The sequence below is a fragment of the Serratia sp. TSA_130.1 genome (genome assembly GCF_052691795.1).
In genome coordinates this window covers 1,127,830-1,240,843 of sequence record NZ_JBQZFS010000001.1, presented here as the reverse complement: position 1 = coordinate 1,240,843, position 113,014 = coordinate 1,127,830, and the positions used below count along the sequence as shown (strand labels likewise).

106 protein-coding genes and 1 other RNA gene (2 of these 107 running past the window's edge) are annotated in these 113,014 nt (G+C 60.6%); 54 read left to right on the top strand and 53 right to left on the bottom strand.

Going from position 1 to position 113,014, the window contains the following annotated elements; translation table 11 throughout:
• The 10 genes from alsE to ACUTQY_RS05770 all read right to left on the bottom strand — a co-directional run.
• A protein-coding gene (gene alsE, locus ACUTQY_RS05815) for a D-allulose 6-phosphate 3-epimerase (RefSeq protein WP_033644765.1) crosses the window boundary here: on the bottom strand, positions 1-544 show its 5' portion. 128 nt of this gene lie to the left of the window's left edge; only the first 544 of its 672 coding nucleotides appear in the window; its start codon is at positions 542-544; its stop codon lies beyond the left edge, outside the window.
• Positions 545-574: 30 nt separating this feature from the next.
• Positions 575-1,609: an ABC transporter permease gene (locus ACUTQY_RS05810; RefSeq protein WP_046687755.1), complete on the bottom strand. Its 1,035-nt coding sequence runs from the start codon at positions 1,607-1,609 to the stop codon at positions 575-577.
• Between the two features lie 10 nt (positions 1,610-1,619).
• Positions 1,620-2,606 (bottom strand): ABC transporter permease, encoded by a 987-nt coding sequence (locus tag ACUTQY_RS05805; protein WP_033652174.1) that lies wholly within the window; start codon positions 2,604-2,606, stop codon positions 1,620-1,622.
• The gene (locus tag ACUTQY_RS05800; RefSeq protein WP_046687756.1) at positions 2,599-4,116 is read right to left on the bottom strand and encodes a sugar ABC transporter ATP-binding protein; all 1,518 of its coding nucleotides are present in this window, start codon (positions 4,114-4,116) and stop codon (positions 2,599-2,601) included. The genes ACUTQY_RS05805 and ACUTQY_RS05800 overlap by 8 nt, the downstream gene beginning before the upstream one ends.
• Positions 4,117-4,118: 2 nt before the next feature.
• Complete coding sequence (locus tag ACUTQY_RS05795) at positions 4,119-5,102, bottom strand: substrate-binding domain-containing protein (protein ID WP_025304134.1); 984 nt, start codon at positions 5,100-5,102, stop codon at positions 4,119-4,121.
• A gap of 48 nt (positions 5,103-5,150) precedes the next feature.
• Positions 5,151-5,969 carry a DeoR/GlpR family DNA-binding transcription regulator gene (locus ACUTQY_RS05790; RefSeq protein WP_033644759.1) on the bottom strand — a complete coding sequence of 273 codons (819 nt, stop codon included), beginning with the start codon at positions 5,967-5,969 and terminating at the stop codon, positions 5,151-5,153.
• 380 nt (positions 5,970-6,349) lie between these two features.
• Complete coding sequence (locus ACUTQY_RS05785; RefSeq protein WP_016929995.1) at positions 6,350-6,667, bottom strand: BrnA antitoxin family protein; 318 nt, start codon at positions 6,665-6,667, stop codon at positions 6,350-6,352.
• A complete protein-coding gene (locus ACUTQY_RS05780; RefSeq protein ID WP_071883578.1) occupies positions 6,630-6,953 on the bottom strand; it encodes a BrnT family toxin in 324 nt (107 codons plus the stop codon). Before ACUTQY_RS05780 ends, ACUTQY_RS05785 begins: the two co-directional genes overlap by 38 nt.
• Positions 6,954-7,030: 77 nt before the next feature.
• Positions 7,031-7,774 carry an SDR family oxidoreductase gene (locus ACUTQY_RS05775; protein WP_046688537.1) on the bottom strand — a complete coding sequence of 248 codons (744 nt, stop codon included), beginning with the start codon at positions 7,772-7,774 and terminating at the stop codon, positions 7,031-7,033.
• A gap of 97 nt (positions 7,775-7,871) precedes the next feature.
• Entirely contained in the window at positions 7,872-8,105 is a 234-nt protein-coding gene (locus ACUTQY_RS05770) for a hypothetical protein (protein ID WP_046687757.1), read from the bottom strand.
• Positions 8,106-8,294: 189 nt separating this feature from the next.
• Here ACUTQY_RS05770 and ACUTQY_RS05765 point away from each other — a divergent pair, with 189 nt between their 5' ends.
• The 3 genes from ACUTQY_RS05765 to ACUTQY_RS05755 are packed head-to-tail and all read left to right on the top strand — an operon-like array spanning position 8,295 to position 10,904.
• Entirely contained in the window at positions 8,295-8,954 is a 660-nt protein-coding gene (locus ACUTQY_RS05765; RefSeq protein ID WP_033644757.1) for a response regulator, read from the top strand.
• Between the two features lie 4 nt (positions 8,955-8,958).
• Positions 8,959-10,377 carry an ATP-binding protein gene (locus ACUTQY_RS05760; RefSeq protein WP_046687758.1) on the top strand — a complete coding sequence of 473 codons (1,419 nt, stop codon included), beginning with the start codon at positions 8,959-8,961 and terminating at the stop codon, positions 10,375-10,377.
• Positions 10,377-10,904, top strand: coding sequence for a GNAT family N-acetyltransferase (locus ACUTQY_RS05755; RefSeq protein WP_052752719.1), 528 nt, complete (start codon positions 10,377-10,379; stop codon positions 10,902-10,904). Before ACUTQY_RS05760 ends, ACUTQY_RS05755 begins: the two co-directional genes overlap by 1 nt.
• A 9-nt stretch (positions 10,905-10,913) precedes the next feature.
• On the opposite strand, the gene ACUTQY_RS05750 is transcribed toward ACUTQY_RS05755, so the two are convergent.
• From ACUTQY_RS05750 to ACUTQY_RS05715, 8 genes are all read right to left on the bottom strand, one after another.
• Positions 10,914-11,879: a quinone oxidoreductase family protein gene (locus ACUTQY_RS05750; protein ID WP_033652179.1), complete on the bottom strand. Its 966-nt coding sequence runs from the start codon at positions 11,877-11,879 to the stop codon at positions 10,914-10,916.
• A gap of 108 nt (positions 11,880-11,987) precedes the next feature.
• Positions 11,988-14,867, bottom strand: coding sequence for an aminomethyl-transferring glycine dehydrogenase (gcvP, locus tag ACUTQY_RS05745; RefSeq protein WP_046687760.1), 2,880 nt, complete (start codon positions 14,865-14,867; stop codon positions 11,988-11,990).
• Positions 14,868-14,959: 92 nt separating this feature from the next.
• On the bottom strand, positions 14,960-15,346 hold the full coding sequence (gcvH, locus tag ACUTQY_RS05740) for a glycine cleavage system protein GcvH (RefSeq protein WP_025304150.1): 387 nt from the start codon (positions 15,344-15,346) through the stop codon (positions 14,960-14,962).
• Between the two features lie 46 nt (positions 15,347-15,392).
• Positions 15,393-16,490 (bottom strand): glycine cleavage system aminomethyltransferase GcvT, encoded by a 1,098-nt coding sequence (gene gcvT / locus ACUTQY_RS05735; RefSeq protein ID WP_004931631.1) that lies wholly within the window; start codon positions 16,488-16,490, stop codon positions 15,393-15,395.
• Between the two features lie 506 nt (positions 16,491-16,996).
• Positions 16,997-18,199, bottom strand: a complete 1,203-nt coding sequence (gene ubiI, locus ACUTQY_RS05730) for an FAD-dependent 2-octaprenylphenol hydroxylase (RefSeq protein ID WP_042785325.1) — start codon at positions 18,197-18,199, stop codon at positions 16,997-16,999.
• 78 nt (positions 18,200-18,277) lie between these two features.
• Positions 18,278-19,456 (bottom strand): 2-octaprenyl-6-methoxyphenyl hydroxylase, encoded by a 1,179-nt coding sequence (gene ubiH, locus ACUTQY_RS05725; protein ID WP_042785326.1) that lies wholly within the window; start codon positions 19,454-19,456, stop codon positions 18,278-18,280.
• Position 19,457: 1 nt separating this feature from the next.
• Positions 19,458-20,774, bottom strand: a complete 1,317-nt coding sequence (gene pepP / locus ACUTQY_RS05720; protein ID WP_046687761.1) for a Xaa-Pro aminopeptidase — start codon at positions 20,772-20,774, stop codon at positions 19,458-19,460.
• A 55-nt stretch (positions 20,775-20,829) separates the two neighbouring features.
• Positions 20,830-21,408 carry a YecA/YgfB family protein gene (locus ACUTQY_RS05715; RefSeq protein WP_004931622.1) on the bottom strand — a complete coding sequence of 193 codons (579 nt, stop codon included), beginning with the start codon at positions 21,406-21,408 and terminating at the stop codon, positions 20,830-20,832.
• Positions 21,409-21,727: 319 nt separating this feature from the next.
• On the opposite strand from ACUTQY_RS05715, the gene zapA reads away from it, so the two are divergent.
• The 3 genes from zapA (at position 21,728) to ACUTQY_RS05700 (ending at position 22,941) form a co-directional block, all read left to right on the top strand.
• Positions 21,728-22,057: a cell division protein ZapA gene (zapA, locus tag ACUTQY_RS05710; RefSeq protein ID WP_004931621.1), complete on the top strand. Its 330-nt coding sequence runs from the start codon at positions 21,728-21,730 to the stop codon at positions 22,055-22,057.
• 41 nt (positions 22,058-22,098) lie between these two features.
• Positions 22,099-22,281, top strand: a non-coding RNA gene (gene ssrS, locus ACUTQY_RS05705) — 6S RNA.
• A 51-nt stretch (positions 22,282-22,332) separates the two neighbouring features.
• Positions 22,333-22,941 (top strand): 5-formyltetrahydrofolate cyclo-ligase, encoded by a 609-nt coding sequence (locus ACUTQY_RS05700; RefSeq protein WP_046688538.1) that lies wholly within the window; start codon positions 22,333-22,335, stop codon positions 22,939-22,941.
• Positions 22,942-22,989: 48 nt separating this feature from the next.
• On the opposite strand, the gene serA is transcribed toward ACUTQY_RS05700, so the two are convergent.
• Positions 22,990-24,228 (bottom strand): phosphoglycerate dehydrogenase, encoded by a 1,239-nt coding sequence (gene serA, locus ACUTQY_RS05695; RefSeq protein ID WP_046687762.1) that lies wholly within the window; start codon positions 24,226-24,228, stop codon positions 22,990-22,992.
• Between the two features lie 292 nt (positions 24,229-24,520).
• Entirely contained in the window at positions 24,521-25,177 is a 657-nt protein-coding gene (gene rpiA / locus ACUTQY_RS05690) for a ribose-5-phosphate isomerase RpiA (RefSeq protein WP_046687763.1), read from the bottom strand.
• Positions 25,178-25,381: 204 nt separating this feature from the next.
• Between rpiA and ACUTQY_RS05685 the strand changes: the two genes are divergently transcribed.
• The gene (locus ACUTQY_RS05685) at positions 25,382-26,275 is read left to right on the top strand and encodes a LysR family transcriptional regulator ArgP (protein ID WP_004931613.1); all 894 of its coding nucleotides are present in this window, start codon (positions 25,382-25,384) and stop codon (positions 26,273-26,275) included.
• A gap of 48 nt (positions 26,276-26,323) precedes the next feature.
• On the opposite strand, the gene ACUTQY_RS05680 is transcribed toward ACUTQY_RS05685, so the two are convergent.
• Together ACUTQY_RS05680 and argO are read right to left on the bottom strand one after the other, a co-directional pair.
• Positions 26,324-27,055, bottom strand: coding sequence for an oxidative stress defense protein (locus ACUTQY_RS05680; RefSeq protein ID WP_031300626.1), 732 nt, complete (start codon positions 27,053-27,055; stop codon positions 26,324-26,326).
• A 121-nt stretch (positions 27,056-27,176) separates the two neighbouring features.
• Positions 27,177-27,794: an arginine exporter ArgO gene (gene argO, locus ACUTQY_RS05675; protein WP_004931603.1), complete on the bottom strand. Its 618-nt coding sequence runs from the start codon at positions 27,792-27,794 to the stop codon at positions 27,177-27,179.
• A 214-nt stretch (positions 27,795-28,008) separates the two neighbouring features.
• On the opposite strand from argO, the gene ACUTQY_RS05670 reads away from it, so the two are divergent.
• Positions 28,009-28,707, top strand: a complete 699-nt coding sequence (locus ACUTQY_RS05670; protein WP_033652184.1) for an RluA family pseudouridine synthase — start codon at positions 28,009-28,011, stop codon at positions 28,705-28,707.
• Between the two features lie 7 nt (positions 28,708-28,714).
• On the opposite strand, the gene ACUTQY_RS05665 is transcribed toward ACUTQY_RS05670, so the two are convergent.
• The gene (locus ACUTQY_RS05665) at positions 28,715-29,254 is read right to left on the bottom strand and encodes a DUF2058 domain-containing protein (RefSeq protein WP_033644743.1); all 540 of its coding nucleotides are present in this window, start codon (positions 29,252-29,254) and stop codon (positions 28,715-28,717) included.
• 315 nt (positions 29,255-29,569) lie between these two features.
• Here ACUTQY_RS05665 and ACUTQY_RS05660 point away from each other — a divergent pair, with 315 nt between their 5' ends.
• The 3 genes from ACUTQY_RS05660 (at position 29,570) to ACUTQY_RS05650 (ending at position 33,141) form a co-directional block, all read left to right on the top strand.
• Positions 29,570-30,547 carry a DUF1852 domain-containing protein gene (locus tag ACUTQY_RS05660; protein WP_046687765.1) on the top strand — a complete coding sequence of 326 codons (978 nt, stop codon included), beginning with the start codon at positions 29,570-29,572 and terminating at the stop codon, positions 30,545-30,547.
• A 25-nt stretch (positions 30,548-30,572) separates the two neighbouring features.
• On the top strand, positions 30,573-31,604 hold the full coding sequence (locus tag ACUTQY_RS05655; RefSeq protein WP_033644741.1) for a methionine synthase: 1,032 nt from the start codon (positions 30,573-30,575) through the stop codon (positions 31,602-31,604).
• Positions 31,605-31,791: 187 nt separating this feature from the next.
• A complete protein-coding gene (locus tag ACUTQY_RS05650) occupies positions 31,792-33,141 on the top strand; it encodes an MFS transporter (RefSeq protein WP_046687766.1) in 1,350 nt (449 codons plus the stop codon).
• Positions 33,142-33,238: 97 nt separating this feature from the next.
• Here ACUTQY_RS05650 and ACUTQY_RS05645 read toward each other — a convergent pair whose 3' ends face one another.
• Positions 33,239-34,366 (bottom strand): hypothetical protein, encoded by a 1,128-nt coding sequence (locus ACUTQY_RS05645; protein ID WP_033644738.1) that lies wholly within the window; start codon positions 34,364-34,366, stop codon positions 33,239-33,241.
• Positions 34,367-34,621: 255 nt separating this feature from the next.
• Entirely contained in the window at positions 34,622-35,488 is an 867-nt protein-coding gene (gene mscS, locus ACUTQY_RS05640) for a small-conductance mechanosensitive channel MscS (RefSeq protein ID WP_015378992.1), read from the bottom strand.
• A 204-nt stretch (positions 35,489-35,692) separates the two neighbouring features.
• On the opposite strand from mscS, the gene ACUTQY_RS05635 reads away from it, so the two are divergent.
• Positions 35,693-36,361, top strand: a complete 669-nt coding sequence (locus tag ACUTQY_RS05635; protein ID WP_046687767.1) for a DUF1345 domain-containing protein — start codon at positions 35,693-35,695, stop codon at positions 36,359-36,361.
• A gap of 218 nt (positions 36,362-36,579) precedes the next feature.
• On the opposite strand, the gene fbaA is transcribed toward ACUTQY_RS05635, so the two are convergent.
• The 4 genes from fbaA to ACUTQY_RS05615 all read right to left on the bottom strand — a co-directional run bounded on the left by fbaA (position 36,580) and on the right by ACUTQY_RS05615 (position 41,299).
• On the bottom strand, positions 36,580-37,659 hold the full coding sequence (gene fbaA / locus ACUTQY_RS05630) for a class II fructose-bisphosphate aldolase (RefSeq protein ID WP_025304179.1): 1,080 nt from the start codon (positions 37,657-37,659) through the stop codon (positions 36,580-36,582).
• A 116-nt stretch (positions 37,660-37,775) separates the two neighbouring features.
• Positions 37,776-38,939, bottom strand: coding sequence for a phosphoglycerate kinase (gene pgk / locus ACUTQY_RS05625; RefSeq protein WP_046687768.1), 1,164 nt, complete (start codon positions 38,937-38,939; stop codon positions 37,776-37,778).
• A 70-nt stretch (positions 38,940-39,009) separates the two neighbouring features.
• Positions 39,010-40,026, bottom strand: coding sequence for an erythrose-4-phosphate dehydrogenase (gene epd / locus ACUTQY_RS05620; protein ID WP_004931582.1), 1,017 nt, complete (start codon positions 40,024-40,026; stop codon positions 39,010-39,012).
• 313 nt (positions 40,027-40,339) lie between these two features.
• Entirely contained in the window at positions 40,340-41,299 is a 960-nt protein-coding gene (locus ACUTQY_RS05615; protein WP_273866173.1) for a LysR substrate-binding domain-containing protein, read from the bottom strand.
• Positions 41,300-41,381: 82 nt separating this feature from the next.
• Here ACUTQY_RS05615 and ACUTQY_RS05610 point away from each other — a divergent pair, with 82 nt between their 5' ends.
• From ACUTQY_RS05610 to ACUTQY_RS05590, 5 genes are all read left to right on the top strand, one after another.
• Positions 41,382-42,467 carry a tartrate dehydrogenase gene (locus tag ACUTQY_RS05610; protein ID WP_033652189.1) on the top strand — a complete coding sequence of 362 codons (1,086 nt, stop codon included), beginning with the start codon at positions 41,382-41,384 and terminating at the stop codon, positions 42,465-42,467.
• A 364-nt stretch (positions 42,468-42,831) separates the two neighbouring features.
• Positions 42,832-44,442, top strand: coding sequence for a BCCT family transporter (locus ACUTQY_RS05605; protein WP_046687770.1), 1,611 nt, complete (start codon positions 42,832-42,834; stop codon positions 44,440-44,442).
• A gap of 26 nt (positions 44,443-44,468) precedes the next feature.
• On the top strand, positions 44,469-45,593 hold the full coding sequence (locus tag ACUTQY_RS05600) for an aromatic ring-hydroxylating oxygenase subunit alpha (RefSeq protein WP_033644732.1): 1,125 nt from the start codon (positions 44,469-44,471) through the stop codon (positions 45,591-45,593).
• Positions 45,594-45,639: 46 nt separating this feature from the next.
• Positions 45,640-47,088 (top strand): NAD-dependent succinate-semialdehyde dehydrogenase, encoded by a 1,449-nt coding sequence (locus ACUTQY_RS05595; RefSeq protein ID WP_033644731.1) that lies wholly within the window; start codon positions 45,640-45,642, stop codon positions 47,086-47,088.
• Between the two features lie 41 nt (positions 47,089-47,129).
• On the top strand, positions 47,130-48,095 hold the full coding sequence (locus ACUTQY_RS05590; protein ID WP_046687771.1) for a PDR/VanB family oxidoreductase: 966 nt from the start codon (positions 47,130-47,132) through the stop codon (positions 48,093-48,095).
• A gap of 30 nt (positions 48,096-48,125) precedes the next feature.
• Here ACUTQY_RS05590 and ACUTQY_RS05585 read toward each other — a convergent pair whose 3' ends face one another.
• The 4 genes from ACUTQY_RS05585 to ACUTQY_RS05570 form a co-directional block, all read right to left on the bottom strand.
• Positions 48,126-49,196 carry an ABC transporter ATP-binding protein gene (locus ACUTQY_RS05585; RefSeq protein ID WP_033652192.1) on the bottom strand — a complete coding sequence of 357 codons (1,071 nt, stop codon included), beginning with the start codon at positions 49,194-49,196 and terminating at the stop codon, positions 48,126-48,128.
• Complete coding sequence (locus tag ACUTQY_RS05580) at positions 49,189-50,958, bottom strand: ABC transporter permease (protein ID WP_046687772.1); 1,770 nt, start codon at positions 50,956-50,958, stop codon at positions 49,189-49,191. Before ACUTQY_RS05580 ends, ACUTQY_RS05585 begins: the two co-directional genes overlap by 8 nt.
• A 78-nt stretch (positions 50,959-51,036) precedes the next feature.
• Positions 51,037-52,125 (bottom strand): ABC transporter substrate-binding protein, encoded by a 1,089-nt coding sequence (locus ACUTQY_RS05575; protein ID WP_046688539.1) that lies wholly within the window; start codon positions 52,123-52,125, stop codon positions 51,037-51,039.
• A gap of 169 nt (positions 52,126-52,294) precedes the next feature.
• The gene (locus ACUTQY_RS05570; RefSeq protein WP_046687773.1) at positions 52,295-53,212 is read right to left on the bottom strand and encodes a DMT family transporter; all 918 of its coding nucleotides are present in this window, start codon (positions 53,210-53,212) and stop codon (positions 52,295-52,297) included.
• 287 nt (positions 53,213-53,499) lie between these two features.
• On the opposite strand from ACUTQY_RS05570, the gene ACUTQY_RS05565 reads away from it, so the two are divergent.
• The 3 genes from ACUTQY_RS05565 (at position 53,500) to brnQ (ending at position 56,280) form a co-directional block, all read left to right on the top strand.
• On the top strand, positions 53,500-53,832 hold the full coding sequence (locus tag ACUTQY_RS05565; protein ID WP_004931561.1) for a tRNA-binding protein: 333 nt from the start codon (positions 53,500-53,502) through the stop codon (positions 53,830-53,832).
• A 30-nt stretch (positions 53,833-53,862) separates the two neighbouring features.
• On the top strand, positions 53,863-54,744 hold the full coding sequence (locus ACUTQY_RS05560) for a 2OG-Fe dioxygenase family protein (RefSeq protein WP_028127702.1): 882 nt from the start codon (positions 53,863-53,865) through the stop codon (positions 54,742-54,744).
• A gap of 213 nt (positions 54,745-54,957) precedes the next feature.
• A complete protein-coding gene (brnQ, locus tag ACUTQY_RS05555; RefSeq protein ID WP_046687774.1) occupies positions 54,958-56,280 on the top strand; it encodes a branched-chain amino acid transport system II carrier protein in 1,323 nt (440 codons plus the stop codon).
• 69 nt (positions 56,281-56,349) lie between these two features.
• On the opposite strand, the gene tkt is transcribed toward brnQ, so the two are convergent.
• The 3 genes from tkt to rpiB all read right to left on the bottom strand — a co-directional run bounded on the left by tkt (position 56,350) and on the right by rpiB (position 59,965).
• Entirely contained in the window at positions 56,350-58,344 is a 1,995-nt protein-coding gene (gene tkt, locus ACUTQY_RS05550; protein WP_046687602.1) for a transketolase, read from the bottom strand.
• An 18-nt stretch (positions 58,345-58,362) separates the two neighbouring features.
• Positions 58,363-59,313 carry a transaldolase gene (tal, locus tag ACUTQY_RS05545; RefSeq protein WP_016926754.1) on the bottom strand — a complete coding sequence of 317 codons (951 nt, stop codon included), beginning with the start codon at positions 59,311-59,313 and terminating at the stop codon, positions 58,363-58,365.
• Positions 59,314-59,506: 193 nt separating this feature from the next.
• Positions 59,507-59,965 (bottom strand): ribose 5-phosphate isomerase B, encoded by a 459-nt coding sequence (gene rpiB / locus ACUTQY_RS05540; protein WP_033643988.1) that lies wholly within the window; start codon positions 59,963-59,965, stop codon positions 59,507-59,509.
• Positions 59,966-60,283: 318 nt separating this feature from the next.
• Here rpiB and ACUTQY_RS05535 point away from each other — a divergent pair, with 318 nt between their 5' ends.
• From ACUTQY_RS05535 to ACUTQY_RS05510, 6 genes are all read left to right on the top strand, one after another.
• A complete protein-coding gene (locus ACUTQY_RS05535) occupies positions 60,284-61,396 on the top strand; it encodes an MDR/zinc-dependent alcohol dehydrogenase-like family protein (protein WP_033643987.1) in 1,113 nt (370 codons plus the stop codon).
• Positions 61,397-61,462: 66 nt separating this feature from the next.
• Positions 61,463-62,731: an MFS transporter gene (locus ACUTQY_RS05530; protein ID WP_342188147.1), complete on the top strand. Its 1,269-nt coding sequence runs from the start codon at positions 61,463-61,465 to the stop codon at positions 62,729-62,731.
• Between the two features lie 35 nt (positions 62,732-62,766).
• A complete protein-coding gene (locus ACUTQY_RS05525; RefSeq protein WP_046687601.1) occupies positions 62,767-63,537 on the top strand; it encodes an SDR family oxidoreductase in 771 nt (256 codons plus the stop codon).
• A 29-nt stretch (positions 63,538-63,566) separates the two neighbouring features.
• On the top strand, positions 63,567-64,568 hold the full coding sequence (locus ACUTQY_RS05520; RefSeq protein ID WP_015378693.1) for a dihydroxyacetone kinase subunit DhaK: 1,002 nt from the start codon (positions 63,567-63,569) through the stop codon (positions 64,566-64,568).
• A 3-nt stretch (positions 64,569-64,571) separates the two neighbouring features.
• Positions 64,572-65,228: a dihydroxyacetone kinase subunit DhaL gene (gene dhaL / locus ACUTQY_RS05515; protein ID WP_033643985.1), complete on the top strand. Its 657-nt coding sequence runs from the start codon at positions 64,572-64,574 to the stop codon at positions 65,226-65,228.
• Between the two features lie 95 nt (positions 65,229-65,323).
• Positions 65,324-66,286 carry a sugar-binding transcriptional regulator gene (locus ACUTQY_RS05510; protein WP_004936575.1) on the top strand — a complete coding sequence of 321 codons (963 nt, stop codon included), beginning with the start codon at positions 65,324-65,326 and terminating at the stop codon, positions 66,284-66,286.
• A gap of 65 nt (positions 66,287-66,351) precedes the next feature.
• On the opposite strand, the gene ACUTQY_RS05505 is transcribed toward ACUTQY_RS05510, so the two are convergent.
• Positions 66,352-66,945 carry a lytic polysaccharide monooxygenase gene (locus tag ACUTQY_RS05505; RefSeq protein ID WP_033643984.1) on the bottom strand — a complete coding sequence of 198 codons (594 nt, stop codon included), beginning with the start codon at positions 66,943-66,945 and terminating at the stop codon, positions 66,352-66,354.
• Between the two features lie 404 nt (positions 66,946-67,349).
• On the opposite strand from ACUTQY_RS05505, the gene ACUTQY_RS05500 reads away from it, so the two are divergent.
• The gene (locus ACUTQY_RS05500) at positions 67,350-68,291 is read left to right on the top strand and encodes a LysR family transcriptional regulator (protein WP_025303805.1); all 942 of its coding nucleotides are present in this window, start codon (positions 67,350-67,352) and stop codon (positions 68,289-68,291) included.
• An 85-nt stretch (positions 68,292-68,376) separates the two neighbouring features.
• Here the strand turns inward: ACUTQY_RS05500 and ACUTQY_RS05495 are convergent, their stop codons facing one another.
• Positions 68,377-69,876, bottom strand: coding sequence for a glycosyl hydrolase family 18 protein (locus tag ACUTQY_RS05495; protein WP_033652572.1), 1,500 nt, complete (start codon positions 69,874-69,876; stop codon positions 68,377-68,379).
• Positions 69,877-70,169: 293 nt separating this feature from the next.
• Between ACUTQY_RS05495 and ACUTQY_RS05490 the strand changes: the two genes are divergently transcribed.
• The 5 genes from ACUTQY_RS05490 (at position 70,170) to maeB (ending at position 73,913) form a co-directional block, all read left to right on the top strand.
• Positions 70,170-70,496 (top strand): phage holin, lambda family, encoded by a 327-nt coding sequence (locus tag ACUTQY_RS05490; RefSeq protein ID WP_033643982.1) that lies wholly within the window; start codon positions 70,170-70,172, stop codon positions 70,494-70,496.
• The gene (locus ACUTQY_RS05485; protein WP_033643981.1) at positions 70,486-70,887 is read left to right on the top strand and encodes a M15 family metallopeptidase; all 402 of its coding nucleotides are present in this window, start codon (positions 70,486-70,488) and stop codon (positions 70,885-70,887) included. The genes ACUTQY_RS05490 and ACUTQY_RS05485 overlap by 11 nt, the downstream gene beginning before the upstream one ends.
• Positions 70,884-71,264 carry a DUF2570 family protein gene (locus tag ACUTQY_RS05480; RefSeq protein ID WP_046687600.1) on the top strand — a complete coding sequence of 127 codons (381 nt, stop codon included), beginning with the start codon at positions 70,884-70,886 and terminating at the stop codon, positions 71,262-71,264. Before ACUTQY_RS05485 ends, ACUTQY_RS05480 begins: the two co-directional genes overlap by 4 nt.
• Positions 71,245-71,418 carry an Rz1-like lysis system protein LysC gene (lysC, locus tag ACUTQY_RS05475; RefSeq protein WP_004936544.1) on the top strand — a complete coding sequence of 58 codons (174 nt, stop codon included), beginning with the start codon at positions 71,245-71,247 and terminating at the stop codon, positions 71,416-71,418. The genes ACUTQY_RS05480 and lysC overlap by 20 nt, the downstream gene beginning before the upstream one ends.
• A gap of 215 nt (positions 71,419-71,633) precedes the next feature.
• Positions 71,634-73,913: an NADP-dependent oxaloacetate-decarboxylating malate dehydrogenase gene (maeB, locus tag ACUTQY_RS05470; protein WP_016926766.1), complete on the top strand. Its 2,280-nt coding sequence runs from the start codon at positions 71,634-71,636 to the stop codon at positions 73,911-73,913.
• A 49-nt stretch (positions 73,914-73,962) separates the two neighbouring features.
• Here the strand turns inward: maeB and mmuM are convergent, their stop codons facing one another.
• Together mmuM and mmuP are read right to left on the bottom strand one after the other, a co-directional pair.
• Positions 73,963-74,901: a homocysteine S-methyltransferase gene (gene mmuM, locus ACUTQY_RS05465; RefSeq protein ID WP_046687599.1), complete on the bottom strand. Its 939-nt coding sequence runs from the start codon at positions 74,899-74,901 to the stop codon at positions 73,963-73,965.
• The gene (gene mmuP / locus ACUTQY_RS05460; protein WP_046687598.1) at positions 74,891-76,300 is read right to left on the bottom strand and encodes an S-methylmethionine permease; all 1,410 of its coding nucleotides are present in this window, start codon (positions 76,298-76,300) and stop codon (positions 74,891-74,893) included. The genes mmuM and mmuP overlap by 11 nt, the downstream gene beginning before the upstream one ends.
• A gap of 177 nt (positions 76,301-76,477) precedes the next feature.
• Between mmuP and ACUTQY_RS05455 the strand changes: the two genes are divergently transcribed.
• The 4 genes from ACUTQY_RS05455 (at position 76,478) to ACUTQY_RS05440 (ending at position 82,760) form a co-directional block, all read left to right on the top strand.
• Positions 76,478-77,317 carry a ChaN family lipoprotein gene (locus ACUTQY_RS05455; protein WP_128868972.1) on the top strand — a complete coding sequence of 280 codons (840 nt, stop codon included), beginning with the start codon at positions 76,478-76,480 and terminating at the stop codon, positions 77,315-77,317.
• Positions 77,318-77,419: 102 nt separating this feature from the next.
• The gene (locus ACUTQY_RS05450; protein WP_046687596.1) at positions 77,420-78,217 is read left to right on the top strand and encodes an energy transducer TonB family protein; all 798 of its coding nucleotides are present in this window, start codon (positions 77,420-77,422) and stop codon (positions 78,215-78,217) included.
• A 54-nt stretch (positions 78,218-78,271) separates the two neighbouring features.
• The gene (locus tag ACUTQY_RS05445) at positions 78,272-80,398 is read left to right on the top strand and encodes a S9 family peptidase (RefSeq protein ID WP_080273401.1); all 2,127 of its coding nucleotides are present in this window, start codon (positions 78,272-78,274) and stop codon (positions 80,396-80,398) included.
• A 121-nt stretch (positions 80,399-80,519) separates the two neighbouring features.
• On the top strand, positions 80,520-82,760 hold the full coding sequence (locus ACUTQY_RS05440) for a TonB-dependent receptor domain-containing protein (protein WP_046687595.1): 2,241 nt from the start codon (positions 80,520-80,522) through the stop codon (positions 82,758-82,760).
• 22 nt (positions 82,761-82,782) lie between these two features.
• On the opposite strand, the gene ACUTQY_RS05435 is transcribed toward ACUTQY_RS05440, so the two are convergent.
• The 3 genes from ACUTQY_RS05435 to amiA all read right to left on the bottom strand — a co-directional run bounded on the left by ACUTQY_RS05435 (position 82,783) and on the right by amiA (position 85,105).
• Complete coding sequence (locus ACUTQY_RS05435; RefSeq protein WP_004936514.1) at positions 82,783-83,238, bottom strand: YaiI/YqxD family protein; 456 nt, start codon at positions 83,236-83,238, stop codon at positions 82,783-82,785.
• Positions 83,238-84,158, bottom strand: coding sequence for an oxygen-dependent coproporphyrinogen oxidase (gene hemF, locus ACUTQY_RS05430; RefSeq protein WP_046687594.1), 921 nt, complete (start codon positions 84,156-84,158; stop codon positions 83,238-83,240). The genes ACUTQY_RS05435 and hemF overlap by 1 nt, the downstream gene beginning before the upstream one ends.
• A gap of 65 nt (positions 84,159-84,223) precedes the next feature.
• On the bottom strand, positions 84,224-85,105 hold the full coding sequence (gene amiA / locus ACUTQY_RS05425; RefSeq protein ID WP_046687593.1) for an N-acetylmuramoyl-L-alanine amidase AmiA: 882 nt from the start codon (positions 85,103-85,105) through the stop codon (positions 84,224-84,226).
• A gap of 204 nt (positions 85,106-85,309) precedes the next feature.
• On the opposite strand from amiA, the gene ACUTQY_RS05420 reads away from it, so the two are divergent.
• Positions 85,310-85,735: a GNAT family acetyltransferase gene (locus ACUTQY_RS05420; protein WP_004936504.1), complete on the top strand. Its 426-nt coding sequence runs from the start codon at positions 85,310-85,312 to the stop codon at positions 85,733-85,735.
• 42 nt (positions 85,736-85,777) lie between these two features.
• On the opposite strand, the gene ACUTQY_RS05415 is transcribed toward ACUTQY_RS05420, so the two are convergent.
• Positions 85,778-86,176 carry a YgiW/YdeI family stress tolerance OB fold protein gene (locus tag ACUTQY_RS05415; RefSeq protein ID WP_016926776.1) on the bottom strand — a complete coding sequence of 133 codons (399 nt, stop codon included), beginning with the start codon at positions 86,174-86,176 and terminating at the stop codon, positions 85,778-85,780.
• A gap of 174 nt (positions 86,177-86,350) precedes the next feature.
• On the opposite strand from ACUTQY_RS05415, the gene ACUTQY_RS05410 reads away from it, so the two are divergent.
• From ACUTQY_RS05410 to ACUTQY_RS05365, 10 genes are all read left to right on the top strand, one after another.
• Positions 86,351-86,815, top strand: a complete 465-nt coding sequence (locus tag ACUTQY_RS05410) for a DUF2919 domain-containing protein (RefSeq protein WP_033652563.1) — start codon at positions 86,351-86,353, stop codon at positions 86,813-86,815.
• Between the two features lie 157 nt (positions 86,816-86,972).
• Positions 86,973-87,560: an RpoE-regulated lipoprotein gene (locus ACUTQY_RS05405; RefSeq protein ID WP_004936494.1), complete on the top strand. Its 588-nt coding sequence runs from the start codon at positions 86,973-86,975 to the stop codon at positions 87,558-87,560.
• A 182-nt stretch (positions 87,561-87,742) separates the two neighbouring features.
• Entirely contained in the window at positions 87,743-88,642 is a 900-nt protein-coding gene (locus ACUTQY_RS05400) for a Dyp-type peroxidase (RefSeq protein ID WP_004936493.1), read from the top strand.
• A gap of 200 nt (positions 88,643-88,842) precedes the next feature.
• Positions 88,843-89,865 (top strand): sulfate ABC transporter substrate-binding protein, encoded by a 1,023-nt coding sequence (locus ACUTQY_RS05395; RefSeq protein ID WP_046687591.1) that lies wholly within the window; start codon positions 88,843-88,845, stop codon positions 89,863-89,865.
• On the top strand, positions 89,866-90,705 hold the full coding sequence (gene cysT / locus ACUTQY_RS05390; RefSeq protein WP_033652561.1) for a sulfate/thiosulfate ABC transporter permease CysT: 840 nt from the start codon (positions 89,866-89,868) through the stop codon (positions 90,703-90,705).
• Positions 90,705-91,580 (top strand): sulfate/thiosulfate ABC transporter permease CysW, encoded by an 876-nt coding sequence (cysW, locus tag ACUTQY_RS05385; RefSeq protein WP_033643966.1) that lies wholly within the window; start codon positions 90,705-90,707, stop codon positions 91,578-91,580. Before cysT ends, cysW begins: the two co-directional genes overlap by 1 nt.
• Positions 91,570-92,658: a sulfate/thiosulfate ABC transporter ATP-binding protein CysA gene (gene cysA, locus ACUTQY_RS05380; protein WP_033643965.1), complete on the top strand. Its 1,089-nt coding sequence runs from the start codon at positions 91,570-91,572 to the stop codon at positions 92,656-92,658. The genes cysW and cysA overlap by 11 nt, the downstream gene beginning before the upstream one ends.
• 80 nt (positions 92,659-92,738) lie before the next feature.
• Positions 92,739-93,620: a cysteine synthase CysM gene (cysM, locus tag ACUTQY_RS05375; protein WP_033644334.1), complete on the top strand. Its 882-nt coding sequence runs from the start codon at positions 92,739-92,741 to the stop codon at positions 93,618-93,620.
• Between the two features lie 250 nt (positions 93,621-93,870).
• Positions 93,871-94,551 (top strand): response regulator transcription factor, encoded by a 681-nt coding sequence (locus ACUTQY_RS05370; protein WP_033643964.1) that lies wholly within the window; start codon positions 93,871-93,873, stop codon positions 94,549-94,551.
• A gap of 6 nt (positions 94,552-94,557) precedes the next feature.
• Entirely contained in the window at positions 94,558-95,883 is a 1,326-nt protein-coding gene (locus ACUTQY_RS05365; RefSeq protein ID WP_042785155.1) for an ATP-binding protein, read from the top strand.
• Between the two features lie 76 nt (positions 95,884-95,959).
• Here ACUTQY_RS05365 and crr read toward each other — a convergent pair whose 3' ends face one another.
• The 5 genes from crr to cysZ all read right to left on the bottom strand — a co-directional run bounded on the left by crr (position 95,960) and on the right by cysZ (position 100,862).
• A complete protein-coding gene (crr, locus tag ACUTQY_RS05360) occupies positions 95,960-96,469 on the bottom strand; it encodes a PTS glucose transporter subunit IIA (protein WP_004936467.1) in 510 nt (169 codons plus the stop codon).
• A gap of 49 nt (positions 96,470-96,518) precedes the next feature.
• Complete coding sequence (gene ptsI, locus ACUTQY_RS05355) at positions 96,519-98,246, bottom strand: phosphoenolpyruvate-protein phosphotransferase PtsI (protein ID WP_004936461.1); 1,728 nt, start codon at positions 98,244-98,246, stop codon at positions 96,519-96,521.
• Positions 98,247-98,292: 46 nt separating this feature from the next.
• Positions 98,293-98,550, bottom strand: coding sequence for a phosphocarrier protein Hpr (ptsH, locus tag ACUTQY_RS05350; RefSeq protein ID WP_004936458.1), 258 nt, complete (start codon positions 98,548-98,550; stop codon positions 98,293-98,295).
• Between the two features lie 399 nt (positions 98,551-98,949).
• Positions 98,950-99,918, bottom strand: a complete 969-nt coding sequence (cysK, locus tag ACUTQY_RS05345) for a cysteine synthase A (RefSeq protein ID WP_016926786.1) — start codon at positions 99,916-99,918, stop codon at positions 98,950-98,952.
• Positions 99,919-100,103: 185 nt separating this feature from the next.
• The gene (cysZ, locus tag ACUTQY_RS05340; RefSeq protein WP_033643961.1) at positions 100,104-100,862 is read right to left on the bottom strand and encodes a sulfate transporter CysZ; all 759 of its coding nucleotides are present in this window, start codon (positions 100,860-100,862) and stop codon (positions 100,104-100,106) included.
• A gap of 221 nt (positions 100,863-101,083) precedes the next feature.
• Between cysZ and zipA the strand changes: the two genes are divergently transcribed.
• The 3 genes from zipA (at position 101,084) to ACUTQY_RS05325 (ending at position 104,425) form a co-directional block, all read left to right on the top strand.
• A complete protein-coding gene (gene zipA / locus ACUTQY_RS05335) occupies positions 101,084-102,109 on the top strand; it encodes a cell division protein ZipA (RefSeq protein WP_033643960.1) in 1,026 nt (341 codons plus the stop codon).
• Between the two features lie 79 nt (positions 102,110-102,188).
• Positions 102,189-104,210 carry an NAD-dependent DNA ligase LigA gene (gene ligA / locus ACUTQY_RS05330; protein ID WP_033643959.1) on the top strand — a complete coding sequence of 674 codons (2,022 nt, stop codon included), beginning with the start codon at positions 102,189-102,191 and terminating at the stop codon, positions 104,208-104,210.
• Positions 104,210-104,425: a DUF3820 family protein gene (locus ACUTQY_RS05325; protein WP_046687588.1), complete on the top strand. Its 216-nt coding sequence runs from the start codon at positions 104,210-104,212 to the stop codon at positions 104,423-104,425. Before ligA ends, ACUTQY_RS05325 begins: the two co-directional genes overlap by 1 nt.
• 27 nt (positions 104,426-104,452) lie before the next feature.
• Here the strand turns inward: ACUTQY_RS05325 and ACUTQY_RS05320 are convergent, their stop codons facing one another.
• Complete coding sequence (locus ACUTQY_RS05320; protein ID WP_046687587.1) at positions 104,453-105,445, bottom strand: bile acid:sodium symporter family protein; 993 nt, start codon at positions 105,443-105,445, stop codon at positions 104,453-104,455.
• 97 nt (positions 105,446-105,542) lie between these two features.
• On the opposite strand from ACUTQY_RS05320, the gene ACUTQY_RS05315 reads away from it, so the two are divergent.
• Positions 105,543-106,463: a LysR family transcriptional regulator gene (locus ACUTQY_RS05315; protein ID WP_033643957.1), complete on the top strand. Its 921-nt coding sequence runs from the start codon at positions 105,543-105,545 to the stop codon at positions 106,461-106,463.
• A 1-nt stretch (position 106,464) separates the two neighbouring features.
• Here ACUTQY_RS05315 and ACUTQY_RS05310 read toward each other — a convergent pair whose 3' ends face one another.
• Positions 106,465-106,932, bottom strand: a complete 468-nt coding sequence (locus ACUTQY_RS05310) for a FlxA-like family protein (protein ID WP_021505617.1) — start codon at positions 106,930-106,932, stop codon at positions 106,465-106,467.
• A 52-nt stretch (positions 106,933-106,984) separates the two neighbouring features.
• The gene (locus ACUTQY_RS05305) at positions 106,985-107,533 is read right to left on the bottom strand and encodes a nucleotidyltransferase family protein (RefSeq protein ID WP_033652553.1); all 549 of its coding nucleotides are present in this window, start codon (positions 107,531-107,533) and stop codon (positions 106,985-106,987) included.
• A 160-nt stretch (positions 107,534-107,693) separates the two neighbouring features.
• Here ACUTQY_RS05305 and eutB point away from each other — a divergent pair, with 160 nt between their 5' ends.
• Positions 107,694-109,451 carry an ethanolamine ammonia-lyase gene (gene eutB / locus ACUTQY_RS05300; RefSeq protein WP_072055842.1) on the top strand — a complete coding sequence of 586 codons (1,758 nt, stop codon included), beginning with the start codon at positions 107,694-107,696 and terminating at the stop codon, positions 109,449-109,451.
• On the opposite strand, the gene ACUTQY_RS05295 is transcribed toward eutB, so the two are convergent.
• The gene (locus ACUTQY_RS05295) at positions 109,430-110,332 is read right to left on the bottom strand and encodes a LysR family transcriptional regulator (protein ID WP_046687586.1); all 903 of its coding nucleotides are present in this window, start codon (positions 110,330-110,332) and stop codon (positions 109,430-109,432) included. The genes eutB and ACUTQY_RS05295 overlap by 22 nt on opposite strands.
• Before the next feature lie 449 nt (positions 110,333-110,781).
• Between ACUTQY_RS05295 and budA the strand changes: the two genes are divergently transcribed.
• Both budA and alsS read left to right on the top strand, forming a co-directional pair.
• Positions 110,782-111,561 carry an acetolactate decarboxylase gene (budA, locus tag ACUTQY_RS05290; protein WP_033643951.1) on the top strand — a complete coding sequence of 260 codons (780 nt, stop codon included), beginning with the start codon at positions 110,782-110,784 and terminating at the stop codon, positions 111,559-111,561.
• Positions 111,562-111,593: 32 nt separating this feature from the next.
• Positions 111,594-113,014: the 5' portion of an acetolactate synthase AlsS gene (alsS, locus tag ACUTQY_RS05285; protein WP_033643950.1), read on the top strand. 265 nt of this gene lie beyond the right edge of the window; the window shows 1,421 of its 1,686 coding nt (coding positions 1-1,421); its start codon is at positions 111,594-111,596; its stop codon lies off the right edge, out of view.

Genomic DNA, 113,014 nt, shown 5'->3' with positions numbered 1-113,014 from the left:
TGCGCTGGTTGCAGGATCCGTCGATCTCGATCAGATAGCGCAGATTTTGTTGGCTTTTCAGATCGCGCAATTGGCGGATCTTTTCCAGCATCTCGGGAATGAACGGCTGCCCGGCATAGCCCGGATCGACGGTCATGACGGTGACCTTGTCCAGCAGGTGAAGGTAGTGGCGAATAAACTCCACCGGCGTGGCCGGGTTCAGCACCACCCCCACTTTTTTGCCCAGCGCGCGGATTTGATTGATCACCCGAAACGCGTCGCGGTTGATGGTTTCAGCGTGCGGGCAGATAAAGTCCGCGCCGGCGCGGGCGATTGGCTCGATAAAGTCGGTCGGGTTCTCCACCATCAGATGCACATCCAGCAACAACGAAGTGTGCGGGCGGATCTGTTCGATAAAGAACGGCGACAGCGTGATGTTTTTAACGTAATGCCCGTCCATGATGTCGATATGCAGCATATCGGCGCGGCGGTTCAGCACCGCCAATTGCTGGCGGATATCCATCAGGTTCATGCACATCAGTGAAGGCGAAATCTGGTATTTCATTAGCGTTATCCTGCGCAAAAGGGAAAAGGATCAGTGGCCCGCCGCGGTTCTGGCCTGGGCCGCGCTGCGGCGCATCGCCCGCCGCTGCCGATAGCGATGCCGGAAAAACTTCAGCGCCAGCACCGCGATCAGCACGGCGCCCCACATCGCCAGACTGAAATGCGGGCTGACGTTCATCAGATTCAAACCGGTCGCGATCACCTGTAGCACGATCAGCGCCAGCACCACGCCGCTGACCCGGCCAAAACCGCCGAACGGATCGGTGCCGCCCAGAATGATCGCCAGCACCGTGAGCAGCAGGTAAGAGTCGCCGTAGCCCATGCGCGCCGAGTTGAAGCGCGCCATCATCACCAGCCCGGCAATGACGCACAGCAGGCTGGAGAGGGTGTAAATGGCGATCAGCACCCGATGGGTATTCACGCCGCTGAAGTGGGTGGCGTTGATGTTGCTGCCGCTCATGTAGATGCATTTGCCGAGCCGGGTTTTCTGCAGGAACAGCGCCAGCAAGGCGGCGACCGCCAGGAAGATCCACAGTGGCACCGGCACGCCCAGCACGCTCTCGGCGCCGATAAACCGCACGATCTCCGGCATGCCGCTCAGGGCTGCGCCGCGCGTCAGGTAGATGCCGATGCCGTTGACCGTGGTCATGGTGGCCAGCGTCACCAAAATCGGGTGCGCGCCGACGTAGGCCACCAGTGCGCCGGTCGCCGCGCCGATAAGCCCGGCCAGCAGCATCGCCGCCGCCAGCGCCAAGGCCAGACACAGCGCCTGCAAGCCCAGCCCGGCGTCCGCCGGCAGGTAGCTGATGAACAGCCAGGCCATCAGCAGGCTGGTCAGGTTGGCGCTGGCGATAATGCACAGGTTCAGGCCGCCGCTGAGGATCGGAATGAACATCGCCAGCGTCAGCAGGCCCAGCTCCGGCAGCTGGAAGGCCACGCTGGTGAAGGTGGCGCCGCTGAAGAAGCGCCCCGGCATCAGCAGGCTGAAGGCGAGCACCACCGCCAGCAGCAAGGCCAGCAAACCGACGGCGGCCCCGTCCAGACGAAATTTCAGGTTGTTGCCCATCAAGCGCTCCTCAGGCGAAACCAACGTCGGTTTCTTTGCGTTTCTTGTAGTGAGTGACGGTGATCGCCGCGACGATCACCAGACCGATCACCACGTTCATGAAGTAGCTGGACACGCCGATCAGGTTAAGGCCGTTTTTCAGCACGCCGATCAGGAACACGCCCATCAGCGTGCCGACAACGCTGCCCTTGCCGCCGTTCAGGCTGGCGCCACCCAGCACCGCCGCCGCCAGCACGTCGAGCTCGCCGCCCACCAGCGCGTTGGGCACCACTTCCCCCATGCGATACACCTGCACCAGGCCGCCGATCGCCGCCATCGCGCCCAGATAGCCATAGGCGAACAGATGCAGCAGGCCGACGCGAATGCCGATGCGCCGCGCCGATTCCGCATCCCCGCCCACGGCAAACAGCTGGCGCCCGAGGTGCGTTTTGTTCAGCAGCAGCCAGGTCAGCAGCGCCACCGCCAGCATCACCAGCGTCGGCAAACCGAGCTGATAGCTCTGCTCACCCAGTTGGAACGGCAGCACGCTGCGCGGCAGCGTCCACCAGTCCGGCAATGCGTACAGGCTGCGGCCGTTGGTCAGCCACATCAGCATGCCGAACAACAACGCCTGCATGCTGATGGTGACGATGATCGAGACGATGCGCAGGCAGTAGATCAACAGCGCGTTGACCATGCCGAGCGCGGCGCCGATCGCCAACGCCAGCAAAATACTGCCCGTCGGGCTGGCCAGGCCGTAATGCGTCGCCAGCGTGGCGATCAGGTACTGCACCACCGAGGCGACTGCGGCGAAGGAAATGTCGATGCCGCCGGTCACCAGCACCACGAACAGGCCGAGAGCGAATATGCCGCTCACCGCGTAGCTTTCGCTGAGATCGAGCAGGTTTTGCACCGTCAAAAACTGATCGCTGAGCAGCGAAAAGACGATGACCGTCAGCAGCAGCACCCAGGCCAGGTAGCCTTCGTTGCCGCGCGGTTTCAGACTGAATCTACGCATTAACCGCCTCCGCCAGCTGCTGCTGGCTCACCTGCTCCGGCAGGTACTCGCCGATCACGCTGCCGCCGCTGAAGTGCAGCACCCGATCGCAGTTGTAATACACCTCGGGCACCTCGTCGGAGATCAGCAGAATCGCGATCCCCTCCTGCGCCAGCAGATGGATCAGTTGGTAGATGCTGGCCTTGGCGCCGACGTCGACACCGACGGTCGGCGAGTCGAGGATCAGGATCCGCGGTTGGGTCAGCACCCACTTGGCCAACACGATCTTTTGCTGGTTGCCGCCGGACAGCGTCGAAACCGCCTGCTCCGGATCCGCCACCCGCACGCCAAGTTTGGCGATCCACTCCGCGACGATGCGATTCTTGCGGTAGTCGTCAATCAGGCGAAAACGCCCGCGCAGCTTATCGAGAATGGTCAGCACCGCGTTGTCCGCCACCGACTGTTGCTGCACCAGGCCGAGCGTCAGGCGATCCTCCGAGACGTAGCCGATGCCGGCTTTGATCGCGTCCTCATGGCCGCGAAAGCGCACCGGTTTGCTGTCGAGGTAAAGCTTGCCGCTGTCCGGCCGGGTCATGCCGAACAGGCTCAGCGCCAGCTCGGTGCGCCCGGAGCCGAGCAGTCCGCACAGCCCGAGCACCTCGCCCTGATGCAGGCGGAAGCTGACATCGTGATACTGCCCGGCGCGGCTGAGACGATCCGCCTCCAGCATCACCCGATCCTTATTCATGCTCGGTGACTTCAGGCGATAGTCCAGCGTCAGGCCGGTCATCAATTCGGTCAGGCGATCGCCGGTGATCTCCGCCGCCGGCCAGGTGCCGATCTTGTTGCCGTCGCGGATCACCGTGACGCGATCGGAGATCTCCAGCACCTCGTCCAGCCGGTGGCTGACGAACACCACGCAGATGCCCTGCGCTTTCAAATAATCCACCGTGCGCAGCAGCTGATTGACCTCGGTGCGGGTCAGCGAGGCGGTCGGTTCATCCATGATCACCAGCCGTGCCTGCGCCACCAGCGCGCGACAGATCGCCACCTGCTGGCGCTGGGCGATCGGCAGTTCCGCTACCGGTTTGTCGAGATCGAGATTGAAATTCAGCTCCTGCAGCAGGCGCTCGGCGGTGCGCCGCAGCCTCGCCGGGCGGTGCCATCCCAATAGCCCGTGCAGGTTGTGCTCAAAGGCGATGTTTTCCGCCACCGTCAGGTTGGGAAACAGCGACAGATCCTGATAGATCACCTGAATGCCGAAGGCGCGCGCCTGATCCGGCGATAGCCGGCCGAAGGTTTGCCCATCGAAGGTAATGCGGCTGCCGTCATCCGGTTGATACACGCCGGCGATCGCCTTGATCAACGTACTCTTGCCGCAGCCATTGGTGCCGGCCAGGCAGTGCACCTCCCCCGGCATCAGCGCCAATGAAATATCGTTCAGCGCGCGCTGCCCGCCGAAGGTCATCGACAGCTGTTGCAGTTCGATCAGCGGCGCGCCCCGCGTTGCCGTATTGCCGGAAATCGCCATGATTACAGCCCCATCTTCACCAGCTTCGGCAGGTTTTGCTTATCCAGGCTTTCGGTGGCATTGCCGAGAATGGTGTGCTGCTGCGCATCCACCTGCACCTTGCCCATGCCTTCGATGGTCATGCCATCGGTGATTTTTTCGCCCTTGTGCATCATGTCGGCGATGCGCACGAACACTTCGCCCGCCACCATCGGGTTCCAGATATAACCGCCCTTGATGGCGCCGCGATTGACCAGCGAAGCGCCCTGCCCTGGGCTGAACGGCCCGATGACGCAGATATCGTTGCTTTTGCCGCGGTTGAGCACCGCGCGCCCGGCGCCGATCGGCCCCTGCGAACCGAACGCCAGCACGCCTTTCAGATCGGGATATTTGGCCATCAGATCGTTGGTGGTGCGCACGCTGTCATCCAGCGATTCCCCCACGCCGAACTTGTCGCCCACCAGCTGCATGTTCGGGTAGTGCTGCTTCTGGTAATTGATGGCCGAGTCCGACCAGGTGATGTGCAGCGGCACCGTCAGGCTGCCGACGTATACCGCGTACTTGCCCTGCTCTTTCATGCAGGCGGCCAGCGCTTTCATGTGGTTGACCCCGTGCTGCGAGGCGTCCACCAGCTCAAAATCCCAGTCGGCGTACTTCTGGCCGGGGGACTCGTGCACGATCACCTTGATGCCCGCCTCCTGCGCGCGCTTGAGCACCGGCTCCAGCACCCGGGCGTCGTTCGGCACCACGCCGATGATGTCCACCTTCTGCGCGATCAGATCCTCGATGGCGCGCACCTGCAGCGCAGGATCCGCCGCCGTCGGCCCGACCATCCAGGCGTCGATGCCGCGTTTGGCGCTCTCGCTTTTGATGCCGGCCTCCATGGCGTTGAACCAGGGAATGCCGCCGATCTTCACCACCACGCCCATTTTCAGCTTGTCCGCCGCCTGCGCGGAGACCGACAGCAGCAGCGAGGCAAACAGACCGACCAGTACGGATTTTTTCATTGTTCTCTCTCCACAAGTGTTGGCTGTAATAAAAGGTTTTCGTTGTTGTTATCGCGCCGCCCTTTTCGCGGCGGGTGAAACTTCAATCACATCGACGTTGTTCCAGGCCAATTCCTGACGAAACTCGTCATCGCCAAGCCTGTCGGTGATCAGCGTATCTATTTCCCGGTAATGGCAAATGCGGGCGAACGAGCGGCGGCCGAACTTGTTGCTGTCCACCAGCAGGAACTTGCGCTCCGAGGCCAGCAGCATCTGTTGCTTCAGCCGCGCATGGTGCTCATTGCTCTCGCGGATGCCGCCGTCCTGGCAAATGCCGTGGCAGGAGAAAAACAGCTTGTTGATCACGAACTCTTTCAGCATCTGCTCCGCCAGCACGCCGATAAAATCCTCGTACTTGGCGGAATACTCGCCCCCCAGCCCGATGGTGCGCACGTTGGCCTTGCAGGCCAGCGTCTGGATGATGTGCAGCGAGTTGGTCAGCACCACCAGCGAGATATCCGGCAGCTGGCGCGCCAAAAACCAGCTGGTGGAGCTGCTGTCCAGCAGCAGGCAATCCCCGGGCGCGATAAACTCCAGCGCGCGTTTGGCGATGCGCGTCTTCTGCTCCGGCGACTCATTGCTGCGCTGGCGGAAGGACTCCCCCTGATCTATCTCGGCGGGCACATAGGTTTTTTCCACCGCCGGCGGCTCGACGAAGACCGCGCCGCCGTGGCTGCGCAGCAGCAGGCCGCGCCGTTCCAGCAGGGCCAGATCACGCCGCGCCGTCTCGATAGAGATGTGGCACAGCTGCGCCACCTCCTGCACCATCACGCGGCCGCGCTGGCTCAAGACTTCGGTAATAAAGCGATGACGTTCTACAGGCAGCATGTTTCTTTTCTCCTCCACGACGATGATTACGATATCGATTTGCCGCGCCGCGTTTTGCGCGCAGACGCAAAGCGCATCGCCCCGCGATCGGTCAACGATCGCGCTGTGATAGTTGTCAAAAAAATCGGGAAGGAAATGAAATGAATAATTACGAAAGTGTGGAGTAACAGACAGTTATGATGCGCGACCGCCTGAGACAGACAGGAGAGAAACGGTAAACGGTCACAATTCCACGTTCCGCGCCATGACCGTTAATGACCGTTTGTGTGGTTTTGACCGAGCGCCGCAAGGAGACAGCCGGCGTTGATAACGCATTACCTGAAAAAACAGCAAAAAAATCCGGTGAGAATCTCACCGGATCGTTAGCCGCCTGACACAAATTATTCCTCGTGCTCATGCTCTTTCAACATCGCCTCACGCAACACGGCGTTCAGGCGTTTCTGATAGCCTTTGCCTGGTCGCTGAAGCCAAGCCAACACATCCGCATCGATTCGGATGGTTTTTGATACTTTCATCGGCTTATAAAAACGCCCCTGAACCGCAGTCTGCCACGTTTCTTCCCCCAGCGCCGGCGCATCGGCATAATCGATTCCCTCGTCCGGCAACGCACTCAGTGAAGCAATTTGCGCTTTCTGCTCCTCCGTCAACGGCGGGAGTACGCTATGGGCCAGATTTTTGGCGGAATTTTTGCGCTTCATATCTTCCCCTCTCTTTGGCATCGGCCTTGCGTGCTGAAATGATACGCACGATCTCTACTGTATCGCCTTCGACATCCGTTTCGATCGTCGTATGTGCCACCAGCAATAGCAAACAGGATCCGACCATACCGATCGTTTGCCAACGTTCTTCTCCATCCTCGATCCTTTCCAGCACAGCCAAATGGTTGGGATCCAGAAAAACCCGTTGCGCTATCTCAAAACTGACACGGTGTTTGCGCTGGTTACTGTGATTTTTATCCTGATTCCATTCAAAATAAAAATACATTTTTGTAACTACATTTTGGTTGTTATTTAATCAAAATACATCACCTCCGAAGGGATGTCAAAATTCTCCGGATGCGTTCAACGCCCGCCTGCGGCCTCGATAAAGGTGCCGGTCACATAAGACGCGGCGTCAGACAGCAGCCAGGCGATCGCCTCCGCCACTTCCTGCGGCTGGCCGCCGCGCTGCATCGGTAAACTGTCCTTCACGCGATCCACCCGGCCGGGTTCGCCGCCGCTGGCGTGCATCTCGGTATAGATGAATCCGGGCCGCACGCCGTTGACGCGGATGCCCTGCGCCGCCACCTCCAGCGATAGCCCGATGGTCAACGAATCGACGGCGCCTTTCGAGGCGGCGTAATCGACGTATTCCCCCGCGGCCCCCAACCGGGACGCCGCGGAGGAAACGTTGACGATAGCGCCGCCCTGCCCGCCATGGCGCCGCGCCATGCGCTTCACCGCCTCGCGGCAACACAAGAAATACCCGGTGACGTTGGTGCCGAGCACCTTATTGATGCGCTCGGCGGTCAACTGTTCAATGTTCGCCTGCCGGAACAGAATGCCGGCGTTGTTGACCAGCGCGCTGAGCGTGCCCAGCCCGGCATCCAGCGCGCTGAACATTGCCATCACCTGCGCTTCATCGGCCACGTCGGCCTGCAGCGCCAGCGCCTTGCCGCCCTGCGCCTCAATCTCCGCCACCACCTGCCGCGCCGCACTTTCGTCGCGCAGGTAATTCACGCCCACCGCATAGCCCTGCCGGGCCAGCAGCAAAGCGGTCGCGCGGCCAATTCCCCGGCTTGCGCCGGTCACCAATGCCACTTTCATCATCGTATTTTTTCTCTGGTTGGCGATGTCAACAACGGCCTGCGCACAGGCCTTCCGTTTGCCCGTCAGAGTATAGAGCGGCACCCTAAAAAACGCTTCAAAGCTGAGCCAGGCGGCGCAGCTGCTTTTTAATGCGCGACTTGGCGCAGCCGTAAGCGTCCGTCGCCGCCGCCTGATGCACCCGCTGCAAAGCGGAAGCATGATGGCCGCCGTGGCTATGGCTCTGCGCATCACCGCGAAAAGACAGCATCAACAGAACGAGCAGCATCGCCACGCCTGAATACATCAGCCGCCGCGAGGCGCCCGCGTTCGGGAAACCTTCAGTCTGCATGTTTCGCTCCCTCAGCCATGATTTCGAATGGCAGCAAAATAACTGAAATTCCCCCCCGCTCCCTTAACGCGAGATTAAAGCCAGATTAAGGTTTGCTTAAGAACGCGCAGGCAGAGCGGTTTTCCTCGTTGTCTTCCCGTCAGCGTTATAGTTAGATAATCGCGACTCAAGGCTCTCAGCGGAAATAACGTGAACATACTGTTGGTGGAAGACGACCTGCAATTAGGCAAGGCGCTGTGCCGAGCATTGGAGCTGGCCGGCTTTAATTTGTGCTGGGTGCGCCTGCTCACCGACGCGGAAAATAAACTTTCACCCGGCGGGTTCGATTTGATGCTGTTGGATCTCACGCTGCCGGACGGCGACGGTTTGCAGAAGCTGGTCGCCTGGCGCGCCGCCGGACAGAATATCCCGATCATCATCCTGACCGCCCGCGATCGCATCGAGAGCCTGGTGAACAGCCTCGACTCCGGCGCGGACGACTTTCTGGCCAAACCTTTCGCGCTGCCCGAACTCATCTCGCGCGTCAAGGCAGTCAACCGGCGCATGGCGGGCTTCGCGTCTCAAACCTGGAGCCTCGGCGCGCTGTATCTCGATCCGGTCAACCATCAGGTCATGCTGGATAACGAACTGCTGATGCTGTCGAAAAAAGAGTATCACCTGCTGCACGAACTGATGCGCTGCGCCGGCACCGTGGTGCGCAAAGCGGTGTTGGAACAGCGGCTGTTCGGCCACGGCGATAGCGTGGAAAGCAACTCGCTGGAAGTACACATGCATAATTTACGCCGCAAGATTGGTAAAGAAAGAATCATTACCGTACGCGGCATTGGCTATTTGCTGAAGAAAGAGTAGCGGGATGATCGGTTTCAAATCCTTCTTTATGCGCACCATTATTTTCCAGGTCCTGGCCATTTTATTATTGTGGGGGATCCTCGTCGCCTGGGTGAAGTACTGGTATTACCCCGACATGGAGAAATATTTCGATAACCAGCAACGCATCGTCGCCGCAGGCATCGCCAATATTCTCGATGAAACCGGCACCGATAATATCGATTACCGCGGCATCATCAAAACCATCGAAAGCATGTACATTGATTCCATCAATAATGGCATGCAGGATCAATTCGACTATCATCCGCTGTTCGTGGTTTACGATCGGGATAACCGGGTGCTTTACTGCTCACAAACGCAGGAAGAACCGCTGCGCCTGCCGCCTTCGGTGCTGTCCGGCTCCGTCAATTACGCCGGCGCCAACTGGCACCTTGCCGGTAGCTGGAGCGAAAAGCGCCAGTACCGGGTGATCGTCGGCGAGTCTTTCAACGATCGCACCACGCTGTTCGGCAACCCGGCGGAAAGCACCGCCGTACCGCTGTTGGGCATTCTGGCGGCGATCATCATTACCTTGCTGTTTACCGCCTACTTCAGCCTGCGGCCATTGCGCCAGATCGCCCGCACCATTTCCGATCGCCAGCCTGGCAACCTGTCGCCGCTCAACGTCAGTGAGCAGTATCAGGAAATCCGGCCGGTGGTGATGGAGGTCAACAAACTGATGGCGCGCATCGACGCGGCCAATCAGCGCGAGAAACGCTTTATGGCCGACGCCGCGCACGAGCTGCGCACGCCGATCGCCGCCGTGCTGGCGCAGCTACATTTGCTGACCCAGGTCAGCGAGCAGCAGGAGCGCCGGGAAATCATCGGCGACATGCAGCAAGGGCTGGATCGCGCGGCGTCGCTGTCACGCCAGCTGATCAACCTGGCCAAGCTGGAGGCGGAAGATTTTCCGCTGAAGATTGAGGCGGTGGATATCTATGCGGAGATCGGCAAATGCATCGCACAGCACGTCCCCTATGCGCTGGAGAAAGATGTCGAACTGTCGCTCGACGGCAGCGAGGATGTGGTGGTGAGTACCGACCGCCATGCGCTGATCGCCATCTTCACCAACCTGCTGGATAACGCGCTCAAGTACGCGCCGCCCGGCAGCCGCATCGAGGCCAATATCCGCTCGCTGGCGCCGCTCGGCTGCTATATTACGTTACGCGATAACGGCCCGGGGGTGAGCGAAGAACATCATTCCCGCCTGTTTGAACGCTTTTACCGCGTGCCCGGCACGCAGCAAACCGGCAGCGGGCTCGGATTGGCCATCGCCCGAAACCTGGCCGACAAAATCGGCGCGCAGCTGCGCGTTACCGAAGGCCTTGACGATCGCGGCATCGGCTTCATCATCGATTTGCCGGAAAGTTATCGGCCACAGACTGAGAGTGAACCACGACCATGATTGCCCCTGTTCTGCTGCAACGGCAGCAACTCGACCGGCTATGGGATATCGACCGCAGCGAAATTATCGACACTCTGTATCGCCTACAGGACGGCAAGTTGCAATCCTATGCGGAGTACTACGACGTGCGCGGCTGGGATCCGCACGATCGGGAAACCTATACGCCAATCCACGCAGCGTGCTTCGATCGCGGCGGCGCGTTCTTCGCGCTGTTCGAAGGCGAGGAGATCGTGGCGGCGGCGGCGCTGGACACCGAGCCGCGCGGCCCACAGCGGGATCTGCGCCAGCTGCTGTTCTTTTACGTCAGCGCGCACAAACGCGGCCAGGGGTTAGGCAGGCAGCTGTTCCAGCTCTGCCTGCGTCAGGCGGCGCAAGACGGCGCCGCCGGGCTGTATGTCTCCTCCATCCCCAATAAAAGCACCGTAGACTTCTATCTGGCGCAGGGCTGCCGGCTCATCGAACAGCCGGATACCGAATTGTTCGCCCGTGAGCCGGAAGACATTCACCTGGTCTGCCCTTGCCGCTAGCGGCCGGGGTTAACGGGCGATGCGCATCACCGAACGCACGTCGCTTTTCTTGTTCAGATCCCACACCTCGGCGATCTCCGCCAACGCGTGCTCCTGCGTCTCGATAGTGAGCGCTCCGGTCGCCGCCAGCGCCAAAATCTCGGTCGCGTAGCGCTGCATCTCCGGGATCGGCGGAAAGTTGCCGGTGCCGCTGCCGAGGATCTGCAGCTGATTGCTGCGCAACACCGCCGCCGGCAGCCGGATGTCCGGCGCGGCCATCGAACCGACATTGACCAAGCGAATGCCGCGTCCGCCGGCGTAAGACGAGAGATCGTGATTGTTGAGCGTTGCCAGCAGCGCTTCAGTCGCCGGGCCCCAGATGTAATCGACGATTACCTGATAACCGCCCGGCCCCGCCGCCGCCGCGAAGGCCTGCGTCAGCGCCTCGCCCTGCAGGCTCAGATCCACCGTGGCGTCTACACCCAATGCCTCCAGCACGCTCAGTCGACGGCCGGCGGCAACAATGCGTCCGGCCCCCGCCTGACGCGCCGCCGCGACCGCCAGCTTGCCCGAGGTGCCGGTGGCGCCGATGATCAGCACCGTTTCACCGGGCTGCAGATCCGCCCGCCAGCGCAGCGGCAACCAGGCGGCGAAGGCCGGATTGATCAGCGCGGCCGCCGTGGCGTCGTCCACCGTCGCCGGCACCGGCACCGTCCAGGACGCGACGCTGCGCTCTGCCATCGCGCCGTAAGGGCGACGGAAAGAGGCGAAGTACACCCGTTGCCCGTCCGCCGTACGGCCAACGCCATCGGTGCCGGGCACGATCGGCAATTGCTTCGGGCTGGAATAGTGGGTGCCGGCGACGGTGGCGCGATCCAGCTGTTTGATGCCGGCCGCCAGAACGTCGATCGGCACTTCATTCGCCTGCGCCTGAGGCTCCTCAAAGGTGCCGAAAACCGGGGGTTGCCCCAGCGCTGTTACGATTGCCGCTTGCATGGTGACTCCTCAAATCGTGGGAACGTACAGGAAAGAATAGGCCGCTATAAAATAAAAAGGGACACCGCATGATGCGGTGTCCCCCAAACACAAACTTTGCCGAACGTGTTATTCGTAATCGCTCATCGGCACGCAAGAGCAGAACAGGTTACGGTCGCCGTACACGTCGTCCAGACGCTTAACGCTCGGCCAGTACTTGTTCTCGCGTACGCCGGCCACCGGGAACACCGCCAGTTCGCGGCTGTACGGATGCTGCCAGTCGTTGACCAGCTCCGCCTGCACGTGCGGCGCATTCACCAGCGGGTTGTCTTCCAGCGGCCATTCGCCCTTGGCGACGCGGTCGATTTCGCTGCGGATCGCCAGCATCGCATCGATAAAGCGATCCAGCTCCACCTTGCTTTCCGACTCGGTCGGCTCGACCATCAGCGTGCCCGCCACCGGGAACGACATGGTCGGGGCGTGGAAACCGAAGTCGATCAGGCGCTTGGCGATGTCCATTTCGCTGATGCCGGTCTCTTCCTTCAGCGGACGAATATCGAGGATACATTCGTGCGCCACGCGGTGATCGCGGCCGGTATACAGAATCGGGTACGCGTCTTTCAAACGGGTGGCGATGTAGTTGGCGTTCAGGATCGCCATCTGGCTGGCCTGCTTCAGGCCCTCCGCGCCCATCATGCGGATGTACATCCAGCTGATAGGCAAGATGGAGGCGCTGCCGAACGGCGCCGCGGAGACCGCGCCCTGCTGGGTGGTCACGCCGTCGATCTGCACCACGCTGTGGCCCGGCACGAACGGCGCCAGGTGTGCTTTCACGCCGATCGGACCCATGCCCGGGCCGCCGCCGCCGTGCGGGATACAGAAGGTCTTATGCAGGTTGAGATGCGAAACATCCGCGCCGATGTAGCCTGGCGTGGTGATGCCCACCTGGGCGTTCATGTTGGCGCCATCCAGATACACCTGACCGCCGAACTGATGCACGATCTGGCACACTTCACGGATGGTTTCTTCATACACGCCGTGGGTCGACGGGTAGGTCACCATGATGCAAGAGAGTTCTTCGCCTGCCTGCTCCGCCTTGACGCGCAGATCGTGCAGATCGATGTTGCCGTTCTTGTCGCAGGCCACCACCACCACGCTCATACCCGCCATCTGGGCGGAGGCCGGGTTGGTGCCGTGTGCCGAGCTCGGGATCAGACAGACGTGGCGGCCCGCTTCGTTGCGGCTTTCGTGGTAGCGGCGGATCGCCAGCAGGCCGGCGTATTCGCCCTGCGCGCCGGAGTTCGGCTGCATGCACACCGCGTCATAGCCGGTCAGCTGCACCAGCCACTGGGACAGTTGGCCGATCATCTGCTGGTAACCGGCCGCCTGCTCTGGCGGGCAGAACGGATGCAACTCTGAGAATTCAGGCCAGGTGATCGGGATCATTTCCGCCGCGGCGTTCAATTTCATGGTGCAGGAACCCAGCGGGATCATCGCCTGGTTCAGCGCCAGATCCTTGCGCTCCAAGCGATGCATGTAACGCATCATCTCGGTTTCGCTGTGATAGCGGTTGAATACCGGGTGGGTCAGGATCGGATCCTGGCGCAGCATGGCGGCCGGGATCGATTGGCTGTTTTTGCTCACCGCCGCGTCCAACGCGTCGATGTCCAGACCGTGATTGTCGCCGGCCAGCAGTGCGAACAGCGTTTGCACGTCTTCACGCGAGGTGGCTTCATCCAGCGTGATGCCGACGGCGCCGTGAATGTCGGTACGCAGGTTGATGCCGAAGCTCAGCGCGCGCTCCAGCACGGCGGCCTTGTCCTTCACTTCGACGGTCAGGGTGTCGAACCAGGTGTGGTGACGCAGCGTCAGGCCGGCCTTCTGCAGCCCGGCGGCCAGAATGTCGGTCAGGCGATTGATGCGCCCGGCGATGCGCTGCAGGCCTTGCGGGCCGTGATACACCGCGTACAGGCTGGCGATGTTGGCCAGCAGCACCTGCGAGGTACAGATATTCGAGTTGGCTTTCTCGCGGCGGATATGTTGCTCGCGAGTCTGCATCGCCATGCGCAGCGCGGTGTTGCCGGCGGCATCGCGGGAAACGCCGATAATGCGGCCCGGCATCGAACGCTTGAACTCGTCGCGGCAGGCGAAGAAGGCGGCGTGCGGGCCGCCATAGCCCATCGGCACGCCGAAGCGCTGCGCGGAGCCGAACACCACGTCGGCGCCCTGCTTGCCCGGCGCGGTCAGTAGCACCAGGGCCATGATGTCGGCAGCCACGCTGGTGATGATTTTGCGCGATTTCAGTTCGGCCAGCAGCGCGCTGTAGTCGTGCAGTTCACCGGTGGTGCCCACCTGCTGCAGCAGCACGCCGAACACGCCGTCCAGCTCCAGCACTTTTTCCGCTTTATCGACGATGACGTCGAAGCCGAAGGTTTCGGCGCGGGTGCGCACCACGTCCAGCGTTTGCGGATGCACGTCGTCAGCCACGAAGAAACGGTTGGCGTCTTTCAGCTTGCTGGCGCGTTTGGCCAACGCCATCGCCTCGGCGGCGGCGGTCGCTTCATCCAGCAGCGAAGCGGAGGCCAGATCCAGACCGGTCAGATCGAGGGTCACGGTCTGGAAGTTCAGCAGCGCTTCCAGACGGCCCTGCGACACTTCCGGCTGATAGGGGGTGTAAGCGGTGTACCAGCCCGGGTTTTCCAGCATGTTGCGCAGGATCACCGGCGGCGTCAGCACGGCGCTGTAGCCCATGCCGATATAGGATTTGTAGCGCTGATTCTGCGAGGCGATCGCCTTCAGCTCAGCCAACGCCTGATGTTCGGTCGCCGCGTCGCCGACCGGCGGCGGCCCCGGCAGCTGAATGTCCGCCGGCACAATCTGTTGGATCAGCGCGCTGAGCGAGCGAGCGCCCACCGCTGCCAGCAACTCCTGGCGTTGTTCCGCAGAAGAGCCGATGTGGCGTTCAATGAACGCTTCGCTGTGTTCGAGTTGGCTGAGTGTCTGAGTCATTGCTACAAATTCCTGAATGCTTGCGTGATACGGGATATAGCTTGAACGGCAACTAAAACGCCCCGGCCGAAAGGCCTGGGGCGTGGTCACGATTACTCGTCGATCGAGGCCTGATAAGCCGCGGCGTCCAGCAGGTTCGCCAGCTCGCCTTCGTCGGAGGCTTTAATCTGGAACAGGAAGCCGTCACCGTAAGGTTCGCTGTTCACCAGTTCCGGAGAGCTTTCCAGCTCGCCGTTCACCGCCACGATTTCGCCGCTGATTGGCGCGTAAATGTCCGATGCCGCCTTGACGGATTCCGCCACGGCGCAATCTTCACCGGCGGCGACGCTGCGGCCCACTTCCGGCAGATCGACAAACACCATATCGCCCAGCAGTTCCTGCGCATGTTCGGTGATGCCTACGGTGTAAACGCCGTTACCTTCTGCACGAACCCACTCGTGGGAAGATGCGTATTTCAATTCTGTTGGCACATTGCTCATCGCCGGTTACTCCTTCGAAGAAATAAAAGAATCAATCAATAAAAAATCAATTTGTCAGCGGCTTGCCGGCGCGAACGAAACCGGGCTTGGTCACTTTGACCGGCATTTCACGGTTGCGGATCTGCACGATAGCCTGCTCGCCGATGCCTGCCGGCACGCGCGCCAGCGCGATGCTGAAGCCCAGCGTCGGAGAGAACGAGCCGCTGGTGATCACGCCTTCGTGGGTTTGCCCCGCCGCGTCGGTGAAACGCACCGGCAGCTCATTACGTAATACGCCTTTTTCCGTCATGATCAAGCCGACCAGTTGCTCGGTGCCCTGCTCGCGCTGTTGTTCCAGCGCTTCGCGGCCGATGAAACGGCGATCTTCCGGCTGCCAGGCGATGGTCCAGCCCATGTTGGCGGCCAGCGGCGAAACGCCTTCATCCATCTCTTGCCCGTAGAGGTTCATGCCCGCTTCCAGGCGCAGGGTGTCGCGCGCGCCCAGACCGGCCGGCTTGACGCCCGCAGCCAGCAATTTTTGCCAGAAATCCGCCGCCTGCTCTTTCGGCAGCGCGATCTCATAGCCGGCCTCGCCGGTGTAACCGGTGGTGGCGATGAACAGCTCGCCGGCCTGCACGCCGAAGAATGGCTTCATGCCTTCGACCGCGCTTTTTTGCTCCGGGGTGAACAGGGTGCCGGCGCGCTCTTTGGCCTGCGGGCCCTGCACCGCGATCAGCGCCAGATCGTCGCGCACCGTCAGCGCGACGCCATACGGCGCGGCGTGCTCTTCGATCCAGGCCAGGTCTTTGTCGCGGGTGGCGGAGTTCACCACCAGGCGGAAATAGTCTTCAGTGAGGAAATAAACGATCAGGTCGTCGATCACGCCGCCGGAGGCATTCAGCATGCCGGTGTACAGCGCTTTGCCGGGTTGGGTCAGTTTGGCGACGTCGTTCGCCAGCAGGTAGCGCAGGAACTCGCGGGTGCGGGCGCCGTGCAGATCCACAATGGTCATGTGAGACACGTCGAACATGCCGGCATCCTGACGCACCGCGTGGTGCTCATCGAGCTGCGAGCCGTAGTGCAGCGGCATCATCCAGCCGTGAAAGTCTACCATGCGCGCACCGCACGCCACGTGCTGGTCGTACAGTGGGGTTTGCTTTGCCATCTTTTCCCTCTTTCCACTCGTCGCTAGAAGTTAGGGTGCTGCCACGCAATGCGGCGGAGCCTGGCTCGCGGCCCGATCGCCATGGCGCACTGACTGCTCAACACAAATGCTGCGCCGGGACGGGCGGAAACTGCGTGCAACCGCCGTGACGCAAACGATACCTTTCCCTCGAACTTATCACCGAACGACCACATTAACCATAAGTTAAAATAGGCTCATCGCCGTTCCGGGGCGGTAAAACGCCGGGCTAGTGTGCAGAGTTTTTCACTGGAAAAATGCGCCTTAAGGCACAAAATTAACAATTAAAGCGGCAAAACACCGAACTTATATAACAAACCTATGGCCTCACATGGGATCCGGACTTTTGATAACCGAACATGGAATTAGAAAAAGTAATGATAAAAAGCGGCTGAAATTAGATTATTTCAAATGAAGGGTTATATAAGGAAAAGCGATGGAATAAGGCGAGAAGCGCGAGCCCGGCGCGGGCCCGCAGAAGGAAGGGATCAGGCAAGCCACTCGGGCAGATCGTTCAGGCCCATCGCCTGACGCACCAGCTTCGGTTTGACGCCCGGCAGGCTGTCCGCCAGCCGCAGGCCCACGTCGCGCAGCAGCTTTTTGGCCGGGTGATTGCCGTCGAACAGTTCGCGGAAACCCTGCATGCTGGCCAGCATTACCGCCGCGCCATGTTTGCGGCGGCGCTCATAACGGCGCAGATAGAGGTGCTGGCCGATATCCTTGCCCTGCCGCTGCAGGCGGCGCAGTTCGGAAATCAGCTCGGCGGCGTCCATGAAGCCCAGGTTAACGCCCTGGCCGGCCAACGGATGCACGGTATGCGCCGCATCACCCACCAGCGCCAGGCGGTGCGCTGCGAAGCTGCGCGCATAGCGGCCGGTCAACGGGAAGGCCAGCCGTTCGCTTTCCAGGCTGCAAGCCCCCAGGCGCATGTCGAAGGTCATCGCCAGTTCGCGGTTGAACTGCGCCGGTTCCAGCCGTTTGAGCCTTTCGGCTTCTTCCGGCGTCACCGACCAGACGATAGAGCTCAAATGCGGATCGCTGAATGGCAGGAACGCCAGAATGCCGTCGCCGTGGAAAATTTGCCGCGCCGTCGCCTGATGCGATTCTTCGGTGCGAACGGTGGCCACCAGCGCGTGGTGGCGGTAATCCCAGAAGGTGAGCGGGATATCGGCATGCTGGCGCAGCCACGACTGGGCGCCGTCGGCGCCAATCACCAACCGGGCGGTCAGCATGCGGCCGTCCTCCAGCGTGACGAAGGCGTCGTTCTCGCCCCACGCCACCTGCTTGAGCGCGGCCGGGGTAATCAGCGTGATGTCCGACAGGCTTTCGGCGCGTTTCCACAGCGCCTGCTGGATCACCGAATTTTCGATGATGTGGCCGAGATGGCTGAAGCCGCACTCGTCGCCGCGGAAGGCGATTCTGCCGAAGCTGTCGCGATCCCACACTTCCATCGCGTTATAGGCGCTGGCGCGCAGCTGGAGAATGTCGTCCCACACGCCGATGTGCTGCAGCAACCGCTCGCTGGCGGCATTGATGGCGGAGACGCGCAGGGCCGGCTGTTCCGACGGCGGCGCCATCTCCGGCTGGCGCTGCTCCAGCACCGCCACGCGCAGCCCGCTGCCCTGCAGGCCGCAGGCCAACGCCAACCCCACCATACCGCCACCGGCGATAATCACGTCAAATGATTGCATGCTGCTCGATTTCCTTAAATAACGCGCGACGCCTTGCCGCGCCGCGCTTTGGGCGCGTTAAAGCGCCCGACCATGTCTCTAACGTTCCACCCAGCCCAGCGTACGCTTGGCGAAGGCATCGCGTATCGCCGGCAAACGTTCCATCGCCATCAGCCCCAGATTGCGGCCGATCACCAGCGGGCCATAACGGTTGGCGAACAGATGAATCAACCCGTCGGTCACGCCGATCGTCGCCCGCTGATCGTTTTGCCGCCGCTGCTGATAACGGCTCAGCAGTGCGTAACCGCCGGCGTCTTCGCCGCTGTCTGCCGCTTCCGCCAGCGTTTCCGCCAGCGACATCACGTCGCGCAGGCCAAGGTTGAACCCCTGCCCGGCGATAGGATGCAGCGTTTGCGCCGCATTGCCCACCAGCGCCAGCCGGTGGCTGACATGGCGATCGGCGGTCAGCAGACCGAGTGGGTAACTGTGCCGTTTACCGGCTTTGAGGATGCGCCCCAGCCGCCAGCCGAAGGCCTGTTGCAGCTCGGCGATAAACCGCTCGTCGTCCCAGGCATCCACCTGAGCGCGATCTTCGCGCGCATGGCACCATACCAGTGAACTGCGCCCCTGCGACATCGGCAACAGCGCCAGCGGCCCATAGCGAGTAAAGCGCTCAAAGGCGCGCCCCTGCGGATCTTCCGCCGTGGTGACGTTGGCAATGGTGGCGAACTGCGGATAGTCCTCCTGCCGCCACTGCATATTGCAGGCTTGCGCCAGCGCAGAGCGCGAGCCATCGGCCGCCACCAGCAATTGCCCGCGCAGACGCTGGCCGTTGTCCAGCAGCACTTCCGCCCGCTCTGCGGTGCGAATCACGTCCACCACCCGCGCCGGGCAGTGCAGCGTAACGCCGGGGGCCTTGGCCAGCAGCGCGAACAACCGCTGCCCGGCGTCGTGCAGTTCGATCACCTGGCCGAGCGCATCGACCTGATAATCTTGCGCCTGCAGATTCACAAACCCGGCGTGCCCGCGATCGCTGACGTGCACCTGAGTGATCGGCGTAGCGCAATCGCGCAGCGCCGGCCAAACGCCGATGCGCACCAGCTGTTGGCAGGTGCCCTGCGCCAGTGCGATGGCGCGGGCGTCAAAGCCCGGATGGCTGCGGTCGTCCGGCCGGGTCGCCTCGACCAGATCCACCGCCATTCTTCCCTGAGTGAGCGACGAAATGGCCAGCGCCAACGTCGCGCCCGCCATACCGCCGCCAACGATAATAACGCTCATGCTACGACCTTGCCGCCGCCATCAAGGCCTCGATGGCATCGGCGTCTTTCACCACGGTGGCGGTCAGGTTTTCATTGCCGTCGGCGGTGATCACGATATCGTCCTCGATGCGGATGCCGATGCCGCGGTACTCCGCCGGCACGTCCGCATCCGGCGCGATGTACAGCCCCGGCTCCACGGTCAGCACCATGCCCGGCTCCAGCAGCCGATCGCGGCTCGGCGTGCCGTAGTGGCCAACGTCGTGCACGTCGAGACCCAGCCAGTGGCTCAGCCCGTGCATGAAGAACTGACGGTGCGCCTGCTCGGCGATCAGCAGGTCGACTTCACCTTTCAATACGCCCAGCTCCACCAGCCCGACCACCATGATGCGCACCACTTCGTCATTGACTTCGCGAATGCTGGTGCCGGGTTTGAACAGTTCCAAAGCGCGCTGCAGCGACGCCAGCACAATGTCGTACACCGCGCGCTGCGGCCGGCTGAACTTGCCGTTGACCGGGAAGGTGCGGGTGATGTCGCCGGCGTACCCCAGGTACTCGCAGCCCGCGTCGATCAACACCAGATCGCCATCGCGCATCTGGCTCTCGTTCTCGGTGTAGTGCAGGATACAGCCGTTTTCGCCGCTGCCGACGATGGTGTTGTAAGACGGGTAACGGGCGCCGAGGCGGGTGAACTCATGATGAATTTCCGCTTCCAGCTGGTATTCGAACATGCCCGGACGGCATTTTTCCATCGCGCGGGTGTGCGCCAACGCGCTGATCTCACCGGCGCGGCGCATCACCGCCAGCTCTTCCGGCGACTTGAACAGCCGCATGTCGTGCAGCCACGGCCGCCAGTCGGTAACGGTGGCCGGCGCCTGAAGGTTCTGGCGGAACCCCTTGCGCAGCTTGTCCAGCGCGCCGAACAGGATCTGATCGGCATAGGCGTATTCGCCCTGCGCGTGGTAGACCACGTCCAGGCCGTTGAGCAGCAGGTGCAGTTGGTCATTGATTTCATCGAACGGCAGCGCGCGATCCACGCCCAGCTTTGCCGGTGCGGCGTCTTGCCCCAGGCGGCGGCCAAACCAGATTTCCGCCGTCAAATCGCGCACCCGGTTGAACAACACGCTGTGGTTGTGCGTTTCATCGCTTTTAATCAGCACCAGCACCGCTTCCGGCTCATTGAAGCCGGTCAGGTACCAAAAATCGCTGTTCTGCCGGTAGGGATAGTCTGAATCTGCACTGCGCGTCGTTTCCGGCGCAGAGAAAATAACCGCCGCACTGGCCGGCGCCATTTTCGCCAACAGCGCCTGGCGGCGGTTGTTGAATTCCTGCTGAGTCATTACCTTCTCCTGAAATCATGCCATCCGCACCGCCGGCGGAGAGGCGATAGAACGTTTAGTGCAGCGTCGGTTTGATATTTTCCGGCGCCGTCGGTTTGTGACGGGTGAATTCGCCGTGGCACATGATGGCGGCGACCCGCACATACTCCGCCACTTCTTCCAACGACTGTTCCAATTCTTCCTGATCTTCGTCTTCGTCGTAGCCCAGCTGCGCGATATTGCGCAGATCGTCAATCGCTTCACCGACTTCGTCTTTCACCTGAGCCAGCTTCGGCTGCATCATGCCCAGCCCGAGCAGGAAGTGGTTGACCCAACCGGCCAGCGCGTCGGCGCGATCGAACACGCTGACGATCTCCCCTTCAGGCAGCATCAGTTGGAACAGGAATTCGTCATCTTCCAGCGTGTCACGCGTCGCTTCATACAGCTGCTGCAACGGTTGGCTGAGCGCCTGCGGGAAGGCGACGCCTTCGTTGGTCAGATCGTGCACCAGCGCCTGCCAGCCGGCGTCACGGCTGCCGCCGCACAGCAGGCCGCTGATCAGGCCGTGCATTTCTGCCGCGGTCAGCGCCACCGACTGCTGGTTGAGGGCCACGGTCAAAGATTGGTAACTTGGAAATGTATTCTGTATAGACATGCGCATTCGTCATCGTTGGCAGGATAAGTTCGTGTTATGCTACCACCAAGGTCCGTCGCTATACCAGATAAGCGCGACACCTCAGTGGCTAGTTATAATCGCGATGTGGCAGGTTTCACACTGCGCCGGCGGGTGACGAAAGTGCGGTAAATACGCATTTTGAAACCCTTTTTTGACTGGCAATGTCCGCCACAGTAGATTACAACCAGGTACTGAAAAAGGGGTTGTATCTTGGTACCGAGGTATATATAGTGGCGCCCGCTTTGACGGCCCGGCCCGGGCGGACAAGGCTGGCGCGAAATTTAGGCAGGAAGGTGGCATGTCTGCACAACCGGTAGATATTCAAATTTTTGGCCGCTCGTTAAGAGTCAATTGCCCGCCAGAACAACAAGATGCGTTGAATATGGCGGCGGACGATCTTAACCAACGGTTGCAAGATCTTAAAGTTCGCACTAGAGTCTCCAATACTGAGCAACTGGTTTTCATCGCGGCATTGAACGTCTGTCACGAACTTGCTCAAGAACGGTTGAAAACCCGTGACTATGCGTCCAATATGGAACAACGCATACGGATGCTGCAGCAGACCATTGAACAAGCGCTGCTTGAACAAGGTCGCATCTCTGAACGTCAGGATGCACAATTCGAATAACTTAAGTTGTTGAAAGCCAAGTTTTCGGCAACGAGTACAAAATTTCTCTGAGATGTTCGCCAGCGGGCCAGTCCCCTGAGCCGATATTTAGTACAAACAGAATGTGTTGCTCCGCGATCGGTGAGCACGCTCGGTGCGCCGAGAAGCCTTAAGATTGCGACGGCACGTTCACCTTGAACCATGGGTTCAAGGGTTACAGCCTGCGACGGCATCTCGGAGATTCCCCTTCTCAGCGGTTTTGTGTGCTGAACGCCACACTGAGCAAGCCTGATATGATGTCTTTTCAATCCCAATTCGCGCAGCAGCGCCAAGCCATTCGTCAACTCATTCGCCAACGTCGGCGCGAGCTTACGCCCGAGCAGCAACGCTTTGCCGCAGAAAAGATAACCGAACGCCTCACCGCACACGCGCGCATTCAAGCGGCGCACAACATCGCGGTCTTCCTGTCGTTTGACGGCGAACTCGATACCGGGCCGCTGATCGAGCGTCTGTGGACGCTCGGCAAACGGGTTTACCTGCCGGTGCTGCACCCGTTCAGCCCGGGTCACCTGCTGTTCCTGCGCTATGCGCCGGAAACGCCGCTGGTACGCAATCGCTTCAATATTCTCGAGCCCCGCCTCGATGTGCGCCAGGTGTTGCCGCTGGGCGAACTTGACGTCGTGCTGACGCCGTTGGTGGCATTCGATCATACCGGGCAGCGTTTGGGCATGGGGGGCGGTTTCTACGATCGCACCCTGCAAAACTGGCGCAGCGGCGGCCCCTATCCCATCGGCCTGGCCCATGATTGCCAGCAGGTGGAGCACCTGCCGACCGAGCACTGGGATATCCCGCTGCCGGAAATCCTCACCCCGCTCTGCAGCTGGGCGTGGCGGGAGCCCAAATAGCAAAAGGCCGGATCGCTCCGGCCTTTTTCGTTGCGGCGAGCCGCCGAATCAGAACAGCAGACGGGCGCGAATGGTGCCGTCGATGGCCTTCATGCGCTGCAGCGCGGCGTCGGCGCGTGCGATTTCCGCTTCGATGTCGATCACCACGTAGCCGATTTCCGGCCCGGTTTGCAGATACTGGGCGGCGATGTTAACCCCCTCTTCGGCGAAGATCTGGTTAATCTGCGTCAGCACACCCGGACGGTTTTCGTGGATGTGCAGCAGGCGGCTGGCGTTCGGACCATGCGCCGGCAGCGACACTTCCGGGAAGTTGACGGCGGACAGAGTCGATCCGTTGTCGGAGTATTTCGCCAGCTTGCCGGCCACTTCGTCGCCGATGTTCTCCTGCGCTTCCTGCGTGGAACCGCCGATGTGCGGCGTCAGCAGCACGTTGTCGAACTCACACAGCGGCGAGTTGAACGGATCGCTGTTGGTCGCCGGCTCTTCCGGGAAGACGTCGATCGCCGCGCCCGCCAGGTGATTGCTGGCCAGCGCGTCGCACAGCGCGGGAATATCAACCACGGTGCCGCGCGAGGCGTTGATCAGAATGGCGCCCGGTTTCATCAGCGCCAGCTCTTCCGCCCCCATCATGTTCTTGGTGGCCAGCGTTTCCGGCACGTGCAGCGTCACCACGTCGCTCATATTGAGCAGATCGGACAGATGACGCACCTGTTGCGCGTTGCCCAACGGCAGCTTGTTCTCGATATCGTAGAAGAACACCTTCATGCCCAGCCCTTCGGCCAGAATGCCCAGCTGGGTGCCGATATGGCCGTAGCCGATGATGCCCAGTTTTTTGCCGCGCGCTTCATAGGAGCCCACGGCCAGTTTGTGCCACACGCCGCGGTGCGCCTTGGCGTTGGCGGCCGGAATGCCGCGCAGCATCAACAGCAGCTCGCCCAGCACCATTTCGGCCACGGATCGGGTATTGGAGAACGGGGCGTTGAAGACCGGAATGCCGCGTTTGGTCGCCGCTTTCAGGTCAACCTGGTTGGTGCCGATGCAGAAGCAGCCCACCGCCACCAGTTTTTCTGCGGCGGCGAACACCTCTTCGGTCAGATGCGTGCGCGATCGGATGCCGACGAAGTGCGCATCGCGGATGGAGGCCTTCAGCGATTCGGTGTCTAACGCACCCTTGTGGTATTCGATGTTGGTATAACCGGCGGCACGCAAATTATCGACCGTGCTCTGATGAACCCCTTCCACCAACAGGAATTTAATCCTGTCTTTCTCCAATGATACTTTTGCCATTTACCCGACCCTATGTTCAGACTTCAGAAGCGGCTGTGACGACACAGCTCCCATCCAACATAACAAAAATAACGCGGGCGGCAATACAAACGATTGCCTGCCCGGCAGGACAAGGCGCAGCGTTGATGGCGGTTTACGGCAGAAAATGCCATAGGGAAAGTTTTCGGCAGAAGCTTTGGGGAGTCAGTTTTCACAATGTGACATAAGTCACCAAATTTGCCGCTTTTCAGAAAAGATGTTTTAACCGAAGAAATATGCGGCCCGGCACTGCCGGGCCACAGGCCGCAGAGGCTTATTTGACCACTTTCACGCCTTCCGGGGTGCCGACCAGCGCCACGTCCGCGCCGCGGTTGGCGAACAGCCCCACGGTCACCACGCCGGCGATGCTGTTGATTTTGTTCTCCAGCGCGATAGCGTCGGTGATGCTCAGGTTATGCACATCGAGGATCACGTTGCCGTTGTCGGTCACTACGTTCTGGCGATACTCCGGCAGGCCGCCCAGTTTCACCAGCTCACGCGCCACATAGGAGCGGGCCATCGGGATCACTTCCACCGGCAGCGGGAATTTGCCCAGCACGTCCACCTGCTTGCTGGCGTCGACGATGCAGATGAATTTCTTGGCGATGGCGGCGATGATCTTCTCGCGCGTCAGCGCCGCGCCGCCGCCTTTGATCATCTGCATGTGGCCGTTGATTTCGTCCGCGCCGTCCACGTAGATATCGAGCGAGTCCACTTCGTTGCTGTCGAACACATGGATGCCGAGGCTTTTCAGCTTGGCGGTTGAGGCGTCTGAGCTGGACACCGCGCCTTCAATCTGGTGCTTGATGGAGCCCAGCGCGTCAATAAAGTGGGCGGCGGTAGAGCCGGTGCCCACCCCGACGATGGTGCCCGGCGTCACGTATTCCAGCGCCGCCCAGCCCACCGCTTTTTTCAGTTCATCCTGCGTCATAATATGTCCCTTGCCTCTGTACGAAAACGTGTGCGTATTATAGGGTAAAACGCTGTTTTTCACGCCGGCAGGATCACACTTATTTACCGCAGCCCGCATTTTTACCCGCTTGGCGGCGAGCTGGGGGCGTGATTTTTCCACCTGCGCCGCACGCAAAATGTGGCATAGTGCCGGTATCATTCTAATTTAAGGGATATCTTTCCGATGAAACGCCCAGACTATCGTACGCTGCAAGCGCTGGACGCGGTGATCCGTGAGCGCGGCTTCGAGCGCGCCGCGCAAAAACTCTGCATCACGCAATCGGCGGTATCCCAACGCATCAAACAGCTGGAAAACCTGTTCGGCCAACCGCTGCTGGTCCGCACCGTGCCGCCGCGCCCGACCGAACAGGGGCAAAAGCTGCTGGCGCTGCTGCATCAGGTGGAGCTGCTGGAAGAAGAGTGGCTGGGCAACGACACCGGCGTCGATACGCCGCTGCTGCTGTCGCTGGCGGTCAACGCCGACAGTCTGGCGACCTGGCTGCTGCCGGCGCTGAAGCCGGTGCTGGCGGACTCCCCCATTCGTCTGAATCTGCAGGTGGAAGATGAAACCCGCACCCAGGAGCGGCTGCGCCGTGGTGAGGTGGTGGGCGCGGTGAGTATTCAGCCGCAGCCGCTGCCGAGCTGCCTGGTGGATCGGCTGGGGGCGCTGGACTACCTGTTCGTGGCCTCCAGCGGCTTCGCCGAGCGCTATTTCCCGAACGGCGTCACCCGCTCCGCGCTGTTGAAAGCGCCGGCGGTGGCCTTCGATCATCTCGACGACATGCACCAGGCATTTCTGCAGCAGAACTTCGATCTGTCGCCGGGCAGCGTGCCCTGCCACATCGTGAACTCATCGGAAGCCTTCGTGCAGCTGGCCCGTCAGGGCACCACCTGCTGTATGATCCCACATCTGCAGATCGAAAAGGAGCTGGCATCCGGCGAACTGATCGATCTGACGCCGGGGCTGTACCAGCGCCGCATGCTGTACTGGCACCGCTTCGCGCCGGAGAGCCGCATGATGCGTAAAGTGACCGACGCGTTGCTGGAGCACGGTCACCAGGTGCTGCGCCAGGATTAAAACGAAAAAAGGTTCGCCGCAGCGAACCTTTTCTTCATGACAACCCCCTTACTGCGCGGCGTTGCGCTGCAGCTCGAACACCACATCCACCTGATCGTCGAAGTGAATGCTTTGCTGTTCATAGGTTTGCGCCGCGTCGTTTTCCGCCGCCGCGCCGGCCGCCTTATACATCCGCGCCACCGGCATCGGCTGGTAGTTGGCGACCCGGTAGCGAATGCTGTACACCGGCCCCAGCTTGGCGTGGAAGCCCTTGGCCAGGGATTCGGCCTGCTGAGTCGCGTTCTCGATCGCTTTTTGCCGCGCCTGCTCGCGATACACGTCCGGCTTGGCGACGCCCAGCTCCACCGCGCGGATCTCGTTCAGGCCGGATTTCAGCGCGCCGTCCAGCAGCTCGTTCAGCTTGTCCAACTGGCGCAGGGTAACCTGCACCTGGCGCACCGCCCGGTAGCCCTTCAGCACCGACTCGCCGGTTTTCAGGTAATCGTATTCCGGCTGGGTGCGCAGGTTGGCGGCGCTGATGTCTTTCTTCTCGATGTTGTTTTTCTGCAGGAAATCAAAGTACTGCGCCACGCGCTCGTCCACCTGCTTCTTCGCCTGGGCGGCGTCTTTGGAGGAAACGCTCACTTCGATCGCCAGAGTGGCGATATCCGGCGTGGCGTCCACGCTGGCGGTGCCGGAGGTGACGACGTGCGGCCCTTCAGGCAATTCAGCCGCCTGCAGCGCCATCGGTAGCGTCCCTAATCCGACCATTGCGGCCATAGCCAATGCTTTTAGCTTCACAGTGTCTCCTTAATGACAGGCTGTCTCTGATCGCCGGCTTTTCCCTGCGAGAACCGCCGGTTTCCTGGCATCAAACGTAGCATATCGCACGGCGTTTTGAATTCGGATTAGTGACAAATTCTTATAAATTTGCCCCCTGCCAGGCCAGCTGCAGCGCGATGCCCCACATCACCAGACCGACCAGCGCATTGATGATGCGCTGCGCCCGCTGGGTGTTCAGCCACGGCGCCAGCCAGGAGGCCAGCAGCGCCAGACCAAAGAACCACACCGCCGACGCGCTGACCGCGCCAAGCGCGAACCAGGAACGCACGTCCGCCGTCAGCTGTCCGCCCAGGCTGCCGAGCACCACGAAGGTATCCAGATAGACGTGCGGATTCAGCCAGGTGACCGCCAGCATGGTGACCACGATGCGCCAGCGGCTCTGCGCCAGCTCCTGCGCCGCGGCCTGCGCCGGTTGCGGGCTGAAGGCGGAACGGAACGCGCCCCAGCCGTACCACAGCAGAAACGCCACCCCGCCCCAGGTCACCAACGCCAGCAGCAGCGGCGAGCGGGTCAGCAACGCGCTGCCGCCGAAAATACCGGCGCAGATCAGCACGATATCGCTCAGCGCGCACAATGAGGCGATCATCAGATGATACTGACGGCGAATGCCCTGATTCATCACGAATACGTTCTGCGGGCCCAGCGGCAGGATCATGGCGGCGCTCAGGGCAAAGCCCTGCAGGAAGACGGCTAGCATGGGAAATTCCTCGAATGATAAAAGGCGCCGGACGTGGGCGCGTATCGGTCAACATGCGCATCATACGAGGAAGCGATCATTAGGTGAAATTGATGTTTCTAATCAAGTATCAGAGATGCTAATACCCTGTGGGCGCCAGGCCAGCGCCGCCAGATTCGCCCATCGGCGAAAAATTCGCTATCATCCGCCCCTCCTCCCTCCAGCCGGCCGACCGATGTCTACGATTACCGATACCTTCATCGCCCCGCCCTGTCATGACCAGATAGAGATCCTCTATCAGGACGATCATCTGGCGCTGATCAATAAACCCGCCGGGTTGCTCAGCCTTTCGGGCAAAAATCCGCAAAATCTCGACTCGGTGCACTATCGGCTGGTGCAGATCTTCCCCGGCTGCACGCTGGCACACCGCCTGGATTTCGGCACGTCCGGGTTGATGGTGGTAGCCCGCAATAAGGCCGTCAATGCCGCGCTCTGCCGGCAGTTCAGCGAGCGCACCGTCGGTAAAGTCTACAGCGCGCTGCTCTGCGGCCATCTGGCGGATAACGAAGGGGTAATAGACGCGGCGATCGCCAACGATCCGGCGCTGTTCCCGCTGATGTCGATTTGCGCCCTTCACGGCAAGCCCGCTCGCTCCCGCTATCGGGTCGTCGAGCGTTTTTATCGTGAAACGGAAGGCGGGATCTCGCTGCCGCTGACGCGGGTACAGCTCATTCCGGAGACCGGGCGCACCCACCAGCTGCGTATTCACAGCCGGCAATTGGGCCACCCTATTTTAGGCTGCGATCTGTATGGCGGGCGCCTGCTGCCGGGTGCCGAGCAGACACCGCGGCTGATGCTGCACGCCAGCGAACTGGACTTTGTGCACCCCATCCGCGGAGAGCGGATAACCGCTCGTCACGCCGCGCCGTTCTGAACGCGGCTTACCACATCAAATCGTCAGGCACTTTAAAGTCGGCGTACGGATCGTCTTCATCCTGCTCTTCCTGACTCAGCGCGCTGTGCAACACAATGCTGCCCGCATCGCGCTGCGCGATTTTATCGGCGACGCTCGCGGGGATAATCGCGTATTCACACTCTTCCCGGTTCTCGATCAGCAAACGCGCAATGGCGAGGCGGCCATTGATCAGTTGGGTCTGCGTCGCCTTATCCACCAGGATTTTTTTGATCAGGTTGCCGTCGGTAAAGTTAAAACCGATATCGCCTTTCGCCAGCACGATGCGATTCATCTCGATCAGCTGCTTCACCTGCGCCTTGTATTCTTTGGACAGCGCGGCTTGCTTTTGCTGCTCGTTCAACTGCTTATCGCGCTCAAGCTGCGCCTTTTTATTCTCTTCCACCGCCTCTCTGGCCTCACGGGCCTGAACGCGTGATTTTTTAGCCGTTCTTTGGACTTTGGCCATTTTCTTGCTGGTTACCAAGCCCGCTTTGAGCATCTGCTCTTGTAAGGTGAGTTTTGTCATGTTCGTGTCTGAAGCCGTGGGATCATGAAGGGATTATACCCGTAATTTTTCAGGCTGCACCAGGTTGCCGGCCAACCCACCGGCGGTTTGCGCCGCAGAGCAACGGCGGTAAAACGGCCCGAACGCCCGATCATGAATACCGCTCATGTGGTAATGAAATTAAGTCTCTTTCACTCCCTCCGGGACTCTGGCAAAAATAGACCTCATTAACGACAGACAATATGAAATCAGCTGAATAAAAAAATAGAAAAACAAGCCATTGAAAGAAATGGATAAATCCAGCCTTCATATCATATAACAGGATGCTATAAGACGATGAATACAGACTTTACCTTTACGATTAAGAGCAGTTCTTTCGACGAAGATTATAACCCTTCTGAAAATACGCGTATCACCACCAACTTTGCTAATTTGGCCAGAGGGAAAAACCGCCGGGAGAACCTGCGCAACACGTTGGTGATGATCGACAATCGCTTTAATGCACTAGCCTATTGGGATAACCCCAAGGCCGATCGCTACTCTGTCGAGCTGGAAATCATCTCGGTTGAGATGCGCATCGAAGATCAGGGCGCCAGCTTTCCGGTTATCGAAATCCTGAAAACCAACATCATCGATAAAAAAACGCAAAAGCGTATCGAGGGCATCGTCGGGAACAATTTCTCGTCTTACGTGCGCGATTACGACTTTAGCGTCTTGCTGCCGGCGCACAATAAAAACGCGGCGGAATTTACCATTCCGAATGATTTCGGCGATTTGCACGGCAATATCTTTAAGCACTTCGTCAATTCAAACGAATACCATGAAAATTTCAGCAAACCGCCGGTGATCTGCCTCAGCGTATCCAGCAAAGACACCTACCATCGGACGGGCAATCAACACCCGGTCTTGGGCGACGAGTATCGGCAAGACGGCGCTTCATTGACCGACCGGTATTTTAAAAAAATGGGCCTGCAGGTGCGCTATTTCATGCCGAAAAATAGCGTTGCGCCCCTGGCCTTTTATTTCCCCGGGGATTTGCTGAGCGATTACACCGACCTGGAACTGATCGGCACCATCAGCACGATGGAGACCTTCCAGAAAATCTATCGGCCTGAAATTTACAATGCCAATTCGGCGGCGGGGCAATGCTATCAGCCAAGCTTGAATAACCAGGATCATTCATTAACCAAGATTGTTTACGATCGCGAAGAGCGTAGCCAGTTAGCGATTGAGCAGGGGAAATTTACGGAAGAGCAATTTATCAAACCCTACAAGCCTATTCTTGAGCAATGGTCTGCTCACTACGCGCTTTGATTCACTTAAATACAGGTCACCTATCATGAAAATATTGCTCCCCACATCGACCGCCGGCAGCTTGCCCAAACCGGTCTGGCTGGCCCAACCGGAAACCCTGTGGTCGCCCTGGAAATTGCAGAATGAAGAACTCATCGAAGGGAAACAGGACGCTCTGCGTTTGTCACTGGCAGAGCAACAACAGGCCGGCATCGATATCGTCAGCGATGGCGAACAAACCCGTCAGCACTTCGTCACGACGTTTATCGAGCATCTCAGCGGCGTCGATTTCGAAAAACGCGAAGTGGTTAAAATCCGCAATCGCTATGAGGCGAGCGTGCCGACGGTCGTGGGGGCGGTCTCGCGTCAAAAACCCGTTTTCGTTGAAGACGCCAAATTTTTACGCCAGCTGACCACACAGCCGATTAAATGGGCCCTGCCGGGGCCGATGACCATGATCGACACGCTCTATGACAACCACTATAAAAGCCGCGAGAAATTGGCTTGGGAGTTCGCGAAGATCCTCAATCAGGAAGCCAAAGAGCTCGAGGCCGCAGGCGTCGACATTATTCAGTTTGATGAGCCCGCATTTAATGTGTTCTTTGACGAGGTGAATGACTGGGGCATCGCCGCCCTGGAAAGAGCCATTGAAGGGCTTAAGTGTGAAACCGCCGTACATATCTGCTATGGATATGGGATTAAAGCCAATACCGACTGGAAAAAGACGCTGGGCTCGGAATGGCGACAATATGAAGAGGCGTTTCCGAAACTGCAAACGTCCAACATCGATATCATCTCGCTGGAGTGCCATAACTCGCACGTGCCCATGGATCTGCTTGAACTGATCCGCGGCAAAAAGGTGATGGTCGGCGCCATCGACGTAGCGAATCATGCCGTTGAGACGCCGGAGGAAGTGGCCGACACGCTGCGCAAAGCGCTGCAGTTTGTTGATGCCGACAAACTCTATCCGTCGACCAACTGCGGCATGGCCCCCCTGCCCCGTCAGGTCGCCCGCGGCAAGCTGAATGCGTTAAGCGCAGGCGCCGAGATCGTGCGCCGAGAGCTGTTAGCCAAATAACCTTGCCAGCGCCCGCCACAGACACCTCCTGCGGCGGGCGATTATCATCAATTTCCCCTCCCCGCAACGCCCCCGCTCTGGTGTATACTCGGATTTCTACGCGATGCCAGCCACAGCGGTTTTGGTTCAGGCCTGGCCTGAACAGCCCTCAGCCAGCCCACACAAGCCGAATAACAGTGGAATAACCATGAGCCCAAATACCGCTCGCATCAGCGAAATCATCGATCGCGCCAGGATCTCCCCCTACCAAATCCTGATCCTGACCCTGTGTTTCCTCATTGCCCTTCTGGACGGTTTCGATACCGCCATCATCGGCTATATCGCGCCGGCGCTGCGCGAAGAGTGGGATCTGCTGCCCGCTCAGCTCTCCCCCGCCTTCGGCGCGGGGCTGTTCGGCCTGCTGATCGGCAGCCTGCTGTTCGGGCCGATCGCCGACGCCATTGGCCGCAAACGCGTGCTGCTCGTCGCGGTGCTGGTGTTTGGCGGCTGTACTCTGGCTTCGGCCTATACGCATTCGATCGAATCCCTGACCCTGCTGCGCTTCATCACCGGCATTGGCCTCGGAGGCGCGATACCGGCCTGCATCACCCTCAGCTCGGAGTACTCGCCGGCGCGCCGCCGCATGCTGATGGTCACCTTGAGCTGGAGCGGCTTTACCGCCGGGTTGGCCCTGGGCGGCCTGCTGGCCGGGCAGATCATCCCGGCGTTCGGCTGGCGCGGCCTGCTGCTGGTCGGTGGCATCGCGCCGTTGGCGCTGCTGCCGTTGTTGGCCTGGCAGATGCCCGAATCAGTACGCTTTATGGCCGCCAGCGCCAAACATGCCGATCGGCTGCGCCGGGTGGTCGAACGCATCACCGGCCAGCGTTGGACGGGGATAACCATCGTCGATGACGAGCGCCCGGCGCAGGCCAGGTCGCCGATATCACACCTGTTTATCGAAGGCCGCGCCGTACGCACCCTGCTGCTGTGGGTGGCGTTCTTCTGTTCGCTGTTCGTGTTCTACCTGCTCACCAGCTGGCTGCCGACCCTGCTCAAAGACGCCGGTTACGATATCGCCCACGCCTCGCGCATCGGCGCGATGGTGCCGCTCGGCGGCACCCTGGGCGCCATCCTGATGGCGCTGCTGATGGATCGGATCGGGCCATACCGCGTACTGGCCGTCTCCTACCTGGGCGCCGCACTGGTAATTGGCGCGACCGGGTATCTGATGGGCGACGTCTACACGCTGGCCGCCGTCGTGTTCCTTATCGGCTTCGGCGTGGCCGGCGCGCAAAACGGCCTGAACCTGGTCTCCGCCACCCTTTATCCGACCGCAGCCCGCGTCACCGGCGTCAGCTGGGCCATGGCCAATGGCCGCTTCGGCTCAATTGTCGGCTCGATGCTCGGCGCCTGGATGATGGCCGCCGCCGGCTCGACGGAAGTGTTCTTCCTCTGGCTGGCGCTGCCGGCGCTGCTGGGCGCCGCCGCCATCTTCCTGCTCTATCGCCTCAGCCTGCGCCGCCGCACGCCGCTCACGGAACCGGCTGCGGGCATCTGACCTCGCGGAAAATAAAAGGCCGAGACGCCATCGGTAGCATCTCGGCCTCTCATGAGAAACCCTTAACCTATCGGTTATTTTTCAAAAGCGCTTGCCGCTATAGTGCACTGTTTTCCTTGTCATTGGCTTCCTTTATGCACTCATCGACATTTTTAAAATCATATTGCAGATAAACGCTCCCAACCCCACTATTGACGGCGGTCGCTTCAAGCATAATCCCCTGCAAATCGTTCTTGAACGGTTTATCTTTTTTCTCTTCCCAGTCAATACCGAAATAGCGTTCTTTTTTAAGCAGCCCCATCATCCAATCACCAGGTTCTTTCCATAACGACCCCGGCAACAGCAAATCAGTAGCATTTCCTTTGCCATAATTAGCGGTCAATGATTTAGCAATGTCCTTCACCCTGGACTTTAACTCCACCCCATAACTGTCTGTATTGATATCACCGCTAAGCGCGCGAATTCGGCATAAACCAACCTTGGGAGAGATGAGCAAAATGTAGGTTTCAAAGGCGTAATACGTTTTGGGGACGACCTCCGTAGTATAAATATTAAGACGATTCGGTATTGCCGTTAAGGTAACGCCTGTCATGTCCTCGACGTTCTTTTTCGTCAACCCCATTTGCAGTCCAAACGGCCCAATGCCGGGCGGAAGCAACGCGTCTTTCGCCACCGGTTCTTCCCGCTGATTGGATTTTGAAGCGGTTGATGTTGCATGATGGGCTATCGTCGGAACGGCCAGGCCATATTTCGCCGACAGCAATTTTTGCTGCAACATCGCCAGACTTTGCTCTTGAGTGGCTATCGTTGCCTTTTTTATCGACCCCACCAGACCACCATCGTATTGTGCAGCCTCTTGTTTAGCGGTCGATATTTCCCGAGTCAGCATTGCCAATTCGGCGGTGAGCTTTTCCGCCAGCTTCAGATCCGGCGCGGTCTGGTTCGTGACAATCTCAACCTTTGATCCAGACTCGATCGCATTGATTCGTTGCTGAATAAGCGCCTTGTTCGTTTTCAGAATTTCCAGTCGCGCCATCACCAGAGATTTAATCAAGCCGCCGTTTAACGTGTCCTGCTGTTTAGCTGCGTTTTCAATCTCGGCATCCGTACTCACCAGCTCTGACTTTAAATCGTCTACTTGCTGTATTTGTTCAGGCGACAATGCTTTTGGCCCACATCCAGAGATCAAGACGCTCAATAATGCGGCAATAACAGCCCTTTTCATTTCATCCCTTTCCTATCGACAATCCACAAGAAAGCTATGGTATCAGAGAAGGAAACAGTAACAACGAAAAGTCGTTTTTACCGCGACTTATTGAGCTTCTCGTTATTACGCCCGCATCTACTTGTCATAGGCCGCAATTTCCGAAGGCGCATATCGGCTTGGCGCCAATATCGATACAGCGGAGACAGATTGAATGGCTGCCTGGCTAATACGGGGAAAATAGCAATAAAAAAGGGGGCAAGGCCCCCTTCTCTGTTATTCCGCCTTGGCGGAAGCGTCTTCGGTGCGATACAGGTGCACATCCATCTGCGGGAACGGAATGCCGATGTTGTGGGCATCCAGCGCGCGCTTGAAGTTTTCCATCAGATCGAAGTACACGTTCCAGTATTCCGCATTGGTGGTCCAGGAACGGGTCACGAAGTTCAGCGAGGACGGCGCCATCTCGTTCAGACGCACGGTCACGCCTTTGGCGTGCATGATGCGTTTGTCGGCGGCGATCACGTCGCCCAGCACCTTCTTCACCACGTCGATATCGGCGTTGTAGGCCACGCCCACCACGATATCCACGCGGCGGTTCGGTTCGCGGGAGTAGTTGATGATGTTGCCGGCGATGATTTTACCGTTCGGCACCACGATGGTTTTGTTGTCGGCGGTGCGCAGGGTGGTGGAGAAAATCTGCACCTGATCGACGGTACCGGCCACGCCGCCCAGATCGACATATTCACCCACGCGCAGCGGACGGAAGATCACCAGCAGCACGCCGGCGGCGAAGTTGGACAGCGAGCCTTGCAGCGCCAGGCCGACGGCCAAACCGGCGGCACCCAGCACCGCGATCACCGAGGTTGTCTGCACGCCGACGCGCCCCAGCACGGCGATGAAGGTGAACGCCAGCACGCCGTAACGCACGATCGCCGACAGGAAGTCGGCCACCGTGGCGTCGATGCCGCGCAGCTTCATCACGCGGTTCAGCGCATTGCCGACCACGCGGGCCACGATCGAACCGATGATCAGGATAACGATGGCGGCGACGATATTCACCGCGTACTGGATCAACAGATCCTGATTCTTCACCAACCAGTCGCCGGCACCGTTGATGCCGTCTACTACATTCAAATCTTTCATTCGTGTCGTCCTAACTCAGTCCCTAACGGGAGAAACTCGCAAAAATACACTGGCCTCGGCGGCCAGTAGGAAACCACGCCTAAGGGTAACCAACATTAAAGGCTCATGCCAACCATCAGCATTAAAAATAGCCGAAACTGCCCGCCGCTTCTTCTATGCTGAGAACAGCGCGTTGGCCATTTCACGACAAGGGATCCGTTCTTCATGCACATTCGCTCTTCGCTCAAACACTATTGGCAAGTGCGGCCCAGGCTGCTGTTTTCCGTCGGCGCCGGGCTGCTGTGCTTTCTGCTGCTGCCCGCCCAGCTCTCGCTGCTGCAACGCTTGATGATCGGCTGGAATACGCTGGCCTGGCTCTACCTGCTGTTTCTCTGGCGGCTGATGCTGGTCAGCACGCCGCAGCACATTCGCCAAATCGCCCGGCGGCAGGACGAAAGCGCCAGCATGGTGCTGGCGTTAGTCAGCCTCGGCTGCCTGGTCAGCTTACTGGCGATCCTGTTTGAATTGAGCAGCGCCAAACAGGTGGTCGGCTCTCTGAAAACGCTGCATTTGCTCCTGACCGGCGCCACGCTGGCGGTCTCCTGGCTGCTTCTGCCGACCGCCTTCACCATGCACTATGCTCATCAGTTTTATCGCCAGGGCGCACAGCAGGATCCTTTGCCGCTGCTGTTCCCCGGCAATCTCGCCGATCCCACCTATCTGGATTTCGCCTACTTCTCCTTCACCATCGCGGTCGCGTCGCAAACCGCCGATGTGGCGGTCGGCGCGGCAGAGGTGCGCAAGATCACCCTTCTGCAGTCGGTGATCTCCTTCGCGTTCAACATGCTGATCCTGGGCCTGTCCATCAACGTCGGCGCCGGCCTGTTGGGCTGAAAACGAAAAAGGCTCCCCGCAGGGAGCCTTTAAATTGCAAACAAAGGAGGAAAAAACGTGGTTTTTCCTCCTTTGTGATCATCAGTCGAAAATCAATAAATTGATTTTCCTTATTTTTTATATTTTGCCTACGGCAAGCCAAGCCACGCATCAGGCTTGCCATAAACAAAAAGGCTCCCCGCAGGGAGCCTTGTACATCATGCAACAGGTGCCGAAGATTACAGAACGTCTACCGCGTTCAGATCTTTGAAGGCCTGCTCCAGACGCGTCACCATGCTGGTTTGCGCTGCGCGCAGCCATACGCGTGGATCGTAGTATTTCTTGTTAGGCTGATCGGCGCCTTTCGGGTTGCCCAGCTGGCCCTGCAGGTAAGCTTCGTTCGCTTTGTAGTACTGCAGGATGCCGTCCCAGGTCGCCCATTGGGTGTCGGTGTCGATGTTCATCTTGATCACACCGTAACCCACAGACTCTTTGATCTCTGCATCGGTAGAACCGGAACCGCCGTGGAACACGAAGTTCAGGCTGTTGTGCGGCAGGTTGAATTTCTTGGACACGTAATCCTGAGAATCGCGCAGGATGGTTGGAGTCAGCTTAACGTTGCCTGGCTTGTACACGCCGTGCACGTTACCGAACGATGCAGCGATGGTGAAGCGCGGGCTGATGGCGTTCAGTTTTTCGTACGCGTAAGCCACGTCTTCCGGCTGGGTGTACAGAGCGGAAGCGTCCATATGGCTGTTGTCCACGCCATCTTCTTCACCGCCGGTGCAGCCCAGTTCGATTTCCAGCGTCATGCCGATTTTGGCCATGCGCTTCAGGTAGGCGCTGCAGATCTCGATGTTTTCTTCCAGAGACTCTTCAGACAGATCGATCATGTGGGAAGAGAACAGCGGTTTGCCGGTAGCGGCGAAGTGTTTCTCGCCGGCGTCCAGCAGGCCGTCCAGCCATGGCAGCAGTTTCTTCGCGCAGTGGTCGGTGTGCAGGATCACCGGCACGCCGTAGTGTTCAGCCATCTGGTGAACGTGGTGTGCGCCGGAGATAGCGCCCAGAATCGCTGCGCCCTGAGGCACATCGGTCTTCACGCCTTTGCCGGCGATGAATGCGGCGCCGCCGTTGGAGAACTGAACGATGACCGGCGCGCGCACTTTAGCCGCGGCTTCCAGCACTGCGTTGATGGAGTCGGTACCCACGCAGTTTACCGCTGGCAGCGCAAAGTTGTTCTCTTTAGCAACTGCGAAGACTTTCTGAACGTCATCACCCGTGATGACACCCGGTTTTACGAAATCAAAAATTTTAGACATGTTACTTTGTCCTGTTTCGTCGGCCGTAGATGGATGTAAATCGATGTTTTCACGCCGCGCAGCATTTGCCGCGCGGTATAAAACAAACGGGCGGCTTTCGCCTCCCGTTGTCTGAATTACTGCTTAGCGCGCTCTTCCAGCATCACGACTGCAGGCAGCGGTTTCCCTTCAACGAATTCCAGGAATGCGCCACCGCCGGTGGAGATGTAGGAGATTTTGTCAGCGATACCGAACAGATCGATGGCTGCCAGAGTGTCGCCGCCGCCAGCGATAGAGAAAGCGTCGCTATCGGCGATCGCGCGGGCGACAATTTCGGTGCCCTTACGGAAGTTAGGGAACTCGAATACGCCAACCGGGCCATTCCACAGAATGGTTTTGGCGTTCTTCAGGATAACGGCCAGACGCTCGGCAGAGACGTCGCCCATATCCAGAATTTGCTCGTTGTCCTGGATCTCGTTGGCCTGCTTCACGGTCGCGGTCGCGGTCTCAGAGAACTCGGTCGCCACGCGCACGTCGGTCGGCACCGGAATGTCGCAGGTTTCCAGCAGTTTCTGCGCGTTCGGGATCAGATCCGGTTCGTACAGGGACTGGCCCACGTTGTTGCCCTGCGCCGCCACGAAGGTGTTGGCAATGCCGCCGCCGACGATCAGCTGATCGGCGATTTTGGACAGGGAATCCAGCACGGTCAGTTTGGTGGAGACTTTAGAACCGCCCACGATGGCGACCATCGGACGGGCCGGGTTACCCAGGGCTTTGCCCAGCGCTTCCAGCTCGGCGGACAGCAGCGGGCCGGCACAGGCGACAGGCGCGAACTTGCCCACGCCGTGGGTGGAAGCCTGCGCGCGGTGCGCGGTGCCGAACGCGTCCATCACGTACACGTCGCACAGCGCCGCGTATTTCTTGGACAGGGTTTCGTCGTCTTTCTTCTCGCCCTTGTTGAAACGGACGTTTTCCAGCACCACCAGTTCACCTTCGGCGACGTCGACGCCATCCAGATAATCCTTCGCCAGACGCACTGGGGATTTCAGTTGATCTTTCAGGTAGTTGACCACAGGCAGCAGGGAGAATTCTTCGTTGTACTCGCCTTCGGTAGGACGACCCAGGTGGGAGGTTACCATCACGCGGGCGCCTTGCTTCAGCGCAGCTTCGATAGTCGGCAGGGAAGCGCGGATACGCGCGTCGGAAGTCACTTTACCGTCTTTTACCGGCACGTTCAGATCGGAGCGGATCAGTACGCGTTTACCCGCCAGATCCAGATCGGTCATCTTAATTACAGACATGGTGAACCCTCTTTATTGAATCTCTATAAAATTGCCTGAGCAGCGCGCCAATCACGCCGGCGCCGCCGTACTAGAAACCGCTGGCGGCCATTGCCCGTGTTGTATCCAACATCCGATTGGCAAAGCCCCATTCATTGTCGCACCAGACCAAGGTCTTTATCAGGTGCTGCCCGCTGACCCGGGTCTGCGTACCGTCGACGATAGCGCTGTGCGGGTCATGGTTAAAATCGATCGAGACCAATGGTAATTCCGTGTAGTCAACTATACCACGAAATGATTCCCGTGCGGCCTTTTGCAACAGCTGGTTGACCTCCGCCACCTTCACTGCGGCGCTCACGCTGACGCTAAGATCGATAGCCGTCACGTTGATGGTCGGCACGCGCACCGAGATAGCCTCGAAGCGATCGCAAAACTGCGGGAAGATGCGGGTGATGCCCGCGGCCAGCTTGGTATCGACCGGAATGATCGACTGGCTCGCCGCGCGGGTGCGCCGCAAATCCGCGTGATACGCGTCGATCACCGGCTGATCGTTCATCGCCGAGTGAATGGTGGTCACGGTGCCGGACTCGATGCTGTAGGCGTCGTCCAGCAGCTTGATCACCGGAATAATGCAGTTGGTGGTGCACGAGGCGTTGGACACGATGCGATGTTCCGCCAGCAGCGTCTGATGGTTGACGCCGAACACGATGGTGGCGTCCAGATCGTTGCCGCCCGGATGGGCGAACAGCACTTTCTTCGCCCCCGCCGCCAGATGGGCCTCGCCATCCGCCCGGCTGCCGTACACGCCGCTGCAGTCCAGCACCACGTCGACGCCCAGTTCGCCCCAGGGCAACTGCTCCACCGCCGGTTGGTGCAACAGGCGAATCGCGTCGTCTCCGACGCTCAGCGTGTCGCACTCTTGCCGCACATCCCAGGCGAAGCGGCCATGGCTGGAGTCGTACTTCAGCAGATGGGCCATGCCTTCGGCGTTCGCCAGCTCATTGATCGCCACCACGGAGATTTCCGCCCGTCGGCCCGATTCGTACAGTGCGCGCAATACGCTGCGGCCGATGCGGCCAAAGCCGTTTATCGCTATGCGGATGGTCATGCTGCTCCTGAAAAAAGGGCCGTCCACGCCGGGTTGACTCACCGGCGCCGCCCGGCGCTGACTGGTTGTCTCACTAACCCGCATAGAGTAGTGGATCGTACCGCCCGCTGTGAATCGCCGAGTTTGCATTATTCCCGCGCTTCAGCGGTTTTTCACCGCCGTCACATCGGCATTTCTGTCGAAGAGTGCTTCAACTGAAACGCTTCAGCTGAGCATAAACCAAAGTTTTGGCAAAAGGAACACGTGCGACAGTTCCTCAGGTAACGGATGGGAATTTTACGAGCATAAGATGATCTGGCGCACATTTTTGGCCTTAAGACCGCGACGGATTTTCACTCGCCGGCACCGTTTCGCCGTAGTGCTCACAAAAATAGTCGCGCAGAAATTCGACGGTCACCCGCACTTTCGCCGACGTTGCCAGCCGGGAAACGTACACCGCCCAGATATTGGCCGGCTGATAATACTCCGGCAGGATGTGCACCAGTCGGCCGCTGTCGATGTTCTCTTTCACGTCCCAGGCGGAACGCAGCGCGACGCCCTGCCCGTCCAGGCACCACTGATGCACGATTTCGCCGTGGTTCGACGCCAGCGCGCCCGTCACCTTTACCGTTTCTTCACCGCTCGGCCCCTGCAGCCGCCACAGCCCGAACGGATGATCGCGTTCTTTGATCACCAGACAGGAACGGCCCGCCAGCTCCGCCGGGTTTTTCGGCGCCCCGTGGCGCTGCAGGTACGCCGGCGAAGCGCACAGTATGCGCTGGTTGTCCGCCAGCTTGCGCGCAATAAGATTGGGGGCGATATCGTCGCCGATGCGGATATCCAGATCGAAACCTTCGCTGACCAGATCCACCAGCCGATCGGAAACGTCGAGCCGCAGTTCCAGCTGCGGATACTGCCGCGCCAGCGCCGACAGCGCCGGCGCGACGAAACGCCGGCCAAAGCCGAAGCTGCTGACCACTCGCAGCATGCCCTGCGGCGCCTGGCGCACTTCGGACAGCTCGTCCATCATCTGATCGACATCGTTGAGAATGCGCTGCGCCCATTCGTAGATGCGCTCGCCGTCTTCGGTGATCGCCACCCGCCGCGTGGTGCGGTGCAGCAACGACACGTCCAGCGTCTTCTCCAACAGCGCGATGCGCTTGCTGATAAAGGCCGGCGAAACGCCCAACTCTTCGGCGGCGGCGGCAAACCCGGCGCGGCGCGCCACCAGCACGAACACCCGCAGGTCACTCAGGATCGGCATATTGTTCATGATTCGTGTTTTATGTTTCACCGTTTTCAGGATTGATTAACAGTTAGTCAATTATAGGATAACAGTGTTGTCAATCTCCCCTACCTACAAATGAGACCTCTGTATGAGCAAAACTTACAAGATTGCCGCCATCCCCGGGGACGGGATCGGGCGGGAAGTGTTGCCGGAAGGCATACGAGTATTGCAGGCGGCGGCGGCGCGCTGGGATCTGTCGCTGGAATTCGCCACCTTCGAGTGGGCCAGCTGCGACTACTACCAGCACCACGGCCAGATGATGCCGGACGACTGGTTCGAGCAACTGAAAGGCTTCGACGCCATCTATTTCGGCGCCGTCGGTTGGCCGGACACGGTGCCCGATCATATCTCGCTGTGGGGTTCTCTGCTGAAATTCCGGCGCGACTTCGAACAGTACGTCAACCTGCGTCCGGTGCGGCTGTTTCCCGGTGTGCCCTGCCCGCTGGCGAACAAGCAGCCGGGCGATATCGATTTCTACGTGGTGCGCGAAAATACCGAAGGGGAATACTCCTCGCTCGGCGGACGGATGTTCGAAGGCACCGAACGCGAGATGGTGATCCAGGAATCGGTCTTCACCCGTCAGGGCGTGGATCGCATCCTGAAGTACGCCTTTGAGCTGGCGCAACAGCGCCCGCGCAAACGCCTGACCGCCGCCACCAAGTCCAACGGCATGGCCATCAGCATGCCGTACTGGGATGAGCGCGTGGCGGAGATGGCGCGCCAATACCCTGATATCGCCTGGGACAAACAGCACATCGATATTCTGTGCGCGCGTTTCGTGCTGAACCCCGAACGCTTCGACGTGGTGGTCGCCTCCAACCTGTTCGGCGATATTTTGTCGGATCTCGGCCCGGCCTGCACCGGCACCATCGGCATCGCCCCCTCGGCCAACCTGAACCCGGAGCGCAACTTCCCGTCGCTGTTCGAGCCGGTGCACGGCTCGGCGCCGGACATTTTCGGCAAAAACATCGCCAACCCGATCGCCATGATCTGGAGCGGCGCGATGATGCTGGACTTCCTCGGCGACGGCGATGCCCGCTACCGCCAGGCGCACGACGGCATCCTGCAGGCGATTGAGCGCATTATCGCCGACGGGCCGCGCACGCCGGACATGCGCGGCGACGCCTCCACCCAGCAAGTCGGCCAGGCGATCGCCGCCCTGCTGCAACGCTGAACGCCGCAGATTTTCCCGCGCAGGGCGCCCTTCCGCGCCCTGCTTTGCCACGTCCGTTTTTCCGCTTCGATCGCTGCCGCAAATCCGTTGAAAACCACCGCAGAAGGCACGCCAATACCCCGGTCAAGATCACAACAAATTGTTTACATACTGTGTTTTATCCTTTTACAGATGCCCCAATTGTGGCCCTCCTGTAATTTGTGCACACTCGAAAATGTTAATGAAGAGTGAATATTCCCGGTAGCGACCCACCGGGCGGTTTGCTCCTCGCGGTGTAACAAAACAAATGGTTCAAGCCAATAAGGCCCGGGCGCACCCTACGCTTTGCGCACCGGCCCACCACCGATAACAGGAGTTCACTCCCATGCAGAGCAATCCCAAAAAGGATGTCACGCTCATCGCCATCAGCCTGTGCAGCATTGCGCTGATCGCCATTTGCCTGATGCTCTTTCCGGCTCAATCCGCGCTTATCGCCAACACCATTTTCAACGGCGTCACCCGGCTGTTCGGTTCAACCATTCAAATCCTGGTGCTGATCGCCCTGCTGGTGGTGCTGTATCTGGCGTTGAGCAAATACGGCAACATCCGCCTCGGCGAAGGCAAACCGCAATACTCCACGCTGGCCTGGCTGTTCATGTTCATCTGCGCCGGCCTCGGCTCGTCCACCCTGTATTGGGGGGTAATGGAGTGGGCGTATTACTACCAGACGCCGGGGCTGAACATCGCGCCGCGCACCCCGAAGGCGCTGGAATACAGCATCAGCTACTCCTTCTTCCACTGGGGCCTGAGCGCTTGGGCAACCTATGCCCTCGCCTCGCTGATCATGGCCTACCACTTCCACGTGCGTAAGAACAAAGGGCTCAGCCTGTCGGGGATCATTTCCGCCATCACCGGCGTGCGCGCCAACGGCCCGATCGGGCGGATGGTGGACCTGATTTTCCTGGTCGCCACCGTCGGCGCCCTCACCATTTCGCTGGTGCTGACCGCCTCCACCTTTACCCGCGGGCTGACGGCGCTGACCGGCATCCCGGACAACTTCGCGGTGCAGGCGACGGTGATCCTGCTGGCGGCGGTGATTTTCTGCCTCAGCTCCTACATCGGCATCGACGGTGGCATGCAGCGCCTGAGCAAAATGGTCGGCTGGGGCGCATTCGCTTTCGCCGGGTTGGTGCTGCTGGTCGGCCCCACCGAGTTCACCATCAACAACACCATCAACGCCATCGGCCTGACGGCGCAAAATTTCCTGCAGATGAGTCTGTTCACCGATCCGATGGGCGACGGCAGCTTCAGCCGCAGCTGGACGGTGTTCTACTGGCTGTGGTGGATCTCCTATACTCCGGGCGTGGCGATGTTCGTCACCCGCGTCTCGCGCGGCCGCAAGATTAAAGAGGTGATCTGGGCGCTGTTGCTCGGCAGCACCCTCGGCTGCTGGTTCTTCTTCGGCTCGCTGGAAAGCTACGCCATGCACCAGTTCATCAGCGGGCAGCTCAACGTGCCGGAGATCCTCAGCACCCAGGGCGGCGAAACCGCCGTGCAGATGCTGCTGACGGCGCTGCCGCTCGGCAAGCTGTTCCTCGCCGCCTATCTGTTCATCATGATCATTTTCCTGGCCTCGCACATGGACGCCGTGGCCTACACCATGGCCGCCACCAGCACCCGCAACCTGCAGGAGGGGCAAGATCCCAGCCCGATGCTGCGCCTGTTCTGGTGCGTGGTGATCACCCTGATCCCGCTGTCGATCCTGTTTACCGGCGCCTCGCTGGACACCATGAAAACCACGGTGATCCTGACCGCACTGCCGTTCCTGCTGGTGCTGCTGGTGAAAACCTACGGTTTCGCCCGCTGGCTGAAGCAGGACTACGCGGCCATCCCGGCGCACCTGATCGAAAGCAGCCCGCCAACGCTGCCCGAAGCGCCGCCGGCCGGCGAACTCTCCGCTCCATCGTCGTATCAACCGCGCCCTATGGCGAAATGACAATAAGAAAAGAGGAAGGTTAACTTATGAGCACTCTGATCCCTGAATTTACCTTACCGAAAGATTTCTGCGCCGACGCACGCGAGGCCTACACCATACCGGCCCGGTTCTACACCCACCAGGCGGCGTTCGAGCACGAAAAAGAGCAGGTGTTCGCCACCAGTTGGATCTGCGTGGCGCACCGCAGCGAGCTTGCCCAACCGAACGACTACATCACCCGCGAGATCATCGGTGAAAACATTCTGGTGGTGCGCGGCCGCGATAACGTGCTGCGCGCCTTTTACAACGTCTGCCCGCACCGCGGCCACCAACTGCTGGCGGGCGACGGCCGGGCGAAAAACGTCATCACCTGCCCTTATCACGCCTGGGCGTTCAAGCTGGACGGCGAGCTGGCGCACGCGCGCAACTGTGAAAACGTGCAGAACTTCGATAAAGAAAACTCGCACCTGGTGCCGGTGCGGGTCGAAGAGTACGCCGGGTTTATTTACGTCAATCTGGACTCGCAGGCCGGCACGGTGGAAGACCAACTGCCGGGCCTCGGCGCCAAAGTGCGCGAAGCCTGCCCGCAGGTCGACGATCTCAAGCTGGCGGCGCGTTTCGTCACCCGCACCCCGGCCAACTGGAAGAACATCGTCGACAACTACCTCGAGTGCTACCACTGCGGCCCGGCGCATCCCGGTTTCGCCGACTCGGTGCAGGTCGATCGCTACTGGCACACCCTGCACGGCAACTGGACGCTGCAGTTCGGCTACGCCCGCCCTTCCGAGCAGTCGTTCAAGTTTGAAGAGGGCAAAGAATCCAGCTTCCACGGCATCTGGCTGTGGCCGTGCACCATGTTCAACATGCCGCCGCTGGAAGGCATGATGACGGTGATCTATGAGTTCCCGGTCGATGCGGAAACCACCCTGCAGCACTACGACATCTACTTCACCAACACCGATTTGAGCGACGAACAGCTCAAACTGATCGACTGGTACCGCGACGTGTTCCGCCCGGAAGATTTGCGGCTGGTGGAAAGCGTGCAAAAAGGCCTGAAGTCGCGCGGCTATCGCGGCCAGGGGCGCATCATGGCCGACGGCGCCGGCAGCGGCGTCAGCGAACACGGCATCGCCCACTTCCACAACCTGCTGGCGCAGGTTTATCAACCTTGATGCGACGGGGCCCGCGGGCCCCTTTCCCCTGACTTGTGAGGTTCTTGTGAAAATTTCCGATCGGGCGCTATTCCGCCAACAGGCATATATCAACGGCCAATGGCGCGACGCCGACAACCAGGAAACCCTGCCGGTGAGCGATCCCGCCACCGGCCAACTCATCGGCAGCGTGCCCAACATGGCGACGGCCGAAACCCAACGGGCGATCGACGCCGCCCAGCAGGCGCTGGAAGGCTGGCGCGCGCTGCCGGCGCAACAGCGCGCGCAGCTGCTGCGGCGCTGGTTTGAACTGATGCTGGAACACCAGCAGGATCTGGCCAACCTGATGACGCTGGAGCAAGGCAAACCGCTGGCGGAATCGCTGGGTGAGATCCGCTACGCCGCCTCCTTTATCGAATGGTTCGCCGAACAGGCCAAGCGCGCCAACGGCGACATCATTCCTTCGCCGAGCAGCGATAAACGCCTGATGGTGCTGAAACAGGGCATCGGCGTGTGCGCGGCGATCACGCCCTGGAACTTCCCGGCGGCGATGATCACCCGCAAGGCTGCGCCGGCGCTGGCGGCCGGCTGTACGCTGGTGGTCAAACCCGCCAACGAAACCCCTTATTCGGCGCTGGCGATGGCCGAGCTGGCAGAACGCGCCGGCATTCCCGCCGGGGTGTTCAACGTGGTGACCGGCAATTCGCAGGCGATCGGCGCCGAGCTGACTCGCCACCCGCAGGTGCGCAAACTCAGCTTTACCGGCTCCACACCGGTGGGCAGGCTGCTGATGCGCCAGAGCGCGGACACCATCAAGAAAGTGTCGCTGGAGCTGGGCGGCAACGCGCCGTTCATCGTATTTGACGATGCGGACATCGATGCCGCGGTGGAAGGCGCGCTGATCGCCAAGTATCGCAACGCCGGGCAGACCTGCGTCTGCGTCAACCGGTTCTACGTTCAGCGCGGCGTTTACCCGCAGTTCGCCGAGAAGTTTGTCGCCCGCGTGGCGGCACTGCAGGTCGGCAACGGCTTCGAAGCCGGCGTACAGATTGGCCCTCTGATCAATCGCAAGGCGCGCGATAAGGTGTTGGAGCTGCTCGATGACGCACTGAGCAAAGGCGCTCAGGTGCTGACCGGCGCCACGCCGCACGCGCTGGGCGGCAATTTCTTCACCCCGACGGTGCTGGGCGACGTGCAGCCCGGCTCGCTGCTGCTGGAAGAAGAGATCTTCGGCCCGGTCGCGCCGCTGGTGATATTCGATGACGAAGCCGAGGCGATCCGCCAGGCCAACGACACCATTTACGGCTTGGCCGCTTACTTCTACACCCGTGATGCGGCGCGCATCTGGCGCGTTTCGGAACGGCTGGAGTACGGCATGGTCGGCATCAATACCGGGCTTATCTCCAACGAGGTGGCGCCGTTCGGCGGGGTGAAACAGTCGGGGCTGGGGCGTGAAGGCTCCGAATACGGCATCGAAGACTATCTGGAGCTCAAATACCTGTGCCAGGCGGTATAACTTTTTCATGCGCGGGGACGCCCGCGCTTTGGAGCCAATGAATGACCAGCTATCAGATGCTTGATGTCCGCGTCGTCGACATCGAAACCGTCACCGCACGGGTCAAGCGCTTTACCCTGGCGGATCCGCAAGGCCGGCCGCTGCCCGCCTTCAGCGGCGGCAGCCACATCATCGTGCAAATGCAGGACGGCGAGCAGCGCTACAGCAACGCCTATTCGCTGCTCAGCTCACCGTTTGAACTCGAGCATTACCAGATCGCCGTTCGGCGCGAGTCTCCTTCCAAAGGCGGTTCCGACTTCATGCATGACCGGTTGGCGGTCGGCGATACGCTGACCATCAGCACCCCGAATAACCTGTTCGCGCTGGCGCCGGAAGCGCAACATCACGTGCTGATCGCCGGCGGCATAGGCATCACGCCGTTTATGGCCCATCTGCATGAGCTGCAACGCAGCGGCCAACGCTACCATCTGCACTACTGCTTCCACAGTGAAGAGCACAACGCCTTCCAGCAGCAGCTGATGCAAGCGCCGTTCGCAGACAACGTCAGTTGCCATGTCTCCAGCCTTGGCGGCCGGTTGGATCTGGCGCGCACGCTGGCCGATGTGGAACCCGGTGCCCATATCTACGTCTGCGGCCCGGCGGCGCTGAACGAAGCGGTTTACCGGATCGCCGCCGAACGGGGCATCGCCCCCGGTCGCTTGCACAGCGAAGCCTTCGCCGCCGAAGACACGGCGGGCGGTGCCTTTACGCTGGTGCTGGCCCGCTCAGGTATTGAGCTTGAAGTGGCGGAAGACATGACCATCCTGCAGGCGCTGGAAAACAGCAAGGCGGCCAAGGTCGAGTGCCTGTGCCGCGAAGGCATTTGCGGCACCTGCGAAACCCGCATCGTCGAAGGGGAAGCCGATCACCGCGATCAGTATCTCAGCGAGGAAGAACGCGCGGCGCAGCAGACCCTGTTGATCTGCTGCTCGCGCGCCAAAGGCAGCCGGCTGGTGCTGGATTTGTAAAAGGAGCGCCCGCAACGGCGGGCGTCCTGGTTAAGCTTTCGGGAATATCCACAGATGCTCGGCCGGCAGGGAGAGCCGGCACAGCGCCCGATCGCGCGCCTCGTGGCCATAGGCGCGTACCACGAAATCTTCGGCCACGGTGCGGAACAGGTATTCCCAGCGATCGCCGAGATACATGCTGGTCAGCAACGGCAGCTCAAGCTGATTACCCTGTGGATCTTCACCCAACCGCACGCGCTCCACGCGGATCACCGCCGTGCCCTCCTGCCCGACCTGCACGCCTTCGCCCGCTTTGCCCCACAGCGCCCAATCCTTACCTTCGATGCGCGCCCGGCCATCTTCCAGCGCCACGATCTTGCCAGGCAACCGGTTGTTGCTGCCCATGAATTCGGCGGTGAACAGCGTGGCGGGCGAACCGTACATCTCCTGCGGCGTGCCCTGCTGTTCGATTTTGCCGTTATTGAGCAGCAGGATGCGATCGGAAATGGCCATCGCCTCGTTCTGATCGTGGGTCACCATCAGCGCCGACAGACCGAGCTTGATGATCAGCTCGCGCAGAAATACCCGCGCTTCTTCGCGCAGCTTGGCGTCGAGGTTGGACAGCGGCTCATCCAGCAGGATCACCGGCGGGTTGTAGACCAGCGCACGGCCGATCGCTACCCGCTGTTGCTGGCCGCCGGAGAGCTGGTGCGGATGGCGCTTGGCCAAATGCCCCAGCCCGAGCTGATCCAGCACCGCCTGTACCCGTTGGGCGATTTCCGCCGAGGCGGTCTTACGCAGCTTCAGCGGATAAGCGACGTTCTCAAACACCGTTTTATGCGGCCACAGGGCGTAGGACTGAAACACCAGCCCCAGGTTGCGCTCTTCGGCGGGAATTTCGCTGCGCGCGCTACCGTTGTAAACCGCGCTGTCGCCGATGACGATCCGCCCCTGGCTCGGCTTCTCCAGCCCGGCCACCGCCCGCAGCAACGTGGTTTTGCCGCTGCCCGACGGGCCCAGCAGCGAGACCACTTCGCCCCGTTTCAGATCCATCGACACCCCTTTCAGCACCGGGTTGTCGCCATAGGTCAAATGCAGGTTCTCTACCGAAAGTTCAATCATGTAATTTCACTCCAAAGCGCAAGGCGATCCCCAGCCCCAGCACCACCAGCAGGATATTGATGAACGACAGCGCGGCGACGATATCGATGGCGCCCGCGGCCCACAGGGAAACCAGCATCGAGCCGATGGTTTCCGTGCCCGGAGACAGCAGATACACCCCGGTGGAATATTCGCGTTCAAAGATCAGGAACATCAGCAGCCAGGAGCCGATCAGGCCGTAGCGCGACAGCGGAATGGTAACGTGTCGGGTGATCTGGCCGCGGCTGGCGCCGGCGCTGCGCGCGGCTTCCTCCAGTTCCGGCCCTACCTGCAGCAGCGTGGAAGAGATCAGCCGCAGGCCATAGGCCATCCACACCACGGTGTAGGCCAGCCAGACGCTGAAGATGGTGCTGCGCAGCGAACGCAGCCAGACGATCACGTTCTCGCGCAGCCATTCGGCCATCGGCAGCACGGACAGCCAGCCTTCCTTGAGCGATTTATCCAGCCACATCGGCAGGAACAGGAACACCCACAGGAACGCCAAACCGGCCAGCAGCCCCGGCACCGCGCGCGGCACCAGCACGCTGTAGTCGAGGAAGCGCGTGGCGCCGTCCGGCTTGCGGTGCATCGCGATGCCGATAAACAGATAGCACGCGACCGCCAGCGCCCCGCCGATCACCCCGATCGCCATCGAGTTGACGATGGCGCGCAGCAGGTTGGGCTGCGCCCAGATGGTGCGGAAGGTGTTGATCGACAGTTCGTCCCAGACAGACACGCCCACGCCCCAGTTGGAGATAAAGGCGCGCAGCACCACGCCGATCAGCGGCACGCCGATGGTCACGGTCAGCCAGAACATCACCACCGCGCCGGCCACCCAGCGCCATTTGCCCAGCGGCAACGCGCGCGCCTGCGAGGCTTTGCCCTTGACGGTGACGAAACGGTTGGCGGTACGCATCAGCCTGCGCTGCAGCATCACCAACGGAATGGTGATGCAGATCAGCACCACCGCTACCGCCGCCATCAGGTGGTAAGACGGCGTGCCCAGCTTGTTGGTCAACTGATACAGGTAGGTCGCCAGCACCAGGTTGCCTTCCGGATCGCCCAACACCAGCATCAGGCCGAACACCTCCAGCCCGAGGAAGAACAGCAGAACCCCGGCGTACAGGATAGACGGCCGCACCATCGGCAGGCTGACGGCGGTCATCACCTGCAGCGGCGTAGCGCCGGCGGTGCGCGCCGCTTCTTCAACGTCGGAGCCCACGCTGCGCAGCGCCGAGGAGATGTACAGGTAGGCGTGGGGCACGTGCGTCAACCCGGCGATAACCACGATGCTGGCCATCGAATAGATGTTCCACGGCACGAAGCCCAGCAGCGCCTCCGCCCACAGCGAGAAGAAGCCCACCGGCCCCGCCGCCACCACGTAACCGAAGCCCAGCACCATCGGCGACACGAAGATCGGCACCAAAATCAGCGGTTCGATGAGCCGCCGCCCCGGCAGATCGGTGCGCACCATCAGGAAGGCCAAAATGCCGCCGAGCGGGATAGCGATGATCACCAGGCCGAATGCCAGAATAAAGCCGCTTCTCAGCGCCTTGTAGAAATCCGGATCGGTAAAGATGAACTCGAAGGCCTCCAGGCTGAAGACCTTGGAGGGAGAGAAAAACGGAGCCGAGAGGAAGCTTTGAATGATGATAAATGACAGGGGGACATAGATAACCAGCGCGGTTATCAACACCACCAGGCCGCGCGGCAGGCTCTGCCACTTTCTGCGCCATGCTTGCATAAATGCTCCCTATGGTTGTAAACGACGACCAAAGGGCGCGCGCCTGTACGTCAGGCGCGCGTCCGAATGCAGTCCCTGTTATTTCGCCGCGGCGGCGCGCCATTGTTTGATGTAGTCGAGACGCTTGGCCGGCTGCAGATACTCCAGCAGGCTGTCGTCGACCGGGATCGGCTTGAGCGCGTTGCCCAGCAGCTTGGTCATGCCGTCGATGTCGTTCTTGCCTTCGACATCGTTGCGGATCGAAGGGATATCAGCCTGATTGGCGAGAATATTTTGCCCTTTCTCCGACAGCACGTAGTCGAACCACAGCTTGGCGGCGTTAGGGTGACCGGCTTCTTTGCTGATGAAGCTCACGCGCGACAGCACCAGGGTATAGTCTTTCGGATAGACGATGCCAAGCGACGGATCGCTCTTGGCGCGGGCCTCGGCGTACGAACCGAGGATGTTGAAGCCGATCAGGTTTTCACCGGAGGAAACGCGTTCCATCATGGTGCCGGTTGAGGATTGCACCGCCAGCCCGCCCTTGGCCACGTCGGCCAGCGTTTTGAAGTAGTTGGGATCGGCCTTGAAGTCCTGCACCGACAGCATGAAGCCGACGCCGGATTTTTCGATGTCGTAAGTGGTGACTTTCTTCTTGAATTTGTCCGTCTGGCTGGCGATCAGCTTGGCCAACGCCGTGTGCGAATCCGGCACATCGCCCTGCGGGATCAAGCGTTTGTTATAGATGAACACCACCGGCTCATAGGTGGTGCCATACACCTTATCTTGCCATACCGCCCATTTCGGCAGTTGAGCCTGCTCGGGAGAGGCGTATTCCTGCGCGTAATCGCCCGCCAGTTTCAAAATGGTGTCCATCGACGAACTCCACACCACGTCGCCGCTGGTGCCGCCGGCCGCCTGCTCGCTGATAAAGCGGTTATACAGTTCGGTGCTGTTCATGTCGTTGTATTCGACCTTGATGCCCGGATACAACGCCTCGAACCCCTGGATCAGCGGCGCCGCCGCCTTGGTGTCGGTGGTCGAGTAAATCACCACCTTGCCTTCTTTCTTCGCGCCGTCGACCAGTTTCTGGTAGTCGGCGGGGTAGCCCGCCGGGAAGGCCGCATAGGCGGAAACGGAGCCCAGCAAAGTGATTGTCGCTACGGTCGCGCTGATTTTTTTCATCATCATCATCCATCCCCTGATCACATTTAATAAACTAAAAATTAACATATAGTTAATAACTGTGACGAGGCAACGGCGTTGCTTTGTTATCTTTCGGTTTTGTGAGGTTGGACGTTTTTCAGCCAATAAAAAAGCCCGGCAGCGCGGGCTTTACGGCGCTTCCTGTCGCAAACTATTCGGCCAGGCGAGAACGCCGCAGCAGGCGAATTCGCTGTACGATGGCGACCCCCAGCAGGGTCAGGGCAAACCCCGCCAACTGCACCAGCGACAGCGCCTCGCCAAACAGCGCGTAAGCCTGCAGCGCCGCCGCCGGCGGCACCAGCAGCATCAGCGCGGTAATGCGAGTCAAATCGCCGTGGCGCACCATCCAGATAAACAGCGCGGTGCCGCCCAGCGACAACACGCCGGCCGACCACAGCAGCGAGAACCACAGCGTCGGCGAATTGTCCCAGGCGCCGGAGCCCATCACGGCCGCCAACGCGCCGGTCACGACCGCGGCGCCGAGGTGCTGAATGGCGCCCGCCGCCCGCAGATCGGCCGCCGCCAGCGAAGACTTCTGCACCATGATGCCGATCGTCAGCGCGACGATGCTGCCAAACCCCATCAGGATCGGCAACAGCGCCATATTGCCGACGTCGATACCGGTCAGTCGAGGGGAGAGCACCAGCGCAACGCCGATAAAACCGACCGCCAGCCCGGCCCAGGAGCGTAACCCTATCGATTTGCGCAGCACCAACGCGAAAATCAGCGCGGTGAACAACGGCTGCAATCCGCCGATCAGCGACATCACCCCGGCCGCCAGGCCGTTCGCCACCGCCCACCAGCTTGCAGCGAGATAAACGCCATTCATCAACATGCCGGTCAGCAGGTGCATCACGAACTGCCGCCCCTTGGGCCAGGCGCAATGCAATGCCAGCAAAGCGAATACCGCGGCGGCGATCAAAAAGCGAAAGGTCAGGAAAAGGTTGGGATCGGCATGATCCGCCACCGCACGCGCGGCAATAAAACCCGTCGACCAAATTAATATCAGGAAAAACGGCGCGATAAATGCCTTTCGCCGATCGCGTTTTTCACGCGGGGTTATTTCCATATCACTACCTGAAAGAATGCGGTTGATGAATGAGGGCATACTAACCAATTTAACACGGGCTTAACAGTGCCGAGCGAACGCCCAAGTTCAGGTGGCACACATAATTACCGGTGAATAATGAAGTTTCAATTTCATATAATTCATCGAGCTTATAATTAATTGCGCTACGTTACGATAATGTAAATTAATTGCTACATCAGGTATAAATATTCCCCTATCGGCGACATTGTCGGGATAATTCCCCTTTGCTAGCCTTTCTGAAGCCATTTAATTAACGGGACTGACTCATGGCCGAAATCACTGATTTTATGAAACTGGATATGCGTATTGGCGAAATTATTTCCGTGGAATATAACGACAAGGCGTTAAAACCCGCCTATAAGCTGCGCATTGATTTCGGCGAGGAAATTGGCATTAAAAACAGTTCGGCGCAATTATGCGAAAACTATCAGGAAGATGATCTGCTTGGCAGAAAAGTCATCTCCGTCGTTAATTTCCCCGCCAGGCGGGTTGCCGGATTTAAATCCGAAGTGCTGGTTCTTGCCGCGGTCACCCGGGATCAAGGCACCGTCTTGCTGAAACCCGATTTCGACGTGGAGATCGGCAGCAAGATTTTATAACCGCCCCATCATTCGTGAGGCCTCCGAGAAATGCGACAGTTATCTCTGCTTGATGAAGTTAAGAAGGCATACCAGGAACACCGTTCAGCCTTTATCCCCGGCGCTACCATGCAGGCAATCCTGCTGGCGCTGGGCGCGCGGCCGGAAGATTTCGCCAGGCTGCAGCAGGTCAGCGCCAATCTGGCGGACGATCCCACGCTGCCTTTCCGCAAGTCCAGAAACGGCCGTTTCTGTTTCGACTTCGATCGCGCCCGGATTGAGCGGCTGGAGTTCCAGCCTTTCGTGCTCTCGGTCGAGGAAGACTTCATCCGCTACGATTCGGGAAAGGTGCGCCATTTCCGCGGCATCAACGACGATCTGCAGTTGAATACGGCATTTCAGGCGCTGATGAAATTCAAAGCCTACGTGATCGATGGCGTGAGCGTGACGCCGCGCCCCCGGCTTAATCAGGAGATCAACAAGTTCGTCTGCACGGTGTTCAACCTGCGCACCGTCACCACGCCGCAGATGCTGGGCGAACCGGCGCTGGAAGGCGTGCACAGCGACGGCGTCGACCACACCATGACGACCTTCCTCGGCTGCGACAACATGACCGACGACAGCGCCAAGACCTTTATTCACGATATGCGCGAAACCAGCGGGATCAAATTCGATCGGGCCCGGCCGGAATGGATTTTGGGCGCAATACAGCATCGGCATTTCCTCGATACCCTGCTGATTGTCGACCATGAACGCAAACACAGCCTCTCACCGGTGGAAGCGCAGGACAAACGTAAGAATTCAACCCGCGATATGCTGATCTTTTTCACCCGTAAACCGGTCGAAGACGGCCACGTCTCCTTCGCGTATGACTCTTTTAAACCGCATATCGAAATCCCGCTGTCGATAGACATGGTGGCGCGCGCGAGCTAACGCGCTGCCGGGCCGGCCGCCATGATCCCTCTGTGCAGCCGGTTCACGCCAGGATAAACAGCGCTGTATTAATCAGGTTTTTGTCGCCGAATTATTATATCCTGCCGGACGAAAATTTTTGCGGGCGTACGCAGCCCCACGCGCCTCCTTCTGCAGCGCTTCATTTCGCAGCCAGGCCGTTTATTTCATGAATACAGGCAGTGCCATACCGTTATGACCAAGAGTTTATCCCCGAAAGACATTATCGCCCTGGGCTTTATGACCTTCGCCCTGTTTGTCGGCGCCGGCAACATCATTTTCCCCCCTCTGGTGGGGCTGCAGTCCGGTGAACATCTGTGGCCGGCCGCACTCGGGTTTATGGTGACCGCCGTCGCTCTGCCGGTGATCGCCGTGATCGCGCTGGCGCGCGTCGGCGGCAGCATCAGCCTGCTGACCGGCCCCATCGGCCGCACCGCCGGCCTGCTGTTGGCGACCGTCTGCTATCTGGCGCTCGGCCCGCTGTTCGCCACCCCGCGAACCGCCAATGTTTCTTTCGCCCTCGGCATCGCGCCCTTCACCGGCAACGGCGCCCTGCCGCAGTTCATCTACAGCCTGCTGTTCTTTACCCTGGCGATGGTTGTGTCGCTGTATCCCGGCCGCTTGCTCGATAACGTCGGCCATATTCTGGCGCCGCTGAAAATTCTGGCGCTGGCCGCGCTCGGCATCGCCGCCCTGGTGTGGCCCGCCGGTGCGCCGGTCTCCGCCGTCGGCAGCTATCAGGCAGCGGCGTTTTCCACCGGCTTCGTGCAGGGTTATCAAACCATGGACACGCTGTCGGCGCTGATGTTCGGCTCGATTATCGTCACCGCCGCCCGCTCACGCGGCGTCAGCGACAGCGGCCTGCTGCTGCGCTACACCCTGTGGGCCAGCCTGATCGCCGGCGTCGGCCTGACGCTGGTCTATATCTGCATGTTCAAGCTCGGCGCCGGCAGCGGCAGCCTGGTCGGCAGCGGTGCTCAGGATGGCGCGGCAATCCTGCACGCCTATGTGCAGCACACCTTCGGCGATCTGGGCAGCGTCTTTATGGCGGTGCTGATGTTCATCGCTTGCCTGGTGACGGCGGTCGGCATGACCTGTGCCTGCGCGGACTTCTTCTCTCGCTACCTGCCGCTTTCTTATCGCGCGCTGGTGGTCATCCTCGCCCTCTTCGCCATGCTGGTTTCCAACATGGGGCTGGCCAATCTGATCCGCGTCTCACTGCCTGTACTGACGGCGATCTACCCGCCTTGCATCGCGCTGGTGTTGCTCAGCTTCAGCCAGAACCGCTGGCGCAGCGCCAGACGCGTCTTCGCGCCGGTGATCGCTACCAGCCTGGTGTTCGGCCTGGCCGATGGCCTGAAGGCTTCAAGCTTCAGCGGCCTGCTGCCCGCCTGGTTCGATAAGCTGCCGCTGGCCGAGCAGGGTCTGGTCTGGCTGCAGCCTACGCTGTTGGTGCTGTTGCTGGCGGCGGCTTACGACCGGTTGCGCAGCGCCGAAAGCGTCAAGGCCGCGTCGTAATCGCGATTTCCGCCCATAAAAAAAGCCGGTCATGATGACCGGCTTTTTTATCGGCTTGCACCCGGCGGCTTACTTCAGCAGCGCCTGCGCCTTGGCCACCACGTTGTCCACGGTGAAGCCGAACTCGGCGAACAGCTGCTCCGCCGGCGCCGACTCACCGAAGGTGGTCATGCCCACGATAGCGCCGTTCAGGCCCACGTACTTGTACCAGTAGTCCGCGATACCCGCTTCCACCGCCACGCGCGCCGTTACCGCCGCCGGCAGCACCGACTCGCGGTACGCCGCATCCTGCTTGTCGAACGCGTCGGTCGACGGCATCGACACCACGCGCACCTTGCGGCCCGCCGCGGTCAGTTTGTCCGCCGCCTCCACCGTGATACCCACTTCGGAGCCGGTGGCAATCAGGATAACGTCCGGCGTGCCCGCGCAGTCTTTCAGCACGTAGCCGCCGCGGTACACGTTCGCCAGCTGCTCTGCGGTGCGCGGCTGCTGGGTCAGGTTCTGGCGCGAGAACACCAGCGTGGTCGGGCCGTCGTTGCGCTCGATGCCGTACTGCCACGCCACCGCCGATTCCACCTGGTCACACGGGCGCCAGGTGCTCATGTTCGGGGTCACGCGCAGGCTCGCCAGCTGCTCCACCGGCTGGTGGGTCGGGCCGTCTTCGCCCAGACCGATGGAGTCGTGGGTGTAGACGAACACGTTGCGCAGCTTCATCAGCGCCGCCATGCGCACCGCGTTGCGGGCGTATTCCACGAACATCAGGAAGGTCGCCGAGTACGGCAGGAAGCCGCCGTGCAGCGCGATGCCGTTGGTGATGGCGGTCATGCCGAACTCGCGCACGCCGTAATGAATGTAGTTGCCCGCCGGGTCAACGTTCAGCGCTTTCGAACCGGACCACATGGTCAGGTTGCTCGGCGCCAGGTCGGCGGAGCCGCCCAGGAACTCCGGCAGCACCTTGCCGAACGCTTCCAGCGCGTTCTGCGACGCCTTGCGGCTGGCGATGTTGGCCGGGTTGGCCTGCAGTTTTTCCACGAACGCTTTGGCGTCGGCTTTCCAGTCGGCCGGCAGCTCGCCGTTCATGCGGCGCTTGAACTCGGCAGCCTGCTCCGGGAAAGCTTTGGCGTAGGCGGCGAACTTGTCGTTCCAGGCCGCTTCTTTAGCCTGACCGGCTTCTTTGGCGTCCCACTGGGCGTAGATGTCCTGCGGGATTTCAAAGGCGGCGTATTTCCAGCCCAGCGCTTCGCGGGTGGCGGCCACTTCGGCGGCGCCCAGCGCAGCGCCGTGCACGTCATGGGTGCCGGCCTTGTTCGGCGAACCGAAGCCGATAACGGTCTTGCACATCAGCAGCGACGGCTTGTCGGTCACCTTGCGGGCTGCTTCAATCGCGGCCTTGATGGCGTCCGGGTTGTGGCCGTCGACGTTGCGCACCACGTGCCAGCCGTAGGCTTCGAAACGCAGGGCGGTGTCGTCGGTGAACCAGCCGTCGACGTGACCGTCGATGGAGATGCCGTTGTCATCGTAGAAGGCGGTCAGCTTGCCGAGCTTGAGGGTGCCGGCCAGGGAGCAGACTTCGTGCGAGATGCCTTCCATCATGCAGCCGTCGCCCATGAAGGCGTAGGTGTGGTGGTCGACGATGTCGTGGCCCGGGCGGTTGAACTGCGCCGCCAGGGTGCGTTCGGCGATGGCGAAGCCGACGGCGTTGGCGATGCCCTGGCCCAGCGGGCCGGTGGTGGTCTCAACGCCCGGGGTGTAGCCGTACTCCGGGTGGCCTGGGGTTTTGGAGTGCAGCTGACGGAAGTTTTCCAGCTCGCGCATCGGCAGGTCGTAGCCGGTGAGGTGCAGGAGGCTGTAAATCAACATGGAGCCGTGGCCGTTGGAGAGCACGAAACGGTCGCGGTCAGCCCAGTGCGGGTTAGTCGGGTTGTGGTTGAGGTAGTCGCGCCACAGGACTTCGGCGATGTCCGCCATGCCCATAGGGGCCCCCGGGTGGCCGGAATTTGCTTTTTGTACGGCGTCCATGCTGAGTGCGCGGATGGCGTTGGCAAGCTCTTTACGAGAAGACATAACGAAACTCCAGTGCGATTACAGTTGAGCGGCCAACATGTCTTCCAGCTTCTGCTGGTCGACGGCGAACAGGCGGATGCCTTCGGCGAGTTTTTCCACCGCCATGGCGTCCTGATTGTGCAGCCAGCGGAACTCCGCTTCGGCCAGCGGGGCAGGTTGGTGGAAGCCCTCGGTCGACGGGGTCAGCTTGCGTTCGACCGGCTGCTCGCTGTTTTTCAGCTGCTCCAGCAGGTTCGGCGCGATGGTCAGGCGATCGCAGCCGGCCAGCGCCAGGATCTGCTCAACTTTGCGGAAGCTGGCGCCCATGATCACCGTCTGGTAACGATGACGCTTGTAGTATTCATAGATGGTGCGCACCGATTTCACGCCCGGATCCTGATCGGCGTCGTAGTCGGCGGCAGGCTGTTTAGCCTGGTACCAGTCATAGATGCGGCCGACGAACGGCGAGATCAGATACACGCCGGCTTCGGCGCAGGCGCGGGCCTGAGCGAAGGAGAACAGCAGCGTCAGGTTGGTGTTGATGCCTTCTTTTTCCAGCTCTTCGGCGGCTTTGATGCCTTCCCAGGTGGAAGCCAGCTTGATCAGGATGCGCGATTTGTCGATGCCCTGTTCCTGATACATGCCGATCAGTTTGCGCGCTTTGGCGACGCACATGCCGCGGTCGAACGACAGGCGGGCGTCCACTTCGGTGGATATGCGGCCCGGCACGCTTTTGAGGATCTCGACACCGATGTTGACTGCCAGTTTATCGCTGGCGTTGATCAGCTGGGTTTCCTTGCTGCCGCCCTGGCGGCGGGCATACTCCAGCGCTTCGGTGATCAGCGCTTTGTACTGCGGCAGCGCGGCGGCTTTCAGGATCAGCGAAGGGTTGGTGGTGGCGTCCTGGGGTTCGAACTGGCGGATGGATTCGATATCGCCGCTGTCGGCGACCACCGTGGTCAGCTGCTTGAGTGCGTCTAATTGATTCATTGATAAGCTCCTTGACCAAGCTCAACGTAGGGAAATGAGAACCTTTTTCATCATAGGGGGAACACACTGCATCATCGGATCGAGAATGAAAATGCGCTTTTTCTGATTGTTGCGATGGATAATAACAATGAATGACGAATAAACCCAGGCGGAGCGCGGCTTGCGCGCGACCGCCATCGAGACTGCAGGCGATTTAACGCCGACCGACCGCGTTTTCGTAATAGCCGATCCGCTCGACTTTCGGCGCCGATCCTCCCCCTTCAAACTCCGATTCCAGCCAGGCATCGACGATGGTTTTCGCCAGTTCGGCGCCGATGACCCGCGCGCCCAGCGTGATGATCTGCGCATCATTGCTTTTGCGCGCCCGTTGGGCGGAGTAGGTATCGTGACATTGCGCCGCGCGAATGCCGGGCACTTTATTGGCCACGATGCTCATACCGATGCCGGTGCCGCACAGCAGGATCCCCCGCCGATGTTTTTCCTCCCGTATCGCCTGCGCGACGCGATAGGCGATATCGGGATAGATCCCCGTTTCTGCGGTGCGATCCGTCGTGTAGTCAATGACGGGAATGTCCCGTCGTTGCAGGTGGGCGACGATCAGATCCTTCAGTTCAATGGCGGCATCGTCGGCGCCGATGGCGATAGGCAGCATAGCGGTCTCCTGATTGGTAACGAAAAGGGCGGCGATCCTCGGTGGCGCCACGTTCATTACCGTATCCCTGTTTAATCAAATGTTCAATTGGTGTTCTTTTGTTTTTTGCCTGATTTTTCTGTTCCTCCCTTTAAAAGGTGACGACCGTCACTAAAAAAGAGGTTTTAATCGTTATTTATCCTCATGCAGACGGGTTTTTGAGCGATATCACAGTTTGGCAAGTTCTCTGTGGGCAAATTGAACGCGTGACGCTAGTGTTCATTTGTTCTTTGTTTGTGTTATTGATCATAAAGAGTCACCCTACCAGAGGAGAGTGCTATGTGTCAGACCTGCATGACAGAGGCGAAAATGGCGGACGGTATCCCCGAGATCATGAAGGCGGTTGTGGCGTACGCCCCGAAAGATTACCGCCTGGAACAGGTGCCGGTACCGAAGATCGGCCCGAAAGAGATCCTGGTGAAGATCGAGGCCTGCGGCATCTGCGCCGGCGATGTTAAAGCGTTCGAAGGGGCGCCCAGCTTCTGGGGCGATGAAAAACAACCGGCATACATCAAGGCGCCGATGATCCCCGGTCATGAGTTTATCGGCCACGTGGTGGGATACGGCGAAGGCGTCGAGGGCTTCAATCTCGGCGATCGGGTGATATCAGAACAGATCGTTCCCTGTTGGCAATGCCGCTTCTGCAACCGCGGCCAGTATTGGATGTGCGAAAAGCATGACCTGTACGGTTTCCAGAAAAACGTCAATGGCGGCATGGCCGAGTACATGAAGTTCACCAAAGAGGCGATTAACTATCACGTACCGGCCGATCTGCCGATCGAAAAAGCCATTCTGATCGAACCCTATGCTTGCTCCTTCCATGCGGTGCAACGCGCCAATATCAAACTGGGCGATGTCGTGGTGCTGGCCGGCGCCGGCACCCTGGGGCTGGGCATGATCGGGGCGATCAAAAAGTCCGGGCCCTCGAAGCTGGTGGTGCTGGATCTGTCCGACGAGCGTCTGGCGCTGGCGAAGCGCTTCGGCGCGGATGTGACGCTGAACCCGACCCGTGACGACGTGCCCGCGGCGGTTAAAGCGATGACCGACGGCTACGGCTGCGACATCTACATCGAGGCGACCGGCGCCCAAAAGTCCGTGGAACAGGGCCTGACGCTGATCCGCAAGCTCGGCACCTTCGTGGAATTTTCCGTGTTCAAGGATCCGGTGACCGTCGACTGGAGCATCATCAGCGACCGCAAAGAGCTGGACGTGCTCGGTTCGCACCTCGGCCCTTACTGCTACCCGCTGGTGATCGAAGGCATCGCCAATGGCGATCTGCCGACCGAAGGCGTGGTGACGCATACGCTGCCGCTGGAACAGTTCGCCGAGGGCTTCGAGCTGATGAAGCGCGGCATCGGTTCAATCAAAGTGGTGCTTAATCCAAACCTCTGAAACCTGCATCGTTCTTCGGGTGCGGGCGTGCCTGCGCCTCCATAATCACATGTGCTGGGGTGTTCTATGTTGCATGGACTGATTCATCGCATTGGTCTGTCACCGAAACTGCTGCTGGGCTATGCCGGCGTGTTGGTGTTCATGATGGGCGAAGGGCTGGAACAAGGATGGCTGTCGCCTTATTTGATCGGCAAGGGGCTGAGCATTCAGGAATCGGCGCTGCTGTTCAGCGTTTATGGCTTTGCGGCCGCGATCGCCGCCTGGTTTTCCGGCGTGCTGGCGGAAATCTTTACCGCCCGGCGGGTGATGTTGGCCGGCCTGCTGCTGTTTCTGTTCGGTTCGGTGTGCTTTTTGACGTTCGGCCTGCCGAGCAACAACCTGGCGATCATGGTGCCGACCTATGCGCTGCGCGGCTTGGGTTATCCGTTGTTCGCCTACGGTTTTCTGGTGTGGGTGGCGTATGAGGCGCCGCCGGAAAGGCTGGGGTCGGCGGTGGGGATTTTCTGGTTCGTCTACAGCGGCGGCCTCAGCGTGCTGGGCGTGCTGTATTCCAGCATCATGCTGCCTTATCTCGGCGAGATCCACACGCTGTGGAGCGCGCTGATTTTCGTCGTGCTGGGCGCGGTGATTGCGCTGATGCTCAATCGCGACGACGGCGCGGCACAGAGCGGCAACCGGGAAAAAGCGTCGCTGGGTTACGTCTTGAAAGGCATCACCATCGCGTTTGAAAACCCGAAGATCGGCCTGGGCGGCATCGTGCGCACCATTAATACCTCTGCGGCATACGGCTTCGTCGTATTCATGCCCATGTACATGATGGATATGGGGTTCACCCGCACGCAGTGGCTGCAGATGTACGCCGCGCTGTGGACGGTCAACATCATTTTCAACCTGATTTTCGGCGTGATCAGCGACGGTCTCGGCTGGCGCAATGTGGTGATGTGGTTCGGCTGCGTCGGCTGCGCCTTGACCACGCTGATGTTCTACTACGTGCCGCAATTCTTCGGCGCCAACTACCTGCTGACCGTTTGCGCCGCCGGTTTGTTCGGCGCCTGCCTGGCGGCGTTCGTGCCGCTGTCGGCCATCATGCCGTCGCTGGCGCCGGACAATAAGGGCGCGGCGATGTCGATTCTCAATCTGGGCGCCGGCCTGAGCACCTTTGTCGGCCCGGCGGTGGTGGGGCTGTTTATCGGCAGTCTCGGCACCGTTGGCGTGATCTGGATCTTTACCGGCTTGTACCTGTTCAGCGGCGTGCTGATGAAATTTGTCACGCTGCCGAAAGAAAGCGCGACGGCGCAGGAAGAACGCGGCGCGAGTTTGGCGAAAATATCCTGACCGAGGGTGAAGTTCACAGTTTTAAGGGGAAATATATGATTAATCATCAAACTACGGCGCCGCGCGAGCTCTCGCTACAGGGCAAGGTGGCGCTGATTACCGGCGGCGCTGCGGGGATCGGCCTCGCTATCGCCGAACGCTATCTGCAAAACGGCGCGCGCGTGGCGCTGCTCGATCGTGCGCCGCAGGTTGCGGAAGTGGCACGACAGTTGGACGCCGAGGCGGCGCTGGGCGTCGTGGCCGACGTCACCGATGCCGCGTCGGTGGAGCGGGCGGTGGCGCAGATTGAGGCGCATTTCGGGCGGCTGGACGTGCTGGTCAACAGCGCCGGCATCGTCGCGCTGCATCCCGCTGAGGAACTGCCGGAAGCGGCGTGGGATGCAACCCTGGCGGTCAATCTGAAAGGCGTGTTTCTCACCTGCCAGGCGGTGGGTCGCCGTTTCATTCGCCAGCGCGGCGGCAGCATCATCAATCTCGCCTCGCAGGCCGGGGTGGTGGCATTGCCGAATCACCTGGCCTATTGCGCCAGCAAAGCGGGCGTTATCGGGTTGACCCAGGTGCTGGCGCTGGAGTGGGGGCCACACAACGTGCGGGTCAACGCCATTTCACCCACCGTGGTTTTGACGGAGCTGGGGCGCAAAGCCTGGTCTGGCGAGGTGGCTGAGCAGATGAAGCAGAAAATTCCGCTGCGGCGCTTTGCTGAGCCGCAAGATATCGCCGCCAGCGCCCTGTTTTTGGCCGGTGACGCGGCGGCGATGATCACCGGCGCCAACCTGGTGGTCGACGGCGGTTACACCATTCAATAATTTCTTATTCAGGCGACAGAGAGGCCGCGATGAACAGAATCATTAACGATCCCGATCACGTAGTGGAAGACGCCATTCAGGGCTATAGGCTGGCCCACCCGGACTATTACGCCGCCACTGACAATGCGCGGGTGTTGAAATATCCGCCGGCGCCGATCGCCGGCAAAGTGGGCATCGTCACCGGCGGCGGTTCCGGCCATGAGCCGGCGTTTCTGGGGTATGTCGGCAAAAACATGCTGGATGCCGTCGCAATTGGCGAGATTTTTTCATCGCCTACGGCGGGGGCTTTTCTCGACGCGTTCAAGGCGGCGGACAGCGGTGCGGGCGTCGCTTGCCTGTACGGCAACTACGCCGGCGACAACATGAACGTCAAGATGGCGATCAAGAAGGCCACGGCGGCCGGCATACGGGTGAAAACCGTGGTGGCCAACGATGACGTCGCCTCGGCGCCGGCCAGTGAGATCGATAAACGGCGCGGCGTGGCCGGAGAAATTCTGATGTGGAAGGTCGGCGCGGCGGCGGCGGCCAAGGGATACGATCTGGACGGCGTGATCGGCGCGGCGCAAAAAGCCATCGACCGGTGTCGTTCGATCGGCGTCGGCCTCAGTTCCTGCACCATTCCCGCGGTCGGCAAACCCAATTTTCATATCGAAGACGGCAAGATGGAGATCGGCATTGGCCATCACGGCGAACCGGGCATTGAGGTGTCGCCGATCCAGTCGGCGTCGGCGATGGCCGGCACCATGCTCGATTTCGTGCTCAACGACATGCCGCTGGAACAGGGGCAGGAGGTGGCGTTGCTGATCTCCGGGCTTGGCGCCACGCCGGTGATGGAGCTGTATATCTATTATGCCGAAATAGAGCGTCGGTTGACGGCGAAAGGCGTGCGGGTGCATCGGCGCTACGTCGGCAATTACTTCACGTCGCTGGAAATGATGGGCGTGACGCTGACGCTGATGACGCTGGATGACGAACTGAAAACGCTGCTGGACATGCCGGCGCAATCTTTAGGCTTAACCCAGGTGGAGTGAATCATGACGGAACAAATTTCAACCCGGTACGGCAGTGAGATCGTTACGGGGCTGATAGAAACCATTGTCAGCAACCGCGAATACCTGAGCGAAATCGACGGCGCCATCGGCGACGGTGACCACGGCATTAACATGTCGAAGGGATTCGCGATGTGCGGCGATGCCATTCGCGGCCGCGAGCTCACGTTGGCGCAGGCGTTCGATGCGGTTTCCGATGCGCTGATGGAGGGCATCGGCGGTTCGATGGGGCCGCTGTACGGCAGCCTGTTCATGGGCATGGCGGAGAGCGTGCGCGAGCGCAGCGTGCTGGATAAGCAGGCATTTTTGGCGATGTTGCACGGCGGTTTGCGCGAACTGCAGGACATCAGCAGCGCGGGCGTAGGGGACAAGTGTCTGATGGATACGCTGATACCGGCGGTAGCGGCGTTTGAGCAGGCGGCGGGGCGCGGTGACGACTTCGCCGCTGCGCTGGAACAGATGAGGATCGCCGCGGCGCGCGGGCGCGATTCCACGCGCGAGCTGGTGGCGAAAATCGGCCGCGCCAGCCGTCTGGGCGAGCGTTCGCGCGGCGTACTGGACGCCGGCGCGGTATCTTGCTGCCTGCTCTTGACCCGATTGGCGGACGAGGTGGAGCAACGACTGAATACCGTTGCCGCCTGAACGCGTTATACTAGCGGGCATTCAGCATTGTCGGAGGGGCGTGTATCGTCCCTCCGCCATGATTAACCGGCCTGCCGTGGGGAAACGTCTAACGGATGGAAAAACAAACTGTGTCCCAGGATAACGAACTGCTGACCGAAATCGCCGTTGCTTATTATCAGGATGAGATCACGCAGGAAGAGATCGCCAAAAAGTTCGGCATCTCACGGATCAAAGTCGGTCGTTTGCTCAAGCGCGCCAAGGAAGAAGGCATCGTCGAGATCAACGTGCGTTATCACCCGGTGTTCAGCACCCGGCTGGAACAGCAGATGATGGAACGTTTTCCCATCAGCCGCGCGCTGATCGCGCTCGATCATCAGGACGAAGAGGAACAGCGTCGGCAAGTGGCGGCGCTGGTGTCCAACTACCTGGCGATGTCGCTGAAAGACGATATGGTGTTGGCGGTCGGGCAGGGACGCAACGTGGCGGCGATCGCCGATCACGTCGGCAGCGTGACGGAGCGCAACTGCAAGTTCATCTGCGGCATCGGCGGCACCCACCGTCCGGGCGATGCGATCAACGCCGACCATATCAGCCGGCGTCTGGCGAAGAAGTTCGGCGGCAGCAGCGAGACGCTCTATGCGCCGGCCTACGTCGAAAATCGCGCGTTGAAAGACGCCTTCATGCAGAACGGCACGATCAAGGAAACGTTGGATCGCGCGCGTAAGGCCGATGTGGCGTTAGTCGGCATTGGCGACATGAATGAAAACAGTTATATGGTGAAATTGGGGTGGTTTACGCCGCACGAGATTATCGACGCCAGCCTTAATCAGGGCGTGATCGGCGACATCGCCGGCTATGACTTTTTCAATGCCCAGGGGCAGCATGTCGATACGGTGATGAATGACCGTGTGATTGGGCTGAGCATTGATGAGCTGCGCAAAATTCCGTGCGTGATCGCCATTGCCTCCGAGAATACCAAGGCGCTGGCGATTTTGGGCGCGTTGCGCACCGGCGCCATCGACATTATCGCCACCAGCGCGCTCAATGTGCGCACTATCCTCAACATGTCGCAATAGCGGCACCCGCAAAAAAGGGTTCAGCGCCAGGCTGAACCCTCCAGAGACATCCCCCTTTTGACGGATCAGTGGCTGAGGTTGACGTCAATCGCCTGATAGAAGGCGTTGGCGGTGTCGGCTATGTCCCACACGGCAAGGATCACGTGCGAACCGCTGCGATCTGCCGGTATGTTGCACTGGTGGGTGACCTGCGCGGCAGGGATGGCGCCGCCGTCGTTGAACTGGCAGAACGGCGTCAGGTCAAAGGAAGCGCGGGTCAGCGGTTGAGAAGCGTCCCAGTTCGGCTTGGTGATGAAATAGCGCCAGCTGGTGGTGCTGTGACGCGCGGTCAGCTTCCAGGTAAAGGAGTTCGGGCCGGTTTTCAGGTTGAGCTTGTTCCAGCGCGTCGGCGTTTGCTGATCCAGTTCGAAGAAGGTGGACTTGTTGGCGCTGGCGATATGGCCGTCAACCGGGCCGGCCTGCGGGAAGCCTTTCAGGCCTTCGACGCTCTGCGGTTCGTACTGCACGCTGCCGCACTGGGTGTTGAGCTGCAGTTTGCACTGGTAGGCGCGGCTGGCCGGCGACTCGACATAACCGTGAGCATTCGCCTGTTGCGAAACGCCGAACATGGCCGCGCTCAGCAGGCCCAGAGAGAGCAGGGTACGGGAAGTTTTGTTCATAAGTCACTCCTGACTGAAATTATGTTGTAAGTTGAGCGTATTTCACCGACAAAATGAGAGACTAATAACGCAATTAGAAATAACCCTTCTTGTCGGCTTGTTTTATTTTTATCATTCTGGTCGTGCGATAGAGCGGAATGTTTTAACGGCTATTAACGAAAATTATTATGATGACGATCTTTGATCGTTAGGCTGAATTTATTTAACTGTCGCTGTGTAAAAGTAGGGCGCTATGATGAATTTTATATCAGGTCGTGATGAATAGTATTTAAGATAGCGCTCTCATTTATGAAGTATATTGCTTGTTGCTATGAGTACCCTTGTTCGATTTGATCGATTTTTGTGCGCCACCACCTTGGGAATTTAGTGTCATTTTTCTTATTTTATTTTAAAGAGGAATTTGTATGACTAGATTATCCCTGGACGCGATTAAAATAATCAGCACCATCAAGAGCACCGGTTCTTTCTCTATGGCGGCGGAGGCGCTGCATAAAACGCCTTCGGCGATCTCTTATCGGGTTTCCAATATTGAAAGCAAACTCTGCGTGAAACTTTTTCATCGCAATGGCCCCATGATTACCCTGACGGATGAAGGGGAATTTCTCCTGCAGGAAGGCAGCTGGATATTAAATGCGGTGCAGGATCTGGAAAGCCGGGTGCGCAACATCCCCAAGCTGGACAATAATATCCGCCTGGCGGTAGACACCTTCTTCCCGTTGGAAACCCTGACGCAGGATATCCGCGACTATATTCAGCATTGCCCGAACGCCAGTATCTCGGTGCAGCGAGAAGCGTTGAACGGCACCTGGGATGCGCTGAAGAACAACCGGGCGGATCTGATCATCGCCATTGGCCAAATTCCCGACAGCGTGCAGGCCAAAACCCTGATGCTCGGCAAGCTCAACTTTGTGCTGTGCGTGTCGCCTTCGCACCCGTTCGCGGCGCAGAGAAAGCCGGTGTGCAAGAAACAGCGGTTGAACGACATCGTGGTGGTGATCGCCGACAGCAGCCATGAGCTGCCCAAGCGTAATCACGGCACGCTGCCCTTGCAGCGTCAGTTGGTGGTATGCGACGTGGAAAGCAACCTGGCGCTGCTCAAACGCGGCATCGGCCACGCTTTTCTGCCGCCTGCTTTGATCGAAAAGGAATTGGCCAGCGGCGAACTGGTGACGGTGCCGGTAGAGATGCAAAAGGGCGACGAAATGATTTGGCTGGCGTGGCACCCGGCCAGCAAGGGCGCCGGGTTTAACTGGTGGCATGAGCGGCTGACGCGCAAAAGCGATGTCTACAGCCTGATGGGCCGCGAAGTGGTGCGGGATGGCGGTTATCCTTGGTGCCACAACTGAAGGAATAGAGACGAAGGGACGCGAAAATCAAACGGTTAACTCAATGAAAACCCCGCAGCATTCGGCTACGGGGTTTTTTTACGGCTTACGCCACGCGGCCCACCTTCAGCCAGGCGCCGTCAGAACCGGGCGCCGAGGTGATGTAACCCCATTTGGTCTGCCAGACGTAACCCTGGTAGGACACCAGCGCGCCCTGCGCGTAAGTGGTGCCCGGCACATAAGCCGGCGCGGTCATGATCGGCAGGTTGCCGGGGCCGACGCCGGTGTAGCGCAGCCCGGTGCCCATATCCAGCTGGCTGTCGTCGTAGTCCGCGGCGTTGAAATAGCGATCCAGCGAGGCCAGCAGATCGCCGTTGCGGTTGTCTTGCCCCAGATGCCAGAACATCACGCCGCCCAACTGCTGCTGCTTGATGTATTTCGCTTTGTATTTGAAGCTCTCGGCATCGTCATAGGTGACGAACAGCCCTTTCTGCGCATGATACAGGTAAGGCGTTTTGGTCTTGTCGTTCCACAGCCGCTGATAGCCGTAGTTGCCCAGCAGCATCTGCTCCAGTTGGCGATAGGAGGCGATGCGCGGATCCTTGTCGCGCACGCACTCTTCGCAGCCCACCAGCCAGTAATCGGTGTTCGGGTACGGATCTTCGCCCGGCGTGCTGTGGCTGCTGTATTGCCCGCCGTTGCCGCCGCTGACGCCCTTGAAGGCGCGGCCGTAGAAGGGCACGCCCATCACGATTTTGGCGCTCGGCACGCCTTCCATCATCAGGTGTTGCTGCACCGCGGCGTCGACCGTCAGGCTGAACGGGCTGGGGAAGGCGCGGGTCAGCTCTTCCCAGCTCCAGCCCAGGTTGGCTTCGCGCAGCGCATTGTAGAAGGTCGGCCCGGCCGCATCGCCGAACAGCGCCGCCTGGTGGTTGGTTACCTTCTCCCAGGGGCCGGCCAGATCGTAGGTCATGAGGTTGATGTAATCGAGCGGCGCGACGATCTGCGCCAGCTTGCTGTAATAGCGCGACAGGAAGAAGGCGCCGCCGGCGCCGGCGATGGTCAACTGGTACGGCAACGCCTGGCGGCCGTCGGCGACGGTTTGCTGGTTCAGCAGGGTGCGGATCTCTTGCAGCGCGGCGATGAAACCGTCCACTTCCGAGGCTTGCGGGTACTCCCAGTCGATGTCCACGCCGTCGAAGCCGTAATCCTTCATGATGCGCACGCAGGATTGGGCGAACTTGGCGCGCGACGCCGGGGTTTTCACCGCGTTGACGTAGTTGGCGTGCGACACGCCCAGATCGTTGGAGTAGTACCAGCCGCCGATGGAGAACATGATGCGCAAGCTGGGGTTGTGCGCTTTGAGCGCGGTCAGACGGTTGACCACATCGCGCGCCTTGGCGTCGTTGGTGGCCGGATCCCAGGCGCATTCCAGATTGCTGTTGATATCCAGGAACGAGAAGTTAATGTGCGTCAGCTGTTTGGCTTTGGCCGGCGTGATGTTGGAAACCGGGAACGGCACGACAGACGTATCGGTCTCGGTGTAATTATTGATTTGGTTGGTCGGAATAAAATAATACCCAATAACGGCTTTACGTGTGGACATGGCATTTCTCCAGAATGGATGTTTTTCGATGGGGAAATATTTCCCGTTGCCATTAATGTTTATTTTTCGCAGAAATAACAGTCGAAACAAATCACGATAAGAATGAATTTTTTATTCACTGCCGCCTGCCTTGGCGTTTATGTGTTGTGCCAGCATTCAGCATGAATGAATTCGACTATAGGGCCTGTATTTATTCATTTGCTTTGTAATAGCATCCTTAACTAGATTCTGAGTATCCGATGTCCCACCGGCCGTGATTGGCATTTAATTAAAAATAAAAAAGGAGATGAGCTATGTCCAGCATAGAGCCTGACGCTGTTGGCTTAATAGTCCAGCGAGTATGTGAATATCTTCAGCCGGTATTGAACGCCATTCTGGCCGGCGTGATGGCGCTATTACACGGCGCCTATCGCAACGTGGGTATTCGGCGACGTTTATTGAATGCGGCGATGTGCGCGTTATTGGCCTGGACGGTGCGCGATGCGCTGGCGTTGATGGGCCTGGAATTAAACTGGGCGAATTTGGCCAGCGTATTGATTGGCTTTATGGGGGCGGATTACATCAACGCCTTAATTAAAAAATTCATCGGCAAAAAAACGGGGTTTAAAAATGTTAAATGACATCGAAGAGATTCGCTTTACCGCCCGCAGCGAAGAGAACCTGCGCGGCGTGCATCCGGATCTGGTGCGCGTTATTCGTCTGGCGCTGCGCTATTCCCTGGTGCCGTTTTCCGTCAGCGAGGGGCTGCGCAGCATGGCGCGCCAGCGGGAAATGGTGCGCGCCGGCAACAGCCAAACGCTGCGCAGCCGCCATCTGACCGGACACGCGGTGGACGTGGTGGCGATGCCGGCGGGCGTGGTCTCCTGGGAGTGGGATTACTACGCGCAAATTGCGGTGGCGGTGCGGCGCGCGGCGCGTGAATGCGGCATCAACGTCGAATGGGGCGGCGAATGGAAGACCCTCAAGGACGGCCCGCACTTCCAGCTGCCGTTTCGGGACTATCCGGCATGAGCGGCTGGCTGCAAAAACTGATGCAGGGCGGGTTGCTGCTGCTGTTGCTGGCGGCCATCTGCCTCGGCGGCTACAGCGCGTTGCTGTCGCATCAGTTGGTGTCCGCGCGGCAACAGGCGGCGGAATTGCAAAAAAGCCTGGCGCAGCAGGCGGGGCTGATCGCCACCCTGCAGACCCAGGATGCGCAAAATCGTGCGCTGATGGCGGCGCAGCAGCGGCAGGAACAGCAGCTGCGCCAACAACACGAGGCTTATCAGAGGAAATACCGTGAAGCGATTAAAAACGATCCCTGCGCCGCTCAGCCTCTGCCTGGCGCTGTGCTTGAGCTCCTGCGCCCGGCCGCCGGCGCCGCAGGCCGTGCCGCTGTTGCCCCCTGAGTCGGTATTTGCTCCCTGTGAGCAGCCGCAGTTGCAGGGGGAGACCTGGGGCGATGCGGTAAGCTATGCCCTGGCGTTACAAACCTCGTTACACATTTGCGCCGGCCAGGTGGAGACGCTCAACGCCTGGCGCGCCACGCTGCCGCCGCGCTGACGGCGGCGCTTGTCTGACTTGTCCCGCAGGCCTTCTTTTTTTACTTTTAAAACGGTCTTTCGACCAAGGTTATGGCGCGCTTCAAAGTTTGTGATGTTTCTCTCACTATACTTCAAGGCTGTGCCCTGTCATTGTAATTGGGCGCCATGGCCCACGGCAGGGCGCAGCCTCAAAGCCTTACCTCAACATAAAAGCAAAAAACAAAGGAATCCATAATGGACGAACAGCTCAAACAGAGTGCCCTTGATTTCCATCAGTTTCCTGTCCCAGGGAAGATCCAGGTTTCCCCTACCAAACCGTTGGCGACCCAGCGCGATCTGGCGCTGGCCTATTCGCCGGGCGTCGCCGCGCCTTGCCTCGAGATCGCCGAAGATCCGCTGGCGGCCTACAAATACACCGCGCGCGGCAACCTGGTGGCGGTGATTTCCAACGGCACGGCGGTACTGGGTCTGGGCAATATCGGCGCGTTGGCCGGTAAGCCGGTGATGGAAGGCAAGGGCGTTTTGTTCAAGAAGTTTTCCGGTATCGATGTATTTGATATCGAAGTGGATGAGCATAACCCTGACAAATTAATCGACATTATCGCCGCGCTGGAACCGACCTTCGGCGGCATCAACCTGGAAGACATCAAGGCGCCGGAGTGTTTCTACATCGAACAGAAACTGCGTGAGCGCATGAAGATCCCGGTGTTCCACGACGACCAGCACGGCACGGCGATCATTACCACTGCCGCGGTGCTCAACGGCCTGCGCGTGGTGAAGAAGAACATCTCCGATGTGCGGCTGGTGGTGTCCGGCGCCGGCGCGGCGTCCATCGCCTGCCTGAACTTGCTGGTGGCGCTGGGGCTGCGTCAACAGAACATCACCGTCTGCGATTCCAAGGGCGTCATCTATAAAGGCCGCGACGCCAATATGGAACAGACCAAAGCCGCCTACGCCATCGAGGATAACGGCCAGCGCACGCTGGGCGACGCCATCCCGAACGCCGACATCTTCCTCGGCTGCTCCGGCCCGGGTGTGCTGACGCAGGATATGGTGAAAACCATGGCGCGCGATCCGCTGATCATGGCGCTGGCCAACCCGGAACCGGAAATTCTGCCGCCGCTGGCCAAAGCGGTGCGCCCGGACGCCATCATCTGCACCGGCCGTTCCGACTACCCGAACCAGGTGAACAACGTCCTGTGCTTCCCGTTCATTTTCCGCGGCGCGCTGGACGTGGGCGCCACCACCATCAACGAAGAGATGAAGCTGGCCTGCGTGCATGCCATCGCCGATCTGGCGCTGGCGGAACAGAGCGACGTGGTGGCCTCCGCGTATGACGATCAGGATCTCTCCTTCGGGCCGGAATACATCATTCCGAAACCGTTCGATCCGCGTCTGATCGTCAAGATCGCACCGGCGGTGGCCAAGGCGGCGATGGACTCCGGCGTGGCGACGCGTCCGATCGAAGACTTCGACGCCTACGTGGAGAAGCTGGCGGAGTTCGTCTACAAAACCAATCTGTTCATGAAACCGATCTTCTCCCAGGCGCGCAAAGAGGTGAAGCGGGTGGTGCTGGCGGAAGGCGAGGAAGAGCGCGTGCTGCACGCCACGCAAGAGCTGGTGTCGCAGGGGCTGGCTTTCCCGATCCTGGTCGGCCGTCCGAGCGTGATCGAGATGCGCCTGAAAAAGCTGGGCCTGCAACTGACGCCGGGCAAAGATTTCGAAGTGGTGAACAACGAGTCGGATCCGCGCTTCAACGAATACTGGGGCGAGTACTACCAGATCATGAAACGCCGCGGCGTTTCGCAAGAACAGGCGCGTCGCGCGGTGATTGGCAACCCGACGCTGATCGCCGCCATCATGCTGCACCGCGGTGAAGCGGATGCGATGATCTGCGGCACCATCGGCAGCTACCACGAGCATTACGACGTGGTGAAGAACGTGTTCGGCTTCCGTGAAGGCGCGCACGTCGCGGGCGCGATGAACGCGCTGCTGCTGCCGAGCGGCAACACCTTCATCGCCGACACCTACGTCAACGACGATCCGACGCCGGAACAGCTGGCGGAGATCACCCTGATGGCGGCGGAAACCGTGCGCCGTTTCGGTATCGAACCGAAGGTGGCGCTGCTGTCTCACTCCAGCTTCGGCTCGTCTGATTGCCCGGCGGCGCGCAAGATGCGTAAAACGCTGGAGCTGGTGAACGAGCTGGCGCCGGAGCTGGAGATCGACGGTGAAATGCACGGCGACGCCGCGCTGGTGGAAAGCATCCGTCACGATCTGATGCCGGACAGCCCGCTGAAAGGCTCGGCCAACCTACTGATCATGCCGAACATGGAAGCGGCGCGCATCAGCTACAACCTGCTGCGCGTCTCTTGCTCGGAAGGGGTGACCGTCGGGCCGGTGCTGATGGGGGTGGCCAAACCGGTGCACATCCTGACGCCGATCGCCTCGGTGCGCCGCATCGTCAACATGGTGGCGCTGGCGGTGGTGGAAGCCCAGACCGAACCGCTGTAAGCCCGGGTTGAATGACTGGCCCCCTGTGCCGTTGGCGCCGGGGGCTTTTTTATGCCTTGCAGCGTGCAGCGATGGCGCGAATATCCTGCGGCGTAGTGCGGCAACAGCCGCCGATCAATTGTGCGCCGAGCGCGCGCCACTCTGTCGCCTGATCGGCCAGGCTGCCGTGCTCGCCGCCGCAGGCGCGCCAGGTTTTGCTCACCGCATCGTAGTGCTCGCCGGAGTTCGGGTAGACCAGCAGCGGTTTGTCGGCCAGCGCGCTCAGCTGACGCAGCGCCGGGGCGACCTTGTCCAGCGCGATGCAGTTGATGCCGATGGCCAGCACCTGCGGGTTACCGCGCAGCGCGGACAGGACCTCAGTCAGCGACGTGCCGTCGCTGAGGTGTTGGCTGTCGCGCAGGGTGAAGGCGAACCAGGCGCCGAGCGTCGGGAACTCCTGCAGCAGCGTCAGCAGCGCCTGCAGTTCAGCAAACGACGGCAGCGTTTCGCAGGCCAGCAGATCGACGCCGGCGGCGGCCAGCGCGGCGATGCGCGGGCGGTGGAAGGCAATGAAGTCATCCTGCGCCAGCCGGTAGTCGCCGCGGTATTCCGAGCCGTCGGCCAGATAGGCGCCGTACGGGCCCACCGAACCGGCGATCAACAGCGGCGCCGCCTGCGGGTGCGCGGCCAGATAATCGCGGCGCGCGCGCTGCGCCAGCTGCACGCTTTTGGCGATCAACGCCAGCGACTGAGCCTGATCCAGGCCGCGGCGCAAGAAGCCCTGCGGCGTGGCCTGATAGCTGGCGGTAATGGCGCATTGGGCGCCGGCGTTGAAATAATCGAGGTGGACCTGATAGATAAGCTCGGGATTTTCAATCAGCACCTTGGCCGACCACAGCGGATCGGTCAGATCGCAGCCGCGCGCTTCCAGCTCGGTGGCCAGCGCGCCGTCCAGGATCAGCGTCGGCCGTTCGGCCAGCAAACGAGCGACGGGGTTGTTAACCGACATGTTGTTCTCCCAAAGCGTTTTTTTGCCCGGCGCGCCGGGTCAGGAAATAGGTGATATAGCACAGGGCGACGAACGGCAGCCCGCAGTAGAGCGCGATGCGCTGCTCCGGATCGAACGCCAGCCCGATGCAGGCCAGCAGGCACAGCGCAAAGCCGAGGATCGGCGTCAATGGATAGCCGGGCGCGCGGTATTTCAGGCCGTTTATCGGCTGGCCGCTGCGCAGATAGGCGCGGCGGAAAGCATAGTGGGCGGCGCAAATGCTCAGCCACACCGCCACCACCGCAAAGCCGGAGATCGCCGACAGGGCGACAAACACCGTATCCGGCGCGATCACGCTGGTCAGCAGCGCCAGCACGCCGCCGAGCATGCTGAAGGTCAGGGCGTTGATCGGAATGCCGCGCGCATTGACGCGCGCAAAGTAGGCCGGCAGGGTGCGCTGGTGGGCCAGCGACCACAGCATGCGCCCCGAGGCGTACAGGCCGGAGTTGGCCGCCGACAGGATGGCGGTCAGGATCACGAAGTTGAAGATATCGGCGGCGTAAGGCACGCCGATGCGTTCAAACACCAGCACGAACGGGCTTTTGACGATCCCCGCCTGATCCATGGGAATCAACGCCGCCAGCACAAACACCGTGCCGATAAAGAACAGCATCAGGCGGATCACCGTGGTGCGGATCGCCAGCGGCACGACTTTCTCCGGGTTCTCGGTTTCACCGGCGGCGATGCCGATCAGCTCCGTGCCGGAGAAGGCGAAGTTCACCGCCACCATGGTCATCAGGATCGGCAGCGTGCCGTGCGGCAGCCAGCCGGAAGCGGTCAGGTTGTGCAGGAACGGCGCCGGCGTGCCGTCTTTCATCGGCAGCAGGCCGAACATGGCGGCGCCGCCCAGAATGATGAACGCCAGAATGGTCACCACTTTGATCAGCGAAAACCAGAATTCGCTTTCGGCGAAAAAACGGGTGGTCACCACGTTAAGCAGGAAAATGGCCGCGCAGAAGATCAGGCACCACAGCCACACCGGCGACTGCGGGAACCAGTACTGCATGCAGAATCCGGCGGCGGTGAGGCTGGAGCCCAGCGCCACCGTCCAGGTGAGCCAATACAGCCAGGCGACGGCATAGCCGGTAGCCGGCCCCAGATAGCGCGAAGCATAGACGTGAAAGGCGCCGGTTTCCGGCATCGCCACCGACAGTTCGCCCAGGCACAGCATCACCAGATACACCACCAACGCGCCGATCAGGTAGGCCAGCAGCGTGCCGAGCGCGCCGGTGGTGGAGATGATGTAGCCGGTGTTGAAAAACAGCCCGGTGCCGATCACGCCGCCCAGCGACAGCATCACCAGGTGCCGGGCCTTCATGCTGCGTTTGAACTGCCCTGCGGCGGGCGCCGATGAGTGCATAATAATCTATCCGTATAGACGTCTAAATATCTGAATGGCTATTGGTTATACCCGCAATGCCGTTTCAACGCAATGCGTCACCGGCGATCGCCGCGTAAAAAAATCGTCAGGCCAGATCTATATGCAAATGATAATTATTATCTATAATGTCGCCATTTTCGCTAATGGGGCAACATGATGAGATATCTGATTTTATTGGCGGCGTTGGCGCTCGGCGCCTGCAGCCAAACGCCGGTGAAGACGCCGGCCAGCGACGTCGCGAGCATGGGGAATATCACCGATCTGCACAGCGGCGCGACCCTGACGCCCGAGCAGCTGTTGACGCGGTTGGCGCAGCAGCCGCGGGTGATCGTCGGGGAAAAGCATGACAATCCTTACCACCATCAGATTGAGCAATGGCTGGTGCAGCAGCTGCCGCAATTGCGGCCGCAGGGTAGCGTGCTGATGGAGATGATCAACCCGAACCAGCAGGCGCAGGTCGACAAAGTCAAGCAGTGGCTGCAGAGCGATCCCACGGTGCGTGATGGCCGCGTGGCGGAGCTGATCGCCTGGCAGCCGGGCTGGAAATGGGCGCTGTATGGCGGGGTGACGATGGCGGCGATGCGCGCGCCTTACCCGCTGTGGTCGGCCAACCTGGATCGCAGCGAGATCGCGGCGTTCTATCAGCAGCCGCAGTTCCCGGCGGGGCAGCTATCGGCGCAGCCGGCGGTGCGCAAGGCGCTGGAAGAGACCATCCGCACTTCGCACGGCGGCAAGATTGAGGCCGACCAGCTGCAGGCGATGCTGGCGATCCAGCAGCAGCGCGACCGGCGCATGGCTGAGCGCCTGCTGGCGGCGCCGACGCCCGCGTTGTTGATCGCCGGTGGCTATCACGCCGCCAAATCGGTGGGCGTGCCGCTGCACGTGCGGGATCTGCAACCGGCGGCGGCGCCGATGGTGCTGATGCTGGCGGAGCCGGGCGTACAGGTCGATGCGAACACCGCAGACTACCTGTGGATCACACCATCAGTGAAATGAATACGTTAAGGCAGTGAAAAGGGGTGTTAATTATAGTTGCAAATGATTATCATTAGTAAATGTGATCTGCAATCATTCGCAATTAAGCAAACTAATGTCCCTATGTTAAGTCAGTCTTATTCCCTTCCGGCCTTTGAGCTGCCGCAGCCGCGCTGGGCGCGCGGCCTGCTGCTTGCCCTGGCGGCGCATGTGGCGTTGGTGCTGCTGTTTTATTGGCCGCAGACGGCGCTGGAGCCGGTGGCGCTGCCGCCGCCGGCGGTGATGATGAGCTGGGCGGCGCAGATTGAAGCGCCGGAAAGTAAGCCGTTGCCGCTGGGCGTGCAGCAGGCGGAATCCGCTGCGGCGCAGCCGGCGGAGCAGCAGCAACAGCCGGATCTGCCCAAGCTGGCGCGTGCCGATAAAGCAAAAATCGTGACGGCGCAGAAGAAGCGCGCCGAACACCGTCCCCCGCAAAAAGCGCAGCCGAAACCGCAGGAGCAGGCCAAAGAGACGCGCAACGCCGCCGCGTCCAGCGCTGCTGCGCCGCAGGCGCAGACGCTCTCCCACCAAACCGCCGCACCGATCAACAGCGACGCCAACAGCAACGCGCAGGCCAAACTGTCGTGGGAGAGCCTGGTGAAGGGCAAACTGAATCGCATCAAGGATTACCCTTTGGATGCCCGCAACCGCCGGCGCAGCGGCATGCCGCAGGTCAGTTTTAGCGTCGATGCGCAGGGACGGGTCTCGAATGTCATTCTGCAGGTGCGTTCCGGCACCGCGTCGCTGGATCGGGAAGCGGTGGCGGTGGTGTCGCGCGCCCAGCCGTTGCCGCCGCCGCCGCCGGAGATGCTGCAGCAGGGAGCCGTCAGGGTAAGGATGCCGATCGATTTCAATCTGGCGGAGCTGAATGCCCGCCGTTAATGCCCGCAGGCGCCGCATCGCCGTCGTGCACCTCTTCAAACTTCGTGAGGGATTATGAATCCGCTGTTATTCACCCCGCGCCGTCGCATCGCGGCCGCGCTCTGGCTTTCTTTAGGCGTCGCCGGCGTCGCGCTGGCGCAACCGCAGCCGCCGTTGGCGGAACGCGCGCCGAAAGCGCTGACGGCGCACGGCGAGACGCGCACCGACGATTACTACTGGCTGCGCGACGATAGCCGAAAAGAGCCGAAGGTGCTGGACTACCTGAAGGCGGAGAATCGTTATACCGAGCAGATGATGGCGCCGTACCAGAAGCTGCGCGCCACGCTGTATCAGGAGATGCTGGGTCGCGTGAACCCTGACGATCGTTCGGTGCCGTATCAGCTCAACGGTTATCGCTATCAGGAAAGCTACGCTGCCGGTAAAGATTTCGCGCGGTATCAGCGCCAGGCGCTCACCGCCGACGCGCCGTGGCAAACCTTGCTGGACGCCAATCAGCGCGCGGCCGGCCATGCGTATTATCGTCTGGGGGCGATGGACGTCAGCCTGGACAACCGCCGCCTGGCAGTGGCCGAGGATCTGCAGGGCCGCCGCCAATACCGCATCTCCCTGCGCGAGATAGACAGCGAACGCTGGTCGCCGGAAACGCTGGAAAACACCTCCGGCAACATGGTGTGGGCCAACGACAACCAAACCCTGTTCTACGTGCGCAACCACCCGCAAACGCTGTTGCCATATCAGGTCTACCGCCATCGGTACGGTACGCCGACCGCGGAAGATAAGCTGGTGTACCAGGAAAACGATCCGGCGTTCTACCTCAGCCTCGGCCGCTCGTCCTCGCGCGATTACCTGATTCTGACCATCAGCGGCAACACCACCTCCGAAGTGCGCCTGATCGACGCCAACCAGCCGCAGCGCGAGCCGCAGCTGTTCGCCGCCCGGCAGAACGGCCGCGAGTATTACCTCGATCACTACCGGGGCGAGTTCTACCTGCGCTCCAACCATCAGGATCCGAACTTTGGCCTGTACCACACGGCGGCGGCGGGCAAACCGTGGCAGACGCTGATCGCACCGCAGGCGCAGCACGAGGTGGAAAGCTTCAGCCTGTTCCGCGATTGGCTGGTGGTGCAGGAGCGCGCCAACGGGCTGGTGCAGCTGCGGCAAATCAGCTGGGACGGCAAAACCGAGCGCGCCATCCCGTTCGATGATGCCAGCTACATGGCCTGGCTGGGCTATAACCCCGAGCCGGACAGCGATCGCTTGCGCTACGGCTATTCGGCGATGACCACGCCGACCCGCACCTATGAGTGGGACCTGAACAAGGGCGAGCGCACCCTGCTGAAACAGCAGGAGGTGAAAGGCGTCGATCCCAGCTTGTATCACAGCGAGCGCATCTGGGTCACGGCGCGCGACGGCGTGAAGGTGCCGGTCTCGCTGGTGTACCGCACATCGCTGTTCAAAAACGGGCATAACCCGCTGCTGGTATATGGCTATGGCGCTTACGGCATGAGCATGGATCCGGCGTTCAGCGCCAACCGCATCAGCCTGCTGGATCGCGGCTTCGTCTATGCGCTGATCCACGTGCGCGGCGGCGGCGAGCTGGGGCAGAGCTGGTACAAACAGGGCAAGCTGACGCACAAACCGAACAGCTTCAACGACTTCATCGACGCCACCCAGGCGCTGATCAAAGACGGCTACGGCCAACCGGGGCGCATCTACGCCATGGGCGGCAGCGCCGGCGGCTTGCTGATGGGGGCGGTGATCAATCAGGCGCCGCAGCTATTCAACGCGGTGGTGGCGCAGGTGCCGTTCGTCGACGTGGTGACCACCATGCTGGACGACAGCATTCCGCTGACTACCGGGGAATACGAGGAGTGGGGCAACCCGCACCAGCCGGCCGCCTATGCGCTGATGAAGTCCTACAGCCCGTACGACAACGTGCGTAAGCAACGTTACCCGAACCTGTTGGTCACCAGCGGTCTGTACGACTCGCAGGTGCAGTATTGGGAACCGGCCAAATGGGTGGCGAAGCTGCGGCGCTTCAAGCAGGGCGATTCGTTGCTGCTGCTCTCCACCGACATGACCGCCGGCCACGGCGGCAAATCGGGTCGCCTGGCGCGGCTGGAAAACGGCGCGCTGGAGTACGCCTTTATTTTGGCGGCGGACCGGCAGGCGCAGAAATAATCTTTAGCGCCGCAGCACGCTGCGGCGCAATAAAACAATAACAACCTTTTACCGCGCTTTCGGCGGGCTTTTTGCTGGGCATTGTCGGCCATCAAACCTTATTGGCTATTTCTGGGGATATATGAAAATCAAAATGATAGCGAGCCTGATCGGCGCGGGACTGGCGCTGTACGGGCAGGCTGCGGCCGCGCAGGAACAGGCGGAAAATAATAAAGGCAGCGTGGCGTTCAGCCCGCTCAACGTCTCGGCGGCCGACAGCGGCAAGAGCAGCGAAAAAGACGCGTTGGCGAGGCCAGGCGCGTTCAGTTCGCGCGATGAAAACAAGAATCTGGAGTCGGTGGACAGCATTCTGCGCAGCATGCCGGGCACCTATACCCAGATCGATCCCGGCCAGGGATCGGTCAGCGTCAATATCCGTGGCCTGAGCGGCTTTGGCCGGGTCAACACCATGGTCGACGGCATCACGCAAAACTACTACGGCAACTCGCCGAGCGACGCAGCGCACGGGGGATTGCCCACCAGCCAGTTCGGGGCGCTGATCGATCCTAACTTTATCGTCGGCGTCGACGTGGCGCGCGGCAACGCCACCGGTTCCGACGGGGTGAATGCCTTGGCGGGCAGCGCCAATTTCCGCACCATCGGCGTGGATGACGTGGTGTTTTCCGATAACCCGTTCGGCGTACGCACCAAGTTCTCGGTGGGCAATAACGGCATCGGCCGCAGCGGCATGATCGCCGTGGGCGCCAAAACTGCCGCCTTTGCCGACGGCGGCAGCCTGGGGGCGATGGCGGCGATCAGCGGCAGCTCCATCACCTCTAACTACAAAAACGGCGCCGGTTTCGACAGCGAGATGTTCAACGTCGATAAAACCTACCGCCAGAACCCGAAATCCCAGCTGTTCAAAGTGGACATCAAGCCGGATGCCTTCAACAGCATCGAACTGTCGGCGCGCAGATACCAGAATAAAATCACCCGCCGCCACATCGACAGCGACGATTTTTACCTCAAATACCACTACGCGCCGTTCTCGGAACTGATCGATTTCAAATTGACCGCCAGCACCAGCCGCGGTGAGCAGAAGTTCATGTCCAACAACATGGCGGGGTTCAGCGACAGCACGGCGAAAAACATTTCCGATGCGCTGGATATCAACAACACCAGCCGTTTCAGCCTGCAGGACGTCGATTTCGCTTTCAGCTACGGCGGCAAGCTGGTGCGCAACGAGTATAAGAAAAAGGCCTCTGGCTTGGTGACGGATGACAATCAGGCGGAAAGCATGCCGGTGGGAATGTCGGGCAAGCAGGATATCTCCAGCCTGTACAGCGGGTTGCAGGCCAACTACGGCATCTGGCAGGGGAATTTCGATCTGAACTACACCGCCTATCGCCTCTCCGGCTATAAGCCGGCCTGTGACGAGCGAGTAGAGTGCTTCCCGCAGGGCGCTGGCACTATTAGCCGTAACGAACACGGCTTCAACCCGTCGGTCATGCTGTCGGCGCAGGTGACGCCGTGGCTGCAGCCGTTCGTCAGCTACAGCAAGTCGATGCGCGGGCCGAATATCCAGGAGGTGTTCTTCGCCAACAGCGGCGGCCAGTCGATGAACCCGTTCCTCAAGGGCGAAAAAGCGGAGACCTGGCAGGGCGGGTTCAACGCCAATGCTCACGATCTGTTGTTCAAGCAGGACAGCTTCCAACTGAAAGCGGTCTATTTTGAAACCAGGATCAAAAACTACATTTCCAGCCAATCCTACCTGGTGTGTAAAAATCGCCAGAAGTGCAACCGTTCGCAGGCGACGCAGGAAGAGTGGGATGACGCGGACGTCAACGTCAGCATGACCATGTATAGCAATGCCCCCGAACCGGTCAAAATGCGCGGGGTGGAGCTTGAAGCGCTGTACGACGCCGGTTTCGCCTTCACCAAGCTGTCGTTAAGCAAGGAGCATACCTCCCAGCCGACCAACCAGGCCAGCAACGTATTCGGCGCGGGCGATATCAGCGAGCTGCCGGAGTTCTACTTCACGCTGGACAGCGGGGTGCGCCTGCTGGACGAGAAACTGACGCTGGGCGGGGTGGTGAAATACACCGGCAAGTCGGTGCGTCTGTCGCCGGACTCTGATTACGATGAGAATGAGCAGTTGCTGAAGGAGCCGGCGCCGCATATTCCGACCATTATCGATCTGTACGGCACCTATCAGGTGAATCGCAATCTGCTGCTGAAGCTCAGCGTGCAAAACCTGATGGACAGAGACTATTCGGACGCGCTGAACAAGATGAACTCGCTGCCGTCGCAGTCGCAGTATGAGACGCCGACCAACACCGCCCGTGGGCGGACTTATATCTTCGGCGGGGAGGTGCGCTTCTAAACTGCAGCAGAGCAGGGCGCAGTCACTGCGCCCGTTTCGCCTGCAGCAGCCATTTGTCCAGCTCGTTGGCGAACTGCTGGCGGTCGCGCTGGTTCAGGGCGTTCGGGCCGCCGGTCTGAATGCCGCTGGCGCGCAGGGTATCCATAAAATCGCGCATGTTGAGGCGTTCGCGAATGGTGTCCGGCGTATAGCGTTCACCGCGCGGGTTCAGCGCCACCGCGCCTTTCTCTATGACCTCCGCCGCCAGCGGAATGTCGGCGGTGATCACCAGATCGCCCGCTTCGCAGCGGCGCACGATCTCGTTGTCGGCCACGTCGAAGCCGGCCGCCACCTGCAGCGAACGGATGTATTTCGACGGCGGCGTGCGCAGCGGTTGGTTCGCCACCAGCGTCACGGTGATGGCGGTGCGATCGGCGGCGCGGAACAGCACTTCCTTGATCACGTTCGGACAGGCGTCCGCATCGACCCAAATCTGCATCATTTCGTCTCCCGCAGCCAGTCGCGCACCGGCAGGAAATCGCGCGCCAGCGCCGCTTCCGGGCTGTCGGCGTCCGGCTGGTAGTTATATTCCCAACGCACCAACGGCGGCATCGACATCAGGATGGACTCGGTGCGCCCGCCGGTTTGTAGCCCGAACAGCGTGCCGCGATCCCACACCAGATTGAATTCCACGTAGCGGCCGCGACGGTACAGCTGGAACTGGCGCTCGCGCTCGCCCCAGCTCAAGGCCTTGCGTTTTTCGACGATCGGCAGATAGGCGTCGAGGAAGCCCTGGCCCACCGCGCGGGTGAAAGCGAAGCAGTGGTCGAAGTCCGGGGTGTTCAGATCGTCGTAGAACAGGCCGCCGATGCCGCGTGCTTCGTTGCGATGCTTGATGAAGAAGTAATCGTCGCACCATTGCTTGTATTTCGGGTAGACCTCGTCGCCGAACGGCGCACACAGTTCGGCCGCGGTGCGGTGCCAGTGCACGGCATCCTCTTCGAAGCCGTAGAACGGCGTCAGATCAAAGCCGCCGCCGAACCACCACACCGGCGCTTCGCCCGGCTTTTCGGCGATGAAGAAACGCACGTTGGCGTGGCTGGTGGGCACATAAGGGCTGAGCGGATGGATAACCAACGAGACGCCCATCGCCTGGAAGCTGCGCCCGGCCAGTTCCGGACGGTGCGCGGTGGCCGAGGCCGGCAGGGTGGCGCCGGAGACGTGCGAGAAGTTGACCCCCGCCTGTTCGAACACCGCGCCGTTGGTCAGCACGCGGCTGCGGCCACCGCCGCCTTCTTCACGCGTCCATTGGTCTTCGGTGAACACGGCGCCGCCGTCGGCCTGGGCGAGCTGCGCGCAGATATGATCCTGCAGCGCCAGCAGGAAGGATTTTACTTCAGCGATGTTAGGTAAACTCATGCGGGGTCTTTATAGCGTCTGGCTGAACAAGGCGCTGAGTATACTCTTATTCGCCGCCCGCGGCATCAGCGGGGTTTGCGCTGGTGGGCGTCGAAGTAGTCGAAGAAGTTGACGATGCCGTCCGCGATGGCGCGGGCTATTTTCTCGCGAAACGCGGTGGTGCCCAGCAGCCGCTCTTCGTTCGGGTTGGTGATGAACGAGGTTTCCACCAGCACCGAGGGAATGGACGGGGATTTTAACACCGCGAACGCCGCCTGTTCGGTGCTGTCGCTGTGCAGGTGGTGTATCGGGCGGATCTGGCCGAGCACGTGGCGGCCGAGCGTCAGGCTGTTGTTGATGGTGTCGGTTTGCACCAGATCGAACAGCACCTGTTGCAGGTAGTTGTCCTGATCCTTGTACTTGCCGCCCGCCACGTCGTCGGCGGCGTTTTCGCGGTTGGACAGGTAGCGCGCCATGGCGCTGCTGGCGCCGCGGTTGGAGAGGGCGAACACCGAAGCGCCGGAGGCCGATGGGCTGGTAAAGCCGTCGGCGTGAATCGAAATGAACAGGTCGGCCTGGTGCTGGTGGGCGATCTCCACCCGCTGGAACAGCGGAATGAATTCGTCTTCTTCGCGCGTCAGGCGCGCCTCGACGTGGTCATGCTCATGCAGAAAACGGCGCACGTGGTTGGCGATTTCCAGCACGATGTGTTTTTCCTGCGAGCCTTCGTGGCCGACCGCGCCGGAGTCGATGCCGCCGTGGCCGGGATCGATCATCACCCGCTTTTTGCCGCCGGCCGGTTTCGCCGCCGGTTTGCTGTGCTGATTGCGCAGCATGCCTTCCGCCTTGGCGCTTGGGTTTTTCACGCCGAACAGCGCTACTGCCAGGCCGGAAAGCAACAGTTGGCGTCGCGTCGGGGAAACGGCAAGCGGCTTAAAATTGAGGAATTGTTTACCCTGCTTTTTCATTACGCAACGCTCCATCGACGATTCTATTTCGCGACGTTATATCGTATTGATAATCATTAATCGACCCGATAACTATTTCCATTTATTACGCCTGTTACCGGCGATTTCGGGGCAAATAGCGCGGTAAATCGCAGTTTGATATTGCGTAAGTGAATAATCACGCGATAATCAGATAAACACCTTAATTAACAGCGGCCAACATCGATGGAAATTCGCGTATTTCGACAAGACGACTTTGAAGAAGTCATTACCCTGTGGGAGCGCTGCGATCTGCTGCGGCCCTGGAACGATCCGGAAATGGACATCGAGCGCAAGCTGAACCACGATCCTGAGCTGTTCCTGGTGGCGGAAGTCGGCGGCGAAGTGGTCGGTTCGGTGATGGGCGGCTATGACGGCCACCGCGGCTCGGCGTATTACCTCGGAGTGCATCCCGACTATCGCGGGCGCGGCATCGCCAATGCGTTGATCAATCGTCTGGAGAAGAAGCTGATCGCCCGCGGCTGCCCGAAGATCCAGATTATGGTGCGCGAAGACAACGACACGGTGGTCGAGATGTACGAGAAGCTCGGCTACGAGATCCAGGGCATCACCAGCCTGGGCAAGCGGCTGATCGAAGATCAGGAATATTGATCGAGCGGTGGGCGGCGGCGTTGCCCCGCCCGCCGCAACGCATTACGGCAGCTTTTTGACGGTTTTCACGTCCACTTCGACGCTGCTCCAGTCTTTATCCACTTTGCCTTCCAGCTGCACTTTGTCTTTCGGCGTGACGGTCTGGCCGTTCCAGCGCTTGCGATCGATCTCGACCGTCAGCGTGCCGGTGGCGTCGCGGAAGGTGTAGGTATCGTCGCCGATGCGCTGCTCGATGTTGCCTTGCAGCATCACCCAGGTGTCGTCGCTCAGCGATTTCACCTTGTCCACGGTGGTCAGCGCCGCGCTGGGGCCGGAGAAACCACCTTGTGCGGTGGTTTGCGTTTGAGCCTGCGGCGCGGCCGGATCGAGGAACCCGCCTTGTTGCGCCAGTACCGGTGCGCTGCACAGCGCGATCAGAGCGGCCAGAGTCAGTTTTTTCATGTTGCGCTTCCTTATCGTTATCGAAAATCACATCCCGCTGATATCGGGTGCTTGCTAAGTGATAAGGATTAAAACACACCGATCTTAAGAGCTTCTTAAGCTGACGCATTGAAATTCCCATCGCCGGCGCCCATCTGTAGCCATAGTCTTTATTCTGTTGGCAAGGAACGAGCGTTGAAGCCATTCTCACCCCGGTTTTCCCCGGACGATTACGATCAGCACGGCGCGCTGCGGCTGCCGCTGGGATTTTGGGCCGTGCTGATTTTGCAGGCGCGCACCTGGCTGTTGTTCGTGATGGCCGGCGCTTCGCGCGAGCAGGGCGAAAGCTTGTTGGCGTTGTTTTATCCGGATACCCAACGCTTTTGGTACGGCATGCTGCTCGGTCTGCCGGCGGCGCTGGCGTTTTTGCTGAGCGGCCGTCGCCACCAATGGCCGCGGCTGTGGCGCGGTTGGCGCTGGGGGCTGGCTGTCTCGCTGCTGGCGTCGTTCGGCGGCTCGCTGTTCAGCCTGTGGCGCCAGGACGGCGATGCGCCGGGGCTGGAGCTGACGTTGGCGCTGCTCGACGCGCTGGCGCTGAGCTATCTGCTGCTGAACGCGCGTCTGAAAGCCTGTTTCGCGCCGGCGGAGCGCGCCGACTAATTGCCGAGAAGTGCGGCACTTTTCGCATTTTCCGCACTCCAAGCTGGCAACCGTTGGCGTAGTGCGGGCCGTTGTGAGAGGCTGGCACGCAGCAAAACGCCGAATGCGGCAGGAGCGGGTGACCCGCCCCGTGCCATTGATGTCTAAGGAGCTAGAGATGAATATTCGCCCCCTGTTGTTAGGGCTTCCGCTGTTACTGACCGGCTGTTCGAGCATGTCCAATTTCTCCTGGTCCAGCCTGTCGCCGTTCAACTGGTTCGGCAGCAGCCTGGAAGTCGGCGCCAAGGGCGTCGGCAAGCTCAACGCCGGCACGCCGATGTCGGAAAGCGCCATCAACGACGGGCTGGACGGCAACTACCGCCTGCGCGGCGGCATGGCGACCAACAACGGCCAGATCGTCTCTTATTATCAGGCGCTGTCCGGCGACGAGGTGAAGCTGGTGATCACCGGCGAACCGAAAGGGCGCCTGCAGCGGGTGGACGTGCTGGATCCGAAAGTGGCGACGGAGTGGGGCAACAAGCTCGGCACGCCGTTCGGCGACATGTACAGCAAGGCGTTCGGCTCCTGTAAGCCGGGCAGCGGCGAAGACGCCGGTAAAGTGGAGTGCGTGGCGGAGCAGAGCAAATACGTCACCTACATCTTCAGCGGCAAGTGGGCCGGCGCGCAGGATATCATCCCGCCGGACGACACCCTGAAAAGCTGGACGGTCAGCAAAATCATTTGGCACGCCAAGCCGCAGCAGTAACGCGTTCAACGGGCGCCGGTTCCCGGCGCCTGCTTGTCCAAATCATTACCCCTATTTTCTTTGCGCTGCTGCAAGGCAATCGCCTGTGCTTGCGGTATGATAGCGCGCGTTTGTAACAGGGACCCCGCGCGTCAACCGCCATACCTTACCTGTTGCCGGATTCTGGTATTGAGGATAACAACATGACACAGGTTCAGAGCGGCATTCTGCTGGAGCACTGCCGTTTCGCCATTTTTATGGAAGCCAGCGTACAGGGCGAATTCGCCGATTTGCGCCAGGGCTGCAAACAGTTTTGTCAGACGCTGAGCGAGCTGCAGCAGCAGTTCCCCGATGCGCGCCTCGGCGCGGTGATCGCTTTCGGCTACGACGTCTGGCACGATCTCTCCAGCGGCCAGGGCGCGAAAGAGCTGAAGCCGTTCACGCCGCTCGGCAAAGGGCTGGCGCCGGCCACCCAGCGCGATATGCTGATCCACATCCAGTCGCTGCGCCACGACGTCAACTTCACGCTGGCGCAGGCCGCGCTGGCGGCGTTCGGCAACGTTATCAAGATTGAGGAAGAAACCCACGGTTTCCGTTGGGTGGAAGAGCGCGATCTGAGCGGCTTCATCGACGGCACCGAAAACCCGCAGGGCGACCAACGCCCGGCAGTGGCGACGATCGCCGAAGGTGAAGAGGACGCTGGCGGCAGCTACGTGCTGGTGCAACGCTACGAGCACAACCTGCGCCAGTGGCAGCGCTTTACCACCGAGCAACAGGAGCAGATCATCGGCCGCACCAAGCACGACAGCGAAGAGCTGCCGGCGGATCAGCGCCCGGATACCTCTCACGTCAGCCGCGTCGATCTGAAAGAGAACGGCAAGGGCCTGAAAATTCTGCGCCAGAGCCTGCCTTACGGCACCGCCAGCGGCAAGCACGGCCTGTTCTTCATCGCCTATTGCGCGCGCCTGCACAATATCGAGCAGCAACTGTTGAGCATGTTCGGCGATCTGGACGGCAAACGCGACGCGATGCTGCGTTTCAGCCGTGCGGTCACCGGCAGCTACTACTTTGCGCCATCGCTGACGCGCTTGCTGTCACTTTGACGCCGTTGCCGAAGCCGGCGCGTCCGGCTTCGGTCTGTTTTCCCGCCCCAAAACGCCTCGCATTTCCTGCCTTATAGCGTTTGATGCTTGTAAATCACTAAACGGTATATAAAAGCGTTACAGCTCCGCACCGAGTTATAAATACACTGGTCGTCAATAAGGCGAAAGCCTGAAGGAATGACTCAGTGATAAGGTGCAGAATGAAACAAAACCGGGTTAAAAATCTCGTGCTGAAAGGTTGGCTGGCGGCTGCGCTGTTGGCGAGCGGCGCCGTGTCGGCGGCGGAATTGCTGAACAGCTCTTATGACGTTTCCCGTGAATTGTTCGTCGCGCTGAATCCCGGCTTTGAACAGCAGTGGAACCAGCAGCATCCGAATGACAAGCTGACCATCAAACAATCGCACGCCGGCTCGTCGAAGCAGGCGTTGGCGATCCTGCAGGGCCTGCGCGCCGACGTGGTGACCTACAACCAGGTCACCGACGTACAGATCCTGCACGATCGCGGGCAGCTGATCCCGGCGGACTGGCAGTCGCGTCTGCCGAACAACAGCTCGCCGTTCTATTCCACCATGGCGTTTCTGGTGCGCAAGGACAACCCGAAGGGTATCCACACCTGGAACGATCTGGTGCGTGACGACGTGAAGCTGGTGTTCCCGAACCCGAAAACCTCCGGCAACGGCCGTTACACCTATCTGGCCGCCTGGGGCGCCGCCAGCCAGGCCGACGGCAACGATGCGGCCAAGACCCGCGCCTTCATGACCCGTTTCCTGAAAAACGTGTTGGTGTTCGATACCGGCGGCCGCGGCGCGACCACCACCTTCGTCGAGCGCGGTTTGGGCGACGTGCTGATCAGCTTCGAGTCCGAAGTGAACAACATCCGCAAGCAATACGGTGAAGACAAGTACGAAGTGATCGTGCCGCCGGTCGATATTCTGGCGGAGTTCCCGGTGGCCTGGGTCGACAAAAACGTCGCGCGCAACGGCACCGAACAGGCGGCCAAAGCCTATCTGAACTATCTCTACAGCCCGGCGGCGCAGCAGGTGATCACCAGTTTCTACTACCGCGTGTATGACCAGAAAGCGATGGCGGCGGCCAAGGGGCAATTCCCGGACACCCAACTGTTCCGCGTGGAAGATCAATTCGGCGGCTGGCCGCAGGTGATGAAAACCCACTTCGCCACCGGCGGCGAGCTGGATCAGCTGTTAGCGGCAGGGCGCAAGTAAATGTTGGCGTTGTCGTCCAGTAAGCGGGTGCTGCCCGGATTTGGCCTCAGCCTCGGCAGCAGCTTGTTTTATACCTGTTTGATTCTGCTGCTGCCGCTCAGTGCGCTGGTGATGCAGCTGGCGCAGATGAGCCTGGCGCAATATTGGGAAGTGATTTCCAACCCGCAGGTGGTGGCGGCGTATAAAGTGACGCTGCTGGCGGCTGCTGTCGCCAGCCTGTTCAATGCGGTGTTCGGCATGCTGATGGCCTGGATCCTGACGCGCTACCGCTTTCCCGGCCGTTCGCTGCTGGATGGCCTGATCGACCTGCCGTTCGCGCTGCCGACGGCGGTAGCCGGCCTGACGCTGGCCGGTCTGTTTTCCACCACGGGCTGGTACGGGCAGTGGCTGGCGCACTTCGACATCAAAGTCACCTTCACCTGGCTTGGGATCGCGGTGGCGATGGCGTTCACCAGTCTGCCGTTTGTGGTGCGTACCGTGCAGCCGGTGCTGGAAGAGCTAGGGCCGGAGTACGAAGAGGCGGCCGAGACGCTGGGCGCCACGCGCTGGCAGAGTTTTCGTCGCGTCGTGCTGCCTGAAGTGGCGCCGGCGCTGCTGGCCGGCACCGCCATTTCCTTTACCCGCAGCCTGGGCGAGTTCGGGGCGGTGATTTTCATCGCCGGCAACATCGCCTGGAAGACGGAAGTGACCTCGCTGATGATTTTTGTGCGTTTGCAGGAGTTCGATTACCCGGCGGCCAGCGCCATCGCCTCGGTGATCCTGGCGGCGTCGCTGCTGCTGCTGTTCAGCATTAACGTATTGCAAAGCCGCTTCGGCAGACGTTTGGGAGGAGGGCACTGATGGCTGATATTTCCGCCTTCAACGGCGCCGAGCGCCCGCGCGTTAACTGGGGCAAGTGGACGCTGATCGCCATCGGCACGCTGTTTTCGGCGCTGCTGCTGGTGGTGCCGATGATATCGATTTTCGCCGAGGCCTTCTCCAAAGGATTCGGCGCGATGTGGAGCAATTTGCTCGATCCGGACATGCTGCACGCCATTTGGCTGACGGTCCTGATCGCGCTGATCACCGTGCCGTTCAACCTGGTGTTCGGCACGTTGCTGGCGTGGCTGGTGACGCGTTTTACCTTCCCCGGCCGCCAGCTGCTGCTGACGCTGATCGATATCCCGTTCGCCGTTTCACCGGTGGTGGCGGGGCTGATTTATCTGCTGTTTTACGGCAGCAACGGCCTGCTGGGCGGCTGGCTGGATGCGCATAACATTCAGGTGATGTTCTCCTGGCCGGGCATGGTGCTGGTGACCATTTTCGTCACCTGTCCCTTCGTGGTGCGCGAACTGGTGCCGATGATGCTCAGCCAGGGCAGCCAGGAAGATGAGGCCGCCATTCTGCTGGGAGCGTCCGGCTGGCAAATGTTCCGCCGCGTGACGCTGCCCAACATTCGCTGGGCGCTGCTGTACGGCGTGGTGCTGACCAACGCGCGCGCCATCGGTGAGTTCGGCGCGGTGTCGGTGGTGTCCGGTTCGATTCGCGGCGAAACCTACAGCCTGCCGCTGCAGGTCGAGCTGTTGCAGCAGGATTACAACACCGTCGGGGCCTTTACCGCCGCCGCCCTGTTGACCCTGATGGCGATCGTTACCCTATTTTTGAAGAGCGCGCTGCAGTGGCGTCTGGAACGTCAAAACGCGCGTCTTGAGCGGGAGGAAAATCATGAGCATTGAGATTAACGGCATCAACAAGTCCTTCGGTCGCACCAAGGTATTGAACGATATCTCGCTCGATATTGCTTCCGGCGAAATGGTGGCGCTGCTCGGGCCGTCCGGTTCCGGCAAGACCACGCTGCTGCGCATCATCGCCGGGCTGGAAAGCCAGAGCGGCGGCAAGCTGGGCTTCCACGGCACCGACGTCAGCCACATGCACGCGCGCGACAGGCGCGTGGGCTTCGTATTTCAGCACTATGCGCTGTTCCGCCACATGACGGTGTTCGATAACATCGCCTTCGGCCTGACCGTGCTGCCGCGCCGCGAGCGCCCGAACGCCGCGGCGATCAAACAGAAAGTCACTCAGTTGCTGGAAATGGTGCAGCTGGGCCACCTGGCTACCCGCTATCCGTCGCAGCTGTCCGGCGGCCAGAAACAGCGCGTGGCGCTGGCGCGCGCCCTGGCGGTGGAACCGCAGATTCTGCTGCTGGATGAACCGTTCGGCGCGCTGGATGCGCAGGTGCGCAAAGAGCTGCGCCGCTGGCTGCGTCAGCTGCATGAAGAGCTGAAATTCACCAGCGTGTTCGTCACCCACGATCAGGAAGAGGCGATGGAAGTGGCCGACCGCATCGTGGTGATGAGCCAGGGCAATATCGAACAGGTCGGGTCGCCGGTCGACATCATGCGCGAACCGGCGAGCCGCTTTGTGCTGGAATTCATGGGGGAAGTGAACCGCCTGAACGGCGAAATTCGCGGCTCCCAGCTGTTCGTCGGCGCGCATCAGTGGCCGTTGTCGTTCCAGCCGATGCACCAGGGCAGCGTCGATCTGTTCCTGCGCCCGTGGGAAATGGAAGTGGCGACCGAAAGCAGCGAACGTTGCCCGCTACCGGTTCAGGTGCTGGAAGTCAGTCCGCGCGGCCATTTCTGGCAGCTGACGGTGCAGCCGATCGGCTGGCACCAGGAACCGATCAGCGTGGTGCTGCCGGAAGGCAACGCCACGCCGGTGCGCGGCGGCCGTTATTACGTCGGCAGCCTCAATGCGCGGCTGTATGCCGGCGATCAACTGCTGCAACCTGTTGCGTTAGCCAAAAGCGCCTGATAGGTTTTAGCAGCCCTTTATTCAAGGCAACCCCAGGGTTGCCTTTTTACTTTACGCACACCAACACACAGGCAAAGATCGTGACAACGCTCGAACAATGCATCGGGAATACCCCGCTGGTAAAACTGCAACGGCTGGCCGCCCAGGCGGGCAGCGAGGTATGGGTCAAACTGGAAGGCAACAATCCGGCGGGATCGGTGAAGGATCGCGCTGCGTTGGCGATGATCCAGCAGGCGGAGCTGCGCGGTGAGATCAGGCCCGGCGACGTGCTGATTGAGGCCACCAGCGGCAACACCGGCATTGCGCTGGCGATGATCGCTGCATTGAAAGGCTATACGCTGAAGCTGCTGATGCCGGAGAACATGAGCCTGGAGCGGCAGGCGGCGATGCGCGCCTACGGCGCCGAGCTGATCCTGGTCAGCCGTGAGCAGGGCATGGAAGGGGCGCGCGATCTGGCGCTGGAGATGCAGCGTCAGGGGCAGGGCAAGGTACTGGATCAGTTCAACAACCTGGACAATCCCTACGCCCATTTCACCACCACCGGCCCGGAGATTTGGCGCCAAACCGAAGGGCGCATCACGCATTTCGTTTCCAGCATGGGTACCACCGGCACCATTACCGGCGTGGGCGGTTACCTGAAAAGCCAGAATCCGCAGGTGCAGATCATCGGCCTGCAGCCGGCGGAGGGCAGCAGCATCCCCGGCATTCGCCGCTGGGCGCCCGCTTACCTGCCGGGTATTTTCCGCCCGGAGCTGGTGGATCAGGTGCTGGATATCGAACAGGGCGATGCCGAGCAGACCATGCGCCAGCTGGCGCAGCGTGAAGGCATCTTCTGCGGCGTCAGCTCCGGTGGCGCGGTGGTCGGCGCCTTGCGCGTCGCCGCGGCTCACCCCGGCAGCGTGGTGGTGGCGATCGTCTGCGATCGCGGCGATCGCTACCTTTCAACCGGCGTGTTCGGCTGAGCGCGCCCTCCCGGCGGTGTGTTCCGTCGGGAAAACCTTTCCTCCTTTCCTTTCGACAGACGGCAGCCCCACTTGCGGCGGCTGCCGCTTGCCCGTGCGCCAATGCCATGACTGAAGTAGAGAAATCGCGCGGCAGCGGCCACAATAACGGTGACGAGACGCCAAGAGCGATGTGTAAGGATTGAGTAAAACCGGCTGCGGACCGGCGAAATTGGCGGGAAAATAACGAAAATCGGTGAAGGAGCAAGGCATGAAAATTTTACTGGTCGACGATGACCTGGAGCTTGGCACCATGCTGAGCGAATACCTGACGGGCGAAGGTTTCGACGCCAAGCTGGTGCTGACCGGCAAGGCGGGGGTAGAGGGCGCGCTGTCGGGCGACTATACCGCGATGATCCTCGACATCATGCTGCCGGATATGAGCGGCATCGACGTGCTGCGCGACGTGCGCAAAAAGAGCCGGCTGCCGATCATCATGCTGACCGCCAAAGGTGACAACATCGATCGGGTGATTGGTCTGGAGATGGGCGCCGACGATTACATGCCCAAACCCTGCTATCCGCGCGAATTGGTGGCGCGTTTGCGCGCGGTGCTGCGCCGTTTCGAAGAACGGCCGCAAGAAGCGGACGACGAGGCCGCCATCAGCGTTGGCGAGCTGACGTTAAACCCTTCAACCCGCAGCAGCGAATGGCGCGGCAAGGCGTTCGATCTGACCGCTTCGGAATTCAATCTGTTGGAGCTGTTGCTGCGCGCGCCGGACCGTGTGGTGTCGAAGGACGAATTGTCCGAGAAGGGGCTGGGGCGCCCGCGTGAAGCCTATGACCGCAGCGTGGATGTGCATATCAGCAATATCCGCCAGAAGCTGAGCGCGTTGGCCGGCAATACGCTGAGCATCGAAACGGTGCGCAGCATCGGCTATCGCATCCGGTAACCTGACATGCGCGGAAGACTGTTCTGGAAAATTTTGCTCGGCTTTTGGCTGACCTTTCTCATCATGACGCAGGCCCTGTGGGTGGCGTTTTCTCTTTATGGCGATCGCTATGTGCCGCCGGAGAACGCCATGGCGCGGCGGGCGATCGGCCTGCAGCTGACCTCCGCCGCCACCCAATTGCGCAGCGGCGGCATGCCGGCGCTGGAAGCGCTGATGCGCGACTGGCCCGAGGACGACAGGCGTCTGCTGTCGGTAACGCCGATGACCCAACCGCCGCCGCCCGCGCCGGAAGAACCGCTGTTTGAAGGGCGGCGGATGCCGAAAGCGATTTCCGCCTGGGTGCAGACTGGGGAAGGGCAGGGATACTGGCTGAGTTATAACGTGCGCGGGCTGCGGGAAGAGTATCGGCCGGAGCGGCGTTCCCATTTCTTCAACATTCCTGCGCCGATGTTGTGGGTCGGCGGGCTGGGCGGTTTGCTGTTCAGCGCCGTATTGGCCTGGAACCTGACCCGGCCGATGCGTCAGCTGCGCGGCGGCCTGGATCGGGTGGCGCAGGGCGATCTGTCGGTGCGGCTGTTCCCGAAAATGCGGCGCCGTCATGACGAGCTGTCCGACGTGGCGCGCGATTTCGACACCATGGCCGAGCGGCTGGAACTGCTGGTCAGCGCCCGCGAGCAGCTGTTGCACGATGTCTCGCACGAACTGCGTTCGCCGCTGGCGCGCCTGCAGTTGGCGATCGGCCTGGCGCGGCAGAATGCCGGCAACGTCGAAACCTCGCTCAAGCGCATCGAACATGAGTCGGGGCGGCTGGATAAAATGATCGGCGAGCTGCTGGCGCTGTCGCGCACCGAACACAGCAGCCTGCCGGACGAGGAGTACTTCGATCTGTACGGCCTGGTGGACGCGGTGGTGAGCGATGCGCGCTACGAGGCGCAGGTGCCCGGCGTGGAGATCGTGCTGCAGGCCGAGTCGGACGTGGAGTATACCGTCAAGGGCAATGCGGAGCTGATGCGGCGCGCGGTGGACAACATCGTGCGCAATGCGCTGCGCTTTTCCAGCCAGGGCCAGCGGGTGACGGTAGCGCTGTCGCGCATCGACAACCAGTTCCAGCTCGCCGTCAGCGATCAGGGGCCGGGCGTGGAGGAGTCGAAACTGTCGAGCATCTTCGATCCATTCGTGCGCGTGAAGTCGGCGCAGTCGGGCAAGGGCTACGGCCTGGGGCTGGCGATTACCCGCAAGGTGGTATTGGCGCACGGTGGCCAGGTTGAGGCGCGCAACGGCGACAGAGAGGGGCTGGTCATTACCCTGCGTATCCCGCGCTGGTCGTCATAACGTAGCGAGATTGGGATACGACGAAGGGGATAAAAAAAACGGCGCCGAGGGCGCCGTTTATCTTGCTCATTCGCGATTACTTCTTGATGCGGATGATCGGGGTTTCGCCAACGGTTACGCTGCCGGACAGTTTGATCAGCTCTTTGATCTCGTCCATGTTGGAGATAACGACCGGCGTCAGGGTAGACTTGGCTTTCTCTTCCAGCAGTGGCAGGTTGAACTCGATAACGACGTCACCTTTCTTGACGCGCTGACCTTCTTCGGCGATGCGTTTGAAGCCTTCGCCTTTCAGTTCTACGGTATCGATGCCGAAGTGGACGAACAGCTCAATGCCGCTGTCGGATTCGATAGAGAATGCATGGTTGGTTTCGAAAATCTTACCGATGGTGCCGTCAACCGGAGCAACCATTTTGTTGCCGGCCGGTTTGATGGCGATACCGTCGCCAACGATTTTTTCAGCGAACACTACGTCCGGCACATCTTCGATATTGACGATTTCGCCAGAAAGGGGAGCGACGATCTCGATAGTGCCCGTGTCTTTCTTGTCATCAGAAACCAGAGATTTCAGTTTATCGAACAAACCCATGATCTTCTCCTAAGCATTAAATTGGGCGGCGTTCCAGTGTCGTGGAAGTTTAGCAGAGCGTTTTTTCTTCGATGAATTTATTGACGCAATTCATCAGGTCTTGTGCCGTTGGCTGTGCCAAGGCTTGCGCTGCCAACGCCTTCACATCTTCGAAATTCGTGTTGCGAATAATTTTCTTGATGCGCGGGATTGAAATCGCACTCATGCTGAACTCATCCAGCCCCATGCCCAATAACAACAGTGTAGCACGCTCATCGCCAGCCAGTTCGCCGCACATGCCGGTCCACTTGCCTTCCGCGTGAGATGCATCAATAACCTGTTTAATCAGGCCAAGCACTGATGGGGACATCGGGTTATAGAGATGAGAAATCAGCTCGTTGCCGCGATCTACCGCCAGAGTATACTGGGTTAGATCGTTTGTCCCAATACTAAAGAAGTCGACTTCTTTCGCCAGGTGGTGAGCGATGACCGCCGCAGCCGGTGTTTCCACCATCACGCCCACTTCGATGCTCTCGTCAAACGCCTTGCCTTCTTCGCGCAGCTGCGCCTTCAGCGTCTCGATTTCGCCTTTCAGATCGCGCACTTCTTCCACGGAGATGATCATCGGGAACATGATGCGCAGTTTGCCGAACGCCGAGGCGCGCAGGATGGCGCGCAGCTGGGCGTGCAGGATTTCACGGCGGTCCATCGCGATGCGGATGGCGCGCCAGCCGAGGAACGGGTTCTCTTCCTTCGGCAGGTTCATGTACGGCAGGTCTTTGTCGCCGCCGATGTCCATGGTGCGGACGATCACGGCCTGCGAGCCCATGGCTTCCGCCACGGCTTTATAAGCCTGGAACTGCTCGTCTTCGGTTGGCAGCGAGTCGCGGTCCATGAACAGGAATTCGGTACGATACAGGCCGACGCCTTCCGCGCCGTTGCGCTCTGCACCCGCGACGTCGCGCACGGTGCCGATGTTGGCGCAGACTTCAACCTGATGGCCGTCCAGCGTAATCGCCGGCAGGTCCTTCAGCTTGGCCAGATCGTTTTTCTCGGTGATATATTGGTTCTGGGCGGCTTTCAGCTGATCGATCACATCAGCGGTCGGGTTAACGTAAATCTGGTTGTTAACCGCGTCCAGAATCAGATAGTCGTCGTTCTTCACCTGCTTGGTCACGTCGCTGGTGCCGACGATCGCCGGCAGCTCCAGGGAGCGCGCCATGATAGAGGTGTGGGAGGTGCGGCCGCCGAGATCGGTAATGAAGCCCAGCACTTTGTCCAGGTTCAGCTGCGCGGTCTCGGACGGGGTCAGATCGGTGGCCACCAGGATCACTTCGTCCTGAATGGAGCCCAGATCGACGATAGGCATGCCCAGAATGTTCTGCAGCAGGCGTTTGCCGATGTCGCGCACGTCGGCGGCGCGTTCTTTCAGGTATTCGTCGTCCAACTCTTCCAGCGCTTTCGCCTGACCTTCGATCACGGTGTAGGCGGCGGCGTCTGCGGAGGCCAGATCGTCTTTGATTAGGGCTATGATTTCCTGCTCAAGCTCTTCGTCTTCCAGCAACATGATGTGGCCTTCGAAGATAGCTTCCTTCTCTTCGCCGAAGGTTTCGCCAGCTTTGGTCTTGATCGCTTCCAGCTGTTCGGACGCTTTCGCGCGGCCGGCCAGAAAACGCGAGACTTCCTGCTCTACTTGATCAGCAGAGATTTTCTTCCGGTTGATGACGATGTCGTCTTCTTTCAGCAAGAGAGCCTTACCAAAAGCGATGCCCGGTGATACTAAAATGCCTGAAATCATAACCCTACCTTACTCTTGACTGGTGTTAACTAAAAAGACGGGCCGATTACTCAAGCTCTGCCATCAGTTTTACCAAGTGCTCAACGGCTTTCTGCTCGTCTTCACCTTCAGCTGAGATGGTCACTACGGTCCCTTGAGTCAGCCCCAGAGTTTGCAGTTTGAACAGGCTTTTAGCGCTGGCGCTTTTGCCGTTGGAGGTCACGGTGATGTCAGACGTGAAGCCTTTGGCTTCTTTAACGAACTGAGCGGCAGGGCGAGTATGCAGACCATTCGGAGCGGTAATAGTAACTTCTTGCTGGAACATTGATGTTTCCCCAACTTATTGGATTAATGTTGTGGAGTTAAAGTTTAGCCCAGGGGCCTGACTTTAACTTGTCTGGTTATAGCGCCTGACTATGGACAGGGGCGAACGTTGATGCAACAGAAAACGACGCGTTAGGCACTTCAGATCAAAAAACTCGGCTTTAGACGTCGTTCCAATCCGCTCCCCATTATGCCCGATTCGCCGCGTCGGCGACAGATGAGTAAATCGATTCAGCCTCGACCAGGCTCGGAGAGTGATTAATTTTGCGCATCGAAATAATGCACCGTTAAATACTAAAGGCGACGGGCAAAAGCAATCTTGGACTGCTATAAAGTTTGATCCAGTCCACAAAAAAGCACCCCACAGGGTGCTTTTTTAGCGATTTGTGCAGTGGCGGGATTACTGCTGCAATTCCTGCTCGGTGAACAGATCGGCGAACAGCGCGGTGCTGAGATAACGTTCGCCGGAAGAGGGCAGGATGACCACAATGGTCTTGTCGGCGAACGCCGGTTCTTCGGCCAGTTTCACCGCCGCCGCGACCGCTGCGCCGGAGGAGATGCCTGCCAGGATGCCTTCTTCGTCCATCAGGCGGCGCGCCATGCTGATGGCTTCGTCGTTGGAGATTTTTTCGACGCGATCCACCAGGTCAAGATCGAGGTTGCCTGGAATGAAGCCGGCGCCGATGCCCTGGATCTTGTGCGGGCCCGGTTTCAGCTCTTCACCGGCCAGCGCCTGGCTGATGACCGGCGAGTCGGTCGGCTCGACCGCCACGGTGGTGATGGCCTTGCCTTTGGTGTTCTTGATGTAGCGGCTGACGCCGGTCAATGTGCCGCCGGTGCCGACGCCGGAGATGAACACGTCGACTTCCCCATCGGTGTCTTCCCAGATTTCCGGGCCGGTGGTTTTTTCATGGATGGCCGGGTTGGCCGGGTTGCTGAACTGTTGCAGGATCAGGTAGCGGTTTGGATCGGTGGCGACGATCTCCTCCGCTTTGGCGATGGCGCCTTTCATGCCTTTCGCCCCTTCGGTCAGCACCAGATTGGCGCCCAGCGCCTTGAGCAGCTTGCGGCGCTCGATGCTCATGGTTTCCGGCATGGTCAGCGTCAGCTTGTAACCGCGCGCGGCGGCGACGAAGGCCAGCGCGATGCCGGTGTTGCCGCTGGTCGGCTCCACCAGTTCTTTGCCGGCGGTCAGCACGCCGCGTTGTTCCGCATCCCAAATCATATTGGCACCGATGCGGCATTTGACGCTGAAGCTCGGGTTGCGTGATTCAACCTTGGCCAGAATGCGTCCGTTGCCGATACGGTTCAGACGAACCAGCGGCGTATGGCCGATTGTTAATGAGTTGTCTTCATATATCTTGCTCATAGCCCGTCCTTTAACTCTATGAAAATGTGGGGAACATCGAAAGCATACGCTAACAGTACCGGCAGGGAAGTAAAGAATTGGTATATCTATATGTTATTAGGAAATAAGTTTTAAGCACAATGATAAGGGCGCGAAATGCGCGCCCTGTCGAAAATTTCCGCGCTGTCGGCGGCAAAAAACGGCGGTTATCGGACGAATTGCGAGCGGTAGCGATCGACCCACATCGCGGTGGCGCCGCAGACGGCGACCGGCAGGATCACCAGGTTGAGGATCGGGATCATGGTGAACAGGCTGACCAGCGCGCCGAACTGCAGGTTGTCGGTTTTGTGCTGGCGCAAAGCGCGGCGCATGTCGGCAAAGCTCACCTTGTGGTTGTCGAACGGATAGTCGCAATACTGGATCGCCAGCATCCAGGCGCTGAACAGGAACCACAGCACCGGCGCCACCGTCTGGCCGATGCCGGGCACGAAGTACAGCGCCAGCAGCAGCAGCGCGCGCGGCAGGTAATACATCAGCTTGCGCCATTCGCGCGCCATGATGCGCGGCAGGTCTTTGGCGATGCCGAGCAGGCCGGTGTCCGGCAGCGGTTTGCCGGTCAGGCTGCCTTCGAGCTGTTCGGCCAGCAGGCCGCAAAACGGGGCGGCGATCAGGTTGGTGAGGGTGCTGAACAGATAGCTGAACACCAGCAGCACCGAAATGACCGCCAGCGGCCACAGCAGGTAGCTCAACCATTGCAGCCAATCGGGAACGTGGCTCATCATCGCCGGGATCCAGTCGCCGAGGCGGCTGAACAGCCACCAGAAAGCGGAGCCCATCAGCAGCACGTTGACCAGCAACGGCAGGACCACATAGCGTTTAATCCCCGGGCGCGAAATCAGGCGCCAGCCTTCGGCGAAATAATGAATGCCGCTGGTGGAACGGGAAGGGGGCTGCGTATAGGACATATCTTAAGTTATCTCGTTGTCTGAACAGGCATCATTATCATATAGGGATGATTTTCCACTGGCTAGGGTAGGGTTGGCTGAAAAACCAGCAGAAAAAGGCAGTATAATCATCTTTATTGGCATAAAGTTCAGCACGGACTTGCACTTGTGTGCGCGGGCAAATAGAGTTAAAGAGTGAATGTTTGCCGCGGTGGCAATGTATTGGAACAACAGAGATAGCAATGATGCAGGATTTGCGTCTGATATTAATCGTTGTTGGCGCGATCGCCATAATAGCGCTGTTATTGCACGGTCTGTGGACCAGTCGCAAAGAACGGTCAGCGCTCTTCCGCGATCGCCCAGCCAAACGTTCCCAAAAGGAACGTGAACAAACTCCGATCGACGATCTCGAAGAAGGCGTCGGTGAGGTGCGCGTACGCGCCGCTCACCCGCAAGACGAGCCGTCATTCGGCCATTTCGATGCCGCACGCGAAGAACCCGTGGCCGCGCCGAAGCCCGCTCCGGCGGCTGCGCCTGCGCCCCGCGCCGTTCAGCCGGCTGCTCATCAGACGCCGCCTCCGCTGTCTCAGCGGCCGGAGTACGATGACATCCTGCTGAACAACTACGCGCCGGACGAAAAACCGGCCGAGCCGCAGCAACCGCAACCGGCCGTGCGCCGCGAGCCGCGCGTTGACGATCTGCCGCATGAACATGAGGCGCCGCTGGCGGCGGAACCGGCATTCCACGCCGAACCCGCCCCGGTGCAGCAAGCGCCGGAAGTGAAGCCTGCGTCGGAACCTGCACCGCAGCCGCAACAGCCGGCTGCTGCGCCAGTACAGGCTAAACTGAAAGAGACCGTGCTGGTGCTGCACGTCGCGGCCCATCAGGGCGGCGTGATCGGCGGCGAAGTGCTGCTGCAGAGCGTGTTGCAGGCGGGCTTCCAGTTTGGCGAGATGGGCATCTTCCACCGCCATATCAGCCCGGCCGGCAGTGGCCCGGTGCTGTTCAGCCTGGCGAACATGGTCAAGCCGGGGTCGTTCGATCCTGACATGATGTCCGATTTCTCCACGCCGGGCGTGTCGATGTTCATGATGGTGCCGTCTTACGGCGACGCCAATCAGAACTTCAAGCTGATGCTGCAGTCGGCGCAGCGCATCGCCGACGACGTGGGCGGTGTGGTGCTGGACGACGAGCGCCGCATGATGACGCCGCAGAAGCTGGAAACCTACAAAGCGCGTATCCGTGAAGTGTTGGAAAACAACGCCTGACCGGGTTGCCGCGCGCACTGAACATCCGTAACAACAAAGCCCCCGCTAGCCGGGGGTTTTTTATCTTTGATGGTGAGCCATGGAATCGATAATCCAACAAATCAATCAACTACGAGCCACATTGCGCCATCATGAATACCAGTATCATGTGCTGGATGCGCCCGAAGTGCCGGATGCGGAATATGACCGCCTGATGCGCGAGCTGCGCGAGCTCGAGAGCGCGCATCCGGAGCTGATCACCGCCGATTCGCCGACCCAGCGCGTGGGCGCGGCGCCGCTGGCGGCGTTTGATCAGGTGCGTCACGAAGTGCCGATGCTGTCGCTGGACAACGTGTTCGACGAAGAGAGCTTCCTGGCGTTTTACAAGCGCGTGCAGGACAGGCTCAAGAGCAGCGATCCGCTGACCTTCTGCTGCGAGCTGAAGCTGGACGGCCTGGCGGTCAGCCTGCTGTACGAAGACGGCGAGCTGGTGCGTGCGGCGACGCGCGGCGACGGCACCACCGGCGAGAACATCACCTCCAACGTGCGCACCATTCGCGCCATCCCGCTGCGCCTGACCGGCGACAACATCCCGCGCCGGCTGGAAGTGCGCGGCGAAGTGTTCATGCCGCAGGCCGGGTTTGAACAGATGAACGAAGAGGCGCGGCGCAAAGACGGCAAGGTGTTCGCCAATCCGCGCAACGCCGCCGCCGGTTCGCTGCGCCAGCTCGATCCGCGCATTACCGCCAAACGCCCGCTGACCTTCTTCTGCTATGGCGTCGGGCTGCTGGAAGGCGGCGAGCTGCCGCGCAGCCACTTTGAACGCCTGATGCAGTTCAAGGCCTGGGGCCTGCCGGTCAGCGATCGCGCCCAGCGCCGCACCGGCAGCGAGGAAGTGCTGGCGTTCTATCGCCAGGTCGAGCGGGACCGCGCACAGCTCGGTTTCGATATCGACGGCGTGGTGATCAAGATTGACGACATCGATCTGCAGGAAACGCTGGGCTTCGTGGCGCGTGCGCCGCGCTGGGCGACGGCGTTCAAATTCCCGGCGCAGGAGCAGATCACCGTGGTGCGCGAAGTGGAGTTTCAGGTTGGCCGCACCGGCGCGATTACGCCGGTGGCGCGCCTTGAGCCGGTGCTGGTGGCCGGGGTGACCGTCAGCAACGCCACCTTGCACAACGCCGATGAAATTGAGCGGTTGGGGCTGCGCATCGGCGATACGGTGATCGTGCGCCGCGCCGGCGACGTGATCCCGCAGGTGGTGGGCGTGCTGGAAGACCGTCGGCCGCAGGATGCGCGCGAAGTGGTGTTCCCGCTGCACTGCCCGGTGTGCGGTTCCGACGTTGAGCGCGTGGAAGGCGAGGCCGTGGCGCGTTGCACCGGCGGTCTTATCTGCGGCGCGCAGCGCAAAGAGGCGTTGAAGCATTTCGTTTCCCGCCGCGCGCTGGACGTTGAAGGCATGGGCGACAAGATCATCGAGCAGCTGGTGGACAAGGAGTACGTGAAGAACCCGGCCGATCTGTTCCGGCTGTCCGCCGGCATTCTGACCGGCCTGGATCGCATGGGGCCGAAATCGGCGCAGAATCTGGTTAATGCGCTGGAGAAATCCAAGCAGACCACCTTCGCTCGCTTCCTGTATGCGCTCGGCATTCGCGAGGTCGGCGAAGCGACCGCCGCCAACCTCGCGGCGCATTTCGGATCGCTCGAGAAGCTGTTCGCCGCCGACATCGAGGCGCTGAAAGAGGTGCCGGACGTCGGCGAAGTGGTGGCCAAACACACGCGCAACTTCCTCGATGAAGCGCTCAATCAGCAGGTGATCAACGAGTTGGTGGGCGCCGAGATCGGCATCCACTGGCCGGCGCCGGTGGTGGTGGCGGCGGAAGAGATAGACAGCCCGTTCGCCGGCAAAACCGTGGTGCTGACCGGCTCGCTGAGCCAGCTGTCGCGCGATGAGGCCAAAGATCGCCTGACGGCGCTGGGCGCCAAGGTCAGCGGCAGTGTGTCGAAGAAAACCGATCTGGTGATCGCCGGCGAGGCGGCCGGCTCCAAGCTGGCGAAGGCTCAGGAGCTGGGTATCGCCGTGATCGACGAAGCGGAGATGATCCGCTTGCTGGGTGAGTGATGGAAAAAGAAAACCTGCTGGAGATCGCCAATACCGTGATGCCGTTCGGCAAGTACCAGGGGCGGGTGCTGATCGATCTGCCCGAAGAGTACCTGCTGTGGTTCGCCCGCAAGGGTGAATTCCCCAAAAGCAAGCTCGGCATGCTGATGGAGATGACGCTGGCGATTAAAATCGAAGGGCTTGACCACCTGGTCAAGCCGCTGAAGAAAAGCTGAACTGACGGGCCTTGGCCCGTCTTTTTTTTACCCGCGCGACGCCTGCGCGTTGGGCACCGCCTGTTGCGCCTGCTGCTTGCGCTGATACCTTTTCGCCAATACCGCACAGGTCATCAGCTGCACCTGATGGAACACCATCAGCGGCAGCACCATGATCCCCACCGTCGCCGCCGGGAACAGGATATTGGCCATCGGAATGCCGTTCGCCAGGCTTTTCTTCGAACCGCAGAACACGATGGTGATCTCGTCCGCCTTGCTGAACCCCAGCCAGCGTGCCATGTAGGTGTTCACCACCAGCACGATCGCCAGCAGCACGATGCTGCCGCCGACGATAAACGCCAGCGAACCGATCCCCACCTGATGCCAGATGCCGTGCGTGACCGCCTCGCTGAAGGCGGCGTACACCACCAGCAGAATCGAGGTCTGGTCGGTTTTACCGATCAGCGGGCGATGGCGTTCGATCCAGCCGCCGATCAGCGGCCGCAGCAGGTGACCGGCGACGAACGGCACCAGCAGCTGCAGCACGATCGAACCGACCTGCCGCAGGCCGCCGGTATCGCCGTGCACATTCATCAACAAGCCGACCAGCAGTGGCGACACGAAGATCCCGAGCAGGCTGGAGGCGGAAGCGCTGCATACCGCCGCCGCGACGTTCCCGCCCGCCAACGAGGTGAAGGCGATGGCCGATTGCACGGTGGCCGGCAGGATGCACAGGTAGATGAAACCGGCGTACAGCTCGGGGCTGACGTCGATCGGCGCCCACCAGGCAAACAGCACGCCCAGCGCCGGAAAAATGATGAAGGTGCTGCACATCACCCACAGATGCAGCCGCCAGTTGTTGCTGCCGGCCAGGATGGCCTCGCGCGACAGCTTGGCGCCGTGCATGAAGAACAGCAGGGCGATGGCGGCGATGGTCAGGGCGTTGAGCCAGCCGACGAACTCGCCGCGCGCCGGCAGGAACGACGCCAGCAGCACGGTAGCGATCAGCGTCAGGGTAAAACGATCGGGCAGAAATCTCATGGCGGTGCGCTCAGGGTCGAAAATCGATAGGGCTATTCTCCCGCGTGGGCATATAATAATTAAATTGATTTATTTAATTCATCTATGAATAAAAAACATGAATTACTCACTCAAACAGCTGCGGGTGTTCGTCGCCATCGCCCGCCACGGCAGCTTCAGCCGCGCCGGCGAGGCGATCGGCCTGACGCAATCGGCGGTCAGCCACAGCGTGAAAGAGCTGGAGGCGGAGGTCGGCGTGCGCCTGCTGGATCGCACCACGCGTGAAGTGGTGCTGACCGACGCCGGTCTGCGGCTGGCCAACCGGGTCGAGCGGCTGCTGGACGAACTGCAGGCCGCGTTGCTGGATGCGCGCAGCTTTGGCGTACAGCGCAGCGGCACGGTGCGGGTGGCGACGAGCCAGACCATTTCCGCCCATCTGATGCCGCAGTGCATCGCCGCCGGCGAACGCGAATACCCGGAGATCCGCATCATGCTGCGCGATCAGGCGCAGCAGCAGGTGCTGCACAGCGTGCGTAACGCCGAGGTGGATTTCGGCATCGTGGTCGATCCGGTGCAGGCGGTGGATCTGGAGTGCGAAGCGGTGTTGCACGAACCTTTCCTGTTGCTGTGCCGCGACGATCATCCGTTCGCTGCGCAGCAGGCGGTGCGTTGGTCGGCGTTGAACGGTTGCCGCCTGGTGTTGCAGGATTATGCGTCGGGCAGCCGACCGCTGATCGACAGTGCGCTGAGACAGCAGGGCGTAGAGGCGCAGGTGGTGCAGGAAATCGGCCATCCGGCCACGCTGTTCCCGATGGTGGCGGAGGGCATTGGCATCAGCATTTTCCCGGCGTTGGCGCTGCCGTTGCCGGAAGGGGGGCGGCTCCGGGTGCGGCGGCTGGTGCCGGAAATTAACCGCGCGCTGATGCTGGTGCGGCGCAAGAACCGCTCACTGACGCCGGCGGCGGAGGCCATCTGGCAGGTGGCGCGTCAGCAGGCGGCGCTGCTGCAACAGCGCCGGCGGGAAAACGCGGCATATTGACTCAGATATAGACGTCCACCGCGTTGAGCGGCGTTGGGCGGTTTACGCCGTCGCCGGATTTCGCCGCGGCTTTTTCCATTTGCTCCTGCTGCTGCTTTTCCATTTCTTCTTTCTGGATGCGCGCGATCTCGGCCTGCAACATCTTGATCTGCGCTTCGATCAGCTGTTTCTGCTTTTCGATCTCTTTGGGATCGGCGTCGGAATCCTTCAGTTCCACCAGCTTTTGCTGCAGCGCCTGAATCTGCCGGTTCAGCGCCTTGATACGCGCCGAAGCGCGGCTTTCATTGAGGTTAACCGGTTCGTCATTGCCGTTGGCGCGTTCGTTTTTCTCCATCTTGCCGCCTTGCGGCTGGTTGTTGACCGGTTTGGCCATCAGTAATTCGCCCTGATGGCCCGGCGCGCTGAAGACGTTGCTGACGCCGGGGACGGTATTCTTGATCGGTACGATCATGGTGATGGTGGTCGACATGGTTGCTCTCCCTGAGTCTGGATCTCGCTGTTCAGGGTATCGGCAGCGGCGGCTAAATCTTTACCTGCTGCAGACGCGGCCAGCGCAGCAGCCAGCCTTTGTCGACCACGCGCTGGGCATAGGCCGTGCGATCGCCATTTTTAACGTTGAAGGTAATGGTGTCGTTGAACAGCGCCGCGAGCCCGAAAGGGGCGACCAGCGTGATGCTGTCGTCGGCGTTCAGGCGCGCGCCGATCGCCGTTTCCACTTCGGTCCAGAAGCTGATGGCCTCTTCGCTGTTGCGGTAGGGCGCGCGGCCGCTGCGCAGGTGCATGCGCGCCTGGTTCTTGACCGACCACGGCTGCGGCAGCCACTGCTGCAGCCGCGCCTCCAGCATGCGATCGCGTTCGGCGTCCGCCCGCTCCGCATCGAAGTGGATCACGTCGATATCGTTGAGCGGCGTGGGCTCCGCATAGCCGTGGCGCCGATCCCACACCAGGTTGCGCACAAAGCCGGCGCCGAGGCACCAGTCATTCAGGCCGAGCCGGCGCACGGTGCGCAGGGCGGCCATGCGCGCGCTATCTTGTTGCAGCCAGTCGATAATTTGCCGTTGCGGATCCATCACCCCTCCTGTTTTCGCGGCTACTGTAACCCGAAGCGGCGGCGGGTGAAATGGGGGGATGCGCGATGGCGGCGATAGCAGGCAAATTAATTTTCTTGCTTCACTGACTACACTTGGTGCAGGGCTTTTATCTCGTCACTCAGGGCAAGGGAGGGGGGCTATGTATCAGGCAACGTTGGGCCAACGCGGCTATCGCTTCGGCGGCCTGCGCCAGCTGATGGCGAAAGCTTCGCCGGCGCGTTCCGGCGATTATCTGGCGGAGGTGGCGGCGGAAAGCGCCGAAGAGCGCATGGCGGCGCGCATCGCGCTGGCGGATGTGCCGCTCAAGACTTTCCTGCAGCAGCCGCTGGTGCCGTACGAGCAGGACGAGGTGACGCGCCTGATCATCGATAGCCACGACGCCGCCGCCTTTGAGCCCATCTCGCACCTCACGATCGGCGATTTTCGCGACTGGTTGCTGAGCGAGCAGGCGGACAGTGCCATGCTGGCGCAGGTGGCCGCCGGCATTATGCCGGAGATGGCGGCGGCGGTAAGCAAGATCATGCGCAATCAGGATCTGATCCTGGTGGCGAAGAAATGCCGGGTGGTGACGCGCTTTCGCAATACGATTGGCCTGCCGGGCCACCTCAGCGTGCGGCTGCAGCCCAATCACCCGACCGACAGCCTGCAAGGCATCGCCGCCAGCATGCTGGACGGTTTGCTGTACGGCAGCGGCGACGCGGTGGTCGGCATCAATCCGGCCAGCGACAGCCTGCCGCTGCTGGAAAAACTCAACTACATGCTGGACGACGTGATCCAGCGCTTCGCCATACCCACCCAATCCTGCGTGCTGACCCACGTGACCAAAACGCTGCGGCTGATGGAGCGTGGTGCGCCGGTGGATCTGGTGTTTCAGTCGATCGCCGGTACCGAAGCGGCCAATCGCGGTTTCGGCATCAGTCTGGCGCTGCTGGCGGAGGCGCAGCAGGCGGCGCTGAGCCTCAAGCGCGGCACGTTGGGCGATAACGTGATGTACTTCGAAACCGGGCAGGGCAGTTGCCTGTCGGCTAACGCGCATCACGGCGTCGATCAGCAGACCTGCGAGGCGCGCGCCTATGCGGTGGCGCGGCATTTCTCACCGCTGCTGATCAACACCGTGGTGGGGTTTATCGGCCCTGAATACCTGTATGACGGCAAACAAATTATCCGCGCCGGGCTGGAGGATCACTTCTGCGGCAAGCTGCTCGGCCTGCCGCTGGGCTGCGATGTCTGTTACACCAACCATGCCGAGGCCGATCAGGATGATATGGACACGCTGCTGACGCTGTTGGCCGCCGCCGGGCTGACGTTCCTGATCGGCGTGCCGGGCGCGGACGACATCATGCTCAATTACCAAAGCACCTCGTTCCACGACGCGCTCTATATCCGTGAACTGCTGGGGCTGAAGCACGCGCCGGAGTTCGCCGCCTGGCTGGCGGCGATGAACATCACCGATGAACGCGGACGGCTGCGCGACGCCGCCGCCAATCACCCGCTGTTGCTGGCGCTGCGGCCCTATCTCGATACGTTGGGGCTGGCGATCGCGCCGGTGGTGTTGGCGCATCAGGCGCGAGTGGCGCTGGGGGATGAGATCGGCGAGTGCCTGCAGGCCCGGGCGGTGGCGGTGCTGATCGGCGAACGGCCGGGGCTGTCGTCGCCGGACAGCCTGGGGATTTATCTGACCTGGGAGCCGAACGCGCGCAGAAGGGACTCAGAGCGCAACTGCATCTCCAATGTGCGGCCGGAGGGGCTGGATTATCCGCAGGCGGCGTTCCGCCTGGCCTGGCTGCTGGAACAGGCGTGCCGGCGAGGGCTGACCGGCGTCGAACTGAAAGACGAGAGCGACAACCCGGCGCTGCGCGGCCGCGTCACCCCGCTTTACGCCCAGTTGGGCGGTTGACCGAGGGTTTGCTGCAGCAGGGCGGTGAAGGCCGCCAGGCGGGCGGACACTTTCGCCACCGGCCGCAGCAGATAGATGCCTTGCTGTTCATGGCGCGGATCTTCCAGCATCTGCACCAGCCGCCCATGCTGCACGTCCGGCCCCACCACCCAGTTGGGCAGAAAGGCGATGCCGAGGCCGAGCAACGCCGCCTGACGCTGCGCGGTGAAGTCGTCGCAGCGCAGCGCCATGGTGCAGCGGTTCATCAACGCCGCGTCGAGGATCTGCGCCCAGCAGGCCGGCTGTTGTTTGTGGTAGCGGGCGATCAGCCGGTGCTGCGGCAGCGCTTCCAGATCGCTCGGCAGGCCATAGCGGGCGACGTAGCCGGGGCTGGCGCACATCACCCAGCGTTGGGTGGCGATGCGGCTGGCGTACAGCGCGCTGTCCTTCTGCTCGCCGATGCGGATGGCGGCGTCCAGCCGTTCCTGGGTCGGATCGGTCTGGCGTTCGGTCAGATCGAGATCGACCCACAGCTGAGGGTAGCGTTCCGCCAGCGTCGGCAGCAGCGGCAGCACATAGGTTTTGCCGAAGGTCGGCAGGCAGCTGATGCGCAGCGTGCCCTGCGGCGTTTCGTTCAGCGCGTTCAGCTCGGCGCGAATGCCGGTAATGTCCGTCATCAGCGCGGCGGCGCGTGCCAGCAGCAGCTCGCCGGCGTCGGTCAGCAACAGGCCGCGGGTGGAGCGTACGAACAGCGTCGCGCCGAGCGCGCTTTCCAGCGCATCGATATGGCGCACCAGCGAAGAAGGCACCATACCCAGCTGGCGTGCGGCGGCGGAAAAGCTGCCCAGGCGGGCCACGTCGAGAAAGATTGGCAGATGTTCTACATAGCGGGCGTCATTCATTTTTGCATTATATGCAAAAGCGTTTCTTATGAATACCCGCTTCTCTGTTGGCGATGCTGCGGCTACTCTGATTGCGGGTTGACGACGGGCTTCAGCGCCGCCGCATCCCGGCCGCATAGAGAGAAAACGCATAAACCTAGCGGCGTTTAGCACCAAATAGCAGATGTTTTTCCCAGGCTGCGTCAGCCGCCTGTGGCGTTGATTGTCGCTCCAACACCAGATTAACCGTTCAATTTGATATCCGACTCAACCTCAATGATTAGTGAGTCTTTACTTTCACTTATCTTCCTGTTGTTTCTGGATATCGGCCGGCCAGCCGTGCCGGTTTTTTTGTCGCCTCAGGCTGAATCGTTCCAACTGATGAACGCGCCTGAGGGGCATCTTGGCTCGCCGTCGGCGGGTCTTTTGAACGCGTGGAACCGCAGTTCCGCGCTGGTGGAGGAGTCAGCATGAACGAAAAACACGGGTGTTCCTGTGCGCGCCATTTGGCGCAGGGTTTCGCCAGGCAGTCGATCAACGCCGGGGAGGGCGAAATCTATCAAATCTCGCTGATGAGCGCGCTCATCGACGGGGTTTATGAAGGGGAGACCACCATCGCCGAATTGCTGAAACACGGCGATTTCGGCCTCGGCACCTTCAATCATCTGGATGGCGAACTGATCGCGTTCGATCAGGAAATACACCAGCTGCGCGCCGACGGCAGCGCCCGCCCGGCCGGTTTGCAACAGAAAACCCCTTTCGCCGTCGTCACCTTTTTCCAGCCCAGCGTCAGCCAGCAATTCGATCGGCCGATCACCAAGGCGCAACTGCACCAATGCATCGATGAACAGGTCGCCTCGCCGAACCTGTTCTGCGCGGTGCGGGTCGACGGTGAGTTCAGCCATGTCGAAACCCGCACCGTGCCGCGTCAGGAACGGCCTTACCGCCCAATGCTGGAAGCGATAGAAGAGCAGCCGACCTTCTCGTTCCATCAGCGGCGCGGCACGCTGGTCGGCTTCCGCTCGCCCGATTACATGCAGGGCATCGGCGTGGCCGGCTATCACGAACACTTCGTTACCGACGACCGCAGCGGCGGCGGCCACGTGCTGGATTACCAGCTCGATCATGGCCGCCTGCAGTTCGGCGTCATCACCCGTCTCAATCTTCAGTTGCCGCATGATGCGGATTTCTTGCGCGCCAACCTCTGTCCAGAGGATTTGGATCGCGCAATTCGTTCCGCCGAGGGCTAATCCCGGCGATCGTTTTCTTAGGAGGTGGAACCATGGCACAGGAAAAAACAGGCAATGACTGGCAATGCGGCGCCGACTTGGTGGTGAAAAACCTGGAAGCGCAGGGCGTCAAACACGTTTTCGGCATTCCGGGCGCCAAGATCGACCGGGTGTTCGATTCGCTGGAAGATGCGCCGTCGATCGAAACGGTAGTGGTGCGCCATGAGGCCAACGCGGCCTTTATGGCGGCGGCGGTCGGCCGCCTGACCGGCAAGGCGGGGGTGGCGCTGGTCACCTCCGGGCCGGGCAGCTCCAACCTGATCACCGGGCTGGCAACCGCCACCTCGGAAGGGGATGCGGTGGTGGCCTTCGGCGGCGCGGTGAAGCGCGCCGACAGCCTGAAGCAGACGCACCAGAGCATGGATACCGTCAGCATGTTCCGGCCGGTGACCAAGTACTGCGCCGAAGTGCATGCCGGTTCGGCGATTTCCGAGGTGATCGCCAACGCCTTCCGCCGCGCCGAGTTCGGCCGGCCGGGGGCGTCGTTCGTCAGCCTGCCGATGGATATCGTCAATGAGCCGGTCACGGCGCCGGTGCTGGCGGGCTGCCGCTTGCCGCGCATGGGGGCCGCGGCGGCGGACGACATTCAGGCGGCGGTGAAACTGATCCGCCAGGCCAAATGCCCGGTGCTGCTGCTGGGCTTGCAGGCCAGCCGGCCGGAGAACAGCGAGGCGGTGCGCCATCTGCTGTACCGCACCCATATGCCGGTGGTCGGCACCTATCAGGCGGCGGGGGTGATTGACGTCAATCACTTTGCCCGCTTCGCCGGCCGCGTCGGCCTGTTCAACAACCAGCCGGCCGATCAGCTGTTGCAAAAGGCCGATCTGGTGGTCAGCGTCGGCTACGATCCGATCGAATACGATCCGTGCATGTGGAACAGCCACGGGCGGCTGAAGCTGGTGCATATCGACGTGCTGCCGGCGGACATCGATACCTGCTATCGGCCGGACGTCGAGCTGGTGGGCAACATCAGCGCCACGCTGAACATGATGACCGAAGCGTTCAATGAGGCGGTCTGCGTCCCGGCGGAGGTGGAACTGATCCTGACCGATCTCGGCCGCCAGCGCGCCGAATTGGCGGAACGCGCCGCGCGCCGCGGCGGCATGCCGATCCATCCGTTGCGCATCGTCAAGGAGCTGCAGGACATCGTCAGCGACGACGTGACGCTGTGCGTGGACATGGGCAGTTTCCACATCTGGATAGCCCGCTATCTTTACAGCTTCCGCGCTCGCCAGCTGTTGATCTCCAACGGCCAGCAAACCATGGGGGTAGCGCTGCCGTGGGCCATTGGCGCGGCGCTGGTGCGCCCCGGCGATAAGGTGGTGTCAATCTCCGGCGACGGCGGCTTCATGCAGTCGAGCATGGAGCTGGAGACCGCGGTGCGGCTGAAAAACAACATCGTGCACGTGATCTG

Bases quoted from the DNA above. Each gene is read 5' to 3' on its own strand.
- budA (WP_033643951.1), top strand. From the start codon at position 110,782: ATGAACGAAAAACACGGGTGTTCCTGTGCGCGCCATTTGGCGCAGGGT.
- ACUTQY_RS05570 (WP_046687773.1), bottom strand. From the start codon at position 53,212: ATGGAAATAACCCCGCGTGAAAAACGCGATCGGCGAAAGGCATTTATC.
- ptsH (WP_004936458.1), bottom strand. From the start codon at position 98,550: ATGTTCCAGCAAGAAGTTACTATTACCGCTCCGAATGGTCTGCATACT.
- ACUTQY_RS05495 (WP_033652572.1), bottom strand. From the start codon at position 69,876: ATGTCCACACGTAAAGCCGTTATTGGGTATTATTTTATTCCGACCAAC.
- ACUTQY_RS05800 (WP_046687756.1), bottom strand. From the start codon at position 4,116: ATGGCGATTTCCGGCAATACGGCAACGCGGGGCGCGCCGCTGATCGAA.
- ACUTQY_RS05445 (WP_080273401.1), top strand. From the start codon at position 78,272: ATGAATCCGCTGTTATTCACCCCGCGCCGTCGCATCGCGGCCGCGCTC.
- zipA (WP_033643960.1), top strand. From the start codon at position 101,084: ATGATGCAGGATTTGCGTCTGATATTAATCGTTGTTGGCGCGATCGCC.
- ACUTQY_RS05400 (WP_004936493.1), top strand. From the start codon at position 87,743: ATGACACAGGTTCAGAGCGGCATTCTGCTGGAGCACTGCCGTTTCGCC.
- ACUTQY_RS05455 (WP_128868972.1), top strand. From the start codon at position 76,478: ATGAGATATCTGATTTTATTGGCGGCGTTGGCGCTCGGCGCCTGCAGC.
- argO (WP_004931603.1), bottom strand. From the start codon at position 27,794: ATGCTAGCCGTCTTCCTGCAGGGCTTTGCCCTGAGCGCCGCCATGATC.
- maeB (WP_016926766.1), top strand. From the start codon at position 71,634: ATGGACGAACAGCTCAAACAGAGTGCCCTTGATTTCCATCAGTTTCCT.
- ACUTQY_RS05670 (WP_033652184.1), top strand. From the start codon at position 28,009: ATGTCTACGATTACCGATACCTTCATCGCCCCGCCCTGTCATGACCAG.
- cysZ (WP_033643961.1), bottom strand. From the start codon at position 100,862: ATGTCCTATACGCAGCCCCCTTCCCGTTCCACCAGCGGCATTCATTAT.
- ACUTQY_RS05660 (WP_046687765.1), top strand. From the start codon at position 29,570: ATGAATACAGACTTTACCTTTACGATTAAGAGCAGTTCTTTCGACGAA.
- ACUTQY_RS05405 (WP_004936494.1), top strand. From the start codon at position 86,973: ATGAATATTCGCCCCCTGTTGTTAGGGCTTCCGCTGTTACTGACCGGC.
- rpiB (WP_033643988.1), bottom strand. From the start codon at position 59,965: ATGCTGCCTATCGCCATCGGCGCCGACGATGCCGCCATTGAACTGAAG.
- ACUTQY_RS05295 (WP_046687586.1), bottom strand. From the start codon at position 110,332: ATGAATGACGCCCGCTATGTAGAACATCTGCCAATCTTTCTCGACGTG.
- ubiH (WP_042785326.1), bottom strand. From the start codon at position 19,456: ATGAGCGTTATTATCGTTGGCGGCGGTATGGCGGGCGCGACGTTGGCG.
- ACUTQY_RS05395 (WP_046687591.1), top strand. From the start codon at position 88,843: ATGAAACAAAACCGGGTTAAAAATCTCGTGCTGAAAGGTTGGCTGGCG.
- ACUTQY_RS05580 (WP_046687772.1), bottom strand. From the start codon at position 50,958: ATGCAAGCATGGCGCAGAAAGTGGCAGAGCCTGCCGCGCGGCCTGGTG.
- ACUTQY_RS05310 (WP_021505617.1), bottom strand. From the start codon at position 106,932: ATGTCGACCACCATCACCATGATCGTACCGATCAAGAATACCGTCCCC.
- ACUTQY_RS05585 (WP_033652192.1), bottom strand. From the start codon at position 49,196: ATGATTGAACTTTCGGTAGAGAACCTGCATTTGACCTATGGCGACAAC.
- ACUTQY_RS05420 (WP_004936504.1), top strand. From the start codon at position 85,310: ATGGAAATTCGCGTATTTCGACAAGACGACTTTGAAGAAGTCATTACC.
- brnQ (WP_046687774.1), top strand. From the start codon at position 54,958: ATGACCAAGAGTTTATCCCCGAAAGACATTATCGCCCTGGGCTTTATG.
- cysK (WP_016926786.1), bottom strand. From the start codon at position 99,918: ATGAGCAAGATATATGAAGACAACTCATTAACAATCGGCCATACGCCG.
- ACUTQY_RS05645 (WP_033644738.1), bottom strand. From the start codon at position 34,366: ATGAAAAGGGCTGTTATTGCCGCATTATTGAGCGTCTTGATCTCTGGA.
- ACUTQY_RS05565 (WP_004931561.1), top strand. From the start codon at position 53,500: ATGGCCGAAATCACTGATTTTATGAAACTGGATATGCGTATTGGCGAA.
- amiA (WP_046687593.1), bottom strand. From the start codon at position 85,105: ATGAAAAAGCAGGGTAAACAATTCCTCAATTTTAAGCCGCTTGCCGTT.
- ACUTQY_RS05450 (WP_046687596.1), top strand. From the start codon at position 77,420: ATGTTAAGTCAGTCTTATTCCCTTCCGGCCTTTGAGCTGCCGCAGCCG.
- ACUTQY_RS05750 (WP_033652179.1), bottom strand. From the start codon at position 11,879: ATGCAAGCGGCAATCGTAACAGCGCTGGGGCAACCCCCGGTTTTCGGC.
- ACUTQY_RS05685 (WP_004931613.1), top strand. From the start codon at position 25,382: ATGAAACGCCCAGACTATCGTACGCTGCAAGCGCTGGACGCGGTGATC.
- ligA (WP_033643959.1), top strand. From the start codon at position 102,189: ATGGAATCGATAATCCAACAAATCAATCAACTACGAGCCACATTGCGC.
- ACUTQY_RS05305 (WP_033652553.1), bottom strand. From the start codon at position 107,533: ATGGATCCGCAACGGCAAATTATCGACTGGCTGCAACAAGATAGCGCG.
- ACUTQY_RS05650 (WP_046687766.1), top strand. From the start codon at position 31,792: ATGAGCCCAAATACCGCTCGCATCAGCGAAATCATCGATCGCGCCAGG.
- ACUTQY_RS05370 (WP_033643964.1), top strand. From the start codon at position 93,871: ATGAAAATTTTACTGGTCGACGATGACCTGGAGCTTGGCACCATGCTG.
- ACUTQY_RS05490 (WP_033643982.1), top strand. From the start codon at position 70,170: ATGTCCAGCATAGAGCCTGACGCTGTTGGCTTAATAGTCCAGCGAGTA.
- tkt (WP_046687602.1), bottom strand. From the start codon at position 58,344: ATGTCTTCTCGTAAAGAGCTTGCCAACGCCATCCGCGCACTCAGCATG.
- cysA (WP_033643965.1), top strand. From the start codon at position 91,570: ATGAGCATTGAGATTAACGGCATCAACAAGTCCTTCGGTCGCACCAAG.
- hemF (WP_046687594.1), bottom strand. From the start codon at position 84,158: ATGAGTTTACCTAACATCGCTGAAGTAAAATCCTTCCTGCTGGCGCTG.
- mmuP (WP_046687598.1), bottom strand. From the start codon at position 76,300: ATGCACTCATCGGCGCCCGCCGCAGGGCAGTTCAAACGCAGCATGAAG.
- ACUTQY_RS05320 (WP_046687587.1), bottom strand. From the start codon at position 105,445: ATGAGATTTCTGCCCGATCGTTTTACCCTGACGCTGATCGCTACCGTG.
- ACUTQY_RS05535 (WP_033643987.1), top strand. From the start codon at position 60,284: ATGTGTCAGACCTGCATGACAGAGGCGAAAATGGCGGACGGTATCCCC.
- ACUTQY_RS05435 (WP_004936514.1), bottom strand. From the start codon at position 83,238: ATGCAGATTTGGGTCGATGCGGACGCCTGTCCGAACGTGATCAAGGAA.
- fbaA (WP_025304179.1), bottom strand. From the start codon at position 37,659: ATGTCTAAAATTTTTGATTTCGTAAAACCGGGTGTCATCACGGGTGAT.
- ACUTQY_RS05600 (WP_033644732.1), top strand. From the start codon at position 44,469: ATGAGCACTCTGATCCCTGAATTTACCTTACCGAAAGATTTCTGCGCC.
- ACUTQY_RS05810 (WP_046687755.1), bottom strand. From the start codon at position 1,609: ATGGGCAACAACCTGAAATTTCGTCTGGACGGGGCCGCCGTCGGTTTG.
- cysW (WP_033643966.1), top strand. From the start codon at position 90,705: ATGGCTGATATTTCCGCCTTCAACGGCGCCGAGCGCCCGCGCGTTAAC.
- ACUTQY_RS05635 (WP_046687767.1), top strand. From the start codon at position 35,693: ATGCACATTCGCTCTTCGCTCAAACACTATTGGCAAGTGCGGCCCAGG.
- mmuM (WP_046687599.1), bottom strand. From the start codon at position 74,901: ATGTCGGTTAACAACCCCGTCGCTCGTTTGCTGGCCGAACGGCCGACG.
- ACUTQY_RS05715 (WP_004931622.1), bottom strand. From the start codon at position 21,408: ATGTCTATACAGAATACATTTCCAAGTTACCAATCTTTGACCGTGGCC.
- ACUTQY_RS05480 (WP_046687600.1), top strand. From the start codon at position 70,884: ATGAGCGGCTGGCTGCAAAAACTGATGCAGGGCGGGTTGCTGCTGCTG.
- ACUTQY_RS05315 (WP_033643957.1), top strand. From the start codon at position 105,543: ATGAATTACTCACTCAAACAGCTGCGGGTGTTCGTCGCCATCGCCCGC.
- ACUTQY_RS05365 (WP_042785155.1), top strand. From the start codon at position 94,558: ATGCGCGGAAGACTGTTCTGGAAAATTTTGCTCGGCTTTTGGCTGACC.
- crr (WP_004936467.1), bottom strand. From the start codon at position 96,469: ATGGGTTTGTTCGATAAACTGAAATCTCTGGTTTCTGATGACAAGAAA.
- ACUTQY_RS05325 (WP_046687588.1), top strand. From the start codon at position 104,210: ATGGAAAAAGAAAACCTGCTGGAGATCGCCAATACCGTGATGCCGTTC.
- ACUTQY_RS05790 (WP_033644759.1), bottom strand. From the start codon at position 5,969: ATGCTGCCTGTAGAACGTCATCGCTTTATTACCGAAGTCTTGAGCCAG.
- dhaL (WP_033643985.1), top strand. From the start codon at position 64,572: ATGACGGAACAAATTTCAACCCGGTACGGCAGTGAGATCGTTACGGGG.
- epd (WP_004931582.1), bottom strand. From the start codon at position 40,026: ATGACCATCCGCATAGCGATAAACGGCTTTGGCCGCATCGGCCGCAGC.
- serA (WP_046687762.1), bottom strand. From the start codon at position 24,228: ATGGCAAAAGTATCATTGGAGAAAGACAGGATTAAATTCCTGTTGGTG.
- ACUTQY_RS05610 (WP_033652189.1), top strand. From the start codon at position 41,382: ATGAGCAAAACTTACAAGATTGCCGCCATCCCCGGGGACGGGATCGGG.
- ACUTQY_RS05525 (WP_046687601.1), top strand. From the start codon at position 62,767: ATGATTAATCATCAAACTACGGCGCCGCGCGAGCTCTCGCTACAGGGC.
- ACUTQY_RS05505 (WP_033643984.1), bottom strand. From the start codon at position 66,945: ATGAACAAAACTTCCCGTACCCTGCTCTCTCTGGGCCTGCTGAGCGCG.
- cysT (WP_033652561.1), top strand. From the start codon at position 89,866: ATGTTGGCGTTGTCGTCCAGTAAGCGGGTGCTGCCCGGATTTGGCCTC.
- ACUTQY_RS05785 (WP_016929995.1), bottom strand. From the start codon at position 6,667: ATGAAGCGCAAAAATTCCGCCAAAAATCTGGCCCATAGCGTACTCCCG.
- pgk (WP_046687768.1), bottom strand. From the start codon at position 38,939: ATGTCTGTAATTAAGATGACCGATCTGGATCTGGCGGGTAAACGCGTA.
- ACUTQY_RS05415 (WP_016926776.1), bottom strand. From the start codon at position 86,176: ATGAAAAAACTGACTCTGGCCGCTCTGATCGCGCTGTGCAGCGCACCG.
- ACUTQY_RS05485 (WP_033643981.1), top strand. From the start codon at position 70,486: ATGTTAAATGACATCGAAGAGATTCGCTTTACCGCCCGCAGCGAAGAG.
- gcvH (WP_025304150.1), bottom strand. From the start codon at position 15,346: ATGAGCAATGTGCCAACAGAATTGAAATACGCATCTTCCCACGAGTGG.
- ACUTQY_RS05775 (WP_046688537.1), bottom strand. From the start codon at position 7,774: ATGAAAGTGGCATTGGTGACCGGCGCAAGCCGGGGAATTGGCCGCGCG.
- gcvP (WP_046687760.1), bottom strand. From the start codon at position 14,867: ATGACTCAGACACTCAGCCAACTCGAACACAGCGAAGCGTTCATTGAA.
- ACUTQY_RS05440 (WP_046687595.1), top strand. From the start codon at position 80,520: ATGAAAATCAAAATGATAGCGAGCCTGATCGGCGCGGGACTGGCGCTG.
- ACUTQY_RS05665 (WP_033644743.1), bottom strand. From the start codon at position 29,254: ATGACAAAACTCACCTTACAAGAGCAGATGCTCAAAGCGGGCTTGGTA.
- ACUTQY_RS05700 (WP_046688538.1), top strand. From the start codon at position 22,333: ATGTCTTTTCAATCCCAATTCGCGCAGCAGCGCCAAGCCATTCGTCAA.
- ACUTQY_RS05770 (WP_046687757.1), bottom strand. From the start codon at position 8,105: ATGCAGACTGAAGGTTTCCCGAACGCGGGCGCCTCGCGGCGGCTGATG.
- rpiA (WP_046687763.1), bottom strand. From the start codon at position 25,177: ATGACGCAGGATGAACTGAAAAAAGCGGTGGGCTGGGCGGCGCTGGAA.
- ACUTQY_RS05760 (WP_046687758.1), top strand. From the start codon at position 8,959: ATGATCGGTTTCAAATCCTTCTTTATGCGCACCATTATTTTCCAGGTC.
- ACUTQY_RS05780 (WP_071883578.1), bottom strand. From the start codon at position 6,953: ATGTATTTTTATTTTGAATGGAATCAGGATAAAAATCACAGTAACCAG.
- ptsI (WP_004936461.1), bottom strand. From the start codon at position 98,246: ATGATTTCAGGCATTTTAGTATCACCGGGCATCGCTTTTGGTAAGGCT.
- ACUTQY_RS05805 (WP_033652174.1), bottom strand. From the start codon at position 2,606: ATGCGTAGATTCAGTCTGAAACCGCGCGGCAACGAAGGCTACCTGGCC.
- ACUTQY_RS05590 (WP_046687771.1), top strand. From the start codon at position 47,130: ATGACCAGCTATCAGATGCTTGATGTCCGCGTCGTCGACATCGAAACC.
- ACUTQY_RS05510 (WP_004936575.1), top strand. From the start codon at position 65,324: ATGGAAAAACAAACTGTGTCCCAGGATAACGAACTGCTGACCGAAATC.
- tal (WP_016926754.1), bottom strand. From the start codon at position 59,313: ATGAATCAATTAGACGCACTCAAGCAGCTGACCACGGTGGTCGCCGAC.
- ACUTQY_RS05795 (WP_025304134.1), bottom strand. From the start codon at position 5,102: ATGAAAAAATCCGTACTGGTCGGTCTGTTTGCCTCGCTGCTGCTGTCG.
- ACUTQY_RS05575 (WP_046688539.1), bottom strand. From the start codon at position 52,125: ATGATGAAAAAAATCAGCGCGACCGTAGCGACAATCACTTTGCTGGGC.
- gcvT (WP_004931631.1), bottom strand. From the start codon at position 16,490: ATGGCAAAGCAAACCCCACTGTACGACCAGCACGTGGCGTGCGGTGCG.
- pepP (WP_046687761.1), bottom strand. From the start codon at position 20,774: ATGACTCAGCAGGAATTCAACAACCGCCGCCAGGCGCTGTTGGCGAAA.
- ACUTQY_RS05560 (WP_028127702.1), top strand. From the start codon at position 53,863: ATGCGACAGTTATCTCTGCTTGATGAAGTTAAGAAGGCATACCAGGAA.
- ACUTQY_RS05655 (WP_033644741.1), top strand. From the start codon at position 30,573: ATGAAAATATTGCTCCCCACATCGACCGCCGGCAGCTTGCCCAAACCG.
- ACUTQY_RS05530 (WP_342188147.1), top strand. From the start codon at position 61,463: ATGTTGCATGGACTGATTCATCGCATTGGTCTGTCACCGAAACTGCTG.
- ACUTQY_RS05520 (WP_015378693.1), top strand. From the start codon at position 63,567: ATGAACAGAATCATTAACGATCCCGATCACGTAGTGGAAGACGCCATT.
- mscS (WP_015378992.1), bottom strand. From the start codon at position 35,488: ATGAAAGATTTGAATGTAGTAGACGGCATCAACGGTGCCGGCGACTGG.
- ACUTQY_RS05605 (WP_046687770.1), top strand. From the start codon at position 42,832: ATGCAGAGCAATCCCAAAAAGGATGTCACGCTCATCGCCATCAGCCTG.
- ubiI (WP_042785325.1), bottom strand. From the start codon at position 18,199: ATGCAATCATTTGACGTGATTATCGCCGGTGGCGGTATGGTGGGGTTG.
- ACUTQY_RS05500 (WP_025303805.1), top strand. From the start codon at position 67,350: ATGACTAGATTATCCCTGGACGCGATTAAAATAATCAGCACCATCAAG.
- eutB (WP_072055842.1), top strand. From the start codon at position 107,694: ATGTATCAGGCAACGTTGGGCCAACGCGGCTATCGCTTCGGCGGCCTG.
- zapA (WP_004931621.1), top strand. From the start codon at position 21,728: ATGTCTGCACAACCGGTAGATATTCAAATTTTTGGCCGCTCGTTAAGA.